88 protein-coding genes, 2 tRNA genes and 1 pseudogene (1 of these 91 only partly in view) are annotated in these 103,424 nt (G+C 64.7%); 44 read left to right on the top strand and 47 right to left on the bottom strand.

What is annotated here, in order from left to right; all coding sequences use genetic code 11:
* Positions 1-127 precede the first annotated feature (127 nt).
* The 3 genes from BM031_RS25505 to dctP all read left to right on the top strand — a co-directional run bounded on the left by BM031_RS25505 (position 128) and on the right by dctP (position 1,775).
* Complete coding sequence (locus BM031_RS25505) at positions 128-274, top strand: alpha/beta fold hydrolase (RefSeq protein WP_177207717.1); 147 nt, start codon at positions 128-130, stop codon at positions 272-274.
* A gap of 15 nt (positions 275-289) precedes the next feature.
* Positions 290-517, top strand: coding sequence for a hypothetical protein (locus BM031_RS11140; RefSeq protein WP_091874632.1), 228 nt, complete (start codon positions 290-292; stop codon positions 515-517).
* A gap of 241 nt (positions 518-758) precedes the next feature.
* Positions 759-1,775: a TRAP transporter substrate-binding protein DctP gene (gene dctP, locus BM031_RS11135; RefSeq protein WP_229408791.1), complete on the top strand. Its 1,017-nt coding sequence runs from the start codon at positions 759-761 to the stop codon at positions 1,773-1,775.
* A gap of 35 nt (positions 1,776-1,810) precedes the next feature.
* Here the strand turns inward: dctP and BM031_RS11130 are convergent, their stop codons facing one another.
* The 6 genes from BM031_RS11130 to BM031_RS11105 all read right to left on the bottom strand — a co-directional run bounded on the left by BM031_RS11130 (position 1,811) and on the right by BM031_RS11105 (position 8,528).
* A complete protein-coding gene (locus BM031_RS11130; RefSeq protein ID WP_091874630.1) occupies positions 1,811-2,068 on the bottom strand; it encodes a MoaD/ThiS family protein in 258 nt (85 codons plus the stop codon).
* Positions 2,069-2,075: 7 nt separating this feature from the next.
* Positions 2,076-3,272 (bottom strand): molybdopterin molybdotransferase MoeA, encoded by a 1,197-nt coding sequence (locus BM031_RS11125; protein ID WP_091874648.1) that lies wholly within the window; start codon positions 3,270-3,272, stop codon positions 2,076-2,078.
* An 11-nt stretch (positions 3,273-3,283) separates the two neighbouring features.
* Positions 3,284-4,759, bottom strand: coding sequence for a threonine synthase (thrC, locus tag BM031_RS11120; RefSeq protein ID WP_091874629.1), 1,476 nt, complete (start codon positions 4,757-4,759; stop codon positions 3,284-3,286).
* A gap of 142 nt (positions 4,760-4,901) precedes the next feature.
* Positions 4,902-6,290: an L-serine ammonia-lyase gene (locus BM031_RS11115; protein ID WP_091874628.1), complete on the bottom strand. Its 1,389-nt coding sequence runs from the start codon at positions 6,288-6,290 to the stop codon at positions 4,902-4,904.
* A 51-nt stretch (positions 6,291-6,341) separates the two neighbouring features.
* Positions 6,342-7,298, bottom strand: coding sequence for an NAD-dependent epimerase/dehydratase family protein (locus BM031_RS11110; RefSeq protein ID WP_091874627.1), 957 nt, complete (start codon positions 7,296-7,298; stop codon positions 6,342-6,344).
* 24 nt (positions 7,299-7,322) lie between these two features.
* A complete protein-coding gene (locus BM031_RS11105) occupies positions 7,323-8,528 on the bottom strand; it encodes a glycine C-acetyltransferase (RefSeq protein WP_091874626.1) in 1,206 nt (401 codons plus the stop codon).
* 180 nt (positions 8,529-8,708) lie between these two features.
* Here BM031_RS11105 and BM031_RS11100 point away from each other — a divergent pair, with 180 nt between their 5' ends.
* Positions 8,709-9,284, top strand: coding sequence for a helix-turn-helix domain-containing protein (locus tag BM031_RS11100; protein WP_091874625.1), 576 nt, complete (start codon positions 8,709-8,711; stop codon positions 9,282-9,284).
* A gap of 207 nt (positions 9,285-9,491) precedes the next feature.
* Here BM031_RS11100 and BM031_RS11095 read toward each other — a convergent pair whose 3' ends face one another.
* The 8 genes from BM031_RS11095 to BM031_RS11060 form a co-directional block, all read right to left on the bottom strand.
* Positions 9,492-11,663, bottom strand: a complete 2,172-nt coding sequence (locus tag BM031_RS11095) for a prolyl oligopeptidase family serine peptidase (RefSeq protein WP_091874624.1) — start codon at positions 11,661-11,663, stop codon at positions 9,492-9,494.
* Between the two features lie 162 nt (positions 11,664-11,825).
* Positions 11,826-13,211, bottom strand: a complete 1,386-nt coding sequence (locus tag BM031_RS11090; RefSeq protein WP_091874623.1) for a tetratricopeptide repeat protein — start codon at positions 13,209-13,211, stop codon at positions 11,826-11,828.
* Positions 13,212-13,361: 150 nt separating this feature from the next.
* Positions 13,362-14,126 (bottom strand): metal ABC transporter permease, encoded by a 765-nt coding sequence (locus BM031_RS11085; protein ID WP_091874622.1) that lies wholly within the window; start codon positions 14,124-14,126, stop codon positions 13,362-13,364.
* Between the two features lie 2 nt (positions 14,127-14,128).
* Positions 14,129-15,046, bottom strand: a complete 918-nt coding sequence (locus BM031_RS11080) for a metal ABC transporter substrate-binding protein (RefSeq protein ID WP_091874621.1) — start codon at positions 15,044-15,046, stop codon at positions 14,129-14,131.
* 10 nt (positions 15,047-15,056) lie between these two features.
* Positions 15,057-16,451: a porin family protein gene (locus tag BM031_RS11075; protein WP_091874620.1), complete on the bottom strand. Its 1,395-nt coding sequence runs from the start codon at positions 16,449-16,451 to the stop codon at positions 15,057-15,059.
* 78 nt (positions 16,452-16,529) lie between these two features.
* Positions 16,530-16,871 carry a hypothetical protein gene (locus tag BM031_RS11070; RefSeq protein WP_091874619.1) on the bottom strand — a complete coding sequence of 114 codons (342 nt, stop codon included), beginning with the start codon at positions 16,869-16,871 and terminating at the stop codon, positions 16,530-16,532.
* 73 nt (positions 16,872-16,944) lie between these two features.
* Complete coding sequence (locus tag BM031_RS11065) at positions 16,945-17,604, bottom strand: 3'-5' exonuclease (RefSeq protein ID WP_177207716.1); 660 nt, start codon at positions 17,602-17,604, stop codon at positions 16,945-16,947.
* 21 nt (positions 17,605-17,625) lie between these two features.
* A complete protein-coding gene (locus BM031_RS11060; RefSeq protein WP_091874618.1) occupies positions 17,626-18,891 on the bottom strand; it encodes an Hsp70 family protein in 1,266 nt (421 codons plus the stop codon).
* Positions 18,892-19,032: 141 nt separating this feature from the next.
* On the opposite strand from BM031_RS11060, the gene BM031_RS11055 reads away from it, so the two are divergent.
* From BM031_RS11055 to BM031_RS11035, 5 genes are all read left to right on the top strand, one after another.
* Positions 19,033-19,479, top strand: coding sequence for a DUF2244 domain-containing protein (locus BM031_RS11055; RefSeq protein WP_091874646.1), 447 nt, complete (start codon positions 19,033-19,035; stop codon positions 19,477-19,479).
* A 147-nt stretch (positions 19,480-19,626) separates the two neighbouring features.
* Positions 19,627-20,538, top strand: coding sequence for an isoaspartyl peptidase/L-asparaginase (locus BM031_RS11050; RefSeq protein WP_091874617.1), 912 nt, complete (start codon positions 19,627-19,629; stop codon positions 20,536-20,538).
* Complete coding sequence (locus BM031_RS11045; protein ID WP_091874616.1) at positions 20,535-21,413, top strand: cyanophycinase; 879 nt, start codon at positions 20,535-20,537, stop codon at positions 21,411-21,413. Before BM031_RS11050 ends, BM031_RS11045 begins: the two co-directional genes overlap by 4 nt.
* A complete protein-coding gene (cphA, locus tag BM031_RS11040; RefSeq protein ID WP_091874615.1) occupies positions 21,410-23,995 on the top strand; it encodes a cyanophycin synthetase in 2,586 nt (861 codons plus the stop codon). Before BM031_RS11045 ends, cphA (BM031_RS11040) begins: the two co-directional genes overlap by 4 nt.
* A 216-nt stretch (positions 23,996-24,211) precedes the next feature.
* Positions 24,212-24,739 (top strand): porin family protein, encoded by a 528-nt coding sequence (locus BM031_RS11035; RefSeq protein ID WP_177207715.1) that lies wholly within the window; start codon positions 24,212-24,214, stop codon positions 24,737-24,739.
* Positions 24,740-24,848: 109 nt separating this feature from the next.
* On the opposite strand, the gene cphA (BM031_RS11030) is transcribed toward BM031_RS11035, so the two are convergent.
* The 5 genes from cphA (BM031_RS11030) to bcaP all read right to left on the bottom strand — a co-directional run bounded on the left by cphA (BM031_RS11030) (position 24,849) and on the right by bcaP (position 33,189).
* Positions 24,849-27,479 carry a cyanophycin synthetase gene (gene cphA / locus BM031_RS11030; protein WP_091874613.1) on the bottom strand — a complete coding sequence of 877 codons (2,631 nt, stop codon included), beginning with the start codon at positions 27,477-27,479 and terminating at the stop codon, positions 24,849-24,851.
* Positions 27,480-27,554: 75 nt separating this feature from the next.
* Positions 27,555-29,003: an iron-containing redox enzyme family protein gene (locus tag BM031_RS11025; protein ID WP_218147584.1), complete on the bottom strand. Its 1,449-nt coding sequence runs from the start codon at positions 29,001-29,003 to the stop codon at positions 27,555-27,557.
* A gap of 148 nt (positions 29,004-29,151) precedes the next feature.
* Entirely contained in the window at positions 29,152-30,927 is a 1,776-nt protein-coding gene (locus tag BM031_RS11020) for a thiamine pyrophosphate-requiring protein (protein ID WP_091874611.1), read from the bottom strand.
* 107 nt (positions 30,928-31,034) lie between these two features.
* Positions 31,035-31,652, bottom strand: coding sequence for an isochorismatase family protein (locus tag BM031_RS11015; protein WP_091874610.1), 618 nt, complete (start codon positions 31,650-31,652; stop codon positions 31,035-31,037).
* Positions 31,653-31,788: 136 nt separating this feature from the next.
* On the bottom strand, positions 31,789-33,189 hold the full coding sequence (gene bcaP / locus BM031_RS11010) for a branched-chain amino acid transporter BcaP (RefSeq protein WP_091874609.1): 1,401 nt from the start codon (positions 33,187-33,189) through the stop codon (positions 31,789-31,791).
* 387 nt (positions 33,190-33,576) lie between these two features.
* Between bcaP and BM031_RS11005 the strand changes: the two genes are divergently transcribed.
* Positions 33,577-35,682, top strand: coding sequence for a tetratricopeptide repeat-containing diguanylate cyclase (locus BM031_RS11005; protein ID WP_229408789.1), 2,106 nt, complete (start codon positions 33,577-33,579; stop codon positions 35,680-35,682).
* 170 nt (positions 35,683-35,852) lie between these two features.
* Here BM031_RS11005 and BM031_RS11000 read toward each other — a convergent pair whose 3' ends face one another.
* Together BM031_RS11000 and BM031_RS10995 are read right to left on the bottom strand one after the other, a co-directional pair.
* Positions 35,853-37,832 carry an MHYT domain-containing protein gene (locus BM031_RS11000; protein ID WP_177207714.1) on the bottom strand — a complete coding sequence of 660 codons (1,980 nt, stop codon included), beginning with the start codon at positions 37,830-37,832 and terminating at the stop codon, positions 35,853-35,855.
* Positions 37,833-38,200: 368 nt separating this feature from the next.
* Complete coding sequence (locus BM031_RS10995; protein ID WP_091874607.1) at positions 38,201-39,169, bottom strand: sensor domain-containing diguanylate cyclase; 969 nt, start codon at positions 39,167-39,169, stop codon at positions 38,201-38,203.
* 242 nt (positions 39,170-39,411) lie between these two features.
* Here BM031_RS10995 and BM031_RS10990 point away from each other — a divergent pair, with 242 nt between their 5' ends.
* The 5 genes from BM031_RS10990 to BM031_RS10975 all read left to right on the top strand — a co-directional run bounded on the left by BM031_RS10990 (position 39,412) and on the right by BM031_RS10975 (position 41,968).
* Positions 39,412-39,681 (top strand): helix-turn-helix domain-containing protein, encoded by a 270-nt coding sequence (locus BM031_RS10990; protein WP_091874606.1) that lies wholly within the window; start codon positions 39,412-39,414, stop codon positions 39,679-39,681.
* A gap of 271 nt (positions 39,682-39,952) precedes the next feature.
* On the top strand, positions 39,953-41,014 hold the full coding sequence (locus BM031_RS10985; protein WP_229408788.1) for an AI-2E family transporter: 1,062 nt from the start codon (positions 39,953-39,955) through the stop codon (positions 41,012-41,014).
* A gap of 246 nt (positions 41,015-41,260) precedes the next feature.
* Positions 41,261-41,545, top strand: a complete 285-nt coding sequence (locus tag BM031_RS25500; protein ID WP_177207713.1) for a hypothetical protein — start codon at positions 41,261-41,263, stop codon at positions 41,543-41,545.
* Entirely contained in the window at positions 41,542-41,682 is a 141-nt protein-coding gene (locus BM031_RS25495) for a hypothetical protein (protein WP_177207712.1), read from the top strand. The genes BM031_RS25500 and BM031_RS25495 overlap by 4 nt, the downstream gene beginning before the upstream one ends.
* Before the next feature lie 10 nt (positions 41,683-41,692).
* Positions 41,693-41,968 (top strand): hypothetical protein, encoded by a 276-nt coding sequence (locus BM031_RS10975; protein WP_091874604.1) that lies wholly within the window; start codon positions 41,693-41,695, stop codon positions 41,966-41,968.
* Positions 41,969-42,022: 54 nt separating this feature from the next.
* Here BM031_RS10975 and BM031_RS10970 read toward each other — a convergent pair.
* From BM031_RS10970 to BM031_RS10950, 5 genes are all read right to left on the bottom strand, one after another.
* Positions 42,023-42,097 (bottom strand) — tRNA-Val (locus BM031_RS10970).
* 127 nt (positions 42,098-42,224) lie between these two features.
* Positions 42,225-42,299: transfer RNA gene (locus BM031_RS10965), tRNA-Val, on the bottom strand.
* A gap of 37 nt (positions 42,300-42,336) precedes the next feature.
* Complete coding sequence (gene dnaQ, locus BM031_RS10960; protein ID WP_091874603.1) at positions 42,337-43,044, bottom strand: DNA polymerase III subunit epsilon; 708 nt, start codon at positions 43,042-43,044, stop codon at positions 42,337-42,339.
* An 80-nt stretch (positions 43,045-43,124) separates the two neighbouring features.
* Positions 43,125-43,595: a ribonuclease HI gene (gene rnhA / locus BM031_RS10955; RefSeq protein WP_091874602.1), complete on the bottom strand. Its 471-nt coding sequence runs from the start codon at positions 43,593-43,595 to the stop codon at positions 43,125-43,127.
* Complete coding sequence (locus tag BM031_RS10950) at positions 43,592-44,362, bottom strand: class I SAM-dependent methyltransferase (RefSeq protein WP_091874601.1); 771 nt, start codon at positions 44,360-44,362, stop codon at positions 43,592-43,594. The genes rnhA and BM031_RS10950 overlap by 4 nt, the downstream gene beginning before the upstream one ends.
* Positions 44,363-44,393: 31 nt before the next feature.
* On the opposite strand from BM031_RS10950, the gene gloB reads away from it, so the two are divergent.
* Positions 44,394-45,194 carry a hydroxyacylglutathione hydrolase gene (gene gloB / locus BM031_RS10945; protein WP_091874643.1) on the top strand — a complete coding sequence of 267 codons (801 nt, stop codon included), beginning with the start codon at positions 44,394-44,396 and terminating at the stop codon, positions 45,192-45,194.
* Positions 45,195-45,230: 36 nt separating this feature from the next.
* Here the strand turns inward: gloB and aceB are convergent, their stop codons facing one another.
* Positions 45,231-46,820, bottom strand: a complete 1,590-nt coding sequence (aceB, locus tag BM031_RS10940) for a malate synthase A (RefSeq protein ID WP_091874600.1) — start codon at positions 46,818-46,820, stop codon at positions 45,231-45,233.
* A gap of 153 nt (positions 46,821-46,973) precedes the next feature.
* On the opposite strand from aceB, the gene BM031_RS10935 reads away from it, so the two are divergent.
* Positions 46,974-47,870 carry a LysR family transcriptional regulator gene (locus BM031_RS10935; RefSeq protein WP_091874599.1) on the top strand — a complete coding sequence of 299 codons (897 nt, stop codon included), beginning with the start codon at positions 46,974-46,976 and terminating at the stop codon, positions 47,868-47,870.
* Positions 47,871-47,938: 68 nt separating this feature from the next.
* On the opposite strand, the gene BM031_RS10930 is transcribed toward BM031_RS10935, so the two are convergent.
* The 4 genes from BM031_RS10930 to BM031_RS10915 form a co-directional block, all read right to left on the bottom strand.
* A complete protein-coding gene (locus BM031_RS10930; protein WP_027867533.1) occupies positions 47,939-48,142 on the bottom strand; it encodes a cold-shock protein in 204 nt (67 codons plus the stop codon).
* A gap of 327 nt (positions 48,143-48,469) precedes the next feature.
* Entirely contained in the window at positions 48,470-48,820 is a 351-nt protein-coding gene (locus BM031_RS10925) for an Hpt domain-containing protein (RefSeq protein ID WP_091874598.1), read from the bottom strand.
* Between the two features lie 9 nt (positions 48,821-48,829).
* Positions 48,830-49,480: a uracil phosphoribosyltransferase gene (gene upp / locus BM031_RS10920; RefSeq protein ID WP_091874597.1), complete on the bottom strand. Its 651-nt coding sequence runs from the start codon at positions 49,478-49,480 to the stop codon at positions 48,830-48,832.
* A 104-nt stretch (positions 49,481-49,584) separates the two neighbouring features.
* Positions 49,585-51,255 (bottom strand): isovaleryl-CoA dehydrogenase, encoded by a 1,671-nt coding sequence (locus BM031_RS10915; protein WP_091874596.1) that lies wholly within the window; start codon positions 51,253-51,255, stop codon positions 49,585-49,587.
* Positions 51,256-51,566: 311 nt separating this feature from the next.
* Between BM031_RS10915 and BM031_RS10910 the strand changes: the two genes are divergently transcribed.
* Positions 51,567-53,300: a putative bifunctional diguanylate cyclase/phosphodiesterase gene (locus tag BM031_RS10910; RefSeq protein ID WP_091874595.1), complete on the top strand. Its 1,734-nt coding sequence runs from the start codon at positions 51,567-51,569 to the stop codon at positions 53,298-53,300.
* Entirely contained in the window at positions 53,297-54,790 is a 1,494-nt protein-coding gene (locus tag BM031_RS10905; protein WP_229408781.1) for an HDOD domain-containing protein, read from the top strand. The genes BM031_RS10910 and BM031_RS10905 overlap by 4 nt, the downstream gene beginning before the upstream one ends.
* 228 nt (positions 54,791-55,018) lie before the next feature.
* On the opposite strand, the gene aroC is transcribed toward BM031_RS10905, so the two are convergent.
* The gene (gene aroC / locus BM031_RS10900; protein WP_091874594.1) at positions 55,019-56,113 is read right to left on the bottom strand and encodes a chorismate synthase; all 1,095 of its coding nucleotides are present in this window, start codon (positions 56,111-56,113) and stop codon (positions 55,019-55,021) included.
* 206 nt (positions 56,114-56,319) lie between these two features.
* Here aroC and BM031_RS10895 point away from each other — a divergent pair, with 206 nt between their 5' ends.
* Positions 56,320-58,596 (top strand): putative bifunctional diguanylate cyclase/phosphodiesterase, encoded by a 2,277-nt coding sequence (locus BM031_RS10895; RefSeq protein WP_091874593.1) that lies wholly within the window; start codon positions 56,320-56,322, stop codon positions 58,594-58,596.
* Between the two features lie 42 nt (positions 58,597-58,638).
* Here the strand turns inward: BM031_RS10895 and BM031_RS10890 are convergent, their stop codons facing one another.
* Positions 58,639-59,091 (bottom strand): CBS domain-containing protein, encoded by a 453-nt coding sequence (locus BM031_RS10890; protein ID WP_091874592.1) that lies wholly within the window; start codon positions 59,089-59,091, stop codon positions 58,639-58,641.
* A gap of 183 nt (positions 59,092-59,274) precedes the next feature.
* On the opposite strand from BM031_RS10890, the gene BM031_RS10885 reads away from it, so the two are divergent.
* The 3 genes from BM031_RS10885 to BM031_RS10875 are packed head-to-tail and all read left to right on the top strand — an operon-like array spanning position 59,275 to position 61,716.
* The gene (locus BM031_RS10885) at positions 59,275-60,585 is read left to right on the top strand and encodes an O-acetylhomoserine aminocarboxypropyltransferase (RefSeq protein WP_091874641.1); all 1,311 of its coding nucleotides are present in this window, start codon (positions 59,275-59,277) and stop codon (positions 60,583-60,585) included.
* 1 nt (position 60,586) lies between these two features.
* A complete protein-coding gene (locus tag BM031_RS10880; RefSeq protein WP_091874591.1) occupies positions 60,587-61,396 on the top strand; it encodes an alpha/beta fold hydrolase in 810 nt (269 codons plus the stop codon).
* A 14-nt stretch (positions 61,397-61,410) separates the two neighbouring features.
* On the top strand, positions 61,411-61,716 hold the full coding sequence (locus tag BM031_RS10875) for an Mpo1-like protein (protein ID WP_091874590.1): 306 nt from the start codon (positions 61,411-61,413) through the stop codon (positions 61,714-61,716).
* Between the two features lie 421 nt (positions 61,717-62,137).
* On the opposite strand, the gene BM031_RS10865 is transcribed toward BM031_RS10875, so the two are convergent.
* Both BM031_RS10865 and BM031_RS10860 read right to left on the bottom strand, forming a co-directional pair.
* Positions 62,138-62,479, bottom strand: coding sequence for a YciI family protein (locus tag BM031_RS10865; protein ID WP_177207711.1), 342 nt, complete (start codon positions 62,477-62,479; stop codon positions 62,138-62,140).
* Positions 62,480-62,622: 143 nt separating this feature from the next.
* Entirely contained in the window at positions 62,623-63,972 is a 1,350-nt protein-coding gene (locus tag BM031_RS10860; RefSeq protein ID WP_370660047.1) for a YihY family inner membrane protein, read from the bottom strand.
* Between the two features lie 64 nt (positions 63,973-64,036).
* Between BM031_RS10860 and wrbA the strand changes: the two genes are divergently transcribed.
* The 9 genes from wrbA to BM031_RS10815 all read left to right on the top strand — a co-directional run bounded on the left by wrbA (position 64,037) and on the right by BM031_RS10815 (position 75,678).
* Entirely contained in the window at positions 64,037-64,648 is a 612-nt protein-coding gene (wrbA, locus tag BM031_RS10855; protein ID WP_091874588.1) for an NAD(P)H:quinone oxidoreductase, read from the top strand.
* Entirely contained in the window at positions 64,645-65,046 is a 402-nt protein-coding gene (locus BM031_RS10850) for a DUF2069 domain-containing protein (protein ID WP_091874587.1), read from the top strand. Before wrbA ends, BM031_RS10850 begins: the two co-directional genes overlap by 4 nt.
* Positions 65,039-66,448: an FAD-binding oxidoreductase gene (locus tag BM031_RS10845; protein ID WP_091874586.1), complete on the top strand. Its 1,410-nt coding sequence runs from the start codon at positions 65,039-65,041 to the stop codon at positions 66,446-66,448. Before BM031_RS10850 ends, BM031_RS10845 begins: the two co-directional genes overlap by 8 nt.
* A 13-nt stretch (positions 66,449-66,461) precedes the next feature.
* Positions 66,462-66,887 (top strand): DUF4124 domain-containing protein, encoded by a 426-nt coding sequence (locus BM031_RS10840; protein WP_091874585.1) that lies wholly within the window; start codon positions 66,462-66,464, stop codon positions 66,885-66,887.
* Positions 66,875-69,445 carry an FtsX-like permease family protein gene (locus BM031_RS10835; protein ID WP_091874584.1) on the top strand — a complete coding sequence of 857 codons (2,571 nt, stop codon included), beginning with the start codon at positions 66,875-66,877 and terminating at the stop codon, positions 69,443-69,445. The genes BM031_RS10840 and BM031_RS10835 overlap by 13 nt, the downstream gene beginning before the upstream one ends.
* On the top strand, positions 69,445-70,515 hold the full coding sequence (locus BM031_RS10830; RefSeq protein WP_091874583.1) for a lipocalin-like domain-containing protein: 1,071 nt from the start codon (positions 69,445-69,447) through the stop codon (positions 70,513-70,515). The genes BM031_RS10835 and BM031_RS10830 overlap by 1 nt, the downstream gene beginning before the upstream one ends.
* Positions 70,516-70,550: 35 nt before the next feature.
* Complete coding sequence (locus BM031_RS10825) at positions 70,551-72,380, top strand: ABC transporter transmembrane domain-containing protein (RefSeq protein ID WP_091874582.1); 1,830 nt, start codon at positions 70,551-70,553, stop codon at positions 72,378-72,380.
* Between the two features lie 151 nt (positions 72,381-72,531).
* Positions 72,532-74,550: a methyl-accepting chemotaxis protein gene (locus BM031_RS10820; RefSeq protein ID WP_091874581.1), complete on the top strand. Its 2,019-nt coding sequence runs from the start codon at positions 72,532-72,534 to the stop codon at positions 74,548-74,550.
* 39 nt (positions 74,551-74,589) lie between these two features.
* Positions 74,590-75,678: a threonine aldolase family protein gene (locus tag BM031_RS10815; protein WP_091874580.1), complete on the top strand. Its 1,089-nt coding sequence runs from the start codon at positions 74,590-74,592 to the stop codon at positions 75,676-75,678.
* Here BM031_RS10815 and BM031_RS25910 read toward each other — a convergent pair.
* Entirely contained in the window at positions 75,675-76,010 is a 336-nt protein-coding gene (locus BM031_RS25910; protein WP_091874579.1) for a hypothetical protein, read from the bottom strand. The two genes, BM031_RS10815 and BM031_RS25910, sit on opposite strands and share 4 nt — an antisense overlap.
* A gap of 5 nt (positions 76,011-76,015) precedes the next feature.
* A complete protein-coding gene (locus tag BM031_RS10805; protein WP_091874578.1) occupies positions 76,016-77,200 on the bottom strand; it encodes a tetratricopeptide repeat protein in 1,185 nt (394 codons plus the stop codon).
* A gap of 117 nt (positions 77,201-77,317) precedes the next feature.
* On the opposite strand from BM031_RS10805, the gene BM031_RS10800 reads away from it, so the two are divergent.
* The 10 genes and pseudogenes from BM031_RS10800 to BM031_RS26345 all read left to right on the top strand — a co-directional run bounded on the left by BM031_RS10800 (position 77,318) and on the right by BM031_RS26345 (position 90,138).
* Entirely contained in the window at positions 77,318-79,246 is a 1,929-nt protein-coding gene (locus BM031_RS10800) for a hypothetical protein (protein WP_091874577.1), read from the top strand.
* Between the two features lie 88 nt (positions 79,247-79,334).
* Positions 79,335-79,781, top strand: coding sequence for an SRPBCC family protein (locus BM031_RS10795; RefSeq protein WP_091874576.1), 447 nt, complete (start codon positions 79,335-79,337; stop codon positions 79,779-79,781).
* Positions 79,782-79,846: 65 nt separating this feature from the next.
* A pseudogene (locus BM031_RS10790) lies at positions 79,847-80,374 on the top strand (thymidylate synthase); the annotation flags it as partial.
* A 181-nt stretch (positions 80,375-80,555) separates the two neighbouring features.
* Positions 80,556-81,392 carry a thymidylate synthase gene (locus BM031_RS10785; protein ID WP_091874575.1) on the top strand — a complete coding sequence of 279 codons (837 nt, stop codon included), beginning with the start codon at positions 80,556-80,558 and terminating at the stop codon, positions 81,390-81,392.
* A gap of 132 nt (positions 81,393-81,524) precedes the next feature.
* Complete coding sequence (locus BM031_RS25050) at positions 81,525-84,554, top strand: hypothetical protein (RefSeq protein ID WP_177207710.1); 3,030 nt, start codon at positions 81,525-81,527, stop codon at positions 84,552-84,554.
* 95 nt (positions 84,555-84,649) lie between these two features.
* The gene (locus tag BM031_RS25045) at positions 84,650-86,770 is read left to right on the top strand and encodes a site-specific integrase (RefSeq protein WP_177207709.1); all 2,121 of its coding nucleotides are present in this window, start codon (positions 84,650-84,652) and stop codon (positions 86,768-86,770) included.
* Positions 86,771-86,830: 60 nt separating this feature from the next.
* On the top strand, positions 86,831-87,331 hold the full coding sequence (locus BM031_RS10780; RefSeq protein WP_143084562.1) for a hypothetical protein: 501 nt from the start codon (positions 86,831-86,833) through the stop codon (positions 87,329-87,331).
* A gap of 4 nt (positions 87,332-87,335) precedes the next feature.
* Positions 87,336-88,655 carry a site-specific integrase gene (locus BM031_RS25040; protein WP_143084561.1) on the top strand — a complete coding sequence of 440 codons (1,320 nt, stop codon included), beginning with the start codon at positions 87,336-87,338 and terminating at the stop codon, positions 88,653-88,655.
* A 680-nt stretch (positions 88,656-89,335) separates the two neighbouring features.
* On the top strand, positions 89,336-89,611 hold the full coding sequence (locus tag BM031_RS25035; protein ID WP_143084560.1) for a hypothetical protein: 276 nt from the start codon (positions 89,336-89,338) through the stop codon (positions 89,609-89,611).
* 143 nt (positions 89,612-89,754) lie between these two features.
* Positions 89,755-90,138: a surface-adhesin E family protein gene (locus BM031_RS26345; protein WP_370660046.1), complete on the top strand. Its 384-nt coding sequence runs from the start codon at positions 89,755-89,757 to the stop codon at positions 90,136-90,138.
* 746 nt (positions 90,139-90,884) lie between these two features.
* Here BM031_RS26345 and BM031_RS10775 read toward each other — a convergent pair.
* The 6 genes from BM031_RS10775 to BM031_RS25030 all read right to left on the bottom strand — a co-directional run bounded on the left by BM031_RS10775 (position 90,885) and on the right by BM031_RS25030 (position 96,143).
* The gene (locus BM031_RS10775) at positions 90,885-91,070 is read right to left on the bottom strand and encodes a hypothetical protein (protein ID WP_091874573.1); all 186 of its coding nucleotides are present in this window, start codon (positions 91,068-91,070) and stop codon (positions 90,885-90,887) included.
* Positions 91,067-93,385, bottom strand: coding sequence for a heavy metal translocating P-type ATPase (locus BM031_RS10770; RefSeq protein WP_091874572.1), 2,319 nt, complete (start codon positions 93,383-93,385; stop codon positions 91,067-91,069). Before BM031_RS10770 ends, BM031_RS10775 begins: the two co-directional genes overlap by 4 nt.
* A gap of 163 nt (positions 93,386-93,548) precedes the next feature.
* On the bottom strand, positions 93,549-93,896 hold the full coding sequence (gene fdx, locus BM031_RS10765; protein ID WP_091874571.1) for an ISC system 2Fe-2S type ferredoxin: 348 nt from the start codon (positions 93,894-93,896) through the stop codon (positions 93,549-93,551).
* 339 nt (positions 93,897-94,235) lie between these two features.
* Complete coding sequence (locus BM031_RS10760; protein ID WP_177207708.1) at positions 94,236-94,958, bottom strand: DUF305 domain-containing protein; 723 nt, start codon at positions 94,956-94,958, stop codon at positions 94,236-94,238.
* Positions 94,959-94,987: 29 nt separating this feature from the next.
* On the bottom strand, positions 94,988-95,656 hold the full coding sequence (locus tag BM031_RS10755; RefSeq protein ID WP_091874570.1) for a PEP-CTERM sorting domain-containing protein: 669 nt from the start codon (positions 95,654-95,656) through the stop codon (positions 94,988-94,990).
* Between the two features lie 160 nt (positions 95,657-95,816).
* Complete coding sequence (locus BM031_RS25030; RefSeq protein ID WP_143084558.1) at positions 95,817-96,143, bottom strand: hypothetical protein; 327 nt, start codon at positions 96,141-96,143, stop codon at positions 95,817-95,819.
* Between the two features lie 105 nt (positions 96,144-96,248).
* On the opposite strand from BM031_RS25030, the gene BM031_RS10750 reads away from it, so the two are divergent.
* The gene (locus tag BM031_RS10750) at positions 96,249-96,821 is read left to right on the top strand and encodes a hypothetical protein (protein WP_051516974.1); all 573 of its coding nucleotides are present in this window, start codon (positions 96,249-96,251) and stop codon (positions 96,819-96,821) included.
* Between the two features lie 8 nt (positions 96,822-96,829).
* On the opposite strand, the gene BM031_RS10745 is transcribed toward BM031_RS10750, so the two are convergent.
* Entirely contained in the window at positions 96,830-99,790 is a 2,961-nt protein-coding gene (locus BM031_RS10745; RefSeq protein WP_091874569.1) for a Tn3 family transposase, read from the bottom strand.
* Positions 99,791-99,897: 107 nt separating this feature from the next.
* Positions 99,898-100,866: a DNA-binding protein gene (locus tag BM031_RS10740; RefSeq protein WP_091874568.1), complete on the bottom strand. Its 969-nt coding sequence runs from the start codon at positions 100,864-100,866 to the stop codon at positions 99,898-99,900.
* A 185-nt stretch (positions 100,867-101,051) separates the two neighbouring features.
* On the opposite strand from BM031_RS10740, the gene BM031_RS10735 reads away from it, so the two are divergent.
* On the top strand, positions 101,052-102,068 hold the full coding sequence (locus tag BM031_RS10735; protein WP_083684450.1) for a tyrosine-type recombinase/integrase: 1,017 nt from the start codon (positions 101,052-101,054) through the stop codon (positions 102,066-102,068).
* A gap of 146 nt (positions 102,069-102,214) precedes the next feature.
* Here the strand turns inward: BM031_RS10735 and sorB are convergent, their stop codons facing one another.
* Together sorB and sorA are read right to left on the bottom strand one after the other, a co-directional pair.
* Entirely contained in the window at positions 102,215-102,853 is a 639-nt protein-coding gene (gene sorB / locus BM031_RS10730) for a SorB family sulfite dehydrogenase c-type cytochrome subunit (protein ID WP_228892616.1), read from the bottom strand.
* 11 nt (positions 102,854-102,864) lie between these two features.
* A protein-coding gene (gene sorA, locus BM031_RS10725; RefSeq protein WP_370660048.1) for a SorA family sulfite dehydrogenase catalytic subunit crosses the window boundary here: on the bottom strand, positions 102,865-103,424 show its 3' end. 640 nt of this gene lie beyond the right edge of the window; 560 of the gene's 1,200 nt are visible here — the last part of the coding sequence; the start codon falls outside the window, past its right edge — the gene reads right to left on this strand; its stop codon occupies positions 102,865-102,867.

The raw sequence follows: 103,424 nt of genomic DNA, 5'->3' as shown, positions 1-103,424 counted from the left end.
CTCCTCAATTGCGGCTCTGCGCCGAAAGGTTCACCAACCCTCAGCGTAACCCGCGCTTGTTGAGGTTGGTAGGTCAATACATTCTGTCTACTTCGAACCCGATGCCAGCCAGGACCAGGTGACATCGATGATGAAGATCGAGCACTACCGCAGCCTGCTGGCCGGCACCCCGAAGCTGGAGGTGGAGCCGATCCCGAAAGCGCGCCACTTCGCCATGTTCGACCAGCCCGAGCTGGTGGCCGACGCCGTCCGCCGTTTCCTCAACCGTCTTTGACCCAAGGAGTACACCATGCGCAACCTGATCTACTGGAGTGGCCAATACCTGCTGGCCGCGAGCTCGATGTTCCTGCTGCTCGAAGTCGTCGACATGCTGCGCGGCGATGCGTTCGGGGCCAACTGGCGCGAGTCGATGGCCTGGGCCGTGCTGGCCTCCGCCATCTTCATCGGCTCGCGCTATTACCAGGCCAAGCGCGGCGCGCAATGCCGCCCTTGCGAGGCGATCAAGCCCAAGCGCTGAACCATATCTCCTCCGGGCTGGATCAAGGCGGGACCAGGGCGGCAGTCGCATACGGCCGCCTCTGTGCCTGCACTGATTTGCCATATCTATAAGATTCCGCTTGACAATAGATGTGGCAGGAATATTCTTGTACCCGCTACAAGACACGATGGCAGCCCGCTCGACGAGGTGGCCACGATGCCTGCGGCAATTCGTTTCACCATCTTGGAGGATGTGTATGTCGGTAACAAAAAGGGCAGCAATGTCCCGTAGGGCAATGCTGGGCGCAATCGCGACCAGTCCACTCTGGATGCAGTCCGCCTGGGCGCAGCCAAACAATCTCAAGATTTCGCACCAGTTCCCCGGCGGCAGCATCGCCGAGGGCGATTTCCGCGACCGCTTGTGCCGCATGTTCGCGGCCGACGTCGAGCGCCGCACCCGTGGCGGGCTGAAATTCTCGATCTATCCGTCGTCCAGCCTGATGGGCGCGAACGCCCAGTTTCCGGCCCTGCGCAGCGGCGCGCTGGACATGGCCCTGGTGCCGCTGACGTATGCAAGCGCCGAGGCGCCGGAAGCGAACATCGGCCTGATGCCGGGCCTGGTCACCTCGTATGAACAGGCTTACGCCTGGAAGAATGCGCCGGTCGGGCGCGAACTCACCCGCATCCTGCACGACCAGGGCCTGGTCGTGGTCAGCTGGATCTGGCAGGCCGGCGGCGTCGCCTCGCGCGGCAAGCCGATCCTGCAACCGGAAGACGTGGCCGGCCTGAAGGTGCGCGGCGGTTCGCCCGAGATGGACCGCCTGCTGGCGGACGCCGGCGCCACGGTGGTCAGCATGCCGTCCAACGAGATCCAGGCCGCGATGCGCGCCGGGACGCTCGACGCGGCGCTGACCTCGTCGACCTCGCTGATCTCGTTCCGCCTGCAGGAGTCGTCGCGCGCACTGACCACGGCGCGCGGCGGCGCCTACTGGTTCATGTTCGAGCCGCTGATGATGTCGCGCACGGTGTTCGACCGCTTGAGCAAGCAGCAGCAAGCCGCGGTGATGGCGGTGGGCGCCGACCTGGAAAGCTTCGCGCTCAAGGCGGCGCGCGCCGACGACGCCGCGGTGGCGGCCGTGTACCAGAAAACCGGCGCCCAGGTGGTGGACATGAATGCCGACGCCCTGCGCAAGTGGCAGGCGGTGGCGCGCACCAATGCCTGGCGCGAGTTCGGCGAGCGCAACGCCAATTGCGGCAAGCTGCTGGAACTGGCCGAGCAGTCGCTCGCGATGATCTAGTGCTGGCCAGGGGCGGTCCGCGCCGCCCCTCGCTTTCAACCGCCCGTCACGGGCGGGAAGAACGCCACTTCGCCGCCATCGGCGACCGCAGCCTGCGGGCCGCACATTACCTGGCCGACCGCCGTGCGCACCGCGCGCTCCGGCCCGAGGGCATCGGCCCACACCCCGCCACGCGCCACCAATGCCTCGCGCACCGCGGCCACCGTCGCCGCACCTGCGGGCAGCTCGAAGCTTTCCTGCCCCATTCCCACCGCTTCGCGTACCGAAGCAAAATACCGTAAGGTGATCGTCATGCTGTTCCTAGTGCTGTAGTTCGGCAAACGGGATGAAGCGCACCAGGTCGCCCTCTGCGATCGCCTGGCCCGGCGGATTGTCCACCAGCCCGTCGCCCCACACCGTCGATGTCAGTACCCCCGAGCCCTGGTTGGGGAACAGGTCGAGCCCACCGGCGGCGTTGACGCGCACCCGCAGGAATTCATTGCGGCGGTCGGCCTTGGGCAGCGCGAAGTCGGCGCGCAGCGAATAGCCGCGCGGCTCCACCGGCCCGGTCACCCCCTGCAGGCGCAGCAGGAAGGGGCGCACGAACAGCAGGAAAGTGATGAAGCTCGATACCGGGTTGCCCGGCAGGCCGATGAAGAACGCGCCCCCCACTTCGCCGAAGGCCAGCGGCTTGCCCGGCTTGACTGCGATCTGCCACATGTTCAAGCGCCCTTCTGCTTCGACCGCCGGCTTGATGTGGTCTTCTTCGCCGACCGAGACCCCGCCCGAGGTGATGATCAGGTCATGCCCGGCCGCCGCCTTGCGCAGAGTTGCCCGGGTGGCGTCCAGCGTATCGGGCACGATGCCGTAGTCGGTGAATTCGCAGCCGAGATTCTCCAGCAGTCCGCGCAAGGTAAAACGGTTCGAATTGTAGATCGCGCCCGGTTTCAAGGGCTCGCCCGGCATCGCCAGTTCGTCGCCGGTGAAGAACACGGCAACGCGCAGGCGGCGCAGCACCGGCACCGCGGCCAGGCCGACCGAGGCCGCGAGGCCCAGCTCCTGGCTGCGCAGGCGGGTGCCGGCCGGCAGGATCACCGCGCCCTTCGCCACGTCCTCGCCCTGGCGGCGGATCCATTCGCCGGCGCGCGGCGCGTGGCGCACGGTGACGCTGTCACCCACCGCCTCGCACTGCTCCTGCATCACCACCGCGTCGGCGCCGGGAGGAATCAGGGCCCCGGTAAAGATCCGCGCCGCGCTGCCCGCCTCGAGCGCCTGGCCCACCGTGCCGGCCGGGATGCGCTGGCTCACGCGCAAGGTCGCGCTGCCGCTCTCGCAATCCTGGGCGCGCACGGCATAGCCATCCATCTGCGTGTTGTCGGCGCAAGGCACGTCGAGCGTGGCCAGCTGGTCTTCGGCCAGCACGCGGCCGTTCGCTGCCAGCGTGTCCACGCGCTCGGTGTCGGTGACCGGACGGGCCGCATCGAGCAGCAGGTTCAGCGCTTCGCGCACCGACAGCATGGGCGGCTTCATCACAGGCCCGTGTGCTGCGCGATATAAGACTTCATGCGCGCGACGTCGGTGTCCATCACGACGAAGCGCTGCGGCAGCGATTCGATGTCCTCGAAACCGGCCGGGCGCTCGGCGTCGGTGCCCAGCGCTTCGAGAATCGTCTCGTTGAACTTGGCGGCCAGCGCCGTTTCCAGCACGATCATGGTCACGCCCGGCCGCATGTGCTCGCGCGCCACCTTGATGCCGTCGGCGGTGTGGGTGTCGATGGTGATCTCGTAGTCGTCCGCCACGTCGCGGATGGTGTCGACGCGGTCGGCGTGGGTCGAGCGGCCGGAGGCAAAGCCATACTGCCCCACCAGCTTCCATTCGTCGCCGTCGCTGCCCGGCGCGCCGGACAGGTCGAAGCCGCCGTGGGTGTCCACCTTGCGGAACAGCGCATGGGTGCGCTCGGCGTCGCGGCCCACCAGCTCGTAGACGAAGCGCTCGAAGTTGGACGCCTTGGAGATGTCCATCGACGGGCTGCTGGTGTGATAGGTTTCCGAGGGCTTGCGCACGCGGTACCTGCCTGTGCGGAAGAACTCGTCGAGCACGTCGTTCTCGTTGGTGGCGGCCACCAGCTTGTCGATCGGCAGGCCCATCATGCGGGCGATGTGGCCGGCGCAGATATTGCCGAAGTTCCCGGACGGGACGGTGAAGGAGACCTTCTGGTCGCTGCTGGTGGTGGCCGCCAGGTAGCCGCGGAAGTAGTACACCACCTGCGCGACCACGCGCGCCCAGTTGATCGAGTTGACGGTGCCGATCTTCTGCTGGGCCTTGAAGGCCAGGTCGTTCGACACCGCCTTGACCATGTCCTGGCAATCGTCGAACACGCCCTCGACGGCGATGTTGTGGATGTTCGGGTCCTGCAGGCTGAACATCTGGGCGGTCTGGAAGGCACTCATCTTCTTGTGCGGCGAGAGCATGAACACGCGCACGCCGCGCTTGCCGCGCATCGCGTATTCGGCGGCGCTGCCGGTGTCGCCGGAGGTGGCGCCGAAAATGTTCAGTTCATCGTTATTCTTGGCCAACGCGTATTCGAACAGGTTGCCCAGCAATTGCATCGCCATGTCCTTGAAGGCCAGGGTCGGGCCGTTCGACAGCGCCTGCAGTACCAGCTTGCCTTGTTTGCCGTCTTCGAGGACGCGCAACGGGGTGATGTCGGCGGCCGCTTCGCCGGGGCGCGCGTTGCGGTAGACCTCGGCGGTGTAGGTCCTGGCGGTCAGGGCGCGCAGGTCGGCGTCGGGGATGTCGGTGGCAAACTTGCGCAGGATCTCATAGGCCAGCTCGGCATAGGACAGCTTGCGCCAGGCGTCGAGTTCTTGCTTGCCGACCTGCGGGTAGTCCTCGGGCAGGTAGAGGCCACCGTCGGGCGCCAGGCCCGCGAGCAGGATGTCGGAGAAACGCTGGGGATTGCGTGCTGCGGACGCGCTGGTCGCGCGGGTGGACACATATTGCATACGGGTGAAGTTTCCGGTGGTGGCACAAGTGGGAACTTTATTATAGCGCTGGGAGGGATCGTATGCTGTGGTGCAAAAAAAGCGGGTGGGTGTGGAGCTGAATTGGGTCCCGGCCTGCGCCGGGACCCAAGTTGACTGTAGCTCAGCAAGCCGCGTGATTCACCGTAATCACGTGCACCGCCAAGCCACCGAGCGACGTCTCCTTGTACTTGACCTGCATATCCGCCCCCGTCTGCCGCATCGTCTCGATCACGTTATCCAGGCTGACGAAGTGGGTGCCGTCGCCTTTCAGCGCCAATGAAGCGGCCGTAATCGCCTTGATCGCCCCCATCCCATTGCGCTCGATGCAGGGAATCTGCACCAGCCCGCCGATCGGGTCGCAGGTCATGCCCAGATGGTGTTCGATGCCGATTTCCGCCGCGTTCTCGATGCGTTCGTTGGAGCCGCCGAGCGCTGCCACCAGGCCCGCCGCCGCCATCGCGCAGGCCACCCCCACTTCGCCCTGGCAGCCGACTTCGGCGCCGGAAATCGAGGCGTTCTTCTTGCACAGCATGCCGATCGCGGCCGACGTGAGCAGGAAATCGCGGATGCCGCCGGCCTGGTCGATCGGGCGGCAGTCTTCGGCGTAGTAGCGCAGCACCGCGGGGATGATGCCGGCCGCGCCATTGGTCGGCGCCGTGACCACACGCCCGCCGGCGGCGTTTTCCTCGTTCACCGCCATCGCGTACAGGGTCACATGGTGGGTCGCGTCGTGCGGCAGTTCGTTGAGACGGGTGCCGGCGTCGCAGTGGGCCTGCTTCCACAGCCTGGCGGCGCGGCGCTTGACGTTCAGGCCACCGGGCAGCTGGCCTTCGGTGACCAGGCCGTGGGCGATACAGTCGCGCATCACGTTCCAGATGCGGTCCAGGCCCGCATCGAGTTCGTCGCCGCTCATGCGCGCCAGTTCGTTCGCGCGCAGCATGTGCGGGATGGACAGGCCGTGCTGCTGGCCCAGGGCGAGCAGGTCGGCCATCGTGCTGAAGGGGAAAGGCACCTCGATCGAAGGCGCCGCGGCGGCGCGCGCCTGGCTCTCGCCGGCCGCCGTGATGAAGCCGCCGCCCACCGAGTAGTACACGCGTTCGATCAGGCTGCCGTCGCGCAGCTTGAGCACGAAGCGCATGCCGTTCGGGTGCTCTGGCAAGGTCGAGGCCTTGTGCCAGACCAGGTTCTCGCGCTGGGTGAACGGCACCTCTTGTGTGCCCAGCAGCTTGAGCACGCCGTCCAGTTCCGCTTCGGCCAGCTTGTCCTCGACCGCATCCGGGTCGATGTCCTGCGGGGTCTCGCCCATCAGGCCGAGGATCACCGCCTTGTCGGTGGCGTGGCCGATGCCGGTGAGGGCGAGCGACCCGTATAAATGCGCTTCGACGCCGACGGCGTCATCCAGCGCACCGGCTTCGAGCAGGAAGCGGCGCGCCGCCACCATCGGGCCCACCGTATGGGAGCTCGACGGGCCAATACCGATCTTGAAAAGATCAAAAACGCTCATGTCCATCTGTTTGTCTCGACTATTCTGGTTGTTATTATCGTGATGTTGCGGCGGCGTTCAGGCGCTGACGCCGACGTCGATATTGTTCAGCATGCTCTCGACCATCTCGTCGATGCCGATGCGGGACTTCCAGCCCCAGTCGGTCGTCGCGCGGCTGTCGTCGAGGCTCTTCGGCCACGAGTCGGCAATCGCCTGGCGGCTGTCCGGGGCATAGGCGATCTCGAATTCCGGCCGGGCCTTGCGGATGGCGGCCGCCAGTTCGCGCGGGTTGAAGGACACGCCGGCCACGTTGTAGGACGAGCGGATGGCGACCTTGTCGCCTGGCGCGTCCATCAGTTCGATGGTCGCACGGATCGCGTCGGGCATGTAGATCATCGGCAGCGTGGTTTCCGGGCCCAGGAAGCATTCGTAGGTCTCGTCCTTGAGCGCGGCGTGGAAGATCGCGATGGCGTAGTCGGTGGTGCCGCCGCCCGGGGGCGACTTGTAGCTGATGATGCCCGGGTAGCGGATGCTGCGCACGTCCACGCCGTACTTGCTGTGGTAGTACTCGCACAGGCGCTCGCCGGCCAGCTTGCTGATGCCGTAGATCGTGGTCGGGTCCATCACCGTGTATTGCGGGGTGTTTTCGGCCGGGGTGTTGGGGCCGAAGGCGGCGATCGACGATGGCCAGAACACCTTCAGCGGCTTGCCCGCTTCACCGCGCTCGCGCGCCACTTCCAGGATGTTCAGCAGGCCATCCATGTTCAGCGACCAGGCCTTCAGCGGCGCTTTTTCGCCGGTGGCCGACAGCAGCGCGGCCAGCTGGTAGACCTGGGTGATGCCCTCCGCCTCGACCAGGGTCGCCAGGCGGTCCTTGTCCATCACGTCCAGCTGGATGTAGCGCGCGGCGCCGTAGACGTTGGTGGTGCTGATGTCCGAGGCGATCACGTTGTCCTGGCCGTGCTGCTCGGCCAGCGCGCCGACCAGTTCACTGCCGATCTGGCCGTTGGCGCCGATGATGAGGATGCGTTCCATGTGTGTTCCGTTCTAAGGCTTGAATTAATTATTCTTCAGGATGCCGAGTTCGCGGCCGGCCTGCTCGAAGGCTTTGAGCACCGTGCCCAGCTGCTCGCGGGTGTGCGCGGCCGAGAGCTGCACGCGCACGCGCGCCTGGCCCATCGGCACCACGGGATAGAAGAAGCCCGACAGCAGCACGCCCAGTTCGAACATGCGGGCCGCGAATTTCTGCGCCACCGGCGCCTCGAACAGCATCACCGGCACCACCGGGTGGGTGCCCGGCTTGATGGTGAAGCCGATCCGCTCGATCTCCTTGCGGAAGTAGGCGGTGTTGTCCATCAGACGGTCGCGCAGCTCGGTCGAGCGCGAGATGCGGTCCAGCACCGCCAGGCTGGCGCCGGCGATCATCGGCGCCAGGGTGTTCGAGAACAGGTAGGGACGCGACTTCTGGCGCAGGGTCTCGATGACTTCCTTCTTGCCCGAGGTGAAACCGCCCATCGCGCCGCCCAGGGCCTTGCCCAGGGTGCCGGTGATGATGTCGATCTTCCCGATCACGCCGCAGTGCTCGTGGGTGCCGCGGCCGGTCTTGCCCATGAAGCCCGAGGCGTGCGATTCGTCGATCATGGTCAGGGCGCCGTATTTTTCGGCCAGTTCCACGATCTTGTCCAGCTGGGCGATGGTGCCGTCCATCGAGAACACGCCGTCGGTGACGATGATCTTGTGGCGCTTGCCGGCTTCGTTGGCCGCGACCAGCTGCTTTTCCAGGTCCGCCATGTCGTTGTTGGCGTAGCGGTAGCGCGCGGCCTTGCACAGGCGGACGCCGTCGATGATCGAGGCGTGGTTCAGGGCGTCCGAGATGATGGCGTCGTTCTCGTCGAACAGCGGCTCGAACACGCCGCCGTTGGCGTCGAAGGCCGCCGCGTACAGGATGGTGTCCTCGGTGCCGAGGAATGCCGACAGCTTGGCTTCCAGTTCCTTGTGCACGGTCTGGGTGCCGCAGATGAAGCGCACCGACGACAGCCCATAGCCGTATTTTTCCAGGGCCGCAGCGGCGGCCTTCTGGGTCTCGACGTCGCCGGACAGGCCCAGGTAGTTGTTGGCACACATATTGATGAGCGTACGGCCGTCCTGCGCGACCACTTCCGCGCCCTGGCGCGAGGCCAGCACGCGTTCCGGCTTGAACAGGCCGTCGCTGCGCAGGGTGTCGAGTTTGGTTTGCAGGCCGCTATAGAATGCTTGGTCGCTCATGATGTTCCCACTCCTGGTTATCTGGTTGGCCTGCCCCGGCTTGACCGGCGCTTGGCGGTGATGTACCGTTGGATCCGTTCGATACCCGGAACCGAGTTCTGTATGTCGAACGTAAATTCAATATATCGAATATTACCCCCAGCTAATGAACTTGGCAAGCCGCAGGGATTAAACTAAGCAATGACCAAAACTCTCACAAATAACGCCCCGCCGGAAGTTGGCGCCACGCTACAGCGCATGCGTTTGGCCCGTGGCCTGACCTTGGAAGACTTGTCGCGTATCGCCGGGGTGTCCAAGTCGATGCTATCCCAGATCGAGCGCGAAAAGGCCAATCCCACCATCGCCATCACCTGGCGCCTGGCCAATGCGCTGGGGGTGGAGATCGGCGAGCTGCTGTCCTCCGAGGTGCGCTCGGTCGATTTGATCCGCATCGTGGACGCGCACGAAACGCCGACCCTGCCGGGGGCGCATGCGGGCTATTCGCTGCGCATCCTCGGGCCGATGGACCTGGCGGGCAAGTATGAATGGTATGAGCTGACCCTGGCGCCCGGTGGCGAATTGAAGTCGCAGGCGCACGATCCGGGGACCAGCGAGCACCTGACTGTCATTACGGGCGCGGTGGAACTGGAGGTCGGGGCGGAGAAGAAGAAGATCAAGCATGGGGGGACGGCGCGGTATCCGGCGGACCATGATCATGTGATTCGGAATGTGGGGAAGACGGAGGCGAAGGCTTTACTGGTTGTTGTTCAGCGCTGACCTCTGTTCATGCAAGATTGGGTACCGGCCTTCGCCGGTACGACGGTTTTAAGGCCAACAAGGTAAGCACGTCGTTCCGGCGAAGGCCGGAACAACGCCACTGGCGTTGTTCCGCCCAAGTCCGTCGCGCTCAACGAAAATATGAAAACAACAACGGCCGCCAAATCAAACTGGCGGCCGTTGTCTTTCGCCTATATCACAGCGAGCTTAGTTACTGCCGCCCATCGCCTTCGCCCCATCCCCCACCTTCAGCTCACGCGCCAGGAAGCCCCAGCGGTCCGCCACTTCCTCGATCTGCTTGGTGGTCGGCTTGCCCGCCCCGTGCCCCGCCTTGGTCTCGATGCGGATCAGGATCGGCGCAGCGCCGCCCTGCGCGGCCTGGGCCGCTGCTGCGTACTTGAAGCTGTGCGCCGGGACCACGCGGTCGTCGTGGTCGGCGGTGGTGACCATCGTCGCCGGGTAGCAGGTGCCCGCTTTCAGGTTGTGCAGCGGCGAGTACTTGACCAGGGCCTTGAACTCGTCCGGGTTCTCCGACGAGCCGTAGTCCGAGGTCCAGGCCCAGCCGATGGTGAACTTGTGGAAGCGCAGCATGTCCATCACGCCCACCGCGGGAATCGCCGCGCCGAACAGTTCAGGACGCTGGGTCATGGCGGCGCCCACCAGCAGGCCGCCGTTGGAGCCGCCGCCAATCGCCAGCTTCGACGGCGAGGTCACCTTGTTGGCCACCAGCCATTCGGCCGCGCCGATGAAGTCGTCGAACACGTTCTGCTTCTGCAGCTTGGTGCCGGCCTGGTGCCAGGCTTCGCCGTATTCGCCGCCGCCGCGCAGGTTGGCCACCACGTAGACGCCGCCCATTTCCATCCAGGCCAGGTTGGCCGGCGAGAAGCCCGGGGTCATCGAGATGTTGAAGCCACCGTAGCCGTACAGGTAGGTCGGGTTCGAGCCATCGAGCTTGAGGCCCTTCTTCGAGACGATGAACATCGGCACCTTGGTGCCATCGCGGCTGGTATAGAACTGCTGGCGGGTTTCGTACTCGGCCGGGTTGAAGTCGACCTTCGGCTGGCGGAACACACTGCTCTTGCCATCCTTGAGGTTCAGGCGATAGATCGTGGTCGGCGTGGTGAAGCCGGCGAACGAGTAGAAGGTCTCCGTGTCGCCGCGCTTGCCCTCCAGGCCGCCCACCGAGCCGATGCCCGGCAAGGCGATCTCGCGCACCTGCTTGCCCTTGAGGTCATGCACGCGCACGACGCTGCGCGCATCCTTCAGGTACTTCAGGACCAGCTGGTTGTTGATGATGTCGGCGCCGGCCAGGGTGTCGGCGCTTTCGGCGACGATCTCTTTCCAGTTGCTTTCCGCCGGCTTGCTGACGTCGATCGCGACGATGCGTTTTTTCGGCGCCTTGCGGTCGGTGCTGAAGTAGAACACGCTGCCCACGTTGTCGATGAAGGTGTAGCCCGCATCGAAGTTGTCGACCAGGTCGATCACTTTCGCGTCCGGCTTGCTCAGGTCCTTGTAGGACACGCGGTATTTCGGCGCCGTGCCCTTGGTGGTCGTGATGATCAGGTAGCGGCCGTCGTCGGTGGTCTGGCCGCCGAAGCCCCATTCCTTCTGGTCCTGGCGCTCGTACACGAGGGTGTCGGCGCTTTGCGGCGTGCCGATGCGGTGGAAGTACAGCTTCTGGAAGTAATTCACGTCGGCCAGCTTGGTCGCTTCCTTCGGCTCGTCGTAGCGGCTGTAGAAGAAGCCCTTGCCATCCTTGGTCCAGGCGGTGCTGGAAAACTTGACGAACTTGATGTGGTCGTCGAGGTCCTTGCCGGACTCGATGTCGCGCACCTTGATCTCGTTCCAGTCCGAACCCGAGGCTGCGACGCTGTAGGCCAGCAGCTTGCCGTCCGGGCTCACTTCGGTGCCGGCCAGGGCCACGGTGCCGTCCGCCGACATGGTGTTGGGGTCGAGCAGGATGCGCGGGGTGTCGCCCAGGTTTTTCAGGGTGTACAGCACCGACTGGTTCTGCAGGCCGTCGTTGCGGTTATAGAAGTAGCGGCCGCCTTCCTTGCCCGGCACGCTGTAGCGCTCGTAGTTCCACAGCTTGGTGAGGCGCTCGCGGATCGCCGCGCGCTGCGGGATCTGCGCCAGGTAGGCCTGCGTCACCTGGTTCTGGGCCGTGACCCATTCCTTGGTCTCGGCGCTGTTCGCGTCCTCGAGCCAGCGGTAAGGATCGGCCACCGTGGTGCCGTGGTAGTTGTCGGTCTGGTCAAGCTTCTTCGTGACCGGGTAGGTCAGTGGGGAGCCGTTTGCCGGGCAGCTTTGTGCCAGCGCCGTATTGGCGCCGAAGGCCGCGGCCAGCAGGGCGACGAGCGTTGCGTGTCTCAGGGTCATGTGGTTCTCATTCGAGTTATTCATGGGGTCGGCTTAGCGCCGAGGACCATCATAGCGCGAATTGCCGGGCTCGCATATGCAGCCTGGGGACAAGGGTAGAGGCGGAAATGGAACATCCATCCAGCCTGCATGAACACGCGAATGGACCGGCTGGATGGGTGATCAGTGGCCCGGCGCCTGGCGCGGCTGGCGGCGCGCAGCCCGTACCCGTGTGGCCAGCGCCCGCCCCCAGGCGCCGCCGCCGGACCCGAGCCGGTTGGCGACGCTGCCGCGCCCGCGGCGATGCTCCTGGCCGGCGCCGGCCGCCAGCAGCATCCACATATAGGCGCGCAGCGGATCGCGTTCGACCCCACGCCCGCTATTGACCATGCCGCCGAGGTTGTACTGGGCCAGCGCATGCCCCTGCTCGGCCGCCTGGCCGTACCAGTAGGCGGCCAGCGTGTCGTCGTGGGGCACGCCCTGGCCGTTGGCGTACAGGACGCCCAGGTTGTTCTGGGCGCTGGCGTCGCCCTGCTGGGCGGCGCGCCGGTACCACTCGGCGGCGCGGGCGTCGTCGCGCGATACGCCGTCGCCCTTCGCGTACATGACGCCCAGGCTGAACTGGGCGTTGGCGGCGCCCTGCTCCGCCGCCCGCAAATAGTATTCGAAGGCGCGCCCCGGGTCGCGCGCCGCGCCGCGGCCGTCGGTGAACATGACGCCCGCCCAGTACTGCGCCTGGGCGTGGCCGCGCTCGGCTGCGCGCAGGAACCACGCCAGTGCGCGCTCGTCGTCGCCGGCGCCGTCGCCGGCCGCCAGCTGGGCGCCCAGCGCGTACTGGGCGTCGGTATCGTTTTGCACGGCAGCGCGCTCGAGCCAGGCGACGGCGCGCGCCGGATCCTGCGGCACGCCCTTGCCCTGGGCGTAGGCCATGCCGAGGTAACGCTGCGCGGTGGCGATGCCCTGGGCGGCGGCCTCGCGGAACCAGCACACGGCCTGGGCTTCGTCGGGCTCGACGCCGTCGCCGCGGCGGTACATGAGGGCGAGATTGAGCTGGCCCGGCGCATGCCCCTGGCGCGCGGCCTTGCGGAACCAGGCCATGGCCAGCGGATGGCTGACCGGGGCGCCAAGCCCTTGCAGGTAGCATTCGCCGAGCAGGGTCTGGGCGCTGGGCAGGCCTTGCTCGGCGGCGCGGTAGAACCAGCCGAAGGCAACCTCGTGCGATTGCTGGACGCCGCGGCCCTTGCGGTAGAGCTGGCCGAGGTTCTGCTGGGCGGCGGGATCGCCCTGGGACGCGGCGCGCAGGAACCAGCGGGCGGCGAGCTCGTCGCTGCGGGCGGCGCCGCGGCCGTTGCAGTACATCGCGCCGAGGTGGTTCTGCGCCGCCGCCAGTCCTTGCCGCGCGGCGCGCTGCATCCATTCCAGGGCGCGGGCGTCGTCGCGCTCCACCGCCTCGCCGTGCTTGTACAGCAGGCCCAGGTTGTACTGGGCGTAGGCGTCGCCGCGTTCGGCGGCGGGAAGGAACCACTGGAAGACTTCGTACCCATCGCGGGCAGCATTGTGGCGGTTCATGCGGTTCCCCTTGCGGCGCCCTTACAACGGTCAACAAGGCGGGACGAAGAATCGTCCGCCGTTGTTAAAATTTTAAGGGAGCGACCCACATCCGGTTTGCGTCCGCACAATCGTGAAGACCGCGCGCGCGAATGCGGGTGTGGTAGGAGGCTAGGCGGGCGCGCCCGGCCGGCGCGGGCCGGCCGCATACACCAGCATGGCGAGCACGGCCAGGCACCAGACGATCAGCGCGCCCGACGGCAAGTCCAGCACCACCGACAGCACCAGCCCGGCGCCATAGCCGCCGACCCCGACCAGGTAGGCAAACACCAGCTTGCGCGCATCGGGATAATGGCGCACGGCAAGGCTCGGGACGATCAGGCTCGCGAACACGAGGTAAACGCCGACCAGTTGCACCGATGCCGTGACGGCCAGCGCGAACAGCAGGTAGAAGCCGAGCCGCCCGAGGCGCTCGCCGAACAGCGTCAGCAGCGCCAGGATCACCAGCGCGCCGAGGGCCGGCATCGCCAGCTGGGCAAAGCTTACCCACAGGATCTGGCCGGCCAGCAGGTCTTGCAGGTGCTCGCCGCCATGCGGGTTGTGCGCCACCAGCAGCAGCCCGGCGGTGGCGGCCAGCACGAACAGCACGCCGATCTGGGCTTCCTGCACGTCCGGCCAGCGCTTCTCGGTCCAGGTCAGCAGCAAGGCGCCGAGCACGGCGGCGACGCCGGCCGCCACCTGCACGGTCCAGCCGGCCGGGTCGAGCCCGGCCGCGCCGGCCACGATCACGCCCAGCGCAGCGATCTGCGCGATCGCCAGGTCGATGAACACGATGCCCCGGCGCAGCACCTGGGCGCCGAGCGGGATATGGGTGGCCAGCACCAGCAGGCCGGCCAGGAAGGCCGGCAGCACGATCATGAAGTCGAAGTCCGCCATGCTCACTTTACCGCCGCGGTCAAGCGCGCCACCGTGGTGTCGAACAGGGCGAACAGGTTGCCGGACTGCGCGTCGGCCCCCACGGTGTAGGGAATGACGACCGCCGGGATGCGCGCGCGCTCGGACAGCCAGCTGGACGCGCGCGGGTCCTGGTAGGCCGCGCGGATCACCAGTTTCGCCGGCTTGCCCTGCAGCTGCGCCAGCAGGCCGCCGAGGTGGGCCGCGCTTGGCTCCACGCCGGGCTTGGCTTCCAGCGTGCCGACCGAGCTCATGCCCAGCCAGTTCAGCAGGTAGGCCATGTTCTTGTGGTGTTCGACCACGGTGGCGCCGCGCAGCGGAGCGGCGGCCTGTTCCCACTTGCGCATCGCCGCGTTCCAGCGCGCCGAGAAATCAAGCTGGCGCGCCCCGTAGAAGGCGGCGTTGGCCGGATCGATCTCGCCCAGGCGCTTGGCCAGCGCGGTGCTCACCAGTGCGATGTTGTGCGGGTTCAGGTGCACGTGCGGGTTGCCGAAGGCATGCACGTCGCCTTCCGCGCGGTCGAGCCGTGCCGGCACATCCAGGCGCGGCACGAAGCTGCCGGCCTCGAAATACCCCGGGCGGCCGCGTTCGATCCTGGCATTGCCCGATTGCTGGACCAGCAGCGGCAGCCAGCCCGCTTCCAGGTCCAGCCCGGTGCACACGAGCAGGTCGGCATTGCGGGTGCGGGCGATCAGGCCCGGACGCGCCTCGACCCGGTGCGGGTCCTGCAGGGCGTTGGTGGCGCTGGTGGCGCTGACCTTGTCGCCGCCCAATTCCTGGACCAGGGCCTGCCATTCGGGTTCGCAGGCGAGGACGTTGACGCCGGCATGGACGCCGGCGCTGGCCAGCAGGCTGGCAGCGGCGACCAGGCCGGCCAGCAAAGTACGGTGGGTGCGGTGCATGGTGCGTTCCTCAGAAGTTGTGCGCGGCGTGGGCGCCGAGGCTCATGATGTACTGCAGGTAGACCTGGTTGTCGCTCGACTCCGGGCGCGCATCGTCGCGCGCCACCTGCAGGCGCAGGCGCGAGAACTCCGAGGGGCTGTAGTCGAGCATCACGCTGGTGCGGCGCGGCCTGTAGGCCGCCAGCGAGGAAAAGGCGCCCAGGCCCAGCACGCCGTCGTTGACTAGGCCGATGCGGGTGCTGCCCGAGTCCAGGCGGTCGTGGCGCAGGCCGGTGCGCCAGCCGGGCGCGAACTGGTAGACGCCCTGCAGGTACCAGCCGGACTGGCGGCTGCGGTAGCCGCCCGCCTCGTCCATCGCCGCCAGGCTGCCGGACTCGCGGCGCTGCATCCATTCGCCCTGCAGCTTGAGATTTTGCCGGGTCGGGTTGCCGTTCGGCGCCCACTTCCACACGGCGTCCGCCACCACCACCTGCGAACGGCCGCTGAAGGCCGCCGGCATGCCGGCTTCGTCGAATTCACGCCCGGCCGCGCGGGTGCGCAAATACGACAGGCCGGCGCGCCAGCTGGACGAATCGCCGATGTCGCCGCCCGCGTGCGCGAACACGGCGCCGGCGCCGGCGCCGTTCTTGTTGCGGTCATTGCCGGGGAAGTTGCGCCCGCTCGCCAGCTCGGCGCCCAGCTCGATATAGGTATCGGTCGGGGCCAGCCAGCGCGCCTGCACGCCGTCCGGCTTGTATTGGCCGCCGAAAAAGGCCTGGTAGGCAAACGGCGCGTCGACGAAGTCCCAGGTATGGGCGTGCTGGCTGTTCAGGTAGCCGATGCCGGACATGAAACGGCCGGCCTTGATGTTCAGGCCATTGCCAAGGGCCCGGGTACGGACATAGGCTTCCTCGACCTCGACTTCGTTCTCGCCGGTGATGGCGAAGGTCGCCTGGCCCGCGAAGCTCGGGTCGATGTTGGCCGACAAGGTGAGTTCTGATTCGCCCAGGTTGAAGCTGCGCGAACCCGGCCCGACTTCACCACCAGGGGGCATGAAGCCCTGGAAGCGGAATTGGCCCGGGTCTTTCGAGGCGTTCGTCATGCTGCCGCCCAGGACCAGCGAGATCGCGGGATTGAAGGCGTTGGCGCCGCTGGCGGCAGCCGCCACCGGGGCAGCCGGAGCAGCCGAGGCAACCGGGGCGGCCGGCGCCTGGCTTGCAGCGGCAGTGTTCTGCGCCTGCGCCACGGCCGCCTGCGCGTCCTGCAGGCGCTGCTCGAGCGCCTGCAGGCGCGCCTCGTAGCTGGCCTTCATGTCCTGAATCTGGGCGCGGATGGCGGCCAGTTCCTTGTCGTCGGCAGCGTGGGCGGAAAGGGAGTAGGAAAAGGCGGCGGCCAGCGCCGCCGTCAATACGGTCTTCTTCAACATCGGGTTGTCCTTCAGGCACGGGATAGGCGAAGCGCGTCCACAGGCAGGCCTGCATGACGGGCTCGAAACAGGCTGGGGCTATCCGGCGACGGGAGGTGCGCGCGAGTCGAAGGGGCGATGCTGCTGGAGGCGCCAGGCCAGGCCGGCCGCTTCCAGCGCCGGCATGTCGCCCAGCTCGGGCGGCATGAACTGGCGCGGCGCGTTCGGCAGCGGTGCGGAGAGTTGTGCCAGGCCCAGGCACTGGGCGCAGCTGCGGTCCTGGGCGAAGGCGCTGGACAGGTCCGAATCGATCGCCGCCTGCTGGGCGACCGGGCCCCCGAGCTGGCTGGTCCAGTGGCTCAGCGCGTGCGACATCGCCATCTGCTGCGACAGCAGCAGCACAAGCGACAACAACACGCGGAACACGTTACGGCGGATCATGATGCCCGCATTCTAATGCGATTGCGACAGCCGTGTCAGGCTTTTTTAGCAAGCCCGCAGCGCCGCGGGCGCTTCAGGCGGCGCGCGGCACGGCGCGGCGTTCGCGCTCCAGGCTGGCGAATTTATCGAGGAAGACCGGCACCTTGGCCGCGGCCAGCTTGTTGACCGTGACCAGCAGGTCGGGCGCGACCTGGTCGATGCCGCAGGTGCGACCGAGGTGGCGCGCCGCGTGCAGCAGCACTTCGGCGGCCACTTCCGCGTCGGCCTCGGCCCGGTGGGCGGTGCCGCGGAATTCGATGCCGAGGCGGCTGGACAGGTTGCCGAGTTTATAACTGGGCATGCCGGGGAACAGGCGGCGCGACAGCTTGAGCGAGCAGACCAGGCCGGAATGCCCGGTCTGGCGACCGCAGCGCCAGCCTTCGGCCTTCAGGAACTTCTCGTCGAAGCTGGCATTGTGGGCCGACAGCATGTCGCCGCCGATGAAGTCGAGCAGCTCGGGCACGACCCGGCCCGCCGATGGCGCCGAATCGACCATGTCCTGGGTGATGCCGGTGAGCTGGGTGATGAAGGACGGAATGCGCACGCCGCAATTCACCAGCGATACATAGCGCTCGGTGATCTGGCCGCCCACGATGCGCAGCGCCGCCACCTCGGTGATGCGGTCGCCCATGTCGGGCGACAGGCCGGTGGTCTCGAAGTCGAGCATCACGATCGGGCGTTCAAACACACTCATGGATAGTCCTTGTCATCTGCTTTAGCCAAACTTGCGCAGCGCGTCGAGGGCCAGGCCCGCGCCGATGCTGCCGAACAGGTCGCCTTCGACCTTGCGCGCGCCCGGCACCAGCGCCGCGATGCGTTCGCGCAGCAATGATACGCCGCTCGAGCCGCCGGTGAAGAAAACCGTGTCGATCGCATCCGGCTCGACGCCCGCTTCCGAGAACAGCCGGGTGACGGTGGCGCCGACGCTGTCGACCATCTGGGCGATCGCCCCTTCGAACTGGGCGCGCGTGACCAGCAGCGATTCGCCAGGCGCCAGCCGGTCCAGTTCCATGCTCACGGCGGGGCTGGCCGACAGGCCGATCTTGGCCGCTTCCACCTGGATCGCCAGCCAGTGGCCGGCGCGCTCGTCGATCAGGTCCTGCAGGCGCACCAGCTTGGCCGGTTCGGCCGCGTCGCGCACCAGGTCGGACAGCTGCGCGATGCTCTTGCGGGTATAGGCCTGGTTGATCGTGTGCCAGGTGGCCAGGTTGAAGTAGTAGCTCGACGGGATCGCCGCGCCCGACTGCATGGTGCTGCCATAGCCGAGCAGCGGCATCACGCTCGCCAGGCTCAGGTACTTGTCGAAGTCGGTGCCGCCGATGTGCACGCCGCCAGTGGCCAGGATGTCGTCGCGCCGCTCCACGCGCCCGGCGCGCCGGGGGCCAAGGCGCACCAGCGAAAAGTCCGAGGTGCCGCCGCCGATGTCGGCGATCAGGACCAGTTCCTCGCGGTCGATGCTCGACTCGTAGTCGAATGCGGCGGCGATCGGTTCGTACTGGAAGCTGATGTCGCGAAAACCCACCGAGCGCGCCACTTCTTCCAGCGTGTCCTGGGCGCGGCGGTCGGCATCGGCATCGTCGTCGATGAAGTAGACCGGGCGGCCGAACACGGCGCTGTCGAAGGAGCGCCCGGCCTGGCGCTCGGCGCGCCGCTTGACTTCGCCGATGAACTGGGCGAGCAGCGCCTTGAACGGCAGCGCGCGCCCCGCCACTTCGGTCTGGCCGTCGATCAGGCTGGTGCCCAGCAGGCTTTTCAGCGAGCGCATCAGGCGGCCCTCGTAGCCCTCGAGGTAGTCGGCCAGCGCGGCGCGGCCGTAGCTGACCTGTTCGTCGTCGGCATTGAAGAAAACGACCGACGGAAGGGTTGCCTTGCCGTCCTCCAGGGCCAGCAGCGAACTGGCGCCCGGCTGCAGGGAACTGCCCGGGAGCCAGCCGACGGTGGAATTGGACGTGCCGAAGTCAACGCCGCAAGCGAGCGCCATAAGAACCTTTTCGTTTGGAGGGGCGGTATGGTAACAGATTACTGGCGGCATTAGCCCTCCGGGCGGTGCATTTTTCGGCGCTGTGGCAAACTGGTACACACTGTCTTGACTTGTCAGCGGGGGCCAGCCATGGACTGCCTGATGGCCGAATGGCGAATGAAGCGCAACTGCTCGCTCACGCCGCGCCAGGCGCTGCTGGTCTACGCCCTGCTGTCCGCGGCAACGCTCGGCATCGCGCTGGTGTTCACCCTGCGCGGCGCCTGGATGGTGCTCGCCTTTGCCGTGCTCGAATCGACGGCGGTCGGCGCCGCCCTGCTCCACTACAGCCGCCATGCGCTCGACTACGAACGGATCTGCCTGCAGGACGGCTGTCTGCTGGTCGAGTACGCCAACGGCGCCCGCACCTCGGTGGTCCGGCTCGAGCCGGCCCATGCGCGCGTCAGCCTCGACGGCGCCGGCCTGCGCAGCCTGGTCGTGATCGAAGCGCGCGGCCAGCGTGTCGAGACCGGGCGTTTCCTGACACCCTCGCAGCGCCTGGAACTGGTGCGCGCCCTGCGGCGGGCGCTGCGCGGCGTCTCCCTCGCCTAGTCCAATCCTGTTGCTCCCTGTAAGCAACTTCTTACACGAGCACGGCAAGGGTACCGATATGGTGCACGTGTGCAAGAGCGGATAATGCTGGCATTAACTTCGTGACAACGAATCGTCACAGCTTGCAACGCATCGATCAAGGAAGACATGAGCAACACTCAACAGGCCGGCGCCGTCGTCGTCCACGGCGGCGCCGGTGCGCCGCTCGACCACGAAGACGGCTGCGTGCTGGCCGCGCGCCGCGCGCTGGCCCAGCTGCAGGCCAACGGCGACGCCCTCGACGCCGCCATCGCCGCCGTCACCGCGATGGAAGACGACGGGCGCTTCAACGCCGGCAGCGGTTCGGCCCTGTGCCTGGATGGCGCGACCATCGAAATGGACGCGTCGATCATGGACACCCGCGGGCGCCTCGGTGCGGTGGCCTGCGTGCGCGACGTGAAGAACCCGGTCCTGCTGGCGCGCGCGATCGCCGACACCCCGCACGTGCTGCTGGCCGGCGAAGGCGCCGAGCGCTTCGCGCGCAGCCTGGGCATGGCGCGCAGCGCGCCGGTCTCGGAACACCAGCGCGCGCAGCACCGCCAGATCATGAGCGAGCTTGCTGGCTCGGTGCCGCTGATGCCGGGTATCGACAACCGCCTGTTCGAGCGTTTCTGGAACTACAAGACCCCGATCCAGCTGCCCAAGTCGGCGGCCTGCGACACGGTTGGCGCGGTCGTGCGTGGGCCGGACGGCCACTTCGCGGTGGCCTGCTCCACCGGCGGCTCGGCCCCTTCGCTGCTGGGCCGCGTCGGCGACAGCCCGATCATCGGCAGCGGCTTCTTCGCCGGCCCGCACGGCGCCGTCGCCGCCTCCGGTATCGGCGAACACATCATGCGCCACCTGCTGGCGCGCACCGTCTACGGCTGGATCGAAGACGGCATGCCGCTGCAGAAGGCGCTGGAACGCGGACTCGATTTGTTTGACAAGGAAGTCAACGTCGGCCTGATCGCGGTCAGCCGCCAGGAAGCCGGCGCCCTCTGCCATCACGGCATGCCCCAAGCGAAAATGACACAGCGATGAGCAACCAGCCCCAGGAAAAGTACGGCCACCTCGTCATCATCGGCGGCCACGAAGACCGCCAGCACGGCATGGAAATCCTTACCCGCTTCGTCGAACTGGCCGGCGGCGCCGACGCCAACATCGTTGTGATCACCGCCGCCAGCCAGGTGGCGGACCAGATGTGGGAGATGTACGACCAGGCCTTCGGCAACCTCGGCGTCGAGTGCCGCAGCCACCTCCTGATCACCAGCCGCCAGGACGCCAACAGCGAGGAATTCGTGCGCCGGGTCGACCAGGCCACCGGAATCTTCATGACCGGCGGCGACCAGAAGCGCCTGCTGGCGCTGATCGGCGGCAGCGCCCTGGACGCCGCGATGCACGTCGCGCTGAAGATTCGCGGCGCCACCATCGGCGGCACCAGCGCCGGCGCTTCCGCCATGTCGGGCCACATGCTGGCCACGGGCCGGGTCGAGACCCTGCCCGAAAAAGGCTCGGTGAGCCTCGGCGCCGGCCTGGGCTTCCTGCACCGGGTGGTGATCGACCAGCACTTCTCGGAGCGCCAGCGCCTGTCGCGCCTCCTGACCATCGTGGCCCAGAACCCCTATCTGCAGGGCATCGGCATCGACGAGGACACCGCCCTCGTGGTCGCGCTGGGCAGCGGCATCGAGGTGCTGGGCCAGGGTGCGGTCACGATCGTCGATGGCCGCACCATGATCACCAACGTGGCCGACATCAAGGACCGCGATACGCCGGAACTGATCGACGTGCGCCTGCACCTGCTTCCTGCCGGCAGCAGCTACCAGCTGCCGACCGCCGACACCGAACCCGGGAAACGCTTGCCGCCCCAGCTGCTCGACATCCTCGAAAACATCACCAAACGGAACCCGATTTCATGAAAATCAAGGAAAAACGCCTGCTGCGCGGCCCCAACCTGTACGCCGCCACGCCCTGCCTGATGGCCGTCGTCGCCGAGGGCGCCGCCACCTGTACCGGCTTCGCCCCCCGCCTGTTCGCGCTGCTGCCTTCGCTGCCGGCCGATGCCGGCGTGCGCCTGGCCGACGACGCGATGCTGGTCGACGCTGTCGAACCGGTGACCATGGAACTGCAGCGCCTGGCCGGCGCACCTGGCAGCTTCAGCGCGACGCAGGCCGTGGCCGGCGCGCCTGGTGCGCGCCGCGTCGTGTGCGGCTACACCATCGAGAAAGTGGCCGTGGCCGCGCTGCGCTGCGCACTCGACCTGCTCCATGCGGTGGCAATGGACCGCCCGTTCGACCTGGCCGCGCAACTGGACCGCCTGCGCGAGACCGCCCAGGACCATGCGATCGGCACCAGTACCGGCGCCGTGGTGCGGGCTGCGCTGCGCCGCGGCATTCCGGCCCAGCGCCTGACCGAGGAAGCCAACCTGTTCCAGCTGGGCTGGGGCAGCCGCCAGAAGCGCCTGCAGGCGACCATGACCGGCGCCACCAATTCGATCGCGGTCGGCATCGCCAGCGACAAGCAGCTGACCAAGGCCTTGCTCGAGGCGGCCGGCGTGCCGGTCCCGGGCGGCGCCACCGCGACGAGCGAAGAAGACGCGCAGCGCATCGCGCGCCGCCTGGGCGCGGTCACCGTCAAGCCGCTCGACGGCAACCAGGGCAAGGGCGTGACCACCAACTGCGGCACACCGGACGAGGTGGCGCGCGCGTTTGCCCACGCGCGCCGCCACGGGCGCCGCGTGATCGTCGAGGAACACCTGCTGGGCCGCGACTACCGCGTGCTGGTCGCCGGCCGCAAGGTGGCCGCCGCCTCGTGGCGCCGTCCGCCCTGCGTGACCGGCGACGGCACCCTGAGCATCCGCGAGCTGGTCGAGGTCGAGAACCGCAACCCGGCGCGCGGCGAGGGCCATACCAACATCCTGACCAGGATCCCGATGGACGCGCTGGCCGAGGAGACGCTGGCCAGGCAGGGATACGGTCTCGACACGGTGCTCCCGGCCGGCGTGTCGGCCGACCTGCGCGGCAACGCCAACCTCTCCACCGGCGGCACCGCCGAAGACGTGACCGACCTGCTGCCGCAAGAAACCCGCGACATCTGCATCCGCGCGGCCCGCACCATCGGCCTGGACATCGCCGGCATCGACATCGTCTGCCAGGACATCGCTCAGCCGCTGCGCGAGCAGCGAGGCGGCATCATCGAAGTCAATGCCGCGCCGGGCATCCGCATGCACCAGTACCCGAGCCGCGGCACCCCGCGCGACGCTGGCGACGCCATCGTCGAGGCGCTGTTTGGCCAGTGCAACGGCCGCATCCCGACGGTGGCCGTGACCGGCACCAACGGCAAGACCACGACCTCGCTGCTGATCGCCCACGCCACCCGCAAGGCAGGCCTGCGCACCGGCGTGACCACCACCGAAGGCGTGTACGTCGACGGCAAGCCCACCATGAAGGGCGACTGCACCGGCTACCATTCGGCGCGCAGCATCCTGGCCGATCCGGGCGTCGACTTCGCGGTGCTGGAAACGGCGCGCGGCGGCATCCTCAAGCGCGGCCTGGCCTATGACCGCTGCGACGTGGCGGTGGTGCTCAATGTATCGGCCGACCACCTGGGCCTGGACGGCGTCGAGACCCTCGACGACCTGGCCCGGGTCAAGGCGGTAGTGGCCCAGCGCGCCGCGCGCGCCGTGGTGCTCAATGCCGAGGACGACTATTGCGTGGCGATGGCCAGGCAGCTGCGCGAGGGCGTCGAAGTCATCTACTTCTCGCTCGACGCCGACAACCCGACCCTGCTGCGCCACCTGGAAAACGGCGGGCGCGCGGCCTACCTGCAGGACCAGACCCTGGTGCTGGCCAATGGCGAGCGCCATGAAGCCCTGGCCGATGCGCGCCAGATGCCGGTGTCGCTCGGCGGCGCGGCGCGCTACAACGTCGCCAACGCGCTGGCCGCGGCCGCCGCGCTCAGCGCAAGCGGCTTCGGCAACGAGGAAATCGCCGACGGCCTGCTCAGCTTCGTCTCGGACACCCGCAGCAACCCCTTGCGCTCGAACCTGTTCGACGTCGACGGCGTCACCGTGATCGTCGACTACGCCCACAACTGCGCCGCCTACGCGGCGCTGGCCGAGAGCGCGCGTGCGATGACGGGCGGCCGGGTGGTGGGCGTGGTGGCCGCCCCGGGCGACCGCCGCGACGCCGACCTGGTCGACATCGGCCGCACCTGCGCCGCCGGCTTCGACGACCTGGTGATCTACGAGACCGAGAACCGTGGCCGCGCCGATGGCGAAACCTCGTCGCTGCTGGTGCGCGGCGCCCGCCTGGGGCGCCTGGGCGACGATTCGCTGGCCGTGGTGCCGGAATCGCAGGCGGCGATCCGCCATGGCCTGGCGCTGTGCAAGCCGGGCGACGTGCTGGTGTTCGGCTGCAGTTCCACCATTTCGGAACTGACCGACGCGATTCGCCCAGAGAAACCGGAACTGGCGCGCAGGATCGAGGCTGAAGCGATCTGATCGACCTTCGTTCGTGCCTTCGACGCCGTCCCCCCATCGGGTGGGGGCGGCGTTGTCGCGTTTACCGGAGAATTTGCGATCCTGTCGACGTGGTTAACGTTCCGTTAAGTATTTTCTTACATCCTGTTACAAGTATTACGACTTTCGGGCTTTTGCAGCGACGCCCGCCTGTTATCTTTCCACCTCGAAACTCGACAGTAACACTGGATGACGCACATGAAGCTTTTCCTTTCCACCGCATTCGTGGTCTTCCTTGCCCTGGCGGGCGCCGCCCAGGCCGAGCAAACCGCGCCGCATGCCTATGTCGGCGTCGCCGCGGCAGCCGCGGAGCGGATCGACGGGACATCGAAGATCAATCCCAAGCTGTTCGGCGGCTACGCGTTCAGCGATAGCCTCGCGGTGGAAGGCGGCGTGATCGACTTCAGGAAGGCGACGCCGGCGCCGGAAGCGCGGACGATCGACCTGGGTGGTTTCGGAACGTATGTGGCGGCGCGCTTCACCAAGCCCCTGATGGACCGGCTGTCGGCCTATGGCAAGCTGGGCGTGGCGCAGAGCCAGCGCAAGACCACGACCGTGGGCGTGACGCGCAAGGACAACGATACGGGATTGTATGGGGCGTTCGGGATCCAGTACGCAGTGACGCAGAAGGTGGCGGTTACGGCGGAGTATGAACGCTTTGGGAAGGACAAGAAGGCGGGCGCGAAGTCCGATGTGTGGAGTTTTGGGCTGAAGTTCGAGTTTTAGCTTCCAGCCTGCTCCATTCCATTGTTCCCCTAAAAACCGTCGTACGCGCTATTGAAGCGCTAACTTGGGCCCCGGCCTGCGCCGGGGCGACGGTTTTTCGGCTAACTGATCACACCTGCCCCGCCACCTGGTCCGCACTCTCCGGATCATTCACCCGCAGCGCATCGACGAACACCTGCAGCGACGAGCCGCACGCGAACACCAGCACATCCCCCGGCTGGCACAGCGACAGGCCGTGGCGGATCGCCTCTCCCACCTCGATTACGCGGTGCAGCGTGTCGCTCATTCCCGCCGCTTCCTCGGCCCCATCCAGGATCAGGTCCACCGCTTCGCCCACTTCGCGCCCGCGGCTCTGCGATTCGTAGACCACCAGCTCGTCGAAACGCGCGCCGCATACCCGGCCTACCTCGCGCAGGTCTTCGTCGCGGCGGTCGCCCGGTGCGGTGACGATGCCCACCAGTTGCCCCGGCAGCATGGAGCGCGCCATGTCGGCCATCGCGCGGTAGGCGGCCGGATTGTGCGCATAGTCGACGATCACGGTCACGCCGCGGATGTCGAACATATTGGTGCGCAGCGGGTTGGTGCGGCCGTTCGAGACGAAGGTCGACAGGCCGGTGGCGATCTGCAGGTTGGTGAAGCCCGACGCCATCAGGGCGGCGGCCGCCGCCAGGCTGTTGGCGATGTTGAAGCGCGCGCTGCCCCCGAAAGCGACGGGCATGCTCTCGACCCGCAGCAGTTCCTGGTGCAGGTTCTCGTCGGCCACCACCACCGCATTGTCCTGCAGGTAGACGCCGCGCCCGCCTTCTTCCAGGTGCTTGAGGAAGACCGGGTTCTCCGGGTCCATCGAGAAATACACGATTTCCGCTTCCGGCTTGGTGCGGCGCCCCATGGCCACGCACAGCGGGTCCTCGGCGTTGAGCACCACCGCTTTGGCGGCCGATGTCGCCACCACCGCCTTGACCTGGGCCAGGTCTTCCACGGTGTCCACGCCATCCAGGCCCAGGTGGTCGGCGGCGATGTTCAGCACCACGCCCACGTCGCAGCGGTCGAAGGCCAGGCCGCGCTTGAGGATGCCGCCGCGCGCGGTTTCCAGCACGGCGAATTCGACTTCGGGCGAACCGAGCACGGTGCGCGCCGACCAGTAGCCGGTGCAGTCGCCCTTGGCGACCTGCTTGCCGTCGATGAAGACGCCCTCGGTGGTGGTCACGCCGGCCACCTTGCCGGCCATGCGCACGGTGTGCGCGATCAGCAGCGTGGTGGTGGTCTTGCCGTTGGTGCCGGTGACGGCGATGGTCGGGATGCGGCCATCGGAGTCCTGCATGAGGCCCTGGACGATGGCGTCGCCGGCGTCGCGCGGACTACCGCTGCTGGGGTACTGGTGCATGCGGATGCCGGGCGCGGCGTTGACCTCGATCACGGCGCCCTGCTGGGCTTCCAGCGGCAGCGCGATGTCGCGGCACACGATGTCGATGCCGGCCACGTCCAGGCCGATCTTGGCCGCGGCGCGCACGCACATCAGGCGCGTGGCTTCCGGCAGCAGGTCGGTCACGTCCTCGGCGGTGCCGCCGGTGGACAGGTTGGCATTGCCGCGCAGTTCGGCCGCCACGCCCGCCGGCAGCACGCTGTCGAAGTCGAAGCCCTGCTTGCGCAGCATGTCGGCCGCGTGGTCGTCCAGTGCGATGCGGGTGAGGATGTTGGTGTGGCCGGCGCCGCGCGCGGGATTCTGGTTCTCGCGCTCGACCAGCTCGCGGATGCTGGCGCTGCCGTCGCCCACCACGTGGGCCGGGCGGCGGCAGGATGCGGCCGCCACGTCGCCGTTGGCCACCAGCACGCGGTAGTCGCGCCCCTGCACGAAGCGCTCGACGATGATCCTGCGGCCGAAGTCGCGCGCGAACGCGAAGGCGCGCGCGACGCTGTCCGGATCGCGGCAGTCGACCGTCACGCCCTTGCCCTGGTTGCCGTCGAGCGGCTTGAGGGTGACCGGCGCCTTCATGCGCGCGGCCACGCGCTGGGCTTCTTCCACGCTGGTCACGACCGCGCCTTCCGGCACCGGCACGCCGGCCTCGTTGAGCAAGGCCTTGGTGAGCTGCTTGTCGCTGGCGATCTTGACGGCGATGAAGCTGGTGTCGCCGGTGGTGGTGGCCTGCAGGCGTTTCTGCTTCGCGCCCCATCCCAGCAGGAACAGGTTGGCGTCTTCGGTAATGCGCTGGGTCGGGATGCCGCGCTCGTGCGCCGCGGCCAGCACCGCCGCTGTGCTGGTGCCGATCGCATGGCGCGCGACGATGGCGCGCAGTTCGTCCAGGCGCGGGCCGGGCTCGAATGCTTCGCCGTTGGCCAGGGCGGTGACCAGGTCGATCGCCAGCTCGAAGGCCGGCTGGATCAGCTTTTCCATCGCGTAGGCGCAGACGATGCGGAACTGGCCCGGGCGGCCCGAGACCGGGCGCGTGCGCCCGTAGCTGGCGGGTGCGCCGGCCTGGGTCTGCAGGTCGAGCGTCACTTGCTCGATCACGCGGCCGAGATAGGTGCCTTCGCGCAGGCGCTGCGCGAAGCCGCCGCGCTGGCCGGTCGGCAGCAGCTGGCCGTGGAGCGACGGCAGCGCCGCCAGCAGCGCGTCGTTGAAGCCGGGGATGTCGTTCGAGGAGAGGCCGTACAGGTCCTGCAGGTCGATCACGCTGAGCAGGCAGGGGGAATCGGCGTGGACGTTAGGCCCGCGCAGGAAGCGTTGTTCCAGGATTTGCACGAATGTATCCTTGTAATCGTTGTGAACATGCCGGACAAAGGTCCGGCATGCGGGTCAAACCGGTGCTGCGGCCGCTCAGGATTCGAACAGCCGCGTGTACATGCGGGTGGCCATCAGGCCCACCGCCGTGTGGTGGATCTCGGGCGACATCAGTCCGCCCAGCAGTTCCATTGCCTGCTGCTTGCCGGCGGCCGCGGCCACCTGCTCTTCCAGCAGCCGCAGTTCGTTGTCCGGCGCTTCCAGGCGCGGGTGGCGGCGGATCAGGCCGCGTTCAGGGAAATGCTCGCTGCGGTCTGCGTCCTGGCCGAGGTTGTCGAGCGTGCGCTGGCGCGCGCGCCAGCTCAGGGCGCGCGGTCCTTTGGCGCGCTTGCCGTCCGGCGCCGTGGTGATCCAGTCGCGCAGCACCTGCTGCTCGTAGGCGCTGAAGACGCCGAACATCTCGGCCTTCTCGCCGTGCACCAGGCGCCAGAAGCGGCTGTGCTCCACGTCTTCACCGCGCTTGATCCAGCCGGCCTGTTCCAGCGAGGCGAGGAAATCGGGGATCCGGGCCGGGTCGCCCAGCCAGTCATTGACCGAGCGGCCCGCCACGCGGCAGTAATCCGAGTGCATGTTCTTGCCCACGTTGCTCTTGGCCGCGAGAATGTCCACCAGTTCCTGCTCCAGGTCGAACTCGGCGATGGTCGAGGTGGTGCTGGCGCCGATGTCGTTGAGGCGGTAGCCGTCGAGCACGCGGCGGTAGAAAGCGTCGCGGTCGCCCACGCGCGGCATCAGGTTCACCAGCGCCTGCACCGCTTTCTGGGCGTGGCCGCTGGCGGCATTGTCCACCGTGACGTGCAGCGTGAAGTAATACGGGTCGATGCCGAATTCATTGAGCTCGTACGAGGTGATGAGCAGGTGCAGCGGCAGCTGTTCGTAGCCCAGGTTGTAGCCGATGATCTCTGGCAGGAAGTGCTCGGCGTGGTGGCCGAGCGCGAGCTGGATCGCGCCTTGCACGAAATGGTCGTCGCTCAGCCCTTCCCATCCCTCGCAGCCGTGGGTGGCCAGCAGCTTGCGGTAGATGGTCACGTGGTTCTTGCTCGGCGCGCCCTCGCCCAGCTCTTCGAGGTAGGTCTTGATCAGCTCATGGTAGGCCGGGTTGTCCCACTGCTTGAGCAGGCCATACAGCCAGGCGCCGTCCACCAGCTTGGTCGGCGCCACCGCCTTGATGAAGTACAGGGCGTGCGCGCGGCACGAGAAATAGCGGCGCGGCGCGCCGTTCTTGCGCGCGGCGAGGTAGTCGCGGTACTGGGCGCCGACGGCGTCGGTGCGCTGGTCGACCCAGGCCGGCAGCTCGGCCAGCGTGGGCGGCAGGTCGCTCGGGAGCGCTTGTACGGCGGCGACCTGGTCGGCGACGTAGGCGCGCGCCTCGTCCGGATTGGACGCCGGAGCGTCGTACAGCGAAAAATACAGGGCCTTCGCGCGCTCCCGGATCGCGGGAGCGGTCGGAACGGCGGCGTCGGTGACGTCTAACAGCATCGAATTCATGGTCTCGGGTCGTATTGTTGGTCTGGTAAGACGATAACGACATTATCCGTGCTGAACTATTTCTACAGAATCGGTAGGCGTGCTGCGAAGATGTAAGAGAGGGATTACAAAATTGCAAAACCGAGTCACGAAAAATCTGACCAAATGGTCAAGATCTGGATTGGGCCGCCGCGCCGCGCCGCACCTCCCCCGCCTCTGCGTCGCCCTTGCCGATCGCCTTCTCGTACTGTTCCTGCTGCTCCTGCACCATGTGCGGCGGCAGCGGCGGGATGTTCGCATCGACCACAACCTCGAGCACGAAGGGCCGGTCGGCCGCCAGCGCCTGTTCCCAGGCCGCGCCCAGCGCTTCCGGATTGTCGACCCGCACGCCGTCCAGGCCGAGCATGCGGGCATAGGCGGCGTAGGAGAAATCGGGCAGTTCCTGCGAAGGCTGGTACTTTGGCTCGCCCTGCATGCCGCGCTGCTCCCAGGTGACGAAGTTGAGGTCGCGGTTGTTCAGCACCAGGATGATGAAGCAGGGATTGGTCCAGCGCGCGCGGTGCCAGGCGATCGACATCAGGCCGTTGATGCCGTTCATCTGCATCGCCCCGTCGCCCGCCAGTGCGATGATGGGGCGGCCTGGGTGTGCCAGCTTGGCCGCCAGCGCATAGGGCACGGCCGAGCCCATCGTCGCCAGGGTGCCGGACAGCGAGGCCAGCATGCCGGATTGGACCTGCAGGTGCAGCGCATACCAGGCCGACACCGAGCCCGAATCGCCGGCCAGGATGACGTTCTCCGGCAAGCGCGCCGACAGCTCGGTGAATACGCGCTGCGGGTTGACAGGGTCGGCCGGCTCCATCGCCTTCGATGCCAGCAGGCGCCGGCTCGCGGCCACCCTGGCTTCGACCTCTTCGCGCCAGCCGCGGTCCTGCTTGTGCTGCAGCAGCGGGATGAGCGCGCGCAGCGTGGCCCTGGCGTCGCCCTGCAGGCTGGCCTCCATCGGATAGCGCAGGCTCAGCATGCGGCCGTCGATGTCGACCTGCACGCCGCGCGCCTGGCCTTCGGCCGGCAGGAATTCCGCGTACGGGAAGCTGGAACCCACCATCAGCAAGGTGTCGCAGCCGTCCATCATGGCGGCGCTGGCCTCGGTGCCGATGATCCCGATCGAACCGGTGACAAAAGGCAGCGCGTCCGAGATGACGGCCTTGCCCAGCAGGGCCTTGGCCACGCCCGCGCCCAGCAATTCGGCCACCTGCGCCAGTTCCTCGTGCGCGCCGTGGGCGCCGGCGCCGGCCAGGATCGCGACCCGGCTGCCGGCATTCAGGATCGCCGCGGCGGCGAGCAGCGCGTCTTGCGGCGGCACCTGCGCCTTGAGCGCCTCGCCTATTCCGGTAAACGTATAGCCGTGCTCGCGCGGCGGCATCGGCACCGCGTCTTCGTCCTGCAGGTCGTTCGGGATGATGATGCAGGTGACGCAGCGCTCGCTGCGGGCGATGCGCATGGCGCGGTCGACGAGGTGGCGCAGCTGCTCCGGCGTGGTCGCCATGTGCACGTACTCGCCCGCCACGTCCTTGAACAGGCTGACCAGGTCGACTTCCTGCTGGTAGCTCGCGCCCATCGCGCTGCGCTTTTGCTGGCCGACGATGGCAACGACGGGCTGGCGATCGAGCTTGGCGTCGTACAGGCCATTGAGCAGGTGGATGGCGCCGGGTCCGGAAGTGGCCAGGCAGACGCCGACTTCGCCGGTGAACTTGGCGTGGCCGCAGGCCATGAAGGCCGACATTTCCTCGTGGCGCGACTGGATGAACTCGATCGGGTCGCTAGTTTCGTCGCGGCGTCCGAACGCCGCCATGATGCCGTTGATGCCATCGCCCGGATAGCCAAAGATGCGCCGCACGCCCCACCCGTGCAGACGTTCGAGCAGGAAGTCGCCAACCGTTGCCATTGTCTCGCCCTCGTCGATGCCGCGCTAGTCAGCGCCATGCATCGCAAGGCTACGGGCTTGCCGCGCGCCGCACCGTGCGCTGGCGCGCATAGCGGCAGTTGGCGGGCCTACAAGCGTGCGCCGAGCTGGGCGTGGGCCACCAGCTGGCCGCCGGACAGCCGGACCGGCACCGCGCCCTTCGACAGCATGCGCGCGATCGCCCGGTCGCCATCGCCCGGCTTTACCTCCACCGCGCGCATCGCCTCGTGCACCAGCAGCACTTCGAAGCCGGCGTCGATCGCGTCGAGCACCGTATTGAGCACGCAGTAGTCGGTAGCCAGGCCGCAGATCGCCAGACGCTGGACGCCGTCGGCCAGCATGCGGCGCGCCAGGCCGGTGCCGTTGAAGGCCGAATACGCGTCCTCGGCCGCGGTCACCGCTTTCGAGACCACGATGGCCTCGCTCGGCAGGCGCAGTGCGGCGCTGAACTGCGCGCCGGGCGAGTCCGCGACGCAGTGCGGCGGCCACGGGCCGCCCTGGGCGCTGAACGAACAGTGCTCGCCGGGATGCCAGTCGCGCGAAGCGTAGAGCGGCAGGCCGCGCCCGTGGTACAGGCCGATCAGGGCGTTGATGGGGTCGAGTACGAGGTCGCCGCGCGGCACGGCCAGGCTGCCGCCGGGAAGGAAGTCGTTCTGCAGGTCGACGATCAGCAGGGCGTCGCCCTTGCCCAGCACGATGGCGCTCATGGCAGCGTTCTCCGAATCCGCCGCCCGGGATGGGCAGGCCTTGGACAGGGAGCTTAGCACGGCAGAAATAAAAACGCCCGGGCCCTGCGAAGGGACCGGGCGCCTGGTCAGCCGCGCTGTGCCGCGGCTGCGCGGATTACGGCTGCGGGTTGTTCAGCAGCGAGCGCTTGCGGGCGTAGGCGAAGTACACCACCAGGCCGAGCAGCAGCCAGACGATGAAGGCCACCCAGGTATGCCAGCTCAGGAAGCTCATCAGGGCCAGGCAGAAGATGATCGCCAGGCCCGGGATGACCGGGACGCCCGGGCAGCGGAAGGCGCGCGGCAGGTCGGGACGCTTCTTGCGCAGGATGATCACGGCCACCGAGACCAGCGAGAACGCGGCCAGGGTGCCGATGTTGACCAGTTCGGCCAGCACGTCGAGCGGGACGACTGCGGCGATCAGGCCGAAGACGATGCCGACCATCCAGGTGGCGAAGTAAGGCGTACCGTATTTCGGGTGCACTTCCGACAGCTTGGCCGGCAGCAGGCCGTCGCGCGACATGGCGAACAGGATGCGGGTCTGGCCGTAGGCCATCACCAGCATCACGGTGCTCATGCCCAGGATCGCGGCCAGGTCGACGAAGCCGGCGACCCAGTCCTGGCCCGCATACTGCAGGGCCAGCGAGACCGGGTGGTCGACGCCCTTGAAGTTCATGAAGGGCACGATGCCGGTCATGATCGAGGCGACGATCACGTACAGCACGGTGCAGACCGCGAGCGAGCCGATGATGCCGATCGGGAGGTCGCGCGCCGGGTTCTTCACTTCCTCGGCGGCCGAGGTCACGGCGTCGAAGCCGATGAAGGCGAAGAACACCAGGGCCGCGGCGCTCATCACGCTGCCGAAGCCGAACGGCATGAACGGCTGCCAGTTTTCAGGCTTGACGTAGTTGACGCCGACGACGATGAACAGGATCACGACGCCGGTCTTGATCAGCACCATGATGTTGTTCACGCGGGCCGACTCGCGCACGCCGAGCGAGAGCATCCAGGTCAGGACCATCATGATCAGGAAGGCCGGCAGGTTGAACAGGGTGTTCACGCCTGGCTGGGCGCCTGGCGCCGCGCGCAGCGCTTCCGGCAGCACCACGCCGATGCCCTTGAGCAGGGACTGGAAGTAGCCGGACCAGCCGACCGCGACGGTGGACGTGGCCAGGCCGTATTCCAGCAGCAGGTCCCAGCCGATCATCCAGGCGACGATTTCGCCCAGGGTGAAGTAGCTGTAGGTGTAGATCGAGCCGGCCACCGGCACGCTCGAGGCGAATTCGGCGTAGCACAGCGCGGCGAAACCGCAGGCCAGCGCGGCGATGATGAAGGAGAGGGTCAGGGCCGGGCCGGCCGTGACGGCGCCGGTGCCGGTGAGGACGAAGATACCGGTGCCGACAATCGCGCCGATGCCCATCAGTACCAGGTCGAGCGGGCCCAGCACTTTCTTGAGGCCGCCCGGCTTCTGGGCTGCCGCCACCATGGTGTCAAGATTCTTGGTTCTAAAAAGACTCACTACTTGTTCTCCAATCAAAAAATAGTATGGTTCCGCGTCTAGTGCGCTTCTTCTGTGCCGCCGCTGCAGGGTATGCGGTTGGCGGCGCGATAGCCATGCCGGCCGGTAGGCCGCATGCTGACCCGGGAACCGACTGTCGCCGTGCCTGCTGGAACATGTCGCAGACGCGACATTATCACCAGATTGTTGTTTGGAATCAAAGTAAAGTGATGAAAGTCGAATAATTCCTTTATTTCAATCAAAAAACCACGAGCGTTGCAGAATGGTTGCCGGCGGTTTTCCTCGCTTGATTTCCGTAAATCAACAGAAGATAATCGTCGGGTCTCCGCCTTCGCGGCGGCGAGCCGCGCCGCCTCCCGCCGCGCCCGACCCCTGGGGCCGCCCCTCATGCTTGATTCGCTGCCATCACGTAGGACGACGCACGCCGGGCGCCGGCCCCTGGCCGCCTTGCTGCTGGCCGTGGCCATGGCGAGCGCGCCCGGTGCGCGCGGCGCTGTCCCCGGCGAGGATGGCCGGCCGGTCGCGGCCGAATTGCGGCTGCGCGCCCTGGCCCAGCTGGCCGAGCGCAGCAACCCGCAGGCCCGCGCCGCGCTGCTGCAGGGCGCAAGCGAATTCACCATTGGCGTACCATATTCGGTCCAGGTGGCCTACCTGCGCCTGCTGCGCCGCGTCCATGTCGACGCCGGCCAGCTGCGCGACGCGTATGCTGTGGACGAGCGCATCATCGGCCTGGCCGGCGCCGAGGACGACGCCCTGCAAGTGGCGCTGGCCAGCCTCGGGCGGGTCCACAAGCGCCTCAACGACAACGACCCGGCCGCCGCGATGGCGCTGCTGGAGAGCCTCAACACCCGCTACAAGGAACTGCGCAGCTTCGAATTCGAGGCCAATGCCGAAGTCGCCTACGGAGCGATCTACAACACCACCGGCCAGCATGACCGCGCACTGGCCCACTACCTGCGGGCGCTAGAACTGGTGCAGCGCTATCCGGCGCTGTGGGGCCCGCGCGAAGCCGACGTGCGCCTGGCGCTGGCACGCCTGTACGTCAACAGCGGCAACGAGCACAAGGCGCTGGACACCATGCGCGCCTATCGCGAGGGGCGCGAAGGCCGCGCCAGCCGCGATGCGATCCCGCCCCGGGTCGAGGCGGCGATGTATTTCATGGACGGCCGCGCCCACGTATCGCTGAACCAGCTGGCCCCGGCCCACGCCGCCTTCAACCGCGCACTGGCGCTGGCGCGCAAGAACGAATTGCGCTGGCTCGAAGCGAACGTGCTGGGCAACGTGTCCGACGCCTGGCTCAAGGAACAGCGCTACCTCGATGCCGAACGGGCGGCGCGCGCCGCCGTCGCGGTGGCCGAGGACGTGAAGGACCAGAACGCGATCCAGATGGCGTACGCCAACCTGGGCTTCGCGCTGTTCGGCCAGGGCCGCATGGCCGAGGGTGCGGTGTACATCGACCGCACCACGGCCGAACTGCGCAAGGCCGACGCCATGCACGCGGTCTCGAACATCCTGGCCGAGAAAAGCGTGGCGCTGGAAAAGGCCGGCCAGTACCGGCAGGCGCTGCAGACGGTGCGCGAACGCGAGCAAGTCCAGGAAACGCTGTCGGTCGAGCGCCGCAACAAGGCCTTCGCCGCCTTGCAGGAACAATTCAACGCCAAGCAGCGCGCCGCCCAGATCGATCGCCTGCGCCAGGAAAACGCGGTCAAGGACGCTGAACTGGCTAACCGCAACCTGCGTTTCGCCCTGGCCTCGCTCGGCGCGGCGCTGGCGCTGGCGCTGCTGGGCTTTGTCTTCATGCTGTACCGGAAATCGCAGCGCACCAGCCGCCGCCTGGCCGAACTCAATGCCGAACTGGCGCACCGCTCGGCGCACGACCCGCTCACCGGCTTGTTCAACCGCCGTTCCTTCGTCGACCTGATGCAGGACCGCGCGCTGCGCGGCCAGGCCGTGGCGCCGGCCGTGCCGGCGAAAAGCGCGGCGGCGGACGGCGCCGGCGACTGCTTCACCCTGCTCGACATCGACCATTTCAAGCGCATCAATGACCAGCATGGCCACGCCGCAGGCGACGCGGTGCTGGTGGAAGTGGGCCGGCGCCTGAACGAAGTGGTGCGCGAATCGGACATGGTGCTGCGCTGGGGCGGCGAAGAATTCCTGGTGTATTCGCAAGGCGTGACCGACGCCCAGCGCCCGCTGCTGGTGCAGCGCATCCTCAACGCCATCGCCGCCGCGCCGGTGGTGCTGGAAGACGGCAGCGTGCTGCAGGTGCGCGCCACCGCCGGCGCGGTCTCGCTGCCGCTCGCCTCGAACGAGGCACTAGGATGGGAACAGGCGATCGCCCTGGCCGACCGCGCCCTGTACAAGGGCAAGGAAGCGGGCCGCAACCGCGGCTTCATCGTCGAAGGCGTCTCGCCCGGCGTGGGCGCCGGCGAGGATCGCAAGCTGAGCCTGCACCTGGTGCTGCCGGACATGTACTGGCAGCCGGCGCAGTAACGCGTCGCAGAGCGGGCAGGTTCCCGCCCCCGCGTTCAAACCAAACCAGATCGGCCTGCGCGCATGTCCAGCGTAGGGTGCTCGGCTTTGCCGAGCGCGCGTCCAAACGCAACTTGAATCGACGATCTTTCAGGCGTGTCCTGAACGCGCGGTCGGCGCAGCCGACCACCCTACACCCGGCTCAGCGCCTGGCGCCCGGTCATTGCGACCACCACCTGCAGCAGCAGCGCCGGCCGCAGCGGCTTGGCCAGGAATTCATCGAAGCCCGCCTCCAGCGCGCGTTGCTGGTCTTCGCGCCGCGAGAACGCCGTCAGCGCGACCGAGGGCACGCGCGCCACCGACTGCTCGGGCAGCATCCGCACCCGCCGCATCAGTTCGAAGCCATCGACCACCGGCATCCCGATATCGGTGATCAACAAGTCGGGCCGGTGCAGTGCGGCCATGCGCAGGGCGTCGGCGGCGTTGGCGGCGCCCAGCACCCGGGCGCCGGTTTCCAGCAGCACCTGCTGCACCAGGTCGAGCGAATCGGGTTCGTCGTCCACCACCAGTACCGTGACGCCGGCCAGGGCGCCGCCGTACTGCGCCACCGCATCGAGCGCGGGCTCGGCCAGCGGTTCCGGCACGCTCTCCGGCACGGCGGCCGCGTGGATCGGCAAGTGCACGGTGAAGGTGGCGCCGCGCCCTGCCCCGGGGCTGGCGACCGTGACCGCCCCGCCCTGCAGCTCGACCAGCTGGCGCGCGATCGCCAGCCCCAGCCCCAGGCCGCCATGGCGGCGCGACGACGAGGCGTCGGCCTGGCGGAAGCGGTCGAACACGAAGGGCAGGAATTCGGGGGCGATGCCGATGCCGGAATCCTGCACGTCGATCGCCACCGCATCGGCTTCGCGGCGCAGGCTCACCGCCACCCGCCCGCCCGGATCGGTGAACTTGATGGCGTTGGACACCAGGTTCGACATCACCTGCTGCATGCGCCCGAGGTCGCCCATGACGGGGCCGGCGTCGTAGTCGACGTCGGCAACCAGCTGGATCTGCTTGCCCAGCGCCGCCGGGCGCGCGGTTTCCAGCGCGGCGTTGACGAATTCGGCCGGCGTGACCAGCTTCGACTCGACCCGCACCTTGCCGGTAATGAGGCGGCTCATGTCCAGCATGTCCTCGATCAGTTGCGACTGGGCGCGCGCATTGCGCTCGATGGTTTCCAGGCCGCGCCGCAGCATCGCCTCGTCGCGCGCGCCCTGCAGCAGCAGCTGCGACCAGCCCAGCATGGCATTGAGCGGGGTGCGCAGCTCGTGCGACAGGGTGGCGAGGAATTCGTCTTTCAGCTGGCTCAGGTGCTCGGCCTCGACCCGCGCCTTCTGTTCGCGCAGGTACAGCTGCTGGCGCTCGGCCGCCGTCTCGAGCGATGCGGCCAGCGTGCGGTTGCGCGATTCGAGCCGGGCGTCGAAGATGGCGGCCAGCAGCGCGATGCTCAGCACCGCGAAAGTGGCGACGGCCACCAGGATCGCCAGGTGGTCCTGGTTGACGCCGCCGTCGGCCGCGCGGCAGACGCTGGCGGCGTCGAAGTGGGCCGCAGCCATGCCGGTATAGTGCATGCCGGCGATGGCGCCGCCCATCACGATGGCGGCGCCGGCCTGCACCAGGCGCCGGTGGCGCACGCTGTCACTCAGGCGAAAACCAATCCAGAGCGCGCCGGCGGAGGCGCCGATCGCGATCGCCACCGAGGCCAGGAACAGCCATGGGTCGTAGGTGATGGCCGGGTCCATGCGCATGCCGCTCATGCCGGTGTAATGCATCGTGTTGATGCCCAGCCCCATCAGCAGCGCGCCCCAGGCCAGGTGGCGGCCGCCGAGCTCGCGGTGGCGCAGCTGCCACAGGGCCAGTCCGCAAACCACCACCGGCAGCAGCCAGGACACGAAGGTAATGACGGGGTCGTAGGCCATCGGCATCGGCAGCCGGAAGGCCAGCATGCCGATGAAGTGCATGGCCCAGATGCCGCTGCCCATCGCGAAGGCGCCGCCGGCCATCCAGCCATGCCGCGCATGGCCCAGCGATTCCTTGACGCGCAGCGCGAGGCTCAGGGCCGTGTAGGACGCGAACATCGCGACCAGGATCGACAGAATGACCAGGGTTGGTTGGTAGTGGCCGATCAGCATGAGAGGTAGAGGACGTATCCCTTTTGTTTCCGCAGTCGCGGCAATCCTGGCGAATTCGAGTGTACACGAGCAAGGCCGGCCACGGCGCGTCGGCATCCCGGGTCCGCATGGTCGCGGACAACGAATTGCCTTGTGCAAGTGCACGCGATGATAGCGGATCGCGCCGCACAGGGCGCCGACGACCTGGTGACGGTGCCCGAAGTGGCGTGCAAGTACTTCGACACGGTGCAGCCGCCGCGCAAGTAATTGATGGTGCTGCCGCGCACCGACCACGACCAGAACCCGGCCATGCCCGCCGCCCGGCTGGCGCTGCTGCGCACCGAGGTCGCCGGCCTGGGCGACTGAGTCAGCGGGCCCGGGGCGCGGCCTCAGGCCGGGACGTCCGCCTCGCCATCCATCACGACGCGGTCGCGCCCGCCGCGCTTGGCCGCATACAGCGCCTTGTCGGCCGCTTCGATCAGGGCCGCGGGTTCATCGAGGCGCCCAGGGTCAAAGCTGGCCACGCCGATGCTCAGCGTGACATGGGGCCGCAGCGCCGCCGGCGCATGCGGCAGGCCGAGCGCGGCGACGTGCTCGCGGATCGCATTGGCCAGCACGCGCGCCGGACCGGCCGCGGTGTCGGGCAGGATCGCCGCGAATTCCTCGCCGCCGTACCTGGCCGCGACGTCGGCCGGCCGCTTGAGCATGCCGGCCAGCGCCTGCGCCACCGTGGTCAGGCAGGCGTCGCCTTCCTGGTGGCCGAAGTGGTCGTTGTAGGCCTTGAAGGAATCGATGTCCATCAGGAGCAGCGACAGCGCGCCGCCATTGCGCTGCGCGCGCCGCAGTTCGCGGTCGAGGGCGACGTCGAAATGGCGCCGGTTGGCGATGCCGGTCAGGCCGTCGACGTAGGAACGCGCGCGCAGCGATTCGGCGTGGTCGAGCAGGCGCCGTTCGCGGTCGACCACGCCGCTGACATCGCGGATCTCGACCAGGCAGTAGCGCTCGCCCGCCTCGGAAAACGGCGTCACGCTCACGGACTGCTCGATGCGGGCGCCGTCGAAGCTCCCTGCCTCCCGCAGCGGGAAGGGCGAACGCCCGGTGGAGGGCGGGACCGTGGTCGCCACCTCCTCGGTCAGCGCGGCCAGCACCGCCGACTCGACCCGCGAGCCGCGCAGCTCGGGAAACACCTCGAACAGCGATCGGTCGCGCACCCGCGCCACCGAATAGCCGGAGCGCGGCACCATCCAGCCGTTCCACAGCACGATCTCCTGGCCGGCGTCGAGCACCACCAGCCCGCAGTTGGCGAGGTTGACGGCGCGTGCAGTAAACGGGCTGGCTGGTTCAGGTGTGAGGGTCATCGCGGGATCGGGAGTGGGGATGAAAGTGATGTCATAAAGAAACTAGTGGATGATACCCGAGAATGCACCGCCCATGACAGGCGGATGGGCCGGCGCTGCCTCGAAAGGTCTATTTACAAAAAGTGTACGGTCGTGACTTTTCGTGAGCCTTTGGGCAGGTCTTTCCGATTACGATCAGGTCTACGGTGCGTCCATGTGGGGCGCAGGCGAGAGACGACATGGTCGAACGGAAGGAACAAGCAATGGCTGGCAAAATGATGGATGGTGAATTCGGTATTGAACTGGCGGTGGAGACCCCGCCCCAGAGCGCGCCCTGGCCGGCTGCCCCGCACGAACTGCGCCGCCTGCGCATCCGCAAGCGCGAGAGCCAGGAAAAATTCTGGAGCCGCTTCGGCGTCACCCAGTCCAGCGGCAGCCGCTTCGAAACCGGCGTCGTGATCCCGCCGCCGGTCGCCATCCTGCTGCGCCTGTACGTCAGCGGCGCGCTGAACGACGACGACCTGCACGGCTGATCCGCCTATAGAAGGGGCCGCCGCAACGGCGGCCTCGCCGATGCTTCCTCTTTTCGGAAGTAATCTTTCGGTAATCTCCCCTTTTACCGAACAGTCCGGTGCTTTATCCTGTCGCATGCGCACATGCGGCGCACATGCGGCGGTTTGGCTGCATGATGTGAACATCGATAACGCAGACCGGAACCATGACACGCACAGCACCTCCCCTCGCGACCAGCTTCGCCCTCACCCACCTTTCGTGCGGGGAGCGCTTCGCTGCGCTCGGCCAGGCGTGAGCGGCGGCGCCGGGTCGCGCTACGCTTCGCTGCTGCTGCCGGCCCTGTTCACCATCGCGCTGGCGCTGCTGCTGCAGCATTTCCTTGGCTCGCTGGCCTGGGCCGGCCTGCTGGCGGTCATCACCTGGCCGCTGCATGAACGGCTGCAGCGGCGCGGCATGCCGCGCATGGCCAGCGCCAGCATCCTGCTCGCGCTGCTGGTGGTCGGCTTCTTCGGCCCTTCGCTGCTGCTGGCCAAGGCGCTGGGCAACGAGCTGGTCGGCCTGCAGCGCCTGCTCGCCGAACTCAATGAAGTGGGCGTCGCCACGCCCGAGTGGCTGGCGCGCCTGCCGCTGGTCGCGGAGCGCGTGACGGCCTGGTGGAACGAGCACCTGGCGGTGCCGGGCGGGCTGAACGCGCTGGTGCAGACCACGCTGGGCGACGTCATGCCGCAGCTGGGCGGCGCCGCGCGCTTCTGGGGCTCGGCGATCCTGGCCAATGCGCTGTACCTGTTCCTGACCCTGCTGACCCTGTTCATCCTCTACCTGCACGGACCGGCGGTGGTGCGCTATGTGGACGGCGCCGGCGCGCGCGTGCTGCCCCGGCAGTACGGCAACCTGCGCCGCATCCTGCCGCTGTCGGTGCGCGGCACCGCGCTGGGCCTGTGTTCGGTGGCGCTGCTCGAAGGCGTGGTACTGGGCGTGGCCTACTACGTCGCCGGCGCGCCCGCGCCGGCCTTGCTGGGCGTGATCACCGGCTACCTGGCCCTGATCCCGGGCGGCGCGCCGCTGTCCTTCACCATGGTCTCGCTCCTGCTGCTTGGCCAGGGCCACGCCGGGGCCGCGCTCGGCCTGTTCACCTGGGGCGCGGTGGAGCTGTTCATGGTCGACAAATTCATCCGGCCGAAACTGATCGGGCACCGGGTCAACCTGCCTTTCCTGGCCGTGCTGTTCGGCCTGCTGGGCGGCGTGTCCACGCTGGGCGTGATCGGCCTGTTCGTCGGCCCCTTCATGATGGCCGTGCTGTTCAGCTGGCTGCGCGCCGAGCAGCCCCAGGGCGCGCCTTCGCAGCTTCCCTGACCTACCTGTGCCCGGGCGCTTTTGCGTCTGGGCTTGCTTGACATTCCCGCTTCGCCGTCAATACTTACGCTGTCATCGAAGATCAGGTTTTCAGCGTAGGCATCCGTTCAGCTATCCAGACAGTCATTCCCTTCGCTGCCGCCCGTCCCCGGCCGGCACGCGTCTGAGTTTATCCCCCCTCGTGTGGAACTGCCCCCAGTGTCCCTGTGCGCGCGTCGATTCATGGTTTTTCAAGGAGGCAGGAAGATGAGAAGGCACGCATTGACCGCGCTTGCGCCGCTGGGCTTCTGTTTGTTCATCGATGCCGCTTCGGCGGATACGATCACGGGGCGGCATCCAGAGAATGTATTCACACGCATGTACGCGGACCTGCCCTCGTACGCAGGCCAGACCAGCTACGCACGCACCGCGCCGCAGCAGATGGGCGCGCAAACCGGCATGCTCGACGCCGGCGACAACCTGACCGACCCGATCCAGTCGATCCTGAATCCGGCGGTGTTCGGCACGCACAACCCGGACACCCCAACATGACCGCCGGCATGACCTTCCTGGGCCAGTTCATCGACCATGACCTCAGCTTCGACCGCAAGTCGGTCCTGAATGCGACCGCCTCGCCAGGGCGCACGGTGAACTTCCGCACCGTGGCCTTCGACCGCGATTCGGTGTAAGGCGAAGGCGGTGCTGGCCTTGGCCCAGCTGCCGGAGATGGCGCCGTACGCGGTCGACCCGCGCACCACGATGGCCGCGTCCACGCCGCTGTTCTTCTATGTGCTCAAGGAGGCGGAAGTGCTGGAGGACGGCCTGCGCCTGGGACCGGTGGGCTCGCGCATCGTGGCCGAGGTGTTCGTCGGCCCGCTCAAGCTGCAAGTGAATGCCGTACGGCCGGTAAAATCGACAATCAATCAGCTGGATTGTGATTGTACAGATGAGGCCGTGTCCAAATGTCAGACCTGACCCCGAAGTTGCGAAAAAAAAGACCAGCGAGCGCTGGTCTTTTTTATCGAATCCTGGTGGGAAGTGCAAGTTTCGAACTTGCGACCCCTGCAGTGTGAATGCAGTGCTCTACCCCTGAGCTAACCTCCCGATGGCGCTTATTATGCACTAACTATTGAGATTCATCAATATCAAACCGCATCCGACGTCATCTGCATCGCTGCGATGGGAGCGAGAACAGGAAAGCCGCGCAGTGCGCGGCTTTCCTGATGAATCCTGGTGGGAAGTGCAAGTTTCGAACTTGCGACCCCTGCAGTGTGAATGCAGTGCTCTACCCCTGAGCTAACCTCCCAAAGCGAGGCGTATTATCGCACAACATGGCCCATCCGTCACCCCTGCGGGGAATAATTCCTCCACACGCAGCTGCCTTTCACGTTCTTGTCCAGGCCCGCCAGCGCCTGCTCGTGCAGCGTGAGCTCGTCGATGCTGGCCGCGAGCACGATGATCTCGCCCAGCGGGCCGGCATCTTCCAGCTCGCCGGCCGAACCGGCTTCCACCGCGACGTCCATCGTCAGCGAATTCTGGCCGCGCGTCATGGCGATATAGACATCGGCCAGCAGCTCCGAGTCCAGCAGCGCGCCGTGCAGCTTGCGGTGGGCGTTCGAGATTTCGTAGCGGTCGCACAGCGCGTCGAGCGAGTTGCGCTTACCCGGGTGCATTTCCTTGGCCTGCACCAGGGTGTCGATCACGCTGGAACAATAGGTGGAGAACGGCGGCAGGCCCAGGCGCGTGTACTCGGCGTTCAGGAAGCCCATGTCGAAGGGCGCGTTGTGGATGATGACTTCGGCGCCATCGATGAAGGCGCGCAGCTCTTCGGCAACCTCGTGGAACTTCGGCTTGTCGCGCAAGAATTCCGTGGTCAGGCCGTGGACCGCGAGCGCTGCCTCGTCCGAGTCGCGCTCCGGATTGATATAGCGGTGGAAGTTATTTCCGGTCAGCTTGCGGTTGAAGATTTCAACGCAGCCGATCTCGATCACGCGGTCGCCCGTGCGGGGATTCAGGCCGGTGGTCTCAGTATCGAGGACAATTTGACGCATGAGGGGAATACCTGGTGGAAGGGCTGGGACGAGCGCCAGTATAGCAGCCGGGTGGCCGGCCGCTAACCCGGGATAATGGCTTAACGCCGCACCGAGGCGGCGCCGCGGTTGGCCAGCACGTCGGCGCGCTCGTTGCCCGGATGGCCGTTGTGGCCGCGCACCCAGCGCCATTCCACCGCGTGCTGCTGCTGCGCCAGGTCGAGCGCCTTCCATAGGTCGTCGTTCTTGACCGGCTCCTTAGCGGCGGTCTTCCAGCCGCGCGCCTTCCAGCCGTGGATCCATTCGGAGATCCCCTTTTGCACGTACTGGCTGTCGGTGTGCAGCACGACCTCGCACGGCCGGTTCAGCACGCCCAGTGCCTCGATGACGGCGCGCAGCTCCATGCGGTTGTTGGTGGTGTTCGGTTCGCCCCCGAAGATTTCCTTCTCGTGGCCGTTGGCGACCAGCAGCGCGCCCCAGCCGCCGGTGCCGGGATTGCCCTTGCAGGCGCCGTCGGTGTAGATCTGGACCTTGCTGCTGTCGTTTGCTTCGCTTGCTTGCATGTTGCTCATTCTCTGTTTGCCGCCGGCACTGCCGCCGGCCGATTGCTCGTTTTCTTGTTCCATGCAGGTCCGATGATGTGCATGCCCTTGACCCGCTTGATGGCGTGGACCACGTACACGGCGCCCAGGTAGGGCCACCAGCGTTGTCCGGCCGATTCCATCATCGAGAACCGACTCAGCCAATGGGCTGTCCGGCACGGCGGCGCGTAGCAGCCGAAGTGGCTGCGGCTGACGCCGAGATTGAGCAATTTTAACCAGTCCTTGAGGCGCGGCATAGAGATGAACTCGCCGGAGGCCGGCAGGTAGCCGTTATTGGTGACCCGCCCCACCCCCTGGCGCATGCCCCACAGGCTGGCCGGGTTGAAGCCGCAGATGATCACCTGCCCTTCCGGGATCAGCACGCGCTCGACTTCGCGCAACACCTGGTGCGGCTCGGAAGCGAACTCGAGCACGTGCGGCAGCACCACCAGGTCCATGCTGTGCGAGGCGAAGGGCAGCTCGGCGAAGTCGAGCGCCACCGCGACCTGCCGGCCCGCCGAGGAAAAGGCGAGCTCGTCGTCGGTGGAGGTGCGGGTGGCGGCCTGCCACTTGTTGGGCATGCGGTTGGCCGCCAGCGCGTCGAGCTGGGGCACGCCGATCTGCAGCGCATTGAAGCCAAAGATATCCGCCGTGAGCTCGTCGAGGCAGGCTTGCTCGAACGCGCGCACGTACGCGCCCGCCGGCGATTGCAGCCAGAGGTCGAGCGCTATAATGGATTTTTCCGACGCGCTATCCATGCCACCCCTTCAGGCCTTGTTTAACTTCATGATGACGATTCCATCGCGCCAGGACCTGTCGGTCCTCACTGTTCCCGCATTCAATGACAACTACCTGTGGATCATCCACGACGGCGTGAACGCGGCAGTGGTCGACCCCGGCGATGCCGGCCCGGTCCGCGCCGCGCTCGCTGCGCACGGCCTGGCCCTCACCTGCATTTTACTCACCCATCACCATGCTGACCATATCGGCGGCGTGCCGGCCCTGCTGGCGCACACGCCGGTGCCGGTATTCGGCCCGCGCCATGACGGCATCGAGGGGATCACGCAGGCGCTGGACGAAGGCGACCGCTTCACGGTACCGGGGCTCGACCTCCAGTTCGAGGTGCTCGAGGTGCCGGGTCATACGCTGGGGCACATTGCCTACGTGCGCAGCACGCCGGGTGCGCACTGGCTGTTCTGCGGCGATACGCTGTTCGCGGGCGGCTGTGGCCGGCTCTTCGAGGGCACGCCGGGGCAGATGGCGGCCTCGCTCGCCAAGCTCGCCGCACTCCCGGACGATACGCTAGTGTACTGCGCCCACGAATATACCGTAGCGAACCTGCGCTTTGCCCAGGCGGTCGAGCCGGACAACAAGGGACTGGCGCTGCGCATGCGCGATGAAACGGCCAAGCGCGGAACGCACCTGCCGACGGTGCCGTCGACCATCGGGCTCGAGCGCGGTACCAATCCCTTCCTGCGCTGTACCGAACCGGGCATCGTGCACAGCCTGGTCAAGGCCGGCAAGCTGCAGGCGGGCGCGTCACCGGTCGAGGTGTTCGCCGCGCTGAGGGAATGGAAGAACGTGTTCTGACAGGCGGCGGCGCAGCACGCGCCGCCGCCATCGACGTCAGATTTCTTCGTACAGCGGCAGCGTGAGGAATTCGGCAAACGATTCCGAGGTCGACATCTGCTCGAAGATCTCGGCCGCACGCACATAGCTCGGGTTATCGCCGTTCGGCGCATCGCCTTTCACTTTTTCCAGTTCTTGCGGGATCATTTCTCGCACCATCTCGGCGGTGACCTTGCGCCCGTCTTCCAGCACGCCCTTGGTCGAGCGGATCCACTGCCACACCTGCGAGCGGCTGATCTCGGCGGTCGCCGCATCTTCCATCAGGTTATGAATTGGCACGCAGCCATTGCCCGCGAGCCAGGCGCCCAGGTAGTGGATGCCGACATTGATGTTGTAGCGCAGGCCCGCTTCCGTGATCGGCGCTTCCGGCTTGAAGTCGAGCAGCTCCGCGGCGCTGACGTCGATGTCGGGACGCTGCTTGTCGATCTGGTTGGGTTTGTCGCCCAGCACCCTGGTGAACTCCGTCATGGCCAGTTTCACCAGACCCGGGTGCGCCACCCAGCCGCCGTCGTAGCCATCAAGCGCATCGCGCGCCTTGTCGTTGCGCACGCCGCCCATCGCGATGTCATTTTTCTCCGGATCGTTCTTGATCGGGATCAGTGCCGCCATGCCGCCGATGGCAGGGGCGCCGCGCTTGTGGCAGGTTTTCAGCAGCAGCAGCGCGTAGGCGCGCATGAAGGGCGCCGTCATCGTCACCTTGGCACGGTCGGCCAGGCAGAAGTCCTTGTCCAGCTTGAACTTCTTGATGCACGAGAAGATGTAGTCCCAGCGGCCCGCGTTCAGGCCGGCGCTGTGCTCGCGCAGTTCATACAGGATCTCGTCCATCTCGAAAGCGGCCAGGATGGTCTCGATCAGCACGGTCGCCTTGATGGTCCCTTGCGGCAGGCCCAGCTCGTTTTGCGTCATCACGAAGATATCGTTCCACAGGCGCGCCTCGAGGTGCGATTCCATCTTCGGCAGGTAGAAGTACGGGCCGGCGCCGCGCGCCAGCTGTTCCTTCGCATTGTGGAACATGAACAGCGCGAAATCGAAGATGCCGCCGGAGACGCGCTTGCCATCCACCAGCACGTGCTTCTCGTCCAGGTGCCAGCCGCGCGGACGCACGACCAGGGTGGCTACCTTGTCGTTGAGCTTGTAGGATTTGCCGTTCTGTTCCAGTGCGATGGTGTGGCGCACCGCGTCGCGCATATTGAGCTGGCCGGTGATCTGGTTGTCCCAGTTCGGCGTGTTCGAATCTTCGAAGTCGGTCATGTAGCTGTCGGCGCCGGAGTTCAGCGCGTTGATGACCATCTTGCGCTCGACCGGGCCGGTGATCTCCACGCGGCGGCATTCCAGCGCCTTCGGGATCGGTGCGATCTTCCAGTCGCCGTCGCGGATATGCGCCGTGTCGGGCAGGAAGTCGGGGCGCTCGCCGGCATCGAGGCGGCGCGCGCGCTCGGCGCGGGCGGCCAGCAGTTGCTGGCGGCGCGGCTCGAAGGCGCGGGTGAGCCTGGCGACCAGTTCGAGCGCTTCAGGCACCAGGATCTGTTCGAAGCCGGGTTGGATCGCGGCCGTGATTTCCATGCCGGCGGGGGTGGCGATAGTCATTGCAGGTACTCCTGTAAGGTGAAAACCGGTGCAGGCCAGGCCGGGTGCGCGCGCCTTGGCGTTTGTCATAGCATCAAGTATATTCACTTCCACATAGCTAAACGATACATTTACTCACTACATCTGTGCGTTTTTGTATCAAATGGAGAGAATTTGGACAAGTTCAGGCAGATCGAGACCTTCGTGGAAGTGGTGGCGCGCGGCAGCCTGTCGGCGGCGGCGCGGGCCGAGGGCATCGCCCCGGCCATGATCGGGCGCCGGCTGGACGCGCTTGAAGCGCGGCTGGGCGTCAAGCTGCTGCAGCGGACCACGCGCCGCCTGGTGCTGACCGACGAGGGCGCGGCCTTCCTCGAGCACTGCCAGCGCATCCTGGCCGAACTCGACGAAGCCGAGGCCGCCGCCGCCGAGCGCAGCGCGCGCGCCACCGGGCACCTGTTCGTGTCGGCCCCGGCCGGTTTCGGGCGCCAGCACATCGCGCCCCTGCTGCCCTCGTTCCTGGCCGAGCACCGCGAAGTGACGGTCAACCTGAACCTCACCGACCGGCTGGTCGATGTCGTCGGCGAAGGCGTCGATGTGGCGATCCGCATCGCCAGCCTGACTGATTCGAACCTGGTCGGCACCAAGCTGGCCGACAACCACCGGGTCGTGGTGGGCTCGCCCGCCTACCTGAAGCGCCATGGCCGCCCGCAGACCCTGTCCGACCTGGGCAAGCACAACTGCCTGGCGATCAGCAGCGAAGGAAGCCAGCGCGGCTGGACCTTCCTCGACGGCGGCAAGCCGGTCACGCTGAAGGTGGGCGGCAACATGGAGTGCAACGATGGCGCCGTGCTGCACGCGTGGGCGCTGGCCGGCAAGGGGCTGGCATGGCGCTCGATGTGGGAGGTGGGCGCCCAGATCGCCGCGGGCGAGCTGTGCACGGTGCTCGACGAATTCGCGGCCCCGGGGAACGATATCCATGCGGTGTTCGCGCAGCGCCAGCACCTGCCCCTGCGCATCCGCGCCTTCGTCGACTTCCTGCGGCGCAGCTACGCGCAGCCCGAATACTGGTAGGGTTTGCCGACGACGGGCAAAAAAAATCCCCGGCTAAACCGGGGATTCTTGCCATCGCTGGAGAGCGATTACAGCGGCTGGATGTTCGCGGCCTGCTTGCCCTTAGGGCCGGTGGTCACGTCGAACGAAACGCGCTGGTTCTCTTGCAGCGATTTGAAGCCGTTGCTTTGGATCGCCGAGAAGTGAGCGAACAGATCTTCGCCGCCTTCGTCAGGGGTGATGAAGCCAAAACCCTTCGAATCATTGAACCATTTTACGATGCCAGTTGCCATTACAATTTCCTATTTCAGTTAAGTGGACTTGCGCCCGTTTAAGATCGTTTGAAGAAGCAAGAAAGGAATGACAGACTAACTGCACTACTACCTACAACCCAACGATCCCGTATTATACCGAATAAAAGCGGATAAACATCCTCTTCGCGAAATAAAAATCCATGTATTCACAAAATAGTCAGCAAACATTCCTTGCTTCAACTTTCATGGACGCGTTTCGCGTTCGGTAGTAGAGGCAATATAGGTCATTGAGTGGCCGCATATTTGCGCCGCATCAAACGATTCTGCATTGATTTATTGCGAATCGGCATTACCGACAAGCCGGGTTCAGGATAAGCCGCGTGGATCGCGCTGCCCGGCTTCGACGAACTCGCCCAGTTCGCCCTGCCAGGCGGCCCAGTCGCGGGCGGCGACGGCGTCGAAGGTCAGCAGCACCCGCATGCGCTGCTCGAGCGCGCGCGCATGGTGGCCCAGTCCCCGGTAGCCGAAGGTGAAGGCCGAGCCGGCCATGGTGTGCAGCATGGCCACCAGTTCATTGGCCGTCTCGGTGGGGGCAAGCGGATCGAGCTGCGCGCCGAGCTGCTTGATGCGCTCCAGCGTCGCGGGCAGCCGCTCGGCGAAGCCGGCATTGGCCGTCGCCAGGCGCGAGAAGAAGTGCTGGTCCGCACCGTGTGTCATGCGGCAGCCTTACTTGGTGCCGAAGATGCGGTCGCCGGCGTCGCCCAGGCCCGGCACGATGTAGGCGTCTTCGTTCAGGTGCGAGTCGAGCGATGCGACATACACCTTGACGTCCGGATGCGATGCCTGGAACACCTCGATGCCCTCGGGCGCCGCCACCAGCGCCAGGAACAGGATGTGCTCGCTCGGCACGCCGCGCTTTTTCAGGACGTCGACCGCGTGCACCGCCGAGTTGCCGGTGGCGATCATCGGGTCGCACAGGATGAAGGTGCGTTCGTTGGTGTCCGGCAGGCGCACCAGGTATTCGACCGGCTCATGGGTGTCCGGGTCGCGGAACACGCCGATGTGGCCGACACGGGCCGACGGCACCAGCTCCAGCAGGCCGTCGCTCATGCCGATGCCGGCGCGCAGGATCGGCACGATCGCCAGCTTCTTGCCGGCGATGACCGGCGCCTCGATGGTCACCAGGGGCGTCTGCACGGTGCGGGTGGTCAGTGGCAGGTCGCGCGTGATTTCATAGCCCATCAGCAGCGTGAGTTCGCGCAGCAGCTCGCGGAAAGTGCGCGTCGAGGTGTCATGCTCGCGCATGTGCGACAGCTTGTGCTGGATCAGCGGATGGTTCAGGATGAACAGGTTCGGGAAGCGCGGGTCTTGGTTCATGGTCGGTGTCAAGGCAATGGGGTGTGAAGCAGGTAGACCGGCATTATCCCAGCCGCGCGGCCGTTTGTCCTTTTTTTCTGCACATGTCGACAATACAGGCCTGCTCAAGCTGCCAGGGCCCGCGCCAGGATCGCGGCGCAGTCGCAGGGCGCCGGCAGGCTGCCGAACGCCCCGCCCGGGCTTGCCGCGATGCGCGAGGCCACGAAGGCGCCGGACACGTAGCCCGGCGCATGGCGCAGCAGCAGCGCGCCCTGCACTGCCAGCACCAGGCGCTCGGCCAGCCGGCGTGCGCCGCCCTCGTCCGCCGCCAGCGCCGGCAGCTCGTCCAGCAGCCCGGTAGCGTAGGCGCCGAAGCGCGGGTCGAGCGCGGCGGCCGGCATCAGCTCCGCGGCCAGCGCGGCGCGCGCCTCCGGCAGCGACTTGCCAAGCGCGCGCAGCAGGTCCAGGCACATCACATTGCCCGAGCCTTCCCAGATCGAATTGACGGGGAATTCGCGGTACAGGCGCGCCAGCGGGCCGTCCTCGACGTAGCCGTTGCCGCCCATGACTTCCATCGCCTCGGCGCCGAAGGCCGGGCCGCGCTTGCAGATCCAGTACTTGCCGGCCGGGGTCAGGATGCGCCCGAGCAGCGCCTGCCGCGGGTCGGCCGCTTCGTCGAAGCAGCGCGCCAGGCGCAATGCGAAGGCGGTGGCGGCTTCGGATTCGAGCGCCAGGTCGGCCAGCACGTTCTGCATCAGCGGCTGCTCGCTCAGGCGGCGGCCGAAGGCGCTGCGCCCGCGCGCGTGGTGCAGCGCATGGCACAGGGCCGCGCGCATGATGCCGGCGCTGCCGAGCACGCAGTCGAGCCGGGTGTAGCCGCCCATCTCGAGGATGGTCGGGATGCCGCGTCCCGGCGCGCCGACCATCCAGCCCACCGCATCCTCGAACTCGACCTCGGACGAGGCATTGGAGCGGTTGCCCAGCTTGTCCTTGAGGCGCTGCACCCGGATCGCGTTGCGGCTGCCGTCCGGCAGGAAGCGCGGGACGAAAAAGCAGCTGAGACCTTCTTCAGCCTGCGCCAGGATCAGGTGGGCATCCGACTGCGGCACCGAGAAGAACCATTTATGGCCGACGATGGCCCAGGCGCCCTCGCCGTGCGCGCCAAACCGGGCCGCGGCCTCGCCCGGCGCCAGCGGCGCGGCGCGCGTGGTGTTGGCGCGCACGTCGCTGCCGCCCTGCTTTTCGGTCATGCCCATGCCGACCAGGGCGCCGCGCTTGTGCGCCACCGGCAGCGAACGCGGGTCGTACTCGTTCGACAGCAGCTTGGGCAGCCATTCGGCGGCCCAGGCGGGCGCGCGCCGCAGCGCCGGCACCGCGGCGAACGTCATCGTCACCGGGCACTGCACGCCGTTCTCGACCTGGCCGAACAGCAGGTACTGGGCAGCGCGCGCCACCTGGGCGCCGGGACGCGGCTCGCGCCACGGCGCGGAATGGGCCCCGGCCTGGACCAGCATCGCCATCAGGCGGTGCCAGGCCGGATGAAACTCCACCTCGTCGACCCGCGTGCCGCTCCGGTCATGGCTGACCAGGCGCGGCCCGTTGGCATTGGCCTGGCGCGCCAGGTCGAGCACGTCGGCGCGGCCGAGCTGCGCCCCCAGTGCATCGAGCCCTTCCGCGGCCCAGCTCGCGCCCTCGCGCCCCAGCGCTTCCACCAGTGCAGGATCGCAGCGAAACAGGTTCACGTCGGCAAAGGGCTGCGCCTGGTTGAGCACTTCATGCGTTTGGAAACGGTTCATTCTGCGCGGTTCTCCAGGTTGATGTTGCAACATAGCATCATTTTTGCACTCAATAATTTGCTAAGTAGAAAGAATCGGCGACAATGATAGCTGTACATATTCTTGTCTTGGCAACAAAACGCTAACGCAAAGGGCGCATAAACGCAAGCTGCTGCGACAGCGCAAGCGCGACTGAAACGAGGCGGGCCATTGTGTTATTTAATGCCTTTCGGAATCTTTCAATGCTACAGTCGCCACTGGTTTGGTAGACTTGCATGGTTTACACGTCGCCCCGGGGCGCGCACCAGCAACAAGAAGGCAGACATCCCAGCATGCACATCAGTTCCACCGCCGCCAAGTTCGAGCCCCGCAAGCAGGCGTCGTCGCTGCTCGACAGCCTGCTCGAAGCCGCCGGCGACGCCGTGTTCCGCGTCACCCTCGGCGGCCAGCTGCGCGCCGCGAGCCGCCGCGCGCTGACCCTGGCCGGAGTCGAGATCGGTGGCCGCCCGCTGGTGTCGATGGCGCACGACGTCGACCAGCCGGCCTTGCGCAACGCCCTCGTGACCGCCGGCGCGAGCGGCGAGCCGGTGGTGGTCGAAGCGCGCTTTCGCTGCGGCGAGCGCGACCTCTGGTTCGAGCTGCGGATCGCCCTGATCGCCAGCGGCGACGATGCGCCGCTGCTGGTGGTCGGCCGCGACATGTCGACCCAGCACGCGACCGAAGAACGCCTGCGCCACATGGCAACCCACGACGCCCTCACCGAGCTGCCCAACCGGGTGCTGCTCTCGGACCGCATCCGCATGGTGATCGCCAATGCGCGCCGCTCGGGCCAGGGGTTCGCGGTCGCCACCATCGGCCTGGATGGCTTCAAGAAGGTCAACGACGGCCTCGGCCACGGGGTCGGCGACTCGGTGCTGCGCATGGCCGCGGCGCGCCTGCGCCGCACCCTGCGCGACAGCGACACCCTGGCCCGGGTCGGCGGCGACGAATTCGTCGCGGTGCTGCCAGGGTCGGCGAACGAAGCGCAGATCAAGCTGGTGACCGGGCGCCTGATGGCCGCGCTGCAGTCGCCGTTCGAGATCGACGGCCACACCATCTACCTGGCCGGCTCGATCGGCGTGGCCACCTACCCGGAACACGCCGAGGACGAGGTGCGGCTGGTGACGCTGGCCGACACCGCCATGTCGCGCGCCAAGGAAACCGGCAAGGCGCGCTCGGTCACCTACAGCCCGAGCGACCAGGGCCCGCCGGAGCACGACATCTCGCTCGAAGCGGCAATGTTCAACGCGGTGCGCGAGGGCGAGTTCCAGCTCTACTACCAGCCGATCGTCGACGCCCGCACCCGCATCATCGAAGGCTTCGAGACCTTGATGCGCTGGAAGCACCCGACCCTGGGCATGGTGCCGCCGAGCCGCTTCATCCCGATCGCCGAAACCAATGGCCTGATCAACCTGCTCGGCGCCTGGGCGCTGAAAGCGGCCTGCATGCAGATCCGCCAGTTCGAGGAAGTCGCCGGGCGCGAGCTGTATATCTCGGTCAACATCAGCCCGCGCCAGTTCAGGAGCGACAAGTTCCTGACGGTGCTGGACGACGCGCTGGCGCTGTCGGGCACCCCGGGCCGCAACCTGGTGCTCGAGATCACCGAAGGCACGCTGATGGTCGACCCGGTGCACGCCGAAGCGGTGCTGGCCAAGATGGCCGAGCGCGGCGCGCGCATCGCGATCGACGACTTCGGCACCGGCTATTCGAGCCTGGCCTACCTGAAGCGCTTCCCGATCTCGGTATTGAAGATCGACCGCGCCTTCGTGAAGGACTTGCCGCATGCCGCCAAGGACGCCGCGATCTGCAGCGCGGTGCTCGATATCGCGAAACACCTCGACCTGTCGGTGGTGGCCGAAGGCGTCGAGACCGAAGCGCAGCTGGCCTGGCTCGACCAGCTGGGCTGCCATTACGTGCAGGGCTACCTGACCGGCAAGCCGATGCCGGCACATGTCGCGCTGGCCGCCCTGAAAGAAAACCTCTACACCGAATTACTGCCGGCCGACATCCGGACGGGCAAACCATGACAACACACGCTGACCACGCGCGCTCGCCCAAGGCCGAAGCCACCCTCTCCCTGCTGTGGGAACGCATCCGCAGGCAGGGCGACATGCCGGGCTTCACCAAGGCGATCAACGCCATCCTGGCCTCGATGCGCGGCGAGGACGAGCGCGAGTTCTCGATGACCCAGACCGTGCTGTCCGATCCTGTCCTGACGCAGAAGGTGCTGCGCCTGGCCAACAGCGGCATGTACTCGGCCTTCGGCCAGCGCGTCAACACGGTGTCGAAAGCGGTGCTGGTGCTCGGCACCGAAGCCATCGGCCACCTGGCCCTGGGCCTGAAGCTGATCGAGGAACTGGCCAAGTCCACCCCCGACACCGAGACCGCCCACATCGAGATGGAAAAGGCCGTGCTGGCCGGGATGGTAGCCCAGCAGGTCGCCGCCAGCGCCGTCTCGCGCGACCCGGAAGAAGCCGTGGTGTGCTCGATCCTGCATTCGCTGGGGCGCATGATGATCACCTTCTACATGCCGGAGCGCTGGCTGCAGCTGCGCGAGGCCGGCGGCGAAGGCCGCGAGGAAGCCGGCGCCGAAGCGCTTCTCGGGCTGTCGCTGGAAGCGGTCGGCCGCGCCACCGCCGAACACTGGGGCCTGCCACGCAACCTGATCGCCGGCATGCGCCGGGTCGAGCCGTGCGAGCGCGGCGAAGGCTTCGGCCACGACGATTGGCTGGCCGCCCTGGGCACCATGTCGACCCAGGCTGCTGAAGCGCTGTGGCACGACGACGAAGCCGGCGTGGAACGCGTCGCCGCACTGGCCGAGAGCTTCGCGCCGCTGCTCGGCGTCGAAGCTTGCGGCCTGTTGAAAGCCATCGACCGCGCCCGCGAAACCGCCGCCGCCGACCTGTCGATCGCCCCGCTGGCCAAGCCGGCCGAGAAGCGCGAGCAGCAGGCCGCCGCCAGCCGCAAGCGCACCGCCGGCAACAAGGTCCTGATGAGCGGCGTGGCCGACATGCGCGACGCCGGCACCAGCGCCTCGCCCGGCCAGATGATGTCGATGGCCCTCGAGACGATGCACAAGGGCCTGTCCTTCACCCGCTCGTTCGCCTTCCTGCGCAACCGCCGCGACGGCAAGTACGCCGCGCGCCTGGGCCTGGGCGAAGGCAGCAAGCAGCTGCTGCCCAACCTGGTGTTCGACGACGTCTACGAGCCCAACGTCTTCCACGCGTCGCTCGGCAGCGACCGCGTGATCTTCATCGAAAACGCCCGCGACCTGAAGTTCGCCTCCAAGCTGCCGCTGTGGTGGAAGGAAACCCTGAGCGAAGCGCGCAGCTTCGTCGTGATCCCCCTGTGCGCCCACGGCCAGCCCGCCGGATTCATTTACGGCGAATGGGACGACAGCTTCCCGCAGGTGGTGCTGAGCCAAACCGAGTTTTCGCTGTTGAACGACCTGCGCGGATTGGTGGTGCGGACGGTGGAAAAGCGGCACCAGGTGGAGGCGGTGGCGACGCGGGTTTGATGGGGTTTGCGCCTTGAGCTCCCTTAGCCCTACGCTGACCTAGTTAGCACCAGTAGCTTTAAGACCGTCGTTCCGGCGAAGGCCGGAACCCAATTTCGTTCCGTTATCCGTAAACGCATCCGCGAAGCGCTATGGGTGCGCGAGGAAATTGACCGGGACGACGTTGGTTAAAGGTGGGTGATGGTCCGCGGTCTCGACTTCGACCAGTCGTCGATCACAAACAAACTCTCACCCCAGCTTCGGCGTCCCCACCTTCACATCCCCGCACTGCGCCCGATGCATCAGCGCGTGGTCGATCAGCACCAGGGCCAGCATCGCTTCCGCAATCGGCGTCGCTCGGATCCCCACGCACGGGTCGTGCCGCCCGAAGGTCTCGACCATCACCGGAGTGCCGTCCTTGTCGATCGAGCGCCGCGGCGTGCGGATCGAGGAGGTCGGCTTGATGGCGATCGACACCGTCACGTCCTGCCCGGTCGAGATCCCGCCCAGTACCCCGCCGGCGTTGTTGCCGACGAAGCCTTCGGGGGTGAGCTCGTCGCCGTGCTCCGAGCCCTTCTGCGCCACCGACGCGAAGCCGGCCCCGATTTCCACGCCCTTGACCGCGTTGATGCCCATCATCGCGTAGGCGATATCGGCGTCGAGCTTGTCGTAGATCGGCTGGCCCCAGCCGACCGGCACGCCGCGCGCCACCACGTCGATGCGCGCGCCGATCGAGTCGCCGGCGCGGCGCAGCTCGTCCATCGCCGCTTCCATGCGCGCCAGCAGCGCTGCGTCCGCGCTCGCGGCGAAGAACGGGTTCGCATGTACGTGCTCGAAGGACTGGAACGGCACATCGATGTCTCCGAGCTGGCGCATGCAGCCGAAGAACTCGGTGCCGTACTGCTCGCGCAGCCATTTTTTCGCCACCGCGCCCGCCCCCACCACGGGCGCCGTCAGGCGCGCCGACGATCGGCCGCCGCCGCGCGGGTCGCGCACGCCGTACTTGTGCCAGTAGGTGTAGTCGGCGTGGCCGGGACGGAAGGTCTCGACGATGTTGCCGTAGTCCTTGCTGCGCTGGTCTTCGTTCTGGATCAGGAGGGCAATCGGGGTACCGGTCGTCACGCCCTGGTACACCCCCGACAGGATCTGCACACGGTCGGCTTCCTGGCGCTGCGTGACGTGGCGCGAGGTGCCCGGCTTGCGGCGGTCAAGTTCGGGCTGGATGTCGGCTTCGGACAGGATCATGCCGGGAGGGCAGCCGTCGATGACGCAGCCGATGGCCGGGCCATGCGACTCGCCGAACGTGGTAACAGAGAACAGCTTGCCGAAGGAGTTGCCGGACATGATAGGTCTGTGTAGAAATAGTGGATTTGTCATTCTACCAGCCCGGCCGACAAGGCGATGGCGGGTCTCTCGCTGTCGCTTTACCACAAAGGAAGTTTCCCTAAGGACATAAATTTGTTGTATCTGCCAGTTTTTCGGGCTTTCATATTGCCAATTGCATATATACTGGTCTCATCAAACGACCAGCCACACCGGAGATGTAGCGCATGCCTGCCTCGATGACGCCCACAGGCACACTAACGGAAGCAAGACTCGACCGCGACGAGTTGATGTTCGTGGACGAGACCGACGCGGCACAGCCCGCCGGTGACGCAGTCCCCGGCCTGAACTGGCGGGTGCTGGTGGTGGACGACGACGCCGACGTGCATTCCACCACGATTTTCGCCCTGAAAAACGTCGAGATGCAGGGCCGTCCGCTGGAATTCCTGCACGCCTACACGGCGCTCGAAGCGCGCGCCATGCTGGAGCGCGAGCCGGATATCGCCGTGATCCTGCTCGACGTGGTAATGGAGCGTCCCGACGCCGGCCTGCAGCTGGTGCGCCAGATCCGCGAAGAGCTGGGCATGCACGCGGTGCGCATTATCCTGCGCACCGGCCAGCCCGGCTACGCGCCGGAGCTCGACGCCATCCGCGGCTACGACATCAACGATTACCGCACCAAGTCGGAACTGACCCGCACCAAGCTGTATACGGCCGTCGCCGCCGCCGTGCGCTCCTACCAGCAATTGTGCGCCCTCGATGCCAGCCGCTCCGGCCTCGAACATATCCTCACCGCCGGTACCCAGCTGATGACCCTGCACGGGGTGCGCGACGTCGCCCAGGGCGTGCTGCGCCAGGTGGCCACCCTGCTCGGCCAGCGGCCCGCCGGCGTGCTGTGCGTGCGCGAGAGCGGCCAGGGCCGGCCGGACGTGCTGCACGTGGTTGCCGCGGCCGGCGAGCACTGCCACCTCGAGGGTGGGGAACTGAGCCCGCAGCGCCATGCGCTGCTGGCCGGCGCGGTCGGGCGCGCCCTGCGCGAGCGCAGCTGCACCGAAGTCGATGGCTGGCTGGCGCTGCACTTTCCCGGCAAGGCCGGCCGTGATTTCGCCGCCTGCATTCCGTTCGCCCGCAGCATCGGCGACATCGAGCGCCGCCTGCTGAAGGTCTTCACCAGCGTGGTTGCGGTGGGCCTGGACAACGTGGAACTGGTCACGCACCTGAACCAGGCCGCTTTCCGCGACCAGCTCACCGGCCTGCCCAACCGCACCCGCCTGGTGGAACTGATCGACGCGCTGCTGGCCGGTCCGCAGCGCGCCTCGGCCACACTGGCGCTGATCGACCTGGATCACTTCGCCGAGACCAACGACGCCCTCGGGCACCACTTCGGCGACCTGCTGCTGGTGGCGGTAGGCCGGCGCCTGAAGTCGCGCCTGGACCCGAAGCTGGAAGTGGCGCGGATCGGCGGCGACATCTTCTGCGTGCTGGGCAACGCCGATGCGGTGCAGCCGGCGCCGATCCAGGCGCTGTTCCGCGAGAGCTTCCACATCGACGGCCAGGACGTGCAGGTGTCGGCCACGCTCGGCCTGGTGCGCCTGCCCGAACACGACGGCAGCGGCGCCGACGCGCTCAAGGACGCCGACATCGCGCTCAAGCGCGCCAAATCGCAGCAGCGCGCCGGCCACTTCTACTTCTCGCGCAGCATGGGGGTGGAGATCCGCGAGCGGGTGCGCATGATGCACGCGCTGCGCAGCGGCTTCCAGCGCGGCGAACTGTTCCTGGCCTACCAGCCGCAGGTGGACCTGGCCAACAACCGCGCCTTCGGCGCCGAGGCGCTGCTGCGCTGGCGCACCGAGGACGGGCGCCTGGTCGGGCCGGACCGCTTCATCCCGATCGCCGAATACTCCGGCCTGATCGTCGACATCGGCGAATGGGTGCTGCGCCAGGCCTGCGCGGAACTGGTGCGCCTGCGCGCGGCCGGACACCGCGAGTTCACGATGTCCGTCAACGTCTCGCAGGTGCAGTTCCGTCACCCGCATTTCGTCGACATGCTGCGCCGCGCGCTGGACGACACCCGCGCGCCGCCCGAATACGTGGAACTGGAAATCACCGAATCGATGGCGATGGAAGAGCCGGCGCTGCTGGTGGAAAAGCTGGCCCAGGTCAAGCGCACCGGGGTGTCGATCGCGATCGACGATTTCGGCACCGGCTTCTCGTCGCTGTCGCACTTGCAGCGCCTGCAGGTGGACCGGCTCAAGATCGACCGCACGTTTGTTACCGAGATCACCGGCTCGGCGCGCGGCAGCAGCATCGCCGAGATGGTGATCCAGCTGGGCCGCAACCTGGGACTGTCGGTGATCGCGGAAGGGGTCGAGGATGAACGCCAGGCGCACATCCTGCGTACGCTCGGCTGCCCGCTGGCGCAGGGCTTCCTGTTCTCGCGGCCCTTGACGCCGGAGGCGCTGCTGGAGTGGCTGGGGAACCAGGCGCTGATCGAAGCGGCGTAATGCGTAAGGTGGGCAGCTTCGCAGCCCACCGCGTCAATCAACTCAATCTTCTGCGGCCTGCTCGGCCGGCCAATCGCGGATATACGCCTTGAGCATCCGATTCTCGAACTGCTGCGCCTCGAGCACCGCCTTGGCCACGTCGTAGAACGAGATCACGCCCAGCAGGGTGCGGGCGTTCATCACCGGCAGGTAGCGCGCGTGCTTCTCGAGCATGATGCGGCGCACCTCGTTGACTTCGGTGTCGGGGGTGACGGTGATCGGGCTGTCGTCCATCACCTTGCGCACGGTGCCGTTGCCGATGGCGCCGCCCTGCGCGTGCAGCTCCTTGATCACTTCGCGGAAGGTCAGCATGCCGACCAGGTCGCCGAACTCCATGACCACCAGCGAACCGATGTCCTTCTCGGCCATGGTGGCTGCCGCCTGCATCAGCGGCATGTCGGGAGTGACGGTATAAAGGATTTCGCCCTTCACCTGCAGGATCTCGGAGACTTTCATATTGGCCACCCCGTCCGGTTGATTGGTCATTCCTGGAATATTTGTATAACGCATAACGCCGACTGTAGCTGATGCCCGCCAAAAAATCCAGCATTGCACCAATTCAGGGATGGTGCGTTGTTGCGCAGGCATAAATCAATGCTACGATGCCGCCCATCGTGTTTTTGTGGATGAGTGATCAAGATGAGCGGTCCCCGCTACCCCGGTTTCGACACCCTGGCCCTGCACGCCGGCAGCGCGCCCGATCCGGCCACCGGCGCGCGCGCCACGCCGATCCATTTCACGTCCTCGTTCGCGTTCCGCGATTCGGATCACGCCGCGTCCCTGTTCAACATGGAACGCGCCGGCCACGTGTATTCGCGCATCTCGAACCCGACCAATGCGGTGCTGGAAGAACGCATCGCCGCCCTCGAAGGCGGCGTGGCCGGCATCGCCACCGCCAGCGGCCAGGCCGCGATGCACCTGGGCCTGGCGACCATCGCCGGCGCCGGCAGCCACATCGTCGCTTCGCGCGCGCTGTATGGCGGCTCGCACAACCTGCTGCACTACACGCTGCGCCGCTTCGGCATCGAGACCACGTTTGTGGACCCGCGCGACATCGACGCCTGGCGCGCCGCGATCCGCCCGACCACCAAAGTGCTGTTCGGCGAGACGCTCGGCAACCCGGGACTGGATGTGCTCGACATCCCGGCCATCGCCGTCCTCGCCCACGAACACGACCTGCCGCTGATGGTCGACGCGACCTTCACCACCCCGTACCTGCAGCGCCCGTTTGACCTCGGCGCCGATCTGCTGTTCCACTCGGCGACCAAGTTCCTGTGCGGGCACGGCACCGCCATCGGCGGCCTGCTGGTGGACGGCGGCACCTTCGACTGGGACGCGGCGCATGCACGCAGCGGGCGCTTCGCGGAACTGTGCGAGCCCTACGCGGGCTTGCACGGCATGGTGTTCGCCGAGGAATCCACCGTGGCCCCGTTCGCGCTGCGCGCGCGCCGCGAAGGCCTGCGCGACTTTGGCGCGGCCATGAGCCCGCACAACGCCTTCGCCATCCTGCAGGGCGTCGAAACGCTCGGCCTGCGCATGGACCGCCACGTCGCCAATACGCGCCGCGTGGTGGACTTCCTGCTGTCGCATCCGGCGGTCGATTCGGTGTCCTACCCGGAATTGGCCTCGCACCCGGACCACGCGCTGGCCAAGACGCTGCTGCCGAAGGGCTGCGGCGCCGTGTTCACCTTCAACCTCAAGGGCGACCGCGCCGCCGGGCGCCGCTTTGCGGACGGCCTGGAAGTGTTCTCGCACCTGGCCAATGTGGGCGACGCCAAGTCGCTGGTGATCCATCCCGCATCGACCACCCATTTCCGGGTGCCGGCCGAGCAGCTGGCGGCCACCGGTATCACGGAGGGGACCATGCGCCTGTCGGTGGGCCTGGAAGACGCGGACGACCTGATCGACGACCTCAAGCGCGGCCTGAAGCTGGCCCAGAAGGGAGCCTGAGATGCAGCTCGAGATCAACGGCGCCACCGCCTACGCCTATACCGGCGGCAAGGCCTTCGACCCATCACTGCCGACTTTCGTCTTCATCCACGGCGCCCAGAACGACCATTCGGTGTGGGCCCTGCAAAGCCGCTACATGGCCCACCATGGCTATTCAGTGCTGGCGGTCGACCTGCCGGGCCATGGCCGCAGCAGCGGGCCGGCGCTGGCAACCGTGGAAGCCATGGCCGACTGGCTGCTGGAACTCATGAAGGCAGCAGACGTGCAGCGCGCCATCCTGGCCGGCCACAGCATGGGTTCGCTGATCGCGCTGGAAGCGAGCCGGCGCGCGCCGGAACCGGTGATCGGGCTGGCGCTGGTCGGCAGCACCTACCCGATGAAAGTCTCGGACGCGCTGCTCGAGACCTCGCGCACCGACGAAGCGGCGGCGATCGACATGGTCAATATCTGGTCGCACTCGTCGATCGCGCAGAAGCCGTCCTGCCCGGGGCCGGGCTTTTCGGTGATGGGCGGCGCGCGGCGCCTGATGCAGCGCATGTCGGCGCGCAACCCGGACGGCCTGTTCCACACCGACTTTGCCGCCTGCAACAGCTACGCCGGGGGCGAGGCCGCCGCCGCCGCGGTGCGCTGCCCGGTGCTGTTCGTGTTCGGCAACAAGGACATGATGACGCCGCCGCGTTCGACGAAACTGCTGACTGGCGCGATCGCCCATGGCAAAATCACCATCGTGGACGCCGGCCACCAGATGATGGCCGAAGCGCCCGATGCGGTGCTCGACGCCCTGGCGGGATTTGCCGCCACCATCAAGTAGCCAGAGGAGACGCCATGACGGCCCGGTATGCGAGTTTTGCGGAGTTCTATCCCTACTACCTTACCCAGCATGCCGACCGGCGCTGCCGCCGCGCCCACTTCATCGGCACCTCCTCGGCGATCGCCTCGATCGCCCAATACATCGACAGCCTCAACGCCTGGTGGCTGCTGTTCGCCGTGGTCAGCGGCTACGGCGGCGCGTGGATCGGGCACTTCTTCTACGAAAAGAACCGGCCGGCATCGTTTTCCCAGCCGTGGTTGTCGTTCCGGGCGGACTGGGTGATGTACTGGCAGATGCTGAGTGGCAAACTGAGCTGGTAAGCCGCGTTGCGGATGGGGGCAATCACCTCGCGCGGCCTACAAGCCCGTACATGCGATTGCTGGCACCTCTACACGCTCGACACGACGCTGTTCCGATGCGTGTATGTTGACCCGCTCCATGCACGCCGCCGGCAAGGGCAGCTGCCGCCTCCTGGAACACGTCCTGGAGGGCGTCGGCGCCATCCGGTCGCAGATGAACCCGTCACGCTGGAAACCAGCAACTGCCGTGTCCAGGGGCATGCCAGGCTTGACCAGCGCCTGGGCATAGGCAGAGAAACTCCGGTCGTTCGGGAAGTAGCATCCCGCCAGGCAGAGCATGCCGGCGGCGACGGCATACGACCTGATCATGCTGGTCCGCCCGGCCTGTGTCGATGGGGAGAACTGCCACGTCCACGCATGGAAAAAGCCGGGCCCGCCCCGGTCAGCTCTCGGGGTCATGGTAGAACTCGCGAAGCTCCTGCCGGCAGCGGCAGGCCGCCGCAAGCCTGGAGGCCCAGTGGATGGCCGCCTCCCTCGAAGGCAGCTCAAGCACACAGAACCCGCCATCGAGCTCCCTGGTTTGCGGGTACGCTTCGCTGGTACAGGCCCCATCAGCCGCCACCATCACCGACGCCACCTCGCTATTGAGGCCACCGCCAAACACATACACCCCCGCCGCCTTGGCTTGCCGGATCACCTCGCGCGACGCCTCTCCCACCGCCGCCATGTCCTCGTCGGCAACCTGCATCGCATTCGCAGGAAACGAAATCAGGAACTTTGTCATTGCGTGAACTCCTATCAATAAAAACTTCGGGGTCAGGTCTGACATCTGGACACAAGCTCAGCCTTAACCGGGCCCGGAAATGCATTTTCTTGCTTCTACAGTCGAGGCCGTGTCCGATTGTCAGACCTGACCCCGAAGTTGGTTTAGGTTTCGGTTGCGAAGTGTTCCGCCAGCGTTTGCTCCAGGCCCTGCTCCACCGCGCTCTCGACCTGCTTTGCCAGCGCCGCCGTATCCAGCGCGAGCGGCGTGGCGGGGACCGGTTCATCGGCGCCGCTTGCGTCGAACACGAACAGGCGATAGACGTCGGCCAGCCGGACGGTGCCTGGATCGGCCAGCAGGACCCAGTTGTCGACGCTTTCGCGCGCGCCGCGACCCCAGCGCACGCCGGCGGGTACGTCGTCCTGCACCCGGCCGACCCAGCCGGCGGTCACCATTTTTTCCAGCAGCATCGTCATTTCGTCGTAGCCGATGCGGGTATGGGCGCGGATCGCGGCGCTCGAGACCAGCGCCGTGCCGGTCGCTTGCGAGCTGCCGTGCAGCACCTTGAGCACGGCCATGGCGTCCACGAAGGCGCTGCCGGGGCTGGGCTGGTAGTTCCAGCGTTCGTACTTCACCACCGGCAGCGCGGCGGCCAGCACCGCGCCCACCAGCGTGACCAGCCATGAGACATACATCCAGACCAGGAACAGCGGCAGCGCCGCCAGCGCGCCATAGATGATGGCGTAGGTCGGGAACTGGCGGATGAAGAGCGCGAACAGGCGCTTGGCGACCTCGAACGCGATCGCCGCCGCCAGCCCGCCCCACAGCGCGTCGCGCCAGTAGACGCGGCGGTTCGGCACCGCCATGTAGAGCAGCGTGTAGGCGCCGGTGGTCAGGGCGACCGACACCAGCGTATAGAACACCACCCCGAGCACCGGCACCGACTTGACCAGCCCGCCGGTGGCGCTGAACAGCTGGCCGGTGGCCGAGAGCGACAGGCCGAACATGATCGGCCCCAGCGAGACCAGCGCCCAGTACACCAGCACCCGCTGCGACCAGGGCCGCGGGCGGCGTACGCCCCAGATCTGGTTGAAGGCGCGTTCGATCATGCCCATCATGGTGGTGGTGGTCAGCAGCAGCAGCACCGCGCCGAGCAGGGACAGGCCCTTGGCCTTGCTGGCGAACTGGGTCAGGTTGGCGCTGATGGTGTTGGCGATGGCCTTGGGCATCAGGGTCTGGACGAACCAGGTGTCGAGCGCCGTGCGCAGCTGGCCGAAGACCGGGAAGGTGGTGAGGATGGCCAGCACGATGGTCAGCAGCGGCACCAGGGCCAGCGTGGTGGTGAAGGTCAGGCTGCCGGCTACTTGCGGCAGCTTTTCCTCGCGCAGGCGGCGCCGGGCGAAGCGCACCAGGTCGCGCGCTTCGCCCAGGGTCAGGCCGCGCGCACGGTCCACGCCGAGGGCCAGCATGCTCGACGAGGTGCGCGACAGGGTGTGTACGGTTTTTGAAAGCATGGGTTCTTACGATTTGCCCGGTGAAAGGCATGTCATTTGGGCAAAGCGCCCTATAATACCAACGATGAAGCAGACCAACCTGACCCTCCTCGTGCTCTACTATTCGCGCCACGGCGCCACCCGGAAACTGGCGGAACTCGTCGCCCAGGGCATCGAAAGCGTGCCGGGGGCCGAGGCGCGCCTGCGCACCGTGCCGGCGGTGTCCACCGTGGCCGAAGCCACCGCGCCCGCCATCCCGCCCGATGGCGCGCCCTACGTCGAGCTCGCCGACCTGCAGGAGTGCGCCGGTCTGGCGCTCGGCTCCCCTACCCGCTTCGGCAACATGGCCTCGGCCGTCAAGTACTTCCTCGACGGGACCGCCGCCGACTGGGTCAACGGCACGCTGTCGGGCAAGCCCGCCGTCGTGTTCACCTCCACCGGCAGCCTGCACGGCGGCCAGGAATCGACCCTGCTGAGCATGATGATACCGTTGTTGCACCACGGAATGGTCATCATGGGCCTGCCTTATTCGCACCCCGAACTCATGAACACCGCCAGCGGCGGCAGCCCCTACGGCGCCTCGCACTGGGCAGGCGCCGACGGCAAGCGCGCGCTCACCGAGGACGAACGCGTCCTCGCGATCGCGCTGGGCAAACGCCTGGCCACCGCCGCGGTCAAACTGCACGGAATGCAATGATGGATACCGCAAAAGTCTTTCACGCCGGCGCCATCGCAAGCCTGATCTGGCTGATCGGCTGGCTGATTGCCTGGGAAGTGTTCGTGGCGCCGCTGCACCCGGGCGGGTCGCTGCTCGCGCTCAAGGCGCTGCCCTTGCTGCTGCCGCTGCGCGGCGTAATCAAGCGCGACCTGTACACGCTGCAATGGTCGTCGATGGTCATACTGGTGTATTTCGCCGAAGGCGTGGTACGCGCCTGGGCCGACACCTCGCAGGCCTCGCGCGCGATGGCGCTCGGCGAAGTGATCCTGGTGCTGGTGTATTTTGCCTGCGCGCTGCTGTTCCTGCATCCCTATAAACGGGAAGCCAAGCGCCTGGCCAAGGAATTGCTCGACAAGGTCAAAGTACCGCATGACTGATTCGCTGCTCGCCAGGCTGCGCGCCGTGGTCGGCGCGGCGCACCTGGTCACGGACGCCCCCGAGATGGCGCCCTACCTGACCGACTGGCGCGGCCGCTTCACCGGGCGGGCGCTGGCGGTGGTGCTGCCTGCGGACACGCATCAGGTCGCCGCCATCGTCGATGCCTGCGCCGCGGCGCGCGTGCCCATCGTGCCGCAGGGGGGGCGAACCGGCCTGGTGCTGGGAAGCGTGCCCGACGCCAGCGGCACGGCCATCGTGCTGTCGCTGCGGCGCCTGGACCGCATCCGCGCCATCGACCCGGCCAACCGGACCATGACGGTCGAGGCCGGCTGCATCCTGTACGACATCCAGCAGGCGGCGCTGCAAGCCGGCATGCTGTTCCCGCTGTCGCTGGCCAGCGAAGGCAGTTGCACCATCGGCGGCAACCTGTCGTCCAACGCCGGCGGCACGGCCGTGCTGCGCTATGGGAACACCCGCGAGCTCTGCCTGGGCCTGGAAGTCGTCACCGCCCAGGGCCAGGTGTGGGATGGATTGCGCGGGCTGCGCAAGGACAATACCGGCTACGCACTGCGCGAACTGTTCATCGGCGCGGAAGGCACGCTGGGCGTCATCACCGCAGCGGTGCTCAAGCTGTATCCGCAACCGAAGGCCGCCCTCACCGCCCTGGTCGCGCTGGATTCGCCGCGCAGTGCGCTGACCCTGCTGGGCTTGCTGCAGGAACGCTGCGGCGCCGCGCTCACCGGCTATGAACTGATGTCGGATTTCTGCCTGCGCCTCGTGGCCAGCCATTTCCCCGACCTGCCGCGGCCCTTCGCCGCCCACTACCCGCAGTACGCGCTGGTCGAGCTCTCCAGCAGCGAATCGGGCGACCACGCCGCCGACCTGCTCGAGTCCGCCGTTGGCGACGCGATCGACGGTGGCGTTGCGCAAGACGCCGTGGTCGCCGCCTCGGTCAGCCAGTCGATCGGCCTGTGGAAGATGCGCGAACACATTCCGCTGGCCCAGGCGGCGGCCGGCAAGAACATCAAGCACGACATCTCGCTGCCGGTCTCGCGCATCCCCGACTTTATCGAATGCACCGATGCCGCACTGCAGGCGGCCTTCCCGGCCTGCCAGGTCGTGTGCTTTGGTCATTTGGGCGACGGCAACCTGCACTACAACGTCGCGCCGCCGCCGGGCGTGGGCCATGGCAGCTTCCTGGCCCACCAGGAGGCGGTCAAGCGCATCGTGCACGACAGCGTGGCCGCCTTCTCCGGATCGATCTCGGCCGAACACGGCATCGGCGCCCTCAAGCGCGACGAGCTGGCGCGCTACAAGCCGGCCGTGGAACTGGACATGATGCGTGCCATCAAAGCCGCACTGGACCCGCTCGGCATTATGAACCCTGGCAAAATTTTGTGACCAGGGGCCTTCCATGTTGAAGCAAGCTTTCACGGCAATTCTTTGCCTGCTGTGCCACGCGGCCACGGCAGGCACGATCTACAAATGCGTCGACGCCGGCACCGTCAGCTACCACGACCGGCCCTGCGGCGCCGCGGCCGTCGCGCTGGCGGTGCCGGTAGCGGCGCCCGCGCCCGAGGTGGTGGAACGGCTGGCGCGCCAGCGCGCGCTGCTGCAGGAAATCGAGGACGAACGCGCCCGGTGCGACCAGCAGGCGGCGCGCGAGCAGCAGCGAGCCGAGCGCGCGGCGCTCGTCCAGCGCCGCCACTGCGACAAGCTGCGCCTGCAGCGCAAGTGGCTCGACGAAGACAGCGCGCGCGCTGGCAAGGACGAGGCCGAGCGCGCGCGCCTGAAAGCGAGGCGCCAGGCCGAAGTGCTGGCGATGGAATGCCCGGCCTGAACCTGCGCCTGACGACCCTCTCGCGCTGGCTGCTGCTGGGCGAGTGGCGCGCCCATCCCGTGCGCGCGCTGCTGGCGGTGGCGGCCATCGCGGTGGGCGTGGCCATGGGCTTCGCCATCCACCTGATCAACGCGGCCGCCTTCAACGAGTTCTCGGCCGCAGTCAAGAGCCTGTCCGGCCAGGCCGACGTGCAGGTGGTGGGCCGCGAACCGCTGTTCGACGAAGCGATCTACCCGGTGCTGGCCGCAAACCCGCAGGTGGTCGTGGCCTCGCCCGTGCTGGAACTGTCGGCCGGCATCTCCGGCATCTCCGGCACACAAGGCTCGCTGCGCATCCTCGGCATCGACGCCTTCCGCGCCGGCTTCATCTCGCCCGACCTCACCGGCGCGCCGCAGGATGGCCGCATGACGGACGTGCTGTCCGATGACGGCATCTTCCTGTCGCCGGCCGCGCAAGCCTGGCTCGGCAAGCGTATTGGGGACGCGCTGGTGCTGCGCGCCGGCACCGCGGACGTGCCCTTGCGCGTGCTTGGGCCGGTGCAGCGTGCGCGCGCCGGGCAGCGCATCGCGGTGATGGACATCGGCGCCATGCAGTGGCGCTTCCAGCGAACGGGGCAACTATCGCGGGTGGACCTGAAGCTGCGCGACGGCGTCGACCGCGCCGCCTTCCTGCGCACGCTCACCTCCCAGCTGGAGCAAGCCTATCCGGGCCGCTTCGCCGTGCGCCAGCCGGCCGACAGCGACCAGGAAGAGCGCAACGCCAACCTGAGCCGGGCCTACCGCGTCAACCTGACCGTGCTGGCGCTGGTGGCCCTGTTCACCGGCGCCTTCCTGGTGTTCTCGACCCAGGCGCTGTCGGTGATGCGGCGGCGCAGCCAGTTCGCGCTGCTGCGCGTGCTGGGACTGGAACGCGGCCAGCTGCTGCGCCAGGTGCTGCTGGAAGGCGCCAGCCTGGGCGTGCTTGGGGCCCTGCTCGGCGTCGCGGGCGGTTACGCGCTGGCTGCGGCGGCGCTGTATTTCTTCGGCGGCGACCTGGGCGCCGGCTACTTCCCCGGCATCCGGCCGCAGGTCCAGTTCACGCCGGTGGCGGCGGCGGTGTTCTTCACGCTCGGCCTCGGGGTGGCCCTGCTCGGCTGCCTGGCGCCGGCGCTGGAAGCGGCGCGTGCGCGCCCGGCGGTGGCCATCAAGTCGGGCGCCGACGAAGCGGCCCTGGCGCGCCTGGGCCGGGTCTGGCCCTCCATCGTATGCCTGGTGCTGGCAGTTGGCCTGGCCATGGCGCCGCCGGTATTCGAATTGCCCTTGTTCGGCTACCTGGCGATCGCGCTGCTGCTGGTCGGCGGCATCGGCCTGATGCCGCGCCTGGCGGCGCTCGCCTTCCGCCGCATGGAGATGCTGGTCCTGCGCATGCACCAAGGCCCGCCGGTGCTGGTACTCGCCCTGTCGCGTCTGGCCAATGCGCCGGGACAGGCCTCGATTGCGCTGGGCGGCGTGCTGGCCAGTTTCAGCCTGATGGTCGCGATGGGCATCATGGTGTCGAGCTTCCGGGTGTCGGTGGATGAGTGGATGGGCCATATCCTGCCGGCCGACCTGTACATCCGCACTGCCGCCGGCGGCAATACCGGCTTCCTCTCGCCGCAGCAGCAGGCCGCGCTGGCCGCCCTGCCTGGCGTGGCGCAAGCCCACTTCCTGCGCACCCGTCCCGTGTCGCTGGCGCCCGAGCGCCCCAACGTGGTCGTCATCGCGCGCGACATCGATGCGCGCGATCCCGGCAAGCTGCTGTTCCTGGTCGGCGAGGCCGCGCCGGTGCCGCCTGGCGCGCGCCCGGCCTGGGTGTCCGAAGCCCTGCTCGACCTGTACGGCGCGCGCGTCGGCGCCAGCTTGCGCCTGCCGCTGGGCGGCGGCCAGGCCGATTTCTTTGTCGCCGGCGCCTGGCGCGACTATGCCAACCAGGCCGGCTCGGTCGTCATCCGGCTGTCGGACTACCGCGCCCTGACTGGCGAAGCCGAGGTGACCGACGCCGCCCTGTTCGCGGCGCGCGGCAACAGCGTGGAACAGCTCGAGCAGTCGGTGCGCGCCCTGCCCTTCGGGCGCGCGCTGCAGACCATGTCGGCCGGCCAGATCCGCGCCATGAGCCTGAAAATCTTCGACCGCAGCTTCGCCGTCACCTACCTGCTGGAAGCAATCGCGATCGCCATCGGCCTGTCCGGCGTGGCCGCGAGCTTCTCGGCGCAAACGCTGTCGCGCTCGAAGGAGTTCGGCATGCTGCGCCATGTCGGGGTCACGCGCGGCCAGGTATTGAAGATCCTCGCCTTCGAGGGCGGCTTCCTCACCTTGCTCGGCGTGGCCTGCGGATTCGTATTGGGGCTGGTCATCAGCCTCATCCTGGTTTATGTTGTCAATCCCCAGTCCTTCCACTGGACGATGCAGCTGCACCTTCCGTGGAGCTTGCTGGGGAGCGTCGCCGCCGTACTGGTGGCGGCGTCGGTCGCGACGGCGCTGGTGTCGGGACGCTATGCGCTGTCGGGTGGTCCGGTACGCGCGGTCAGGGAGGATTGGTAATGCGCGCTGCGCTGTTCGGCTTGTTGATGTTGTTCTGCCTGTGCTGCCGCGCGGAAGCGCCGGTGTTCGCGCCGGTGACGCCGGGCAGCGCGCTCTCGTTCCCGCGCGACTACGGCGCCCACCCGGAATTCCGTACCGAGTGGTGGTACGTCACCGGCTGGGTCGAAACGCCCGATAAAAAACCGCTCGGCTTCCAGGTCACCTTTTTTCGCAGCCGCACCGAGCACGATCCGAAGAACCCGAGCGCCTTCGCGCCGCGCCAGCTGGTGATCGGCCACGCCGCCCTGTCCGACCCGGAAGTGGGGCGCCTGGTGCACGACCAGCGCAGTGCGCGCGAGGGTTTTGGTTTGGCCTGGGCGCGCACCGGCAACACCGACCTGAAGCTCGACGACTGGCGCATGGTGCGCGAAAGCTCGGGCAGCTACCGCGTCACGATCCGCTCGAATGAACTGACGCTGGAACTGCGCCTGCAGCCCACCCAGCCAGTGCTGGTGCAGGGCGAAGGCGGCTACTCGCGCAAGGGCGCCAGCCCGCAGCACGCCAGCCACTACTACAGCGAGCCGCAGCTGACCGTCAGCGGCAACGTGGGACGCACCGGCAGCGCGGCGGTGGCGGTGACGGGCAGCGCCTGGCTCGACCACGAATGGTCGAGCGAAGCCCTGCAGCCGGAGGCCACCGGCTGGGACTGGATCGGCGTGAACCTGGATAATGGCGGCGCGCTGATGGCTTTCCAGATCCGCAACAAGCAAGGTGGTAAACTATGGGCGCATGCCAGCCTTCGCGACGCCGCGGGCAAGGTCACCCGCTACGCGCCGGACCAGGTGAGTTTTACCCCGACAGCGCGCTGGACCTCGCCGCGTACCGATGCCGAGTACCCGGTCGCCCAGGACGTGGCGACCGGCCCGCTGCGCTGGCAGCTCACTCCCCTGCAGCAGGACCAGGAGCTCGATTCGCGCCGCTCCACCGGCGCCGTGTATTGGGAGGGCGCGGTCACGGTCAGCCGCGATGGCAAGCGCCTGGGCCGCGGCTACCTGGAAATGACGGGCTATGTACGCCCGATGAAGCTTTGACCGAATGACCATTACGTAGAACACGCAACGAGACAATGACATCCCGCTCCACCGGCACCCAAGACCAAGACTCCTCCCGCAAAGGCAGCCTCGCTGCGCTCAAGGGCCTGCTGCCCTTCCTGCGTCCCTACCGCCGCCAGTTCGCGCTCGCCGGCGTCGCGCTGCTGTTCGCGGCCGGCGCCACGCTGGCCATTCCCGCCGCCTTCAAGCAGATGATCGACCTGGGCTTCGGCGCCAACGCCGCCGGCACCAGCATCAAGCATGTCGACGCCACCTTCCTCGCCCTGTTCGCCGTAGCGGCCGTGCTGGCCGTGGCCACCGCCGCCCGCTTCTACATGGTGTCGTGGTTGGGCGAACGCGTGACGGCCGACGTGCGCGCCGCCGTCTACCGCCACGTGGTGCACCAGAGCCCCGAATTTTTTGAAACCACGCGCACCGGCGAAGTGCTGTCGCGCCTGACCACCGACACCACCCTGATCCAGGCCGTGGTCGGCACCAGCATCTCGCTGGCGCTGCGCAACACCTTGCTGTTCATCGGCGGCCTGGTCATGCTGTTCGTCACCAGTCCCAAGCTCACCGCCATCATCCTGGGCCTGCTGGTGCTGGTGGTACTGCCTATCGTGCTGTACGGCCGCCGCGTGCGCAAGCTCTCGCGCGACTCGCAAGACCGCATCGCCGACGCTTCCGCCATGGCGGGCGAGATCCTCAACGCCATGCCCACGGTGCAGTCGTTCACCCATGAGCAGATCGAGGCCGGCCGCTTCCAGGTGTCGGTCGACAGCGCCTTTCTTACCGCGATCCGGCGCATCCGCGCGCGCGCCACCCTGACCATGCTGGCCATCGTGCTGGTGTTCGGGTCGATCGTGTTCGTGCTGTGGCTGGGCGCCCATGCGGTGCTCGAAGGGACCATGACCGGCGGCGACCTGGGCCAGTTCATCCTGTACGCCTCGATCGTGGCAGGTTCGGTGGGCGCGCTGTCGGAAGTGATGGGCGAAGCCCAGCGCGCCGCCGGCGCCACCGAACGCCTGCTCGAACTGCTGGCCGCCCGGTCCGATATCCAGAACCCCGCCAAGCCGCAACTGCTGCCGGCGCGTACCGCCAACGGCGCCCGCGTCACGCTCGACGACGTCACCTTCAACTACCCGTCGCGGCCCGAGACGGCGGCGCTGGCGCACCTGAAGCTCGACATCGCAGCCGGCGAGACGGTGGCGCTGGTCGGGCCTTCGGGCGCCGGCAAGACCACCCTGTTCCAGCTGCTGCTGCGCTTCTACGACCCGCAGGCCGGCAGCATCCGCCTGGACGGCGTCGACATCCGCGACCTCACGCTGCACACCTTGCGCGACGCGATCGGCATCGTCCCCCAGGACACCATCATCTTTTCCGCCAATGCGCTGGAAAACATCCGCTATGGCCGCCCAAGCGCCAGCGACGAGGAAGTGATCGCCGTGGCCAGGATGGCGGCGGCGCACGAATTCATCGAGCGCCTGCCGCAGGGCTACCAGTCCTTCCTGGGCGAGCGCGGCGTGCGCCTGTCGGGCGGCCAGCGGCAGCGCATCGCGATCGCGCGCGCCCTGCTCAAGAACCCGCCGCTGCTGCTGCTCGACGAAGCCACCAGCGCGCTCGACGCGGAATCCGAACGCCTGGTGCAGCGCGCGCTGGAAGCGGCCATGGTCGGGCGCACCACCATCATCATCGCGCACCGCCTGGCCACGGTGCAGCGCGCCGACCGCATCATCGTGCTCGACGATGGCCGGGTGGTGGAAGCCGGCACCCACGCGTCCCTGGTCGCCCACGGCGGCGTGTATGCCAACCTGGCCGCGCTGCAGTTCCAGGCGCATGCGCCGATGGAGCCGCAGGCGTCCTGAGGCTAAAAGGCGACGTTTCCATGCGCTGCGCATGAAAACGTCGCCAATGTGTCGGGATGCTGCACCTGCAGCAAAAATCAGGCAACAATTATTGTCAAAAGGAAATGACAGGCGCTAAGATGGCGGCCGTATTGACTCTTGCCATCTGTTCATGAACACGAAATTTCATCCGGCCAACTGGAATGTCGGCACCCGGATCAGCGCCATTACCTTCGTCCTCATGGGGACGACCATCGCCGGCCTGCTCGCCATCATCACCTTCGCCATCGCGGCCATGCTCGAGGAACGCGCCGCGCACAGCGTCTCCAACGAACTGCGCAGCGTCGCGGGCACCGTCGAAATGTTCAACCGCAGCGCCAGCAGCCAGGCACGCAGCTTCGGCGACATCTTCAAAGCCTCCCTGCCCGGCGCCTTCGAGCTCGACATCAGCGCCCCGGTGGACATCGGCGGCACGCCGGCGCCCGCGCTCAAGCTCGATGGCAAGGTGCTGAACCTCGACTTCAGCGCGCCCGACCGCTTCACCGCGCAAACCGCCGGCAACGCCACCATCTTCGCCGCCGACGGCGACGACTTCGTGCGCGTCTCGACCTCGGTGAAGAAGGAAAACGGCGAACGCGCCGTCGGCACCCGCCTGGACCGCAACAGCCCTGCCTACGCCGTGCTGCGCGACGGCCGCAGCTACATTGGCCTGGCGACCCTGTTCGGCAAGCAGTACATCACGCGCTACGAACCGGTGCGCGATGGCGCCGGCAAGGTGGTTGCCGCGCTCTACGTCGGCGTCGACATCAGCGCCGACATGGCGCTGCTGAAGGACCGCATCCGCGCCATGAAGGTGGGCGATACCGGCTACTTCTACGTGCTCGACGCCGCGCCGGGCAAGGCCCACGGCAACCTGGTGGTCCACCCGGCCAAGGAAGGCAGCAACATCGCCGACAGCAAGGACGCCGACGGCCGCTTCTTCATCAAGGAGATCCTGGAGAAGAAGGAAGGCACGATCCAATACGAATGGCAGAACCCCGGCGAAGCCCAGGCGCGCAGGAAGTTCGTGGTCTACACCCATATCAAGGACTGGAACTGGGTGATCGCCGGCGGCACCTACCTCGACGAAATCACCGCTGCGGCCAGCGAACTGCGCAACCGCTTCATCGCCATCGGCTTCGTCGCGCTGGCCGTGCTCAATGCGGTGCTGTACCTGATCATGCGGGCCAATGTGTCGCGCCCGCTGGCCCAGGTACGCGACGTCGCCGGGCGCATCGCCGCGGGCGACCTGACCGCGCGCGTGCACGGCGCGCGGCGCGATGAAATCGGCCTGCTGAACGAGGCCATCAACACCATCGGCGCCAGCCTGTCGAACGTGGTGGGCAAGGTGCGCGACGGCGCCGAGCAAATCGCCAGCGCCTCCGAGCAGATCACCGCCGGCAACGTCGACCTGTGCGCGCGCACCGAGCAGCAGGCTGTGAGCCTGGCCGGTACCGCCAGCTCGATGGACGAGCTCACCGCCACGGTGCGCCAGAACGCCGACAATGCACGCCAGGCCAACCAGCTCGCGCTGGGCGCCTCCAGCGTGGCCCAGAAAGGCGGCGCCACCGTCGCCCAGGTGATTGAGCGCATGGATGCGATCACGCTTTCGTCGCGCAAGATCTCGGACATCACGGGCGTGATCGACGGCATCGCCTTCCAGACCAATATCCTGGCGCTGAACGCGGCCGTGGAAGCGGCGCGCGCCGGCGAACAGGGGCGCGGCTTTGCGGTCGTGGCCAGCGAGGTGCGCAACCTGGCGCAGCGCTCGGCCGCCGCCGCCAAGGAAATCAAGGCGCTGATCGACAGCTCCAACGGTGAGGTCGACGCCGGCAGCAGGCTGGTGGCCGAAGCCGGCGTGACCATGGACGAAGTGCTTGCCAGTGTGGCGCGGGTGACCGACATCATGTCCGAGATCACCGCCGCCAGCCAGGAGCAAAGCAGCGGCATCGAGCACGTGAACCGCTCGGTCAATGCGATGGACGAAGCGACCCGGCAGAACGCCGCCCTGGTCGAGGAAGCCAGCGCCGCCGCCCAGGCCATGCAGGACCAGGCGGCCGAACTGGCGCGCGCCGTGCGCCTGTTCCGCCTGGCCGACAGCCAGGCCGCGGCGCCCGCCCCGGTGCGCCGCGCGGCGCTCACGGCCAGTTGATCATCGTGTAAAGTGGCAGGCTTCGCCCAGGAGAGCGCCTTGAACGACACCGCACTGCAACGCCGCTGCCACACCGTCTTCCCCGGCCATCGCGCCCGCCCTCCCGCCGAGCTGTTCGCGGCGATGGCGGCGTGGTGCGAAGCGCACAATGTGGAGCACGACCTCTATGGCAGCGGCCAGCTGCTGCAGGAATTCGAAGCGAAGGTCGCGCGCCTGCTCGGCATGGAGGCGGCGGTGTTCTGCATCAGCGGCACCATGGCCCAGGTGACCGCGCTGCGCCTGGCCTGCCAGGACCGCGCGCGCGACCTGGTGGCGCTGCACCCGACCTCGCACATCTTCGTGCACGAGCGTTCCAACTACCAGTTGCTGGGCGCCTTCAAGGCGCTGCAGGCGGGCGAGCCCTACCGGCCATGGACGGCGGCCGACCTGGCCGTGATCCCCGACCGCCTGGGCGCAGTCGGCATCGAGCTGCCGCTGCGCGAGATCGGCGGCCAGCTCACGCCCTGGGATGAACTGCAAGCGATCAAGGCCGACGTGCGCGCGCGCGGCGCCCACCTGCACATGGACGGCGCGCGCCTGTGGGAAGCGGCGGCCGGCTACGGCAAGCCGCTGCACGAGGTGGCGGCCGGCTTCGATTCCGTCTACGTGTCGCTGTACAAGGGCATTGGCGGGCTCGGTGGCGCCATGCTGGCCGGTACGCGCGAATTCGTGGAGCGCGCGGCGGAGTGGTTCCGGCGCGAAGGCGGCAACGTCATCCACCGCACGCCCTATGTGGTGGCGGCGGCGATGGGCTTCGACGAGAAGCTCGCCGCCATGCCGGACTACCTGCGCCGTACCCACTTCCTGTACGGGGCGCTGGCCGCGCACCCGCTGATCCGCGCGAACCCGGCCGCGCCCCAGACCAATATGCTGCACCTGCATCTGCCCGTGACGACCGAGCGCGCGCTGGCGATCCGGCGCGCGCTCGCCGAGCAGCACGGCATCTGGATGTTCAACCGCATCGCCGGCGCCGCCCTGCCCGGCACCAGTTCGTTCGAGCTCTACGTGGGGGACAACCTGCTCAATGCACCGGACCAGAAGGTGATCGACGCGCTGGCCCTGTTCGCGGGGGCGCTGCAGGCGGGCTAGGCGCTCGGCGGCAAGGCCGCATACCAGTCGGCATACGGCGTGTTGGCAACCATCCGGCGGTTGTAGTCGGGCGCGCCATCGTCCCACCATACCGGCCCGCGTTCGCCCAGGGCGCGCTTGGCCGCGTCGACGCCGGCCCTGGCACGTTGCTCGGCTGCCGCGTCGCCTGCTTTCTTCGCCGCCCCCACGGCGCGGCGCGCATCCATCAGGCGGTCGACCAGTTCCTGCCTGAGCGCCGGCGCCAGGGCCGGATTACTGCTGCGCCACAGGCGGCCCTTCACCACGAAGTAGCGGTCGTCCGGCGTGCCCGGGTAGGCCGGGGTGCTGGCCATGGGCGTCACGGCCGCAGGCCGTAGCGGTCGATGAAGGCCGCAACGCCGCCCGGGTTGGCCGCCACCCAGGCCTCCAGCGCCGGCCGGTAGGACTGGCGGAACAGCAGCAGCAGGATCGCCGGCTCCAGTTGGCCGTCGCCCGCGAACGCCTGCATGCGCTGCAGCGCCGGGTCGCTCACGCCTGTCCCGGTGCTCGCCTTGAGTTCGCCGGCAATCTTCAGTGCCTGGGCCCACGCGTCGCGCTCGACCTGGAAGGCGCTCTTCGCGCCGGCCGTGTCTTGCGTGCGCAGGTTCGCCTCGACGACACCCAGCGCCACCCGGATGGCGTAGTCGGGCGTCTCCTGCTGCTTGGCCAGGTCTTCGTCGATGCCGACCGTGAATTTGCCATCCGCCCCCTGCGTCACCCGCACGCCGCGCCGCAGGCCCAGGCGTGCCAGCGGGGTGCCGGCCGCCGCGCGCAGGTCGGCCAGCTTGCTCCAATTGGGGCGCTGGGACGGATCGGCGCTGATGGCCGAGAGCAGCGAGGACACGGCCGCATCGCGCTTGCCCTGCGCCAGCAGCGTGTCAGCCAGGAAGCGCCAGGCCTGGGAATTGCGCGGCTCGATCTCGGTCGCGCGCCGGAACAGGGCCTCCGCTTGCGGCCACTCCTGCCACAGGAAGTGGCAGTCGCCAGCGCCGACCCAGGCCCCGGAAAATTGCGGGTCGAGCTTCATCACGGCTTCGTACTTGTCCAGTGCATGCCGGAGTTTACGCTGCACGAAGAAAGCCTCGGCCTCGGCCAGCAGGCTTGCGGCCTGCGGCGCCACCGCCCGCAGCGGCGATGGGCCGTCGTCGTCCAGCAGGCGCAAGGCTTCCTGCGCGATCGGGTCGTCCGGCGCCAGGGCGGCGGCGCCGGTGGCCAGCGCGCGCGCCCGGTCGCGCAGCGCGCCGGCCTGGTCCGGCGCGACCTTGGTCGACAGCTTGTACAGCAGGGCGGCCGACAGCGACAGCGGCACCGATGCCTGCGGATCGGCCTTGGCGGCGAGCCGGTAGCGTTCCAGCGCTTCCTGGTAGTTGCCCTGGCCTTCGAACACGCGGGCCTCGGCGATGCGCTGCCTGCAGGCGTCCGCGCACATGGCGGGGGCGGCGGCAGCCGCGGGCTGGCACCAGGCCAGCAGGAGGGAGAGCGACAGGATGCGTAGCGGATGCATGGAAGGGCCCGGGGCGACAAAAGCGTATCTTACCGCGCCGGCCCCGCCCCCTTGTTCACCGATTCCCACAGCGGCGCCGCTTGATAGAATGGCGGGTTTTCTACTCCCCCTGCCAACATGCCCGCATCGATCCTGGCCCGGCTGGCCGCCATCTTCCTGTGCGCCGTCTTCGCCGTGCTGTGCCTGGCCAAGGCGCGCCTGATCGGCGACGGCCTGGAATACCTGGCGATGGTCCAGGGTTTCGTCGCCCACGGCTCGCCCGAACTGCGGCGTACGGATGTCGACGCCTTCGCGGCCATGCCGCCACCGGCATTGGCGCGCGCGCTTCTCAAACCCGCCATGCTCGACGGCGCGATCGAGCGCCTCGAACGCGGGGCCATCGTGGAACTGGGCTTTGCCCGCGCACGCGACGGCAGCGTACACGCGATCCACTTCTGGATGTATTCGCTGCTGGCAGCGCCCTTCTATGCGCTGGTGGTCCTGCTCGGCCAGAATCCGTTCATGGCGCTGGTGGCGCTGAACCTGGCCATCCTGGCCGCGAGCGCCTGGCGCGTGCGGGCCTGGCTGCCGGCGGCCGGACTGCCCGAACTGGCGCTGGTGGCGATCATGGGGCCGCTCTACTACACGGTATGGAGCGGGCCGGAAGTGATGGCCGGCTGCTGCGTGCTGCTGGCCAGCCTGGCGGCGCTGCGGCGCGACCTGGCGCTGACGGTGGCGCTGGCGGGGCTGGGCGCCAGCCAGAACCCGTCGATCGCCGGGCTGATCCCGGCGGCGGCCGCCTACGCCGCGCTGTACCGCTGGTTTCCGGCCGCAGCACTGTTCCCCCCGGAGGGCGGGCCGCGGCCCTGGCTGCGCGATGGCGCGCTGGTGGCCGCCGGCATCGCTGCGGCGCTGCTTCCCTACCTGCACAATATGGCGCTGTTCGGGATGCCGAGCCTCATCAGCCACTACTACACCGACCTTGGCCTGGTCACGCCGGAGCGGATGTTCTCCTTCCTGTTCGACCTGAACCAGGGCTTGTTCACCGGCTTCCCTGCCCTGCCCGCGTGCGCGGCAATCATCCTGGCGGCGCTCGAACCAGGACGGCGCCGGGCCTGGCTGGTCCACCTGGGCATCGCCCTGCTGCTCACGCTGGGGATGGCGCTTCCCACGCTGGCCGCCACCAATTGGAACAGCGGCGCCATCATCGTCTCGCGCTACGCCTACTGGACGTCGATGCCGATGCTGGCGGTGTGCCTGGTGGGCCTGGTGCAGCTCGGCCCGCGCACGCGCAACATCGCGCTGTGCGCCGCACTGCTGCTGCAAGCCCTGTTCACCTGGCAGGCCTACCGCAGCAGGGCGCCGTCGTTCATTTCGCATGGACGGCTGGCGGCCTGGGTACTCGACCACGCGCCGCGCTGGTACAACCCGGACCCGGAAATCTTCCTCAAGCGCGAGCGGCGCCGCGAAGACCTGGTCACCCCCGACCAAGTCGTGGTCCACCGGGGACCGCGGGGCGCGACCAAGCTGATGCGCTACTGGTCCAACAGCGCCGACTCCGGCGGCCTGTGCGGGCCAGGCACGCACCTGGCGGCCGCGCACGTGAAGACCCTCGCTTCCGGATGGCGCTACTACAACGCGCCACTGCGCTGCGACCCCGGCCCGGCGCCCGCCGTGCGCATCGCTATCGGGCCGGGCATGCCGCCCATCCTCGGCAGCGGCTGGTCGCGCATCGAGGGCGCCATGGTCTGGACCGAGGGCGAGCACTCGCGGCTGCGCCTGGCGCTGCCGCCAGGGCGCCGCGCGGCCTATCTTGGCCTGGATGGCGCCTATTTCGATGGCGTGCGCGCTTCAACAGTCACGGTCAATGGCGTCGAACTGGGCAAGAAGCTGCTGGGCCAGGCGCCGCTGGCGCTGCCCGCGCAGGTGCGCGGTGCCCGTGTACTCGACGTCACCATCGAGCACGCGCTGCCGGCGCGGCCCGCCGATGCGGCCGATCCACGCGCGCTCGGCTTTTCCTTGCGCGGCGTGGCGATCGAATTCGAGCTTGAAACTGAAGCAAAATAGGCGCAGGCGATGTCGAATCCCGGGCCAGCCCTTCGTCGTAGCGGCAGAGGGTCGTCCTCTGGCCATTGAATAAAAAGGAAAAGCGATCATGTCCACGCATACCGTCGAACTGCACCGCGTCTTCACCTCCACGCCCGACCGGGTCTACCGCGCCTTCACCAGCGCGGCGGCCTTTGCGAAGTGGCTGCCGCCGTACGGTTTCACCGCCACCGTGCACGAATTCGACTGCCGGGTGGGCGGGCGCTACCAAATGTCCTTCACCAATTTCACCACTGGCCACAGCCATTCCTTCGGCGGCGAGTACCTGGAACTCGAACCGGGCCGGCGCGTGCGCTACAGCGCCGCCTTCGACGATCCCCAGCTGCCGGGCCGGATGCAGACCACCGTGGTGCTGCGCGAAGTGATGTGCGGGGTGGAAGTGCGCATCACCCAGGAAGGCATCCCCGCCATGATCCCGGTGGAGTCCTGCTACCTGGGCTGGCAGCAGTCGCTCGCGCAGCTGGCCCGGCTGGTGGAGCCCGAAATAAAAGAGTAGGCCCGGGCCGACCCGCAGGCGCACTCTCGGTTACAATATCAGGCTGTTTCCTATAGTGCTGACGAATGCGCCAATACCTAGAATTCATGCGCCATGTGAAAGAGCATGGCGCGGTCAAGACCGACCGTACCGGCACCGGCACGCTGTCGGTCTTCGGCTACCAGATGCGCTTCGACCTGGCGGCCGGCTTCCCGCTGCTGACCACCAAGAAGGTCCACCTCAAGTCCATCATCCATGAACTCATCTGGTTCCTGCAGGGCTCGACCAATATCGCCTACCTGAACGAAAACGGCGTCACGATCTGGGACGAATGGGCCGACGCACAGGGCAACCTGGGTCCGGTCTATGGCTACCAGTGGCGCAGCTGGCCCACGCCCGACGGCGGCCACATCGACCAGGTCGCGCAGGTGCTGGAACAGATCCGCAGCACGCCGGACTCGCGCCGCATGATCGTATCAAGCTGGAACGTGGCGGACGTGCCGAAGATGAAGCTGCCGCCCTGCCACGCCTTTTTCCAGTTCTATGTCGCCGACGGCAAGCTGTCCTGCCAGCTCTACCAGCGCAGCGCCGACATCTTCCTGGGCGTGCCGTATCTTTGCCACATTCCGAAGATGTACTCATAAAGAGCGTTGCGCGCAACAAGCATTTTCTCGTCGGTAGCCTATGAAGGCAGTATCTATACAATTTACAAAAACTCTGATAGTCTTCGGTTCAGGATGAGCCAGTTAGTCCAGGTCTGGTACTACGCTCTCCCCAAAACGAAAGATTATCGGCATGGACATACAGTACTTAGACCTTCTTCGTGACGTTCTCGAGAACGGCGTTCAGAAATGCGACCGAACGGGGACAGGTACGCTTTCCGTTTTCGGGAGAATGTACCGTCATGACTTGAGCAAGGGCTTCCCTCTCCTAACCACAAAAAAGCTGCACATCAAGTCAATCCTGCATGAATTGCTTTGGTTCCTCCGTGGCGATACCAACATAAAGTACCTGAAAGATAACGGGGTTTCCATCTGGAATGAGTGGGCCACCCAAAATGGCGACTTAGGTCCAGTGTACGGCGCGCAATGGCGTGCCTGGCAGGGGCCAAATGGCGAGGTCTTCGATCAAGTTGCGGCATTAATCGAGGGAATCCGGAAGCGTCCTGATAGTCGTCGCCACATTATTAGCGGTTGGAACGTCGCCTATTTACCAGACGAGTCCAAGGCACCTGAGCAAAACGCAGCAGAAGGTAGAATGGCTCTCCCGCCTTGTCATATCCTATATCAATTCTACGTTGCAAACGGGCGGCTCTCCGCCCACCTCACGCAGAGATCTGGCGACCTGTACCTCGGGGTACCTTTCAACGCAAATTCTTTAGCTTTTCTAACACATATGGTTGCACAGCAGTGCAACCTAAACGTTGGAGAAATCGTTCATTCGATTGGTGATCTGCACTTGTATTCCAACCATTTAGATCAGGCACGCCTACAACTCACACGGGAGCCTCGACCCCTTCCAACCCTGACAATCCATCGAAAGCCAGAGTCAATTTTCGACTACAAGTTCGACGATTTTGAAATCGTTGGATACGATCCCCACCCTCACATTCCAGCGCCGGTCGCAAAATAGCGAGAACTAGGCTTAATCAGAGGCATATCAATTTCCGACTTATGCCTCTTTCCCAAAGCCGGAGGTTCAAAATGATGGATGCCCAGACCGAGCTCGAGACTTTGCACGCGCTTTCACACAGTAGCTCTTCAAATGAACAATGCGCCCTCGAAAATGGAGAACCCATATCTTGTCGTCGAACCACTGGGCAGTGCGCGAAGCAGAGCATATGAATACTCACGCTATGCAGAAAGACTGGGCTCAACGTTTGTAGCTGCCGTTTGCCAACACGCGCGAGACTCTTACGATAAGCAATTTTTAATTAAGGGATCTCGAGCGGTCGGTCTTATACTAGCGGTTGCTCATCTAGATTCATTCTTCTGCATACTAAAGAATACTCTAGATAAGTACCACCTTGTATCAACTAGTGCGATGGAATCATCGCATTTGCACGAATTTGCCAATGATTTCTTAGCGAGTCGCAGCATAACAAATTGCAATTTATCGACGAGTGATACACATCATTACGAGAAGAATCTTGCAATACTTAAGCGTTACGCAGACGCCGGGATTCTTTGTGTGGATCTCCAGCATTTCGCCTCGGTTAAGCAAAGCCCGTATTACGTCCTGCATACTGAGCCTACGAACGGGACATCAATAACGTATGAATATTCCAGAATTGCAGACAGAGTTGGCGCCATGTTTGTCGCCTCTGCTTGCGCCTTGATTCGGGAATTGCGCAAAACAGCAAATGTAACCGAAAGGACCTGGCAGGACAACTATGCTGAACGCTTCGATCATTTTCTTGGCCAGCTACATCCGTTCCTAGAGTCAATGCATTATCGTTCGACCGAGGCACTAAGCGAAGATGGATGGCAACAGTTTGTTGACTATCTGGCGCGTTCGATACTTGAAGATCGGGTGTCAGGTAAGACCGGAAACATGATATCTGCAAAGACAAAAGATAAACAACGCTTAACAACTAACAAATTACTGGCAAATCTGGCTCTAAGAGGCTTGCTACCAAAACGTTTTGAAATTCCTCCACCTGGAGGACGGATGAGAGCTGTCGACGGAGAATCGAAATTCACACAGAGAGGCTTCTATGTGAAAGAGAAGAAAGAAGTTGCATACTCACCGTTCATCCTGATGATTCAACAAGGTGACAAAACAAATCTCTATAGTTACGAAGCTTTCCAACCGTTAGCTAGGTTTTTCCTATTGGAGGCACTCCCTGCGTTGGACCGATATTATAATATCCGCACGAACCAGCAAAGAAAGGTTTGTCACCAAGTCGTCACATCATTGTTATCTTTTCTTATGAGGCAAAAGGGCATAGGATCTATGCCGGACTTTTTCCGGAATCTCGGATCCGCCGCGTTTCGCAGAATCGAAGCGATGACGTGGGAAAAAGCACTTTACGAGTGGCGTGCAGATTTAATTTGCGATACTGCAACGCCAGAGAGTTCTCGTTCGATCCTCAGAAAGCATAAACTCATTGGAACATTGAACCAAGTATGGGCCGTTCTAGCATCATCTAATGTCGTTCCAGAAGTCAAACTAAAAGGCATCAAAAATGCGAAAGCTAGACAAACTTCGAAGAGCCGTCCCTGCCTCGCACAACTCTCTCCCCGAGAAAACGGCACCGAACACGGGAAAGACACAGAGCGAAATGCGTTAATCAGTAAACTGACGCGACCATTCGACGAATTTGAAAAGTCTGAGGCAATCGAGTTCATAACCGCCCTGTATGCGCACCTCCCTTCACAAAACGTTAAGTTGCTTGACTTAGATTCTCTCGTTTCGGAGATTCGGAAACTGAACACGTTTCGTCTAGAGTCCTTGAGGCGATGTGCCGAACTCGACTTTCTGCAGTGGTACGAGCATTGGCTCTTTGGTCAACGGGCACTGATAGAAGCTACACACTCATCGCAGGAACTGATTGCACTACTCGACTACACGGAACGATCAGTCTCTGACCGCCGTCGTAATGCTACAAAACTTATAACTGGTACTACCTTACCTAACCTCGGCAATGCCCTTAGCCTCATGCTGGAAGCACTAGACGGCAACTCAAGTGGGATCAGTGGCAGATACCACCACCTGAAGAGGCGCTGGGGTGGCCACGAGCAACTTCAAGCATACTTACATCCCCATAAACGCGCGACTGTCGCTCTGTGGATCCTGCTTCTAGTAGATACGGGCGCGAACTGTGAGGTCGTCCGCGAGATGCCTACAAACTGCCTCACGAAAACCGAAGATTCAACACACATGACGGTATCCTTCGGTCAAAAAGCACGAGCGCACTACGTACGTATCAATGACAGCCTTCCGGTTGCGCCGCAACCAGGTCAGAAACTATCTGCTGTACAGGCAATCCGGTATTACCTTTCAATGTCGGTTCGCTATCGAGAAGAAGCCGATGTTAGTGTCGCAAACACACTTTTCTTGGATACTCAGCAGGGACATATTGTAACGATTACGGAATCTAGGGCCCGTGAGGATTTCAAAGCATTTCTACGGGATCATCCTGAACTGCATAATCTTGACATTCGCCCGTCATCTATTCGCCCCTCATGTCTTCTGGAACTGCAGCACAGAGATCCACTGATACGCATCGAGACTGCACAGGCGCAAGCAGATCACGCTTCCGCCACAACGACCGGCATTTATACACAGCGGACGCATACGAAACTTGTACAAATTGAGAAGATCCGGGCATTCACGATAGCTTTTCAAGCTGTAATAATCGAATCCATTGACGGTGCGGCGGAAAAACTTGGAATGTCCCATGAGGCTGCTGTAAAGCTCTTTTCTAACGCAGCGCGTTCTGGCCTTGGCGTTGCATGCTTGAATTCAAAAGCAGGCATCCAACCTGGAACGCAGCAAGGCGAAAGCTGCACAAGATTAGACGCCTGTCCCGGATGCGAAATGCGATACATCGTCGGAACAGCGGATAACATTGCCGACTTGATTCTCTTTAATGAATACCTTGAATCTAGGGAGGAGAATGAGATCATGTCGAACGCTATAGCGTGGGAAAATCGCTGGCTTCCATGGCGCACGCTAGCGGAAGTCGCTCTAGCTAAATTTTCGCAAGGCGAAACAGCATCGAGTTATATTCAGGCAAAGTCGATCGCAGACGCGCGTCGCCCTAATTATAAACCATTTCCGTTATTTTGATTATGGCCACTGCACGAAGTCTAGATCTGAATGTTGTAGATGAAAGCATCCCGAATGCCCTCCATACCGTCGGAGGATTTCGGCCCCATTGGCTTTTGACTAATTACGAAAATCACGAGTGGTTAGTACAGAATATCGGTGAGAAAAACCCCCGGGTGATAAGCTTTAACGTAACGGTGCCCGGTGGCCGTAAGCTCAAGGATTATCCTAACCTATACGAATCGATAAAACGCATAGCATATGGCGTTAGGACGGGTCCACTTGCCGAAGTTGACAGTGCTGAAGTTCAGCTTGCCATAGTTAGCAACCTCACTACGCTCGCCTGTTGGATGATCGGACGTGAAATCGAGCGGTTTTCTCAACTGACCAATATTGATCGCGAAGAGTATGCGGCCCTTGCCGTGTATGGGGTGCACAGTATCTTAAATACCGAGTCTACTCTCGAGCGGCACCTCGAAGCGCAGGTTGCGAAAGCAAACTTTGCGCCAGGTGAGGAGAAAGCTGATCGTCGAAATAAAGCCAAGGCAGTATTTCCGTTTAAGAAAGCAAATAGCAATACGAGCACCGTCGTGTTGGACCGGCGGCAAGTTCTAGCCGACGCAGGACTAGATCATATTGGGTTCAGCTCAAACGTATTAGCGTCTCTATTTGACGAGTTTGAGGCCCTTTGCTGCTTTTACCAACCTAGCATTATTAAGAGCCGCAAAGCGAAATCAAGAGATGACCAGGAAGACAAGCCCATCTCTGAGGAACATCTTCGTCGTTTCCTCATGTCCTTCAAGTATTTGTATGAACATCGACGATATTTGAATGATGCCCCACTGAGAGATCCGCTAGCGCTTACCTCAGCACGGGCTGAAGCCCGCAAGCTAGGAGCAGAAATTGGGCGTACAGGTACTGTTCCGATCAAACAAGCGACACATTTAATAGAGCGGTCGGCACGCTGGGTATTAGACTATTCGCCTCTTATCCTGGACCTCAAAAGACGAGCAGACGAAGCATCCAGGGACAGCATCACCGGTCGTCAAGGGAGTTATGCTGAGCATCTAAGGTCGATAAAGACTTGGCCATCCGGACCTGCGAGTCCATTCCCGATACAGCTAGAACGCGCAAAGAATGTCGAAGAAGAACGACTGGATTCGATTTTGGCTGAGTCGGGGAGCGGGGGGATGACGATACATGGCGCAATTATCTCGTTGATGACTGCATGTTCGATAGTGATTGCTGCATTTACCGCCCGGCGCGTGTCGGAAATCATCGGACTAAAATATGGCTCATTGTATACTGATGAATCAGGAAAGCTCTGGCTCAGCTGTTTTATCCATAAAACGCTACGAACAGAGTCGCAAATACCCGTTCCAGAGATAGTCGCCGTCGCAATCAATGTCTTGGAGCAGATAAGCGAGAAAGCAAGAGGCCTTACCGAGGTGCCCTATATTTTTCAATATAATGTCCCTGGCACAAGTCGGACGCACGGACTTAGCGCCGCAAAACTACCAAATTTTGCATTGAGCAGTCATTTGCGCAGGTTTGGTTATCTGATAGATGTGCCGCAATTGGACGATGGGACTCGATGGACGTTCAAAGGACATCAGTTCCGACGCTTCTTTGCCATCTTGTACATATGGGTTTATGATAAGGGTGACTGGGGTGCCCTCCAGTATCACCTGCGACATTTCACGAGGGAAATGACTCGTCGTTACGTGACAGAAACCGATATGGGTCAAATTATTGCTTACGCAGCGAAAGAACATACTGCACAGATTTTAGCAAATGCAGCCTCTGGCATAAATCCTATTGGTGGAATCGAGGGCACGAGGCTAAAAGAGGCGGCTGAGCGACTTCGCAATCAGATGGCAAGAAAAGTTGAGGTAGTATCAGAGCGAAAATATAAGCAGAAACTAGAGAAGCTCGTCGATCGCACAGGACTTCAACTTGCAGGCTTTCCTTGGGGATATTGTGTAAAGAGGAAAGGTCAGGAGGAGAATATCTGTAATTGTACGAGTACCGGTGATGCGGATTTTACTAAGGCAAGTGAAACAGTATGCACAGGATGTGAATGTAACATGTTGACCTCTTCTGCATTGCCCATTTTTTCCGCAGCGATTCGGATGCACCAAAATATCGTAGACTCGCCAGACTCGCCCCCCATATTGAGGAACGCGAGTAATGCGATTTGTCAAAAGCTAAATAAGGCAATTGCAGAGATAAGCTAAGGTCGCCTGCAGGGCCGGCTAAGAATTACCAACCCTATTTTTCCGATAATCATTCGAGTTATGCGCACACCACATGTTGCACTGCAACGACGAAAAGCCGCGATTGAGAAATTTGATCATAAAGTAAAGACACTGGAAACGTTGCTGGAGGCCGACACTATTGAGAATGTGCCCGATAACATGCGACCTACAACTTTTGTTGAGTGGGAGGATGAAGAACTCGGCGTACTAAAATTTTCACGGAATGCACTTTACGAGACGGACGAGGAATACATCAAACTGCACAACAGAATGAAGGTTGTGCTCGCAGCGTTAGCGAAGAAGAGGAGCAGACCCAGTAAGGTTGAGAATGAGGCGACTCGGCTTAAAGACAAGACGGAAGTTTTGGAGCGTAAATTACAAGCGTTTGTTAATGATTATGCGATGGTTAGATCAGAGCTCGAAGATAAGAATAAAGAGATAATTAGACTTCGCTTAGAGCTGCAGAGAATTCGCGAAAACGGATCGAGCATTACTCGTTTGCGTCCCGTTAAGAAGCCTTCCGATAACGAGAAGTTCTAATATTATGCCCTGCTCGCTAGACTTTACTGATGATGGATTTGTCTATGCTGGAAAGTCATATACCGGCATTCCGGTACTACTCGATTCCAGACATCACTTCGTTACCCCCGTTTGCGACTACTTACGTAATCTTGTAATACGCGAAAAGTTTGAGCTTGGATCAGTTAAGACATATGCGCAATCTATTCAGAATTTTTGGAACTATCTTGAGCAGATTCGACTTCCTTACACAAACGTAACAGACAAAGAACTCCTATCCTGGATGAATATGCAGGAAGCTCGTGGCAATAAGCTGTATGTTATAGGAGCAAGATGTGATTCAGTTTTCGATCTGTACTGCTGGTTAGAGATTCATGGGTACATTACGAACATGGTGAGAGTGCCGGGACACAATGACCATGCAGTTTTCGAACCAATGCTTTCAAGCAAGAAGGCGGCCAATGGAAGATTTCGCCGTTCTCGATATGGAATCATTTCGGGAATTAGACCAAAGAATAAGGACGCAGATTCTTTACAGCCGACACCAACCAGCGAAGATTTAACCAAATTATACGTAGTCGCGGACAACCCCGGGAATCAGGATCTAACAGACCGCAATCATCTGCTTATTGATTGGTATGGACAAACTGGGGTACGCCGTGTTGAGGCTCAGAACTTAACTGTTGATCAAATCCCAGAGTGGCCCGCTATTGACCGTCTTCGTTCCCTTGGTCATGCGTACGAGTTGCGTTTGACAATTACAAAGGGCGGCAAAGCCCGTCACATCGGTGTGTTACCTGACCTCCTCGAGCGCACTCGCGATTGGATTGAAGGTCCCAGGGATAAAATCATCAGACGATTTAAAAGAAATGGTCTAGCTTACAGCGAGCCGAAGGAGATTTTTGTTTCGTCTAAGACTGGTAAGGCTCTTACGCTGACATCGATGACGAATTTGTTTACTGCATTCTTTAGTGAAGCGAATGTAGAAGGACATGGACATAGGCTTCGGGCCTACTATCTTACCAACCTTTTACATGCCGAGGTAGAGGCTGCGATTGGGACGCTACGATCCAATGGTGGATCCGCTGTAGGTATCGATTGGGATCTTATCCTCCGGAAAGTGGCGGAGCGAGCTGGTCATCAGAATTTAGAGTCTCTGCGCAAATATGTAACGATTCTTAAGAAAAAATACAACAAGATTTCAGGTCACGACGACTTTGTAACAATTGAACAATCGATCAGAGCGATGAAGCAGCAGCTTTATTTGATTGAGCATAGAATCAGAGAAAAGAAGTCAGAGCTTGATTCACTAAATAACGCAAATACAAACCGAAAACGTAGGTGATTTGCCCTTACGAAGTGTTCGTGCGTCCAGCGGTAGAAGTCTCATGAGACATATTACCAAGGACATTCTGAATCTCTGTGATGCGCTTACATGGATGCAATTTTACAAATCCTGGACTGAATCGTTTGCTCGTCGGTCCTACGACGGAAGCGTCTTCATCGCTTCGACCTCATCTGTTCATTTGCCCGAGCGAATAGTCCGGCGCAAGCTTTTTAGGCCGTATGTGCACCTCTCTTGCAGCGTCTCAAGCTCTTGTTCTATTTGCATTTTGTCCTAGTTTTGACAGGAGAAATGCTTTCATTGCATGTTTTTGCGAAGTCTGAACGCTTCTTCACCCAGCTCCGCCCCTACTAGCGACCGCCGTGGCACTTAGCAGAGCGCAAGCGTGATTGTTCTTGGTTGTCTAAAGTGTGCGCCATGCTCGATTTAGTGTATCATGTTACATGCCCCCTACAGGGGGAGTAACATCGTTCCGTTCAACTTCCCGCTCGCACAGCCGCATAAGACAAATGTTCACAGTTCATGACACGTGGGAGCATGCATCCCCGCTTCAACAAAGCAGATTGCGGCACTCGGGTTTAAGGCGATACAGAATGGTGGATGTTTCTGCCCCCCTGCGAATCTTTTACGTCGAACTATCACCAGGAACCTGCTGGGATAGTTACGGCCTTAGGAAATACTTGTTCAGTAGCCTTGTCGACGTTCAAGAATTTGTCGCTAGTCAAAGTGATTTTTATATAAGAGTCTACTGCAGTTTTTCCGATCAGGAAAAATGGAAATCTGGGAAAATTCACAAAATTTTGTCGATTCTTGACATTGAAGGATTCGAAATCCTATTTTTCCAGTTTGATGACGGTACTGTTTATCTAGACGGAGCCGGTCAGGTCGATGATATTGCTTGGGGCGACACAAATATTTTGTGGCGCGACACTTCAGATCACGACAGGAGCACTTAAGATTCTAAAACTTGAGCAAATCTATAATTATTCAGTGTGGGTAGTCTAGATTATCTCAGAGCGGGCGACGAATGATCTCGCCTAACTCTCTCAGCTTTTACAAAATATTACAGTGGTTCATGGCTTGGAGGCAATGAAAAATTATGCTCTACTTAACGCTAGCCTTGATGTCGTTTGCGCAAATCAATTCGGAGAACACGCAGTGGAAAGAATCACGGCGAATTCCGGGAGCTACTGTGTACTTAGAACAGAATAAGACCTGGACTTCGCCTGATATTGTGCATGTACTCTCCCTAATCGACTACATTGAGCCTCAAATCCTCCCAGGTCAAGTAACTTATTCTTCGCGGATTTCACTACACGAGCTTGATTGTAAATATAAGAAATATCGCATCTTAGAGTCAACGCGATACCACGGGAATATGGGTGGTGGTGAGGAGGTCTTACTAACTAAAGCGACTCCATGGAAACGATGGTATATAGGAACTTATGCTGCTAGTCGCGGCAACGCAATATGCACTAGGTGACGCATTTTATTATCGTACCACCCTACGTCCAATCGAATTTGAGATACCTAGAGTAAACGGATCGTCGCCGCTTAATCATGCTATATCATTCAGTGAGTTACTCTCGTGATATCGCGCGCCTTCCATTGGCGAGCCGATTGATATTATTTATACTGTTTCTCTGAGCTGTGCAAGGAGGTGAAAAATCACACAAGCCACTGTTACAGTGAATGAACGAAGAAGCTGCGTTGTAACTTGCACAGTTTTTTTATGCGTGTGACGTTCGATGACTTTTTGACCTAACAGAAACCCATGTGAATTTTCGCGTCCCGGCGATCACTTGTTTAGGAGCTGGTATGCACCAAATATGACTTCGAGTCTTTTAAAGGATAAATAATTGGGTTGTGACGCGGTGTCCGCAACGGCGCGCAGTTGGAGTCTTCAAATACTGTACTTCATCCGGCAAGTCAGCTTTTTTTGTAGCCCATCTTTGGCTGCATGACATTACTTCTATAATGTCGGATCCTAGTGAAGGTGATTTGCACAATTTTAGCTGGGTGCATGAACCCGCTACTAAGTTTAACCACGACCTTTAGTCAAATTAAGAACCGCGACGGGCATCACACAGGCGCTTACATCTTTGTTCTATTAGAGGGCGTGGATGGCTAATCTCCTATGCTTCTATGGCCATAACGCCACGATCGTTGGCCTGAGCAGCAGCGGTTCGTTGTCTGGCGAATGGTTGTGTTGACGAGCTAAATTGCGCCCTACCTGTTCTTGGCAGCCTTGCGAAGCTTTCTCCTGCGGCGTGTATTGGTTTCTTTCGTCCAGCTTTTGAGACCGCGACGTCGCTGGATCTTGCCGTGAGCAATGAATCCGGCGGCGATGGTGCCAAAGATGACCCCGACCAGTACCGTCAGATCGACCATCTCGTCAGTAATAACGAAGTTCATGCAGTGCTTCCCCTCAAGCGTAGTGCGTTGCCGATCACCGACACCGAGCTCAAGCTCATGGCCAGCGCCGCGATCATTGGAGAAAGGAGTTGCCCGGTAAAGGGATAAAGAAGGCCTGCAGCCAGCGGAATTCCCATGGCGTTGTAAATAAATGCAAAGCCGAGATTCTGCCTCATGTTGCGTACGGTCTCCAGCGAAAGAAGTCGCGATCGCGCAATCGCGCGCAAGTCGCCTTTGATGAGTGTGACGTGAGCGGAGTTGATCGCGACGTCAGTACCGGTACCCATCGCAATCCCGACGTCCGCCTTCGCTAGCGCCGGCGCGTCGTTGATGCCGTCGCCGGCCATTGCGACGACTTTGCCCTGTTGCTGGAGCCGTTCGACGAGGGCCAGCTTATCCTGCGGCTTGACCTCACCGTAAACGTCCGAAATGCCGAGCTTTGAAGCAACCGCCTTTGCCGTGGTCACACCATCGCCGGTCGCCATCACGACCGTCATGCCAGCCTCGCGGAGGGTTGCCAGGGCTTCCGGCGTCGTCTCCTTGACCGGGTCCGACACTGCGATCAGGCCTACGAGCTTTCCTTGAAGTGCCAGGTACATCACACTGGCGCCGACATGCCGAAGCTCCTCCGCAGCACTTTGCAGGGGCGTCCAGTCGACCTTTTCGATGTCCATCAGTGCGGTGTTGCCCAATGCAACCCGTTCACCCTTCACGGTCCCGCGTACTCCGATCCCGCTGGACGATTCGAAGGACTCAGGTTTGTGTAGCGGCAGGTTCTGCCTGCCTGCCTCAGCGACGATAGCATGTGCCAGCGGATGCTCACTCCCCTGGTCGATACTGGCGGCGATTTGAAGCACATCCTCTTCCTGGAATCCGGAGGCAGCCATCGCCCGGTCAAACGCAGGCTTACCTTCCGTGAGCGTACCCGTCTTGTCGACGATGATCGTGTCGACCTTGCGCATGGCTTCGATCGCCGCAGCGTCGCGGAACAGCACACCCTGGGTAGCCGCGCGGCCTGTCGCCGCCATGATCGACATCGGCGTCGCCAGCCCCAATGCACAGGGACAGGCGATGATCAGGACCGCGACGGCATTTACGAACCCATAGACCCAGCTCGGTTCCGGCCCGAACAGGCCCCACCCCAGCAGGGTGAGTAGCGCTATGACGACAACGACCGTGACGAAATAGCCGGCTACCACGTCAGCCAGGCGCTGCATGGGCGCCCGCGAACGCTGCGCCTGCGCGACCATCTGCACGATCTGCGACAACATGGTCTGTGACCCCACGCGCTCGGAACGGATGACAAGACTGCCGCTCGCGTTGATGGTCGCGCCGATGACCTTGTCGCCCGGCCGCTTCGTGACCGGCAGCGGTTCGCCGGTGAGCATGGCTTCGTCCACTGCGCTTTCGCCCTCCAGGACAACCCCATCGACCGGCACCTTCTCGCCAGGCCTGACCCGCAACGAGTCGCCGATGTGGACGTGCGAAAGTTCGACGTCTTCCTCGCTTCCGTCCGCACGAATCCGCCTGGCCGTTTTTGGCGCCAGGCCGAGCAAGGATTTGATCGCCGCCGAAGTCTGCGAACGTGCGCGCAGCTCAAGGATCTGGCCGAGCAGCGTCAGGGAGACGATGACGGCGGCGGCCTCGTAGTAGACGCCGATCCGACCGTGCATTGCGAAGTTGGACGGGAACAGGGCTGGGAACAGGGTCGCAACCAGGCTGTATCCGTACGCTGCGGCGACCCCGATACTGATCAAGGTCCACATATTCGGACTGCGGTTCTTGAGCGACTGCGCACCACGGACAAAGAATGGCCAGCCTGCCCACAGCACTACCGGCGTGCTGAGGAGGAGCTCGATCCAGCTCTGGTATGCTAGCCCTCCGCTGAAGATCCGGTGCCCAGCCATCGCTAGGATCGTGACAAGCACGGTCAGCGGCAGCGTCCACCGGAAACGACGGCGGAAGTCCACTAACTCCGGATTCTCTTCCTCCTCCAGCGATGGCAGCAGTGGCTCCAGCGACATTCCGCATATCGGGCAGTTGCCCGGCGTGGATTGCTGGATTTCCGGATGCATCGGGCAGGTGTAAATCGTCCCTGGCGGCGCCTCCGGCATAGCGGCAAGGGCGCCTTTCTCAGTATAGCTGGTGGGATTGGCGCGAAACTTGTCCATGCACTTCACACTGCAGAAGTGAAAGCGGACTCCTTCGTGCTCGATGCGTCGATCTGGCCGGTCTGCAACGCTCATTCCGCATACCGGATCGGTATAGGGCTTATCGGACAACGTAGACGAATGATGCTGCGAGGCGTCGGCCATGCCGCCGGGTTCGGCATTGCCGGCATGATGCTCATGCGAGTGGCAACATTCCTGATTCTTACGCTGGTGACCAGCGTGATCATGCATTTCGTTTTTCATGGCAGCTCCAGTTAAAAGCGACTGAGGTTCTCGCACGGCCCACTTGTCGCAAGCGGTGCGCGGCCTAAGATGTCCATGCGTTTTCCTTGGCGTGATTCAGGGAATACCGTGGAATCTCGACCGTAAGATCCGCCTCCGCGACGATCGCCTGGCACGACAGACGGGACAAGTGCTCGACGCCCCAAGCCCGGTCAAGCATGTCTTCCTCATTGTCGCTGGCTTGCGCGAGAGATGGGAAACCCTCCCGTACAATGACGTGACATGTCGTGCAGGCCCCAACCTTGCCGCAGGCATGTTCGATGTCGATGTCGTTTTCGAGCAGCGCATTGCAAATGCTTGTGCCGGAGGCGGCTTCGATCGACGCCCCGGAAGGTACGCAATCCGGATGCGGCAGTACGGTAATTCTAGGCATGTGCCGACTCCTTCCCGGCACTTGAGCTTCGGTATCGGCAGAAGAGACAGCGCGAGGTCGCTGTCGTCTTCTCCGAGCCGGACACCGCGCTCGTTATCTGTTTCGACCCCAGCGAATCGTGCAGGCCTGTGCTGGACATTGCTGTCACGAGATCGACGGAACGGTGGGCCTCGGGGCCAATGGACTCATACATAAGACGCCTCCGGAAAGTGGTTATTCCACTATAAACCTTCCAATAATGGAAAGGTCAAGCGAATTTTCCGCTGAACGAAGGCGCAGGTTGGTGTGCGCGACATCTAGGTTGAAACGGGTTTGCAGCCGCTTCAACCCTTTCCTCGGTCAGAACTCATTGTCCTTCCGTTTGTCGCCTGTCATGGGCACAAAGCCGCAGTCCGAGTAGCGCTTGCACAGCATCTCGCGCATATCGTTGATTCCGTTCTTCTGGACGACGACGATGTTTTCGCAGTAACGCCGTAAACCGTCGTGGTTCAGATCGCTCTTCACTGTACAGTGCAGGCTCGGTGCAAGCGCGCTCAGGTGATGGTTACTGAAGGACCTCAGAAAGACCTGGTTGAACTGCGCCCCGGCTGGGGTTGCCTCGAGCATAGCGATCATGCGTCTTCCATCGGCCGTGAGCTGCGGCTGATATTGGATGCCGTACCACTCCCTCAGAAAGCGCTGGGCACGGCCAATCTCTTCGCGCTGCTCTCGGTTGCCCATGCGCGCCATCGACTTGATCTCGTCATCGCTCGCCTTTGGCGGTGTCGCATTGAAGCCAGGGGTCGGCGATGTCCCTTCCTGGGGAGCCACGACTTGCGCGTCTCGCGCCAGGTCCGTGCCGGCAGCCAGCTCCGTCATCCGCAGGGCGGAATAATGGTGATTGATGATGAAGACCAGGTAGTTCTTTTCAAACTGCGCGGTCGCTCCCCTGCCCGGCCCATCGGCATGCGCCACGCTCATGCCGGGCACGAGCAGGCTCAAGCTCAGGGCGAGACTACGGCCGAGCACACGAATGTTGCCGACACGGTATGACTGATTGAACTGCTTGCTTGCGAATTTCATGATTGCTCCTTTGAACGATAGAGAACGAGTCATTTGGCTGAGGTATAGGGCACGCGACGCCGGCGCCGCACAGAGCAAGCCGCGATTCCTGCCCCCACCAGGAACATCGCGTACGCTGATGGTTCCGGAACTGCAAGGACAACATCGTTCGCAGTCGCCCAGTAGACATTTCCTTGCTCGCCAATAGTGCGCAGCGATACTTCGGTCAAGGGGTTGGTCGACAGGAAACCGAGGAACGACGTGGGTGAGGATCCTTCAAGGGTGTAGCTTGTGCTACCTGATCCATCCATCGCCGTGAGCTCGATCGTTCGCCCGGACACGTAACTTCCATAGGCGTCCGTCGCAAAAAAGCTTCCCCCGAAGCCAAACACCCCAAGTGAGAATGCGCTGAAGCTGACAACATCCGAAGCAAGCGTCGGCGCCAGATAAACGTCGCCGTTATTCATCACAGGAAAGAAGCCTCCGTCTCCCGGGCCCGCATTGATGCGATACCCATATGCTCCGGCAGTTCGTGAGAGTTGGGCCTCCAGTTCGGAGGTTGGCAGATCGTCGAAACGATCGGTGCCGGCCGCCTGCACCGCTGACAGGAACGATGCCTCGTTGGTGAAAACAGTGATCTCGGCGTGTGCCGGCATCACCACAGACAATAGAAGAGTCGCCAGCAGAGCCGGCTTGGGCAATGCATTGTTGCTTTTCATGATTTACCTCATTGCTCAGTTGTTCATGCGAGCGCCACCATGCCCGTGCCAAAAAGCACGGACTTGCAGCTTCGTAATTAACCTGAATGCCTTGCAGTCCGGCGATGCTCAGGAAGGCGCAACGGGATGGCGAGACACAAGGGTAGAACGGCGCAATGAATCAGGCGCGCGGCGGAGGGTCGAGGACCGGAGGAATAAAACTGGAAAAGTCGGCCTGAAGGGAATGCGACCGCTCGGGGGAGGTGGAAGGCGCGCTCAGCGGCAGAAATGAAGGGACCGGGGCATAGGGGACGACGAAGCTCGAGCAACAGAGCGATTTCGACTTGCAACAGCTACCTTCGGTACCTTCCGCCATGTCGGAGCGCATGTTGGCGCGCATGTCGGGGCAATCATCTTTCTCTGCTTGAGAATCCGCCTTCACAAGCTGAATTTGGGGCGAATAGGGAAAACGGAAAAAATCGGGCGCTAAGGCGATTTGGCCGAGCATATCGCCCGCAAACCATTCCGCGCAGTCGACTTGCAAACGCCCTGACCCTATACTGTATAGTCGACATTTATGACCGGGGGCGGTCTTTGCTTGGAAAAATAAAAGATGTCGAACGCGCAGCTGATGGCAGTAGTCGAGGTAGACAAAGGAGATCGGATAATTTGTCAGCGCGACGGCTGTCGCCACAGCGTGTACAAACGCATCCACATCGTGCGGGAGAATGGGCGGTTCACCGTCCTCGGCTCCGAGTGCTTCAAGCTCCTATACGGCTCCTATGACACCGGGGCGGTGCCCGTTTATGGATCAAGCGCTGGCCAGCTTCTTACCGACGCCGAGCGTCAGCTACTAGCCGAAAACACTGAACGCTTCATTGCCATGCTGGAGGTACAGCGGCTTCAACTGGAGCATGCCCGAGCACTGGATTTACGCGCTAGACAAGAAGAACAGCGAGAGCGCGAGGAAGCTGCACGAATTATCAGAGGCGCCTCGGATGCGCTGCGTGACGAAGAACGCAATGCTCAGTCGCCTGCCCTGGAAAACTGCCGCCGGCAATACCCAGGGCTCAATCTGGCCACACCAGGCTGGCAGGGCTTGGTTTATTTAGAGAAGCTAAGAATCTTGCGTGAGGGGCGGGGGAATCGATTCACGCAGCCGCGAACTGAATCTTCCCTTTTCTAGAATATTTCCTACTCTTGGGGCTTGCGCAGCTCCCTGAACCCGCCTTCGGCTATACGCTGCTGGCGCCACACATAGTCCCCGGTCAGGTTGATGTGCTCCCAGCCCAGCGGTGACAAAAATTGCAGCATACCGTCGTCTGGCAACTTGCCTTTCTCACGTAAGGCCTGCGTCGCCCGCTCCAGGTAGACCGTGTTCCACAGTACGATTGCGGCCGTCACCAAATTCAGGCCGCTGGCGCGGTACCGCTGCTGCTCAAACGACCTGTCGCGGATCTCGCCCAGCCGGTGGATGAATACCGCCCTGGCCAGCGCATTGCGCGCTTCGCCTTTGTTCAAACCGGCGTGTACGCGTCGGCGCAGCTCGACGTTCTGGAGCCAGTCCAGGATAAACAGCGTGCGCTCGATCCGCCCCAGCTCGCGCAGCGCGATCGCCAGGCCGTTCTGGCGCGGGTAGCTGCCTAACTTGCGCAGCATGAGCGACGCTGTGACGGTGCCGTGCTTGATCGAGGCGGCCAAGCGCAGCACGTCGTCCCAGTGTGCGCGCAGGTGCTTGACGTTCAGGCTGCCGCCGATCATCGAGCGCAAGGCGGGGTGATCGCCCACTTTGGCCGGCACGTACAGCTTGGTGTCTCCCAGATCGCGGATGCGCGGCGCGAAGCGGAAACCCAGCAGGTGCATTAGCGCGAACACGTGGTCGGTGAAGCCGGCGGTGTCGGTATAGTGCTCCTCAATGCGAAGGTCCGATTCGTGGTACAGCAGGCCGTCGAGCACATAGGTCGAGTCGCGCACGCCGACGTTGACCAATCTGGTGCTGAACGGCGCGTACTGATCGGAAATATGGGTGTAGAACAGCTTGCCGGGCTCGGCGCCGTACTTGGGGTTGATGTGGCCCGTGCTCTCGGCCCGGCCGCCCGCGCGGAAGCGCTGGCCGTCCGACGACGACGTTGTGCCGTCGCCCCAGTGCGCAGCGAAGGCGTGCTTGAACTGGGCGTTGACCAGTTCAGCCAGGCCGGCCGAATAGGTTTCGTCCCGGATGTGCCAGGCCTGCAACCAGGACAGTTTCGCGTAAGTGGCGCCGGGACTCGATTCCGCCATCTTGGTCAGGCCGAGGTTGATGGCGTCGGCCAGGATCGCGGACATGAGGAACGTCCGGTCCTTGGCCTGCTCCCCGCTCTTAAGATGGACAAAGTGGCGCGTGAAACCGGTCCAGTCGTCCACGTCCATCAGCAGTTCGGTGATCTTGATCCGGGGAAGCATGCCGCTGGCGAAGTCAATCAGCGCCTGGGCCTCGTCCGGCACCACGGCGTCCTGTGGGATGATCCTCAGTCCTGTCTCAGTAATGATCGCATTGGGCAGTTCGTTCGTCAGCGCGAGCCGGTTGGCGGTGGCCAGTTGCTGTTCGAGCAAGAGCAAGCGGTCGTGCAGGTACTGGTCGCAGTCCTGGTTGACCGCGATCGGCAGCTCGCGCGCTGATTTCATCGCCCCGAACTTTTCCGTGGGTAGCAGGTATTCCTCGAAGTCCCGGAACTGGCGCGAACCCTGCACCCAGATGTCGCCCGACCGCAACGAATTCTTCAGCTCCGACAAGACGCAAATCTCGTAGAAGCGGCGGTCAAGACCGTCGTCGGTGATGACCAGGGGCTTCCACCGCGCCTTCACGAACGCGATCGGCGCATCGTCCGGCACCTTGCGCGCCCCGGTCATGTTCATCTCGCGCAGGACGTCGATCGCGTCCAGCACCGCTTGCGCCGCCGGCGCAGCTTTAAGCCGAAGCACATCGAGGAACTCAGGCGTATAGCGCCGCAGGGTGCTGTACTGCTCTCCCACCAGGTGCAGGTGGTCGAACGTCTCGGGCTGGGCCAGTTCTGCCGCCTCGGTCACGCTTTGCGTGAAGTCTGTCCACGGCAGCACGGCCTCGATCGCGGCATACGGGTCCATGCCGGATTCCTTGGCCTCGACCAGCGCGCGCCCGATTCGGCTGTACAGGCGCACCTTGTCGTTGATGGCCTTGCCCTGCTTCTGGAAGTCCTGCTGATGCTTGTTCTTGGCCGCGCTGAACAGCTTGATCATGATGCGGTCGTGCAGGTCGACCAGTTCGTCCGTCACGGTGGCCATGCCTTCGATGGCCAGCGCCGCCAGTGTCGCATAGCGCCGCTCATCCTCGAACTTCGCCAGGTCGCGCGGCGTCATCTGCGCACCCTCGCGCGCCATCTTCAGCAGGCGATTCTGGTGGATCTGGCGGCCAAGCCCCTCCGGCAGTGCCAGAGACTGAAACACCTTGAGCCTTTCGATGTGTTCGCGCATGTAGCGGGAATTGGGCTTGAGCGGAGACTGGCGCAGCCACACAAGCCAGGTGATGCTCATGTCAGGCGCCACGTTGAGCAGGTTGTCAAGCGAGCGCTTGTGGTGCCGCTCCAGCGGATCGATCAGCGCGCGGTAAATGCGCCGGTTGGCCCGCGTCACGGCCTCGGCGCAGGCCCGCTCGATGACAGTGAGCGCCGGCAGGATGATGCGCTTCTGGCGCAGCGTTTCAAGGGAATGCGCGGCGAGGACCATCGCCTTGTCGGTCTGCATAGCGAGGTCGGCCAGGCTGTCCACCAGCTTGCGGAAGTCCGGCAGGCCGAAGACTGACAGTCCCAGGTAGGCGCGCAGCTCGTGCAGGTGTTCGTTGCGCGTCTTCTCCCGCTCGCCGTATTCCGGCCAGGCGCCGGCGTCGCTGCGCACCTGCTTGGCGATCCAGTGCAACACCGAATCCGGCAGCGCGGTGTCGCTGGCAAGCGCGTAGCCGGGATAGCGCAACAGGCACATCTGGACCGCAAACCCAAGGCGATTCGCTGCCCCGCGCCGCTGCCGGATCAACGCCAGGTCGGCATCCGTGAAGCTGTATTGCTGAATCAAATCATCCTGACTTTGTGGCAATACCAATAAGCTGTCGCGTTCGGTATCGGACAGCAGTGAGCGGCGTGGCATTCGGTCCGATCCTTCGCTGAAAGGTTTGTGTGGTGCGCCGGTAGAAGGATCGCCCTGACAATGGTTCGCATCATTCGAACCCATTAAATTTAAAAAGGTAAAGCGCTTTACGTTTTTGTCTTCCGTGTTTTCGGACTGGCTGCGGCGGGTTTCTTTTTCAAATCCGCGTTCTCGCCCTCCAGCTCGCTAACGCGAGCCTCCAGCCGCTCATTCGCCTGGTGGGCATGCTCCAGGCGTTCCACCACCATTTCCAGTTCAAACTGCCTGCTGCTAGCTAACTCGCGCGTCGCCGTCAGTCCTTCCGTGGCCTCGTACAGCTTGCGGGCTTGCTCCCTGGCCGCGTCTCGCTGCTCGTGCAATGTGTGTTCCAGCTGGGCCTTCTCGCTCCGCAGCACGGCCAGCGCCTCGCGGCCGTCCTGGAAGTTGGCGCGCAGCGTGGCCGCCTCCTGTTCGGCGCGGGCAATCCGCGTTTCGTAGGCGTGCTTGTCATCCTGCCGCTGGGCCGCGCTCGCCTCCTGGAAGTGCTCGAACTGGCGCCGCGCCTGCGCCAGCTGGTCCGCCAGCTCCCGGACCTCGGCCGTGCGGTCGGCCAGGCGCTGGGCCTGCCCCGTCTTTTCTGATTCCAGGGCGGCGATCGCCACCGCATCTTGATGCCGGGCAGCCTGCTCGCGCGCGAACGCCGCCATTACGCTGTGCAGTTCGGCTTTCAGGGCTTCGCGCTCTATGCCAAGCTGGCGCACCTCTTCGCGCAGCGCCTCCGCCGCTTGTGCGACTTTATGTGCCGCCAGCTGGTGCTCAATGCGCAGCTGCTCGACCTGAACCTGCGCGCCTACCTGCACCCGGTCGTAGACGCCCTTGATCGCCTCCAGCAGATCGGCCGGCACGCCCGCGCCCGCCGCCGCGACCTCGCCTTCGTGCTGCGCCTTCCATTGTTTAAGCATTGGCGCGATCGTGCTCTTGCTGCCGGTGCCGCCCAAGGCCTCGCGCACGGTGTCGACGGTGGCGTTCTTGCCGGCGGCGGTCAGCTGGGCGGCCGCCTTGGCGACGTGGGAGTACAGGATACCGGCTCTGGCCATGATCGCTCCTTGGATAAGATAACGTGCGGGTAATACGTAATGGTACGTTATATTACGATATAAAATCGATCCGAAATGAGTGAATAATTAGGCTCGATAATGTAGATTATCGACACCGATGCCGATCCGCAGCGTGCTATCCTGCCGTAACCCCCGTTACAAGCCCGACCGCGAGCAACACAGCCATGGCCACCCCCGAACCCGCCGACAACGGCGCCGAAAATAACGATGCACACCCAGCGTCGGCGCTGCACTCTGCCGTTACAGCTGTGGACGCCGTGCTCGCAGCCCAGCACCGCGCCGTCCTGGCCGCCGCCACGGCCGACAACACGCGCCGGGCGTACCGGTCCGCCGTAAACCACTACCTGGCGTGGGGCGGCGTGTTGCCGGCCGACGAAGCGGCGATCATCCGATACCTGCTCACCTACGCGCCGACCCTCAATCCCCGCACCTTGGCGTTGCGCCTGACGGCACTGTCGCAGTGGCACGTCCACCTGGGCTTCCCCAATCCGGCTTCGACACCGACCGTGCGCAAGACACTGACGGGGATCGCACGCACGCACGGCCGCCCGAAGAAGAGGGCCAAGGCCCTTCCAATCGAGGACCTGGAACGTATCGTGGTGCAGCTGGTCAGCGCCGGCACGTTGAAGGCGACGCGCGACAACGCACTTTTGCAGATCGGTTTTTTCGGCGGATTGCGGCGCAGCGAGCTGGTCGCCATCGAGGTCGGACATATTGGCTGGACACCCGAGGGCATCGAGATCATGCTGCCGCGCTCGAAGACTGACCAACTGGGCGAAGGGATCATCAAGGCGATCCCGTACAGCGACGGCCCTTGCTGCCCGGCGGCGGCGTTGCGCGCCTGGCTCGACGCCGCCGACATCATGGCCGGACCGGTGTTTCGGTCTATCAGCAAGTGGGGGACGGTGGCCAGCGCCGCTCTGGGCGTGGGCAGCGTGAATACGATCCTGGAGGATTGCGCGACACTGGTCAAACTCGACTACGTGCTAGACCTGTCTAGTCACAGTCTGCGGCGTGGCATGGCCACCAGCGCGCACCGCGCCGGAGCCGACTTCCGCGACATCAAGAAGCAAGGAGGCTGGCGCCACGACGGCACGGTCCATGGCTACATTGAGGAGGCCAGCCGGTTCGAGGATAACGCGGCCGGCAGTCTGTTGCGTAAGCGGGTCAAACCGGCCTGATTTGTCTCAGCGCCCGCTTGCCCGTTGTTGAAAAGCAGCACCGGCCGGCCCCCGGCTGTGCCGGGGCGAGCGACGGCATGGCGCGAAGCACGTCCCCGGCGGGCATGCTCAGTAAAGGCGTCTACAGGAAGGGGATGGCATCAAATTCATTGCGCCAGGACATAATGCGCCAAGGCCATCGCTTCGCCCTCGCTCAGTTGGGAGAAAGCTGGCATCGGTACAGGCCCCCATTTGCCAGCGCCGCCCGCTCGAATATTCCTCGCCACCAGTGATACCGCGTCTGCCTTGCCCTTGTACTTTGCCACCACTTCCTTGAATGCCGGCCCGACGACCTTTTTGTCGATCGAATGACATCCCATGCAAGCATTTGCGGCAAGCAACGCTTTCGTATCGATTGCTGCGGTGGCGCCGGCCTTCGGTGCAACTGCAGCTGGCTTTATCGCCGCGTTCGCAATCGGCACTGCGTTACTGCGTTCGGCACCGTAGGTCTTGACCAGGTAATCGACCATGTCCGGGATATCCGCGTCTGAGAATTGCGCACCGAACGGTTTCTTCATCTTTCTCACGGTGGCATCCCAGTAGCCGCGCGGCGATGTCGTGGGCTGCGACTGGATGTAATGGACCGAGTGACATGTCATGCAGTTGCGCTGGGCCAGCGCATATCCCGGCAACTCGCTGGGTTTGAAGACAGCAGTTTCAGGCGGAAGCTGAATGTCGAGGGCGAAAGCTGGGGCCGCAGCCATCAGACTGATGGTGAACAGAGAGCAAATCAGTGGATGTTTCAATGTGGTTCCCCTTATACCGCGACGACGCGCGTCGATTCGACCACATTGCGCATGTAGCCGGCAGGGTTCCACAGGGCGCTCGCGGGTTGGCCTTGACCGATCCGGTTGCCCGCCCGAACCAGCAGTTCGTGGTTTCCTTTTTGTTTCGGCGTGAACGCCGCGCTCCACTCTCGAAAAGAATAGCGCCCCAGGTCCTTGCCCAGTTGTGCGGCTTGCCAGTTCTTGCCACCGTCGGATGAAAACGCCACCTCATTCACGCCGTAGCCGCCGTCGAACGCAATCCCGCGCACCACCGTCTGGCGCCCGACCTTGACGTGCATGCCGTCGGTCAGGCTGGTCACGAACGAGCGCACGTTGAGGCGATTGATCGGGACGGTCTTGGTCGGCGCCTTTCCCGGCTCGGTACAGGCGCACTGATTGTCGGGGATGCGATAGGCCGTGCTCATCCAAAATCCGTCGAATACCTTGTCGGTCACGGTAATGTCGGACAGATGCTTGACCCAATAGGTGCCGTAGTAGCCGGGCACCACCAGGCGCAGTGGGTAGCCATTCAACATCGGCAGATCGGCAC

The sequence above is a fragment of the Massilia yuzhufengensis genome, assembly GCF_900112225.1.
Taxonomy (GTDB): Bacteria; Pseudomonadota; Gammaproteobacteria; order Burkholderiales; family Burkholderiaceae_D; genus Telluria; species Telluria yuzhufengensis.
This window is presented reverse-complemented; position numbering and strand designations above follow the sequence as displayed.

Coding starts and splice junctions, on each gene's coding strand:
- BM031_RS11015 (WP_091874610.1), bottom strand. CDS start 31,652: ATGAGCGCCATCGTGCTGGGCAAGGGCGACGCCCTGCTGATCGTCGAC.
- BM031_RS26345 (WP_370660046.1), top strand. CDS start 89,755: ATGCTCTACTTAACGCTAGCCTTGATGTCGTTTGCGCAAATCAATTCG.
- BM031_RS10785 (WP_091874575.1), top strand. CDS start 80,556: ATGGACATACAGTACTTAGACCTTCTTCGTGACGTTCTCGAGAACGGC.
- BM031_RS10990 (WP_091874606.1), top strand. CDS start 39,412: ATGGCTGGCAAAATGATGGATGGTGAATTCGGTATTGAACTGGCGGTG.
- BM031_RS10800 (WP_091874577.1), top strand. CDS start 77,318: ATGCCCGCATCGATCCTGGCCCGGCTGGCCGCCATCTTCCTGTGCGCC.
- BM031_RS10780 (WP_143084562.1), top strand. CDS start 86,831: ATGCGCACACCACATGTTGCACTGCAACGACGAAAAGCCGCGATTGAG.
- BM031_RS11045 (WP_091874616.1), top strand. CDS start 20,535: ATGAGCAACCAGCCCCAGGAAAAGTACGGCCACCTCGTCATCATCGGC.
- BM031_RS11130 (WP_091874630.1), bottom strand. CDS start 2,068: ATGACGATCACCTTACGGTATTTTGCTTCGGTACGCGAAGCGGTGGGA.
- BM031_RS10880 (WP_091874591.1), top strand. CDS start 60,587: ATGCAGCTCGAGATCAACGGCGCCACCGCCTACGCCTATACCGGCGGC.
- aceB (WP_091874600.1), bottom strand. CDS start 46,820: ATGACTATCGCCACCCCCGCCGGCATGGAAATCACGGCCGCGATCCAA.
- BM031_RS11090 (WP_091874623.1), bottom strand. CDS start 13,211: ATGAACCGCCACAATGCTGCCCGCGATGGGTACGAAGTCTTCCAGTGG.
- BM031_RS25500 (WP_177207713.1), top strand. CDS start 41,261: ATGAGAAGGCACGCATTGACCGCGCTTGCGCCGCTGGGCTTCTGTTTG.
- BM031_RS25505 (WP_177207717.1), top strand. CDS start 128: ATGATGAAGATCGAGCACTACCGCAGCCTGCTGGCCGGCACCCCGAAG.
- wrbA (WP_091874588.1), top strand. CDS start 64,037: ATGAAGCAGACCAACCTGACCCTCCTCGTGCTCTACTATTCGCGCCAC.
- BM031_RS11035 (WP_177207715.1), top strand. CDS start 24,212: ATGAAGCTTTTCCTTTCCACCGCATTCGTGGTCTTCCTTGCCCTGGCG.
- BM031_RS11065 (WP_177207716.1), bottom strand. CDS start 17,604: ATGAGTGTGTTTGAACGCCCGATCGTGATGCTCGACTTCGAGACCACC.
- BM031_RS25050 (WP_177207710.1), top strand. CDS start 81,525: ATGAACAATGCGCCCTCGAAAATGGAGAACCCATATCTTGTCGTCGAA.
- BM031_RS10755 (WP_091874570.1), bottom strand. CDS start 95,656: ATGAAAAGCAACAATGCATTGCCCAAGCCGGCTCTGCTGGCGACTCTT.
- BM031_RS10775 (WP_091874573.1), bottom strand. CDS start 91,070: ATGAACTTCGTTATTACTGACGAGATGGTCGATCTGACGGTACTGGTC.
- BM031_RS10750 (WP_051516974.1), top strand. CDS start 96,249: ATGTCGAACGCGCAGCTGATGGCAGTAGTCGAGGTAGACAAAGGAGAT.
- rnhA (WP_091874602.1), bottom strand. CDS start 43,595: ATGAGCAACATGCAAGCAAGCGAAGCAAACGACAGCAGCAAGGTCCAG.
- BM031_RS10950 (WP_091874601.1), bottom strand. CDS start 44,362: ATGGATAGCGCGTCGGAAAAATCCATTATAGCGCTCGACCTCTGGCTG.
- BM031_RS11070 (WP_091874619.1), bottom strand. CDS start 16,871: ATGATCCGCCGTAACGTGTTCCGCGTGTTGTTGTCGCTTGTGCTGCTG.
- BM031_RS10890 (WP_091874592.1), bottom strand. CDS start 59,091: ATGAAAGTCTCCGAGATCCTGCAGGTGAAGGGCGAAATCCTTTATACC.
- thrC (WP_091874629.1), bottom strand. CDS start 4,759: ATGCAATATGTGTCCACCCGCGCGACCAGCGCGTCCGCAGCACGCAAT.
- BM031_RS11100 (WP_091874625.1), top strand. CDS start 8,709: ATGACCAAAACTCTCACAAATAACGCCCCGCCGGAAGTTGGCGCCACG.
- BM031_RS10825 (WP_091874582.1), top strand. CDS start 70,551: ATGACATCCCGCTCCACCGGCACCCAAGACCAAGACTCCTCCCGCAAA.
- BM031_RS11125 (WP_091874648.1), bottom strand. CDS start 3,272: ATGCTGTCGGTGCGCGAAGCGCTGAACCTGCTGCTCGATGCGGCCCGT.
- BM031_RS11025 (WP_218147584.1), bottom strand. CDS start 29,003: ATGAATTCGATGCTGTTAGACGTCACCGACGCCGCCGTTCCGACCGCT.
- dctP (WP_229408791.1), top strand. CDS start 759: ATGTCCCGTAGGGCAATGCTGGGCGCAATCGCGACCAGTCCACTCTGG.
- BM031_RS11060 (WP_091874618.1), bottom strand. CDS start 18,891: ATGGCGCTCGCTTGCGGCGTTGACTTCGGCACGTCCAATTCCACCGTC.
- BM031_RS10865 (WP_177207711.1), bottom strand. CDS start 62,479: ATGACAAAGTTCCTGATTTCGTTTCCTGCGAATGCGATGCAGGTTGCC.
- BM031_RS10850 (WP_091874587.1), top strand. CDS start 64,645: ATGATGGATACCGCAAAAGTCTTTCACGCCGGCGCCATCGCAAGCCTG.
- BM031_RS10820 (WP_091874581.1), top strand. CDS start 72,532: ATGAACACGAAATTTCATCCGGCCAACTGGAATGTCGGCACCCGGATC.
- BM031_RS11140 (WP_091874632.1), top strand. CDS start 290: ATGCGCAACCTGATCTACTGGAGTGGCCAATACCTGCTGGCCGCGAGC.
- BM031_RS11055 (WP_091874646.1), top strand. CDS start 19,033: ATGGCCGAATGGCGAATGAAGCGCAACTGCTCGCTCACGCCGCGCCAG.
- BM031_RS10795 (WP_091874576.1), top strand. CDS start 79,335: ATGTCCACGCATACCGTCGAACTGCACCGCGTCTTCACCTCCACGCCC.
- BM031_RS10735 (WP_083684450.1), top strand. CDS start 101,052: ATGGCCACCCCCGAACCCGCCGACAACGGCGCCGAAAATAACGATGCA.
- BM031_RS10760 (WP_177207708.1), bottom strand. CDS start 94,958: ATGAAATTCGCAAGCAAGCAGTTCAATCAGTCATACCGTGTCGGCAAC.
- BM031_RS10895 (WP_091874593.1), top strand. CDS start 56,320: ATGCCTGCCTCGATGACGCCCACAGGCACACTAACGGAAGCAAGACTC.
- BM031_RS11005 (WP_229408789.1), top strand. CDS start 33,577: ATGCTTGATTCGCTGCCATCACGTAGGACGACGCACGCCGGGCGCCGG.
- BM031_RS11050 (WP_091874617.1), top strand. CDS start 19,627: ATGAGCAACACTCAACAGGCCGGCGCCGTCGTCGTCCACGGCGGCGCC.
- BM031_RS10770 (WP_091874572.1), bottom strand. CDS start 93,385: ATGGCCGACGCCTCGCAGCATCATTCGTCTACGTTGTCCGATAAGCCC.
- BM031_RS11105 (WP_091874626.1), bottom strand. CDS start 8,528: ATGAGCGACCAAGCATTCTATAGCGGCCTGCAAACCAAACTCGACACC.
- gloB (WP_091874643.1), top strand. CDS start 44,394: ATGACGATTCCATCGCGCCAGGACCTGTCGGTCCTCACTGTTCCCGCA.
- BM031_RS11020 (WP_091874611.1), bottom strand. CDS start 30,927: ATGGCAACGGTTGGCGACTTCCTGCTCGAACGTCTGCACGGGTGGGGC.
- BM031_RS11000 (WP_177207714.1), bottom strand. CDS start 37,832: ATGCTGATCGGCCACTACCAACCAACCCTGGTCATTCTGTCGATCCTG.
- BM031_RS10805 (WP_091874578.1), bottom strand. CDS start 77,200: ATGCATCCGCTACGCATCCTGTCGCTCTCCCTCCTGCTGGCCTGGTGC.
- BM031_RS10740 (WP_091874568.1), bottom strand. CDS start 100,866: ATGGCCAGAGCCGGTATCCTGTACTCCCACGTCGCCAAGGCGGCCGCC.
- BM031_RS25030 (WP_143084558.1), bottom strand. CDS start 96,143: ATGCTCGGCCAAATCGCCTTAGCGCCCGATTTTTTCCGTTTTCCCTAT.
- BM031_RS10915 (WP_091874596.1), bottom strand. CDS start 51,255: ATGAACCGTTTCCAAACGCATGAAGTGCTCAACCAGGCGCAGCCCTTT.
- BM031_RS11075 (WP_091874620.1), bottom strand. CDS start 16,451: ATGTTGAAGAAGACCGTATTGACGGCGGCGCTGGCCGCCGCCTTTTCC.
- BM031_RS11080 (WP_091874621.1), bottom strand. CDS start 15,046: ATGCACCGCACCCACCGTACTTTGCTGGCCGGCCTGGTCGCCGCTGCC.
- BM031_RS25910 (WP_091874579.1), bottom strand. CDS start 76,010: ATGGCCAGCACCCCGGCCTACCCGGGCACGCCGGACGACCGCTACTTC.
- BM031_RS10910 (WP_091874595.1), top strand. CDS start 51,567: ATGCACATCAGTTCCACCGCCGCCAAGTTCGAGCCCCGCAAGCAGGCG.
- cphA (WP_091874615.1), top strand. CDS start 21,410: ATGAAAATCAAGGAAAAACGCCTGCTGCGCGGCCCCAACCTGTACGCC.
- BM031_RS10835 (WP_091874584.1), top strand. CDS start 66,875: ATGCCCGGCCTGAACCTGCGCCTGACGACCCTCTCGCGCTGGCTGCTG.
- BM031_RS10905 (WP_229408781.1), top strand. CDS start 53,297: ATGACAACACACGCTGACCACGCGCGCTCGCCCAAGGCCGAAGCCACC.
- BM031_RS25495 (WP_177207712.1), top strand. CDS start 41,542: ATGACCGCCGGCATGACCTTCCTGGGCCAGTTCATCGACCATGACCTC.
- BM031_RS10830 (WP_091874583.1), top strand. CDS start 69,445: ATGCGCGCTGCGCTGTTCGGCTTGTTGATGTTGTTCTGCCTGTGCTGC.
- BM031_RS10845 (WP_091874586.1), top strand. CDS start 65,039: ATGACTGATTCGCTGCTCGCCAGGCTGCGCGCCGTGGTCGGCGCGGCG.
- BM031_RS10745 (WP_091874569.1), bottom strand. CDS start 99,790: ATGCCACGCCGCTCACTGCTGTCCGATACCGAACGCGACAGCTTATTG.
- BM031_RS25040 (WP_143084561.1), top strand. CDS start 87,336: ATGCCCTGCTCGCTAGACTTTACTGATGATGGATTTGTCTATGCTGGA.
- BM031_RS10995 (WP_091874607.1), bottom strand. CDS start 39,169: ATGACCCTCACACCTGAACCAGCCAGCCCGTTTACTGCACGCGCCGTC.
- BM031_RS10930 (WP_027867533.1), bottom strand. CDS start 48,142: ATGGCAACTGGCATCGTAAAATGGTTCAATGATTCGAAGGGTTTTGGC.
- BM031_RS11115 (WP_091874628.1), bottom strand. CDS start 6,290: ATGGACATGAGCGTTTTTGATCTTTTCAAGATCGGTATTGGCCCGTCG.
- BM031_RS10885 (WP_091874641.1), top strand. CDS start 59,275: ATGAGCGGTCCCCGCTACCCCGGTTTCGACACCCTGGCCCTGCACGCC.
- BM031_RS11095 (WP_091874624.1), bottom strand. CDS start 11,663: ATGACCCTGAGACACGCAACGCTCGTCGCCCTGCTGGCCGCGGCCTTC.
- fdx (WP_091874571.1), bottom strand. CDS start 93,896: ATGCCTAGAATTACCGTACTGCCGCATCCGGATTGCGTACCTTCCGGG.
- BM031_RS10925 (WP_091874598.1), bottom strand. CDS start 48,820: ATGACACACGGTGCGGACCAGCACTTCTTCTCGCGCCTGGCGACGGCC.
- BM031_RS10840 (WP_091874585.1), top strand. CDS start 66,462: ATGTTGAAGCAAGCTTTCACGGCAATTCTTTGCCTGCTGTGCCACGCG.
- dnaQ (WP_091874603.1), bottom strand. CDS start 43,044: ATGCGTCAAATTGTCCTCGATACTGAGACCACCGGCCTGAATCCCCGC.
- upp (WP_091874597.1), bottom strand. CDS start 49,480: ATGAACCAAGACCCGCGCTTCCCGAACCTGTTCATCCTGAACCATCCG.
- BM031_RS10875 (WP_091874590.1), top strand. CDS start 61,411: ATGACGGCCCGGTATGCGAGTTTTGCGGAGTTCTATCCCTACTACCTT.
- BM031_RS10860 (WP_370660047.1), bottom strand. CDS start 63,972: ATGCTTTCAAAAACCGTACACACCCTGTCGCGCACCTCGTCGAGCATG.
- aroC (WP_091874594.1), bottom strand. CDS start 56,113: ATGTCCGGCAACTCCTTCGGCAAGCTGTTCTCTGTTACCACGTTCGGC.
- BM031_RS11110 (WP_091874627.1), bottom strand. CDS start 7,298: ATGGAACGCATCCTCATCATCGGCGCCAACGGCCAGATCGGCAGTGAA.
- BM031_RS11085 (WP_091874622.1), bottom strand. CDS start 14,126: ATGGCGGACTTCGACTTCATGATCGTGCTGCCGGCCTTCCTGGCCGGC.